The organism is Bacillus sp. NTK071 (genome assembly GCF_017303315.1).
GTDB lineage: Bacteria > Bacillota > Bacilli > Bacillales > Guptibacillaceae > Guptibacillus.
The window spans coordinates 1-114883 of record NZ_JAFKOI010000001.1; the positions used below are offsets into that span (position 1 = coordinate 1).

General features: G+C 39.5%; 117 protein-coding genes, 1 pseudogene, 1 riboswitch and 1 other annotated feature (1 of these 120 cut by a window edge). Of the genes and pseudogenes, 79 read left to right on the forward strand and 39 right to left on the reverse strand.

Annotated elements, in window-relative coordinates; all coding sequences use genetic code 11:
* Nucleotides 1-971: 971 nt before the first annotated feature.
* The gene (locus JI666_RS00005) at nt 972-1445 is read right to left on the reverse strand and encodes a glycine/sarcosine/betaine reductase selenoprotein B family protein (RefSeq protein ID WP_206887525.1); all 474 of its coding nucleotides are present in this window, start codon (nt 1443-1445) and stop codon (nt 972-974) included.
* A 176-nt stretch (nt 1446-1621) separates the two neighbouring features.
* On the opposite strand from JI666_RS00005, the gene JI666_RS00010 reads away from it, so the two are divergent.
* Complete coding sequence (locus JI666_RS00010) at nt 1622-1825, forward strand: YuzI family membrane protein (RefSeq protein WP_136945845.1); 204 nt, start codon at nt 1622-1624, stop codon at nt 1823-1825.
* Nucleotides 1826-1936: 111 nt separating this feature from the next.
* Nucleotides 1937-2236, forward strand: coding sequence for a hypothetical protein (locus JI666_RS00015; protein ID WP_286170510.1), 300 nt, complete (start codon nt 1937-1939; stop codon nt 2234-2236).
* 71 nt (nt 2237-2307) lie between these two features.
* On the opposite strand, the gene JI666_RS00020 is transcribed toward JI666_RS00015, so the two are convergent.
* The gene (locus JI666_RS00020; protein WP_206889220.1) at nt 2308-3147 is read right to left on the reverse strand and encodes a superoxide dismutase; all 840 of its coding nucleotides are present in this window, start codon (nt 3145-3147) and stop codon (nt 2308-2310) included.
* Between the two features lie 140 nt (nt 3148-3287).
* On the opposite strand from JI666_RS00020, the gene JI666_RS00025 reads away from it, so the two are divergent.
* A complete protein-coding gene (locus JI666_RS00025) occupies nt 3288-6050 on the forward strand; it encodes a transglycosylase domain-containing protein (RefSeq protein WP_206887526.1) in 2763 nt (920 codons plus the stop codon).
* A 74-nt stretch (nt 6051-6124) separates the two neighbouring features.
* Here JI666_RS00025 and JI666_RS00030 read toward each other — a convergent pair whose 3' ends face one another.
* The 6 genes from JI666_RS00030 to JI666_RS00055 form a co-directional block, all read right to left on the reverse strand.
* Nucleotides 6125-6334: a spore germination protein GerPB gene (locus tag JI666_RS00030; RefSeq protein WP_206887527.1), complete on the reverse strand. Its 210-nt coding sequence runs from the start codon at nt 6332-6334 to the stop codon at nt 6125-6127.
* 14 nt (nt 6335-6348) lie between these two features.
* Nucleotides 6349-6564 carry a spore germination protein gene (locus JI666_RS00035; protein WP_206887528.1) on the reverse strand — a complete coding sequence of 72 codons (216 nt, stop codon included), beginning with the start codon at nt 6562-6564 and terminating at the stop codon, nt 6349-6351.
* A gap of 65 nt (nt 6565-6629) precedes the next feature.
* The gene (locus JI666_RS00040) at nt 6630-7019 is read right to left on the reverse strand and encodes a spore germination protein GerPE (RefSeq protein WP_286170513.1); all 390 of its coding nucleotides are present in this window, start codon (nt 7017-7019) and stop codon (nt 6630-6632) included.
* Nucleotides 7020-7021: 2 nt separating this feature from the next.
* Complete coding sequence (locus tag JI666_RS00045; RefSeq protein WP_136945839.1) at nt 7022-7198, reverse strand: spore germination protein GerPD; 177 nt, start codon at nt 7196-7198, stop codon at nt 7022-7024.
* A 2-nt stretch (nt 7199-7200) separates the two neighbouring features.
* Nucleotides 7201-7803 carry a spore germination protein GerPC gene (gene gerPC / locus JI666_RS00050; protein ID WP_206887530.1) on the reverse strand — a complete coding sequence of 201 codons (603 nt, stop codon included), beginning with the start codon at nt 7801-7803 and terminating at the stop codon, nt 7201-7203.
* 71 nt (nt 7804-7874) lie between these two features.
* Nucleotides 7875-8096 carry a spore germination protein gene (locus tag JI666_RS00055; RefSeq protein ID WP_206887531.1) on the reverse strand — a complete coding sequence of 74 codons (222 nt, stop codon included), beginning with the start codon at nt 8094-8096 and terminating at the stop codon, nt 7875-7877.
* Nucleotides 8097-8334: 238 nt separating this feature from the next.
* Here JI666_RS00055 and JI666_RS00060 point away from each other — a divergent pair, with 238 nt between their 5' ends.
* The 19 genes from JI666_RS00060 to JI666_RS00150 all read left to right on the forward strand — a co-directional run bounded on the left by JI666_RS00060 (nt 8335) and on the right by JI666_RS00150 (nt 22828).
* Nucleotides 8335-9003: a DUF4397 domain-containing protein gene (locus tag JI666_RS00060; protein ID WP_206887533.1), complete on the forward strand. Its 669-nt coding sequence runs from the start codon at nt 8335-8337 to the stop codon at nt 9001-9003.
* Between the two features lie 82 nt (nt 9004-9085).
* Nucleotides 9086-9325, forward strand: a complete 240-nt coding sequence (locus JI666_RS00065) for a hypothetical protein (protein WP_206887535.1) — start codon at nt 9086-9088, stop codon at nt 9323-9325.
* Between the two features lie 56 nt (nt 9326-9381).
* Nucleotides 9382-9585 (forward strand): DUF2188 domain-containing protein, encoded by a 204-nt coding sequence (locus JI666_RS00070; RefSeq protein ID WP_206887536.1) that lies wholly within the window; start codon nt 9382-9384, stop codon nt 9583-9585.
* An 86-nt stretch (nt 9586-9671) separates the two neighbouring features.
* Nucleotides 9672-10154, forward strand: coding sequence for a ribonuclease H-like YkuK family protein (locus JI666_RS00075; protein ID WP_206887537.1), 483 nt, complete (start codon nt 9672-9674; stop codon nt 10152-10154).
* 83 nt (nt 10155-10237) lie between these two features.
* Nucleotides 10238-11056, forward strand: a complete 819-nt coding sequence (locus JI666_RS00080; RefSeq protein ID WP_206887539.1) for a DUF6612 family protein — start codon at nt 10238-10240, stop codon at nt 11054-11056.
* A 207-nt stretch (nt 11057-11263) separates the two neighbouring features.
* Nucleotides 11264-12283: a GTP 3',8-cyclase MoaA gene (gene moaA, locus JI666_RS00085; RefSeq protein ID WP_206887541.1), complete on the forward strand. Its 1020-nt coding sequence runs from the start codon at nt 11264-11266 to the stop codon at nt 12281-12283.
* Between the two features lie 14 nt (nt 12284-12297).
* Complete coding sequence (gene fdhD, locus JI666_RS00090) at nt 12298-13083, forward strand: formate dehydrogenase accessory sulfurtransferase FdhD (RefSeq protein ID WP_286170515.1); 786 nt, start codon at nt 12298-12300, stop codon at nt 13081-13083.
* A gap of 127 nt (nt 13084-13210) precedes the next feature.
* Nucleotides 13211-13441 (forward strand): hypothetical protein, encoded by a 231-nt coding sequence (locus JI666_RS00095; protein ID WP_206887547.1) that lies wholly within the window; start codon nt 13211-13213, stop codon nt 13439-13441.
* A 140-nt stretch (nt 13442-13581) separates the two neighbouring features.
* On the forward strand, nt 13582-15423 hold the full coding sequence (locus JI666_RS00100) for an LTA synthase family protein (RefSeq protein WP_206887550.1): 1842 nt from the start codon (nt 13582-13584) through the stop codon (nt 15421-15423).
* Between the two features lie 71 nt (nt 15424-15494).
* On the forward strand, nt 15495-15740 hold the full coding sequence (locus JI666_RS00105; RefSeq protein ID WP_206887552.1) for a hypothetical protein: 246 nt from the start codon (nt 15495-15497) through the stop codon (nt 15738-15740).
* Between the two features lie 139 nt (nt 15741-15879).
* Nucleotides 15880-16740 (forward strand): transporter substrate-binding domain-containing protein, encoded by an 861-nt coding sequence (locus tag JI666_RS00110; RefSeq protein ID WP_206887554.1) that lies wholly within the window; start codon nt 15880-15882, stop codon nt 16738-16740.
* A gap of 5 nt (nt 16741-16745) precedes the next feature.
* Complete coding sequence (locus tag JI666_RS00115; RefSeq protein ID WP_206887556.1) at nt 16746-17423, forward strand: amino acid ABC transporter permease; 678 nt, start codon at nt 16746-16748, stop codon at nt 17421-17423.
* A gap of 459 nt (nt 17424-17882) precedes the next feature.
* The gene (locus tag JI666_RS00120; protein ID WP_206887557.1) at nt 17883-18608 is read left to right on the forward strand and encodes a SurA N-terminal domain-containing protein; all 726 of its coding nucleotides are present in this window, start codon (nt 17883-17885) and stop codon (nt 18606-18608) included.
* 61 nt (nt 18609-18669) lie between these two features.
* Nucleotides 18670-19305 (forward strand): HD domain-containing protein, encoded by a 636-nt coding sequence (locus JI666_RS00125; RefSeq protein WP_206887559.1) that lies wholly within the window; start codon nt 18670-18672, stop codon nt 19303-19305.
* A 110-nt stretch (nt 19306-19415) separates the two neighbouring features.
* Nucleotides 19416-19901: a GNAT family N-acetyltransferase gene (locus JI666_RS00130; protein WP_286170517.1), complete on the forward strand. Its 486-nt coding sequence runs from the start codon at nt 19416-19418 to the stop codon at nt 19899-19901.
* A gap of 255 nt (nt 19902-20156) precedes the next feature.
* Nucleotides 20157-20312, forward strand: a complete 156-nt coding sequence (locus JI666_RS00135) for an aspartyl-phosphate phosphatase Spo0E family protein (RefSeq protein ID WP_084006429.1) — start codon at nt 20157-20159, stop codon at nt 20310-20312.
* Between the two features lie 52 nt (nt 20313-20364).
* Nucleotides 20365-20604 (forward strand): hypothetical protein, encoded by a 240-nt coding sequence (locus JI666_RS00140; RefSeq protein ID WP_206887561.1) that lies wholly within the window; start codon nt 20365-20367, stop codon nt 20602-20604.
* Between the two features lie 114 nt (nt 20605-20718).
* On the forward strand, nt 20719-22584 hold the full coding sequence (locus JI666_RS00145) for a PAS domain-containing sensor histidine kinase (RefSeq protein WP_206887564.1): 1866 nt from the start codon (nt 20719-20721) through the stop codon (nt 22582-22584).
* Nucleotides 22585-22687: 103 nt separating this feature from the next.
* Nucleotides 22688-22828: a hypothetical protein gene (locus JI666_RS00150; protein WP_206887567.1), complete on the forward strand. Its 141-nt coding sequence runs from the start codon at nt 22688-22690 to the stop codon at nt 22826-22828.
* 199 nt (nt 22829-23027) lie between these two features.
* On the opposite strand, the gene JI666_RS00155 is transcribed toward JI666_RS00150, so the two are convergent.
* Both JI666_RS00155 and JI666_RS22055 read right to left on the reverse strand, forming a co-directional pair.
* Nucleotides 23028-24491 carry a SulP family inorganic anion transporter gene (locus JI666_RS00155; RefSeq protein WP_414635117.1) on the reverse strand — a complete coding sequence of 488 codons (1464 nt, stop codon included), beginning with the start codon at nt 24489-24491 and terminating at the stop codon, nt 23028-23030.
* 268 nt (nt 24492-24759) lie between these two features.
* Nucleotides 24760-25107 (reverse strand): annotated as a pseudogene (locus JI666_RS22055) (protease complex subunit PrcB family protein).
* A gap of 272 nt (nt 25108-25379) precedes the next feature.
* Between JI666_RS22055 and JI666_RS00165 the strand changes: the two are divergent.
* The 4 genes from JI666_RS00165 (at nt 25380) to JI666_RS00180 (ending at nt 27981) form a co-directional block, all read left to right on the forward strand.
* Nucleotides 25380-25598, forward strand: a complete 219-nt coding sequence (locus tag JI666_RS00165; RefSeq protein WP_206887571.1) for a FaeA/PapI family transcriptional regulator — start codon at nt 25380-25382, stop codon at nt 25596-25598.
* A 431-nt stretch (nt 25599-26029) separates the two neighbouring features.
* The gene (locus JI666_RS00170; RefSeq protein WP_206887572.1) at nt 26030-26545 is read left to right on the forward strand and encodes a hypothetical protein; all 516 of its coding nucleotides are present in this window, start codon (nt 26030-26032) and stop codon (nt 26543-26545) included.
* A gap of 269 nt (nt 26546-26814) precedes the next feature.
* Complete coding sequence (locus JI666_RS00175) at nt 26815-27252, forward strand: pyridoxamine 5'-phosphate oxidase family protein (RefSeq protein WP_414635123.1); 438 nt, start codon at nt 26815-26817, stop codon at nt 27250-27252.
* A gap of 102 nt (nt 27253-27354) precedes the next feature.
* On the forward strand, nt 27355-27981 hold the full coding sequence (locus JI666_RS00180) for a TVP38/TMEM64 family protein (RefSeq protein WP_136945816.1): 627 nt from the start codon (nt 27355-27357) through the stop codon (nt 27979-27981).
* A gap of 604 nt (nt 27982-28585) precedes the next feature.
* Here the strand turns inward: JI666_RS00180 and JI666_RS00185 are convergent.
* The 4 genes from JI666_RS00185 to JI666_RS00200 all read right to left on the reverse strand — a co-directional run bounded on the left by JI666_RS00185 (nt 28586) and on the right by JI666_RS00200 (nt 29978).
* On the reverse strand, nt 28586-29155 hold the full coding sequence (locus JI666_RS00185) for a manganese catalase family protein (protein ID WP_206889224.1): 570 nt from the start codon (nt 29153-29155) through the stop codon (nt 28586-28588).
* Between the two features lie 20 nt (nt 29156-29175).
* Nucleotides 29176-29442, reverse strand: coding sequence for a spore coat protein CotJB (locus tag JI666_RS00190; RefSeq protein WP_206887577.1), 267 nt, complete (start codon nt 29440-29442; stop codon nt 29176-29178).
* A 2-nt stretch (nt 29443-29444) separates the two neighbouring features.
* Nucleotides 29445-29654, reverse strand: coding sequence for a spore coat associated protein CotJA (locus JI666_RS00195; RefSeq protein WP_048310130.1), 210 nt, complete (start codon nt 29652-29654; stop codon nt 29445-29447).
* Between the two features lie 129 nt (nt 29655-29783).
* A complete protein-coding gene (locus JI666_RS00200) occupies nt 29784-29978 on the reverse strand; it encodes a hypothetical protein (protein WP_206887579.1) in 195 nt (64 codons plus the stop codon).
* 195 nt (nt 29979-30173) lie between these two features.
* Between JI666_RS00200 and addB the strand changes: the two genes are divergently transcribed.
* The 8 genes from addB to JI666_RS00240 all read left to right on the forward strand — a co-directional run bounded on the left by addB (nt 30174) and on the right by JI666_RS00240 (nt 46509).
* Nucleotides 30174-33671, forward strand: a complete 3498-nt coding sequence (addB, locus tag JI666_RS00205; protein ID WP_206887583.1) for a helicase-exonuclease AddAB subunit AddB — start codon at nt 30174-30176, stop codon at nt 33669-33671.
* Complete coding sequence (addA, locus tag JI666_RS00210; protein WP_206887586.1) at nt 33658-37380, forward strand: helicase-exonuclease AddAB subunit AddA; 3723 nt, start codon at nt 33658-33660, stop codon at nt 37378-37380. The genes addB and addA overlap by 14 nt, the downstream gene beginning before the upstream one ends.
* 206 nt (nt 37381-37586) lie before the next feature.
* Nucleotides 37587-38738, forward strand: a complete 1152-nt coding sequence (locus tag JI666_RS00215; RefSeq protein WP_206887589.1) for an exonuclease SbcCD subunit D — start codon at nt 37587-37589, stop codon at nt 38736-38738.
* 15 nt (nt 38739-38753) lie between these two features.
* The gene (locus tag JI666_RS00220) at nt 38754-42107 is read left to right on the forward strand and encodes an AAA family ATPase (RefSeq protein WP_206887591.1); all 3354 of its coding nucleotides are present in this window, start codon (nt 38754-38756) and stop codon (nt 42105-42107) included.
* Between the two features lie 121 nt (nt 42108-42228).
* Nucleotides 42229-42879 carry a hypothetical protein gene (locus JI666_RS00225; RefSeq protein WP_206887593.1) on the forward strand — a complete coding sequence of 217 codons (651 nt, stop codon included), beginning with the start codon at nt 42229-42231 and terminating at the stop codon, nt 42877-42879.
* Nucleotides 42879-44054, forward strand: a complete 1176-nt coding sequence (locus JI666_RS00230) for an efflux RND transporter periplasmic adaptor subunit (protein WP_206887595.1) — start codon at nt 42879-42881, stop codon at nt 44052-44054. The genes JI666_RS00225 and JI666_RS00230 overlap by 1 nt, the downstream gene beginning before the upstream one ends.
* A gap of 85 nt (nt 44055-44139) precedes the next feature.
* The gene (locus tag JI666_RS00235; RefSeq protein WP_349769286.1) at nt 44140-45015 is read left to right on the forward strand and encodes a fumarylacetoacetate hydrolase family protein; all 876 of its coding nucleotides are present in this window, start codon (nt 44140-44142) and stop codon (nt 45013-45015) included.
* Nucleotides 45016-45084: 69 nt separating this feature from the next.
* A complete protein-coding gene (locus tag JI666_RS00240) occupies nt 45085-46509 on the forward strand; it encodes an NAD-dependent succinate-semialdehyde dehydrogenase (RefSeq protein ID WP_206887597.1) in 1425 nt (474 codons plus the stop codon).
* 64 nt (nt 46510-46573) lie between these two features.
* Here the strand turns inward: JI666_RS00240 and JI666_RS00245 are convergent, their stop codons facing one another.
* The gene (locus JI666_RS00245; protein ID WP_206887599.1) at nt 46574-47767 is read right to left on the reverse strand and encodes an ornithine--oxo-acid transaminase; all 1194 of its coding nucleotides are present in this window, start codon (nt 47765-47767) and stop codon (nt 46574-46576) included.
* A gap of 173 nt (nt 47768-47940) precedes the next feature.
* On the opposite strand from JI666_RS00245, the gene JI666_RS00250 reads away from it, so the two are divergent.
* The 5 genes from JI666_RS00250 to asnB all read left to right on the forward strand — a co-directional run bounded on the left by JI666_RS00250 (nt 47941) and on the right by asnB (nt 55768).
* Nucleotides 47941-48291, forward strand: coding sequence for a DUF1516 family protein (locus JI666_RS00250; protein WP_206887601.1), 351 nt, complete (start codon nt 47941-47943; stop codon nt 48289-48291).
* 187 nt (nt 48292-48478) lie between these two features.
* Complete coding sequence (locus JI666_RS00255; protein ID WP_206887603.1) at nt 48479-51331, forward strand: bifunctional diguanylate cyclase/phosphodiesterase; 2853 nt, start codon at nt 48479-48481, stop codon at nt 51329-51331.
* A gap of 122 nt (nt 51332-51453) precedes the next feature.
* Nucleotides 51454-52785 (forward strand): FAD-dependent oxidoreductase, encoded by a 1332-nt coding sequence (locus JI666_RS00260; RefSeq protein ID WP_206887605.1) that lies wholly within the window; start codon nt 51454-51456, stop codon nt 52783-52785.
* A 16-nt stretch (nt 52786-52801) separates the two neighbouring features.
* Entirely contained in the window at nt 52802-53797 is a 996-nt protein-coding gene (locus JI666_RS00265; RefSeq protein WP_286170519.1) for a class I SAM-dependent methyltransferase, read from the forward strand.
* A gap of 129 nt (nt 53798-53926) precedes the next feature.
* Nucleotides 53927-55768 (forward strand): asparagine synthase (glutamine-hydrolyzing), encoded by a 1842-nt coding sequence (gene asnB, locus JI666_RS00270; protein WP_206887610.1) that lies wholly within the window; start codon nt 53927-53929, stop codon nt 55766-55768.
* 122 nt (nt 55769-55890) lie between these two features.
* Here the strand turns inward: asnB and JI666_RS00275 are convergent, their stop codons facing one another.
* On the reverse strand, nt 55891-57624 hold the full coding sequence (locus JI666_RS00275) for an alpha-glycosidase (protein WP_206889227.1): 1734 nt from the start codon (nt 57622-57624) through the stop codon (nt 55891-55893).
* Nucleotides 57625-57930: 306 nt separating this feature from the next.
* Here JI666_RS00275 and JI666_RS00280 point away from each other — a divergent pair, with 306 nt between their 5' ends.
* The 4 genes from JI666_RS00280 (at nt 57931) to JI666_RS00295 (ending at nt 62816) form a co-directional block, all read left to right on the forward strand.
* Complete coding sequence (locus JI666_RS00280; RefSeq protein ID WP_206887614.1) at nt 57931-59211, forward strand: extracellular solute-binding protein; 1281 nt, start codon at nt 57931-57933, stop codon at nt 59209-59211.
* A 94-nt stretch (nt 59212-59305) separates the two neighbouring features.
* Nucleotides 59306-60589: a carbohydrate ABC transporter permease gene (locus JI666_RS00285; protein WP_206887617.1), complete on the forward strand. Its 1284-nt coding sequence runs from the start codon at nt 59306-59308 to the stop codon at nt 60587-60589.
* Between the two features lies 1 nt (nt 60590).
* Nucleotides 60591-61433: a sugar ABC transporter permease gene (locus JI666_RS00290; RefSeq protein ID WP_206887620.1), complete on the forward strand. Its 843-nt coding sequence runs from the start codon at nt 60591-60593 to the stop codon at nt 61431-61433.
* Nucleotides 61434-61769: 336 nt separating this feature from the next.
* Nucleotides 61770-62816: a LacI family DNA-binding transcriptional regulator gene (locus JI666_RS00295; RefSeq protein WP_206887623.1), complete on the forward strand. Its 1047-nt coding sequence runs from the start codon at nt 61770-61772 to the stop codon at nt 62814-62816.
* 24 nt (nt 62817-62840) lie between these two features.
* Here JI666_RS00295 and ligD (JI666_RS00300) read toward each other — a convergent pair whose 3' ends face one another.
* The 4 genes from ligD (JI666_RS00300) to JI666_RS00315 form a co-directional block, all read right to left on the reverse strand.
* On the reverse strand, nt 62841-63734 hold the full coding sequence (gene ligD, locus JI666_RS00300; protein ID WP_206887626.1) for a non-homologous end-joining DNA ligase: 894 nt from the start codon (nt 63732-63734) through the stop codon (nt 62841-62843).
* Nucleotides 63701-64606 carry a non-homologous end-joining DNA ligase gene (ligD, locus tag JI666_RS00305; RefSeq protein WP_206887628.1) on the reverse strand — a complete coding sequence of 302 codons (906 nt, stop codon included), beginning with the start codon at nt 64604-64606 and terminating at the stop codon, nt 63701-63703. Before ligD (JI666_RS00305) ends, ligD (JI666_RS00300) begins: the two co-directional genes overlap by 34 nt.
* On the reverse strand, nt 64603-65430 hold the full coding sequence (gene ku / locus JI666_RS00310) for a non-homologous end joining protein Ku (protein WP_206887631.1): 828 nt from the start codon (nt 65428-65430) through the stop codon (nt 64603-64605). Before ku ends, ligD (JI666_RS00305) begins: the two co-directional genes overlap by 4 nt.
* Before the next feature lie 112 nt (nt 65431-65542).
* Nucleotides 65543-66412, reverse strand: a complete 870-nt coding sequence (locus JI666_RS00315; RefSeq protein WP_206887634.1) for an SDR family oxidoreductase — start codon at nt 66410-66412, stop codon at nt 65543-65545.
* A 145-nt stretch (nt 66413-66557) separates the two neighbouring features.
* Between JI666_RS00315 and JI666_RS00320 the strand changes: the two genes are divergently transcribed.
* The 5 genes from JI666_RS00320 (at nt 66558) to JI666_RS00340 (ending at nt 71523) form a co-directional block, all read left to right on the forward strand.
* Nucleotides 66558-67721, forward strand: a complete 1164-nt coding sequence (locus JI666_RS00320) for a histidine kinase N-terminal domain-containing protein (protein ID WP_206887636.1) — start codon at nt 66558-66560, stop codon at nt 67719-67721.
* Nucleotides 67722-67759: 38 nt separating this feature from the next.
* A riboswitch (TPP riboswitch) is annotated at nt 67760-67862 on the forward strand.
* Nucleotides 67863-68020: 158 nt separating this feature from the next.
* Nucleotides 68021-68713, forward strand: a complete 693-nt coding sequence (gene tenA, locus JI666_RS00325) for a thiaminase II (protein WP_206887639.1) — start codon at nt 68021-68023, stop codon at nt 68711-68713.
* Complete coding sequence (locus JI666_RS00330; RefSeq protein WP_286170521.1) at nt 68710-69285, forward strand: ECF transporter S component; 576 nt, start codon at nt 68710-68712, stop codon at nt 69283-69285. Before tenA ends, JI666_RS00330 begins: the two co-directional genes overlap by 4 nt.
* Nucleotides 69286-69296: 11 nt before the next feature.
* Nucleotides 69297-70742 (forward strand): ABC transporter ATP-binding protein, encoded by a 1446-nt coding sequence (locus JI666_RS00335; protein ID WP_206887645.1) that lies wholly within the window; start codon nt 69297-69299, stop codon nt 70740-70742.
* The gene (locus JI666_RS00340) at nt 70726-71523 is read left to right on the forward strand and encodes an energy-coupling factor transporter transmembrane component T family protein (RefSeq protein WP_206887647.1); all 798 of its coding nucleotides are present in this window, start codon (nt 70726-70728) and stop codon (nt 71521-71523) included. The genes JI666_RS00335 and JI666_RS00340 overlap by 17 nt, the downstream gene beginning before the upstream one ends.
* A gap of 48 nt (nt 71524-71571) precedes the next feature.
* On the opposite strand, the gene JI666_RS00345 is transcribed toward JI666_RS00340, so the two are convergent.
* Entirely contained in the window at nt 71572-71703 is a 132-nt protein-coding gene (locus tag JI666_RS00345; RefSeq protein ID WP_206887650.1) for a DUF3941 domain-containing protein, read from the reverse strand.
* A gap of 74 nt (nt 71704-71777) precedes the next feature.
* Nucleotides 71778-72632, reverse strand: coding sequence for a fatty acid kinase binding subunit FakB (gene fakB, locus JI666_RS00350; protein WP_206887653.1), 855 nt, complete (start codon nt 72630-72632; stop codon nt 71778-71780).
* A gap of 280 nt (nt 72633-72912) precedes the next feature.
* On the opposite strand from fakB, the gene JI666_RS00355 reads away from it, so the two are divergent.
* The gene (locus JI666_RS00355) at nt 72913-73749 is read left to right on the forward strand and encodes a YitT family protein (RefSeq protein ID WP_414635118.1); all 837 of its coding nucleotides are present in this window, start codon (nt 72913-72915) and stop codon (nt 73747-73749) included.
* A gap of 75 nt (nt 73750-73824) precedes the next feature.
* Here JI666_RS00355 and JI666_RS00360 read toward each other — a convergent pair whose 3' ends face one another.
* Together JI666_RS00360 and JI666_RS00365 are read right to left on the reverse strand one after the other, a co-directional pair.
* Nucleotides 73825-74091 carry a NifU N-terminal domain-containing protein gene (locus tag JI666_RS00360; protein WP_206887658.1) on the reverse strand — a complete coding sequence of 89 codons (267 nt, stop codon included), beginning with the start codon at nt 74089-74091 and terminating at the stop codon, nt 73825-73827.
* A 65-nt stretch (nt 74092-74156) separates the two neighbouring features.
* Nucleotides 74157-74615, reverse strand: coding sequence for a GNAT family N-acetyltransferase (locus tag JI666_RS00365; RefSeq protein ID WP_206887661.1), 459 nt, complete (start codon nt 74613-74615; stop codon nt 74157-74159).
* A gap of 147 nt (nt 74616-74762) precedes the next feature.
* Between JI666_RS00365 and JI666_RS00370 the strand changes: the two genes are divergently transcribed.
* On the forward strand, nt 74763-75422 hold the full coding sequence (locus tag JI666_RS00370; RefSeq protein ID WP_206887664.1) for a Dph6-related ATP pyrophosphatase: 660 nt from the start codon (nt 74763-74765) through the stop codon (nt 75420-75422).
* A gap of 42 nt (nt 75423-75464) precedes the next feature.
* On the forward strand, nt 75465-76046 hold the full coding sequence (locus tag JI666_RS00375) for an SGNH/GDSL hydrolase family protein (protein ID WP_206887667.1): 582 nt from the start codon (nt 75465-75467) through the stop codon (nt 76044-76046).
* A 43-nt stretch (nt 76047-76089) separates the two neighbouring features.
* Here the strand turns inward: JI666_RS00375 and JI666_RS00380 are convergent, their stop codons facing one another.
* From JI666_RS00380 to JI666_RS00390, 3 genes are all read right to left on the reverse strand, one after another.
* Entirely contained in the window at nt 76090-76308 is a 219-nt protein-coding gene (locus tag JI666_RS00380) for a DUF3813 domain-containing protein (RefSeq protein ID WP_206887671.1), read from the reverse strand.
* Between the two features lie 2 nt (nt 76309-76310).
* Entirely contained in the window at nt 76311-76454 is a 144-nt protein-coding gene (locus JI666_RS00385) for a hypothetical protein (protein ID WP_206887675.1), read from the reverse strand.
* A 92-nt stretch (nt 76455-76546) separates the two neighbouring features.
* The gene (locus tag JI666_RS00390; protein ID WP_206887677.1) at nt 76547-77386 is read right to left on the reverse strand and encodes a Cof-type HAD-IIB family hydrolase; all 840 of its coding nucleotides are present in this window, start codon (nt 77384-77386) and stop codon (nt 76547-76549) included.
* Nucleotides 77387-77583: 197 nt separating this feature from the next.
* On the opposite strand from JI666_RS00390, the gene JI666_RS00395 reads away from it, so the two are divergent.
* The 3 genes from JI666_RS00395 to JI666_RS00405 all read left to right on the forward strand — a co-directional run bounded on the left by JI666_RS00395 (nt 77584) and on the right by JI666_RS00405 (nt 79383).
* Nucleotides 77584-77904 carry a YbyB family protein gene (locus tag JI666_RS00395; RefSeq protein WP_206887679.1) on the forward strand — a complete coding sequence of 107 codons (321 nt, stop codon included), beginning with the start codon at nt 77584-77586 and terminating at the stop codon, nt 77902-77904.
* A gap of 308 nt (nt 77905-78212) precedes the next feature.
* Nucleotides 78213-78980 carry a prolyl oligopeptidase family serine peptidase gene (locus JI666_RS00400; RefSeq protein ID WP_206887682.1) on the forward strand — a complete coding sequence of 256 codons (768 nt, stop codon included), beginning with the start codon at nt 78213-78215 and terminating at the stop codon, nt 78978-78980.
* A gap of 82 nt (nt 78981-79062) precedes the next feature.
* The gene (locus tag JI666_RS00405) at nt 79063-79383 is read left to right on the forward strand and encodes a metal-sulfur cluster assembly factor (protein WP_048310083.1); all 321 of its coding nucleotides are present in this window, start codon (nt 79063-79065) and stop codon (nt 79381-79383) included.
* Between the two features lie 98 nt (nt 79384-79481).
* Here JI666_RS00405 and JI666_RS00410 read toward each other — a convergent pair whose 3' ends face one another.
* The gene (locus JI666_RS00410; protein ID WP_286170522.1) at nt 79482-81155 is read right to left on the reverse strand and encodes a LysM peptidoglycan-binding domain-containing protein; all 1674 of its coding nucleotides are present in this window, start codon (nt 81153-81155) and stop codon (nt 79482-79484) included.
* Between the two features lie 132 nt (nt 81156-81287).
* Here JI666_RS00410 and JI666_RS00415 point away from each other — a divergent pair, with 132 nt between their 5' ends.
* From JI666_RS00415 to JI666_RS00430, 4 genes are read left to right on the forward strand one after another with little or no spacing between them, the layout of a single operon-like run.
* Nucleotides 81288-82547 carry a molybdopterin molybdotransferase MoeA gene (locus tag JI666_RS00415; RefSeq protein WP_206887686.1) on the forward strand — a complete coding sequence of 420 codons (1260 nt, stop codon included), beginning with the start codon at nt 81288-81290 and terminating at the stop codon, nt 82545-82547.
* Entirely contained in the window at nt 82544-83044 is a 501-nt protein-coding gene (gene mobB / locus JI666_RS00420; RefSeq protein WP_206887687.1) for a molybdopterin-guanine dinucleotide biosynthesis protein B, read from the forward strand. Before JI666_RS00415 ends, mobB begins: the two co-directional genes overlap by 4 nt.
* Nucleotide 83045: 1 nt before the next feature.
* Complete coding sequence (locus JI666_RS00425) at nt 83046-83507, forward strand: molybdenum cofactor biosynthesis protein MoaE (RefSeq protein ID WP_206887690.1); 462 nt, start codon at nt 83046-83048, stop codon at nt 83505-83507.
* Nucleotides 83504-83737 (forward strand): MoaD/ThiS family protein, encoded by a 234-nt coding sequence (locus JI666_RS00430; protein WP_206887692.1) that lies wholly within the window; start codon nt 83504-83506, stop codon nt 83735-83737. Before JI666_RS00425 ends, JI666_RS00430 begins: the two co-directional genes overlap by 4 nt.
* Before the next feature lie 47 nt (nt 83738-83784).
* Here the strand turns inward: JI666_RS00430 and JI666_RS00435 are convergent, their stop codons facing one another.
* Nucleotides 83785-84579 carry an undecaprenyl-diphosphate phosphatase gene (locus JI666_RS00435; RefSeq protein ID WP_206887695.1) on the reverse strand — a complete coding sequence of 265 codons (795 nt, stop codon included), beginning with the start codon at nt 84577-84579 and terminating at the stop codon, nt 83785-83787.
* A 171-nt stretch (nt 84580-84750) separates the two neighbouring features.
* On the opposite strand from JI666_RS00435, the gene JI666_RS00440 reads away from it, so the two are divergent.
* Nucleotides 84751-84939 carry a YjzC family protein gene (locus JI666_RS00440; protein WP_206887699.1) on the forward strand — a complete coding sequence of 63 codons (189 nt, stop codon included), beginning with the start codon at nt 84751-84753 and terminating at the stop codon, nt 84937-84939.
* Between the two features lie 48 nt (nt 84940-84987).
* On the opposite strand, the gene JI666_RS00445 is transcribed toward JI666_RS00440, so the two are convergent.
* Complete coding sequence (locus tag JI666_RS00445; protein WP_206887704.1) at nt 84988-85167, reverse strand: YjzD family protein; 180 nt, start codon at nt 85165-85167, stop codon at nt 84988-84990.
* Nucleotides 85168-85468: 301 nt separating this feature from the next.
* Between JI666_RS00445 and JI666_RS00450 the strand changes: the two genes are divergently transcribed.
* Nucleotides 85469-86194 carry a hypothetical protein gene (locus JI666_RS00450; RefSeq protein ID WP_206887707.1) on the forward strand — a complete coding sequence of 242 codons (726 nt, stop codon included), beginning with the start codon at nt 85469-85471 and terminating at the stop codon, nt 86192-86194.
* Nucleotide 86195: 1 nt separating this feature from the next.
* Here JI666_RS00450 and JI666_RS00455 read toward each other — a convergent pair whose 3' ends face one another.
* Nucleotides 86196-87383 (reverse strand): NAD(P)/FAD-dependent oxidoreductase, encoded by a 1188-nt coding sequence (locus JI666_RS00455; RefSeq protein WP_206887709.1) that lies wholly within the window; start codon nt 87381-87383, stop codon nt 86196-86198.
* An 81-nt stretch (nt 87384-87464) separates the two neighbouring features.
* On the opposite strand from JI666_RS00455, the gene JI666_RS00460 reads away from it, so the two are divergent.
* From JI666_RS00460 to JI666_RS00470, 3 genes are read left to right on the forward strand one after another with little or no spacing between them, the layout of a single operon-like run.
* Complete coding sequence (locus JI666_RS00460) at nt 87465-88367, forward strand: NAD-dependent epimerase/dehydratase family protein (RefSeq protein ID WP_206887712.1); 903 nt, start codon at nt 87465-87467, stop codon at nt 88365-88367.
* Nucleotides 88368-88372: 5 nt separating this feature from the next.
* Entirely contained in the window at nt 88373-88951 is a 579-nt protein-coding gene (locus tag JI666_RS00465; protein WP_206887715.1) for a DinB family protein, read from the forward strand.
* 44 nt (nt 88952-88995) lie between these two features.
* The gene (locus tag JI666_RS00470) at nt 88996-89172 is read left to right on the forward strand and encodes a ComZ family protein (RefSeq protein WP_136945761.1); all 177 of its coding nucleotides are present in this window, start codon (nt 88996-88998) and stop codon (nt 89170-89172) included.
* A gap of 312 nt (nt 89173-89484) precedes the next feature.
* Here the strand turns inward: JI666_RS00470 and JI666_RS00475 are convergent, their stop codons facing one another.
* Complete coding sequence (locus JI666_RS00475) at nt 89485-89829, reverse strand: YppG family protein (protein WP_206887719.1); 345 nt, start codon at nt 89827-89829, stop codon at nt 89485-89487.
* 179 nt (nt 89830-90008) lie between these two features.
* Between JI666_RS00475 and JI666_RS00480 the strand changes: the two genes are divergently transcribed.
* The 3 genes from JI666_RS00480 to JI666_RS00490 all read left to right on the forward strand — a co-directional run bounded on the left by JI666_RS00480 (nt 90009) and on the right by JI666_RS00490 (nt 93607).
* Nucleotides 90009-90947 carry a beta-ketoacyl-ACP synthase III gene (locus tag JI666_RS00480; protein ID WP_206889229.1) on the forward strand — a complete coding sequence of 313 codons (939 nt, stop codon included), beginning with the start codon at nt 90009-90011 and terminating at the stop codon, nt 90945-90947.
* A gap of 38 nt (nt 90948-90985) precedes the next feature.
* Complete coding sequence (gene fabF / locus JI666_RS00485) at nt 90986-92224, forward strand: beta-ketoacyl-ACP synthase II (RefSeq protein ID WP_206887722.1); 1239 nt, start codon at nt 90986-90988, stop codon at nt 92222-92224.
* 636 nt (nt 92225-92860) lie between these two features.
* Nucleotides 92861-93607, forward strand: a complete 747-nt coding sequence (locus tag JI666_RS00490; protein WP_206887726.1) for a YjbA family protein — start codon at nt 92861-92863, stop codon at nt 93605-93607.
* A gap of 37 nt (nt 93608-93644) precedes the next feature.
* Here JI666_RS00490 and trpS read toward each other — a convergent pair whose 3' ends face one another.
* The gene (gene trpS, locus JI666_RS00495) at nt 93645-94634 is read right to left on the reverse strand and encodes a tryptophan--tRNA ligase (protein WP_206887729.1); all 990 of its coding nucleotides are present in this window, start codon (nt 94632-94634) and stop codon (nt 93645-93647) included.
* Between the two features lie 61 nt (nt 94635-94695).
* Nucleotides 94696-94924: a binding site (T-box leader), on the reverse strand.
* Nucleotides 94925-94977: 53 nt separating this feature from the next.
* Nucleotides 94978-95349 carry a DUF3899 domain-containing protein gene (locus JI666_RS00500; RefSeq protein ID WP_206887732.1) on the reverse strand — a complete coding sequence of 124 codons (372 nt, stop codon included), beginning with the start codon at nt 95347-95349 and terminating at the stop codon, nt 94978-94980.
* A gap of 449 nt (nt 95350-95798) precedes the next feature.
* On the opposite strand from JI666_RS00500, the gene JI666_RS00505 reads away from it, so the two are divergent.
* The 5 genes from JI666_RS00505 (at nt 95799) to oppF (ending at nt 101634) form a co-directional block, all read left to right on the forward strand.
* Nucleotides 95799-97490, forward strand: a complete 1692-nt coding sequence (locus tag JI666_RS00505; RefSeq protein WP_206887735.1) for a peptide ABC transporter substrate-binding protein — start codon at nt 95799-95801, stop codon at nt 97488-97490.
* Nucleotides 97491-97665: 175 nt separating this feature from the next.
* Nucleotides 97666-98595, forward strand: a complete 930-nt coding sequence (gene opp3b, locus JI666_RS00510; RefSeq protein WP_206887738.1) for an oligopeptide ABC transporter permease — start codon at nt 97666-97668, stop codon at nt 98593-98595.
* Between the two features lie 5 nt (nt 98596-98600).
* On the forward strand, nt 98601-99623 hold the full coding sequence (gene opp3C, locus JI666_RS00515; RefSeq protein ID WP_206889231.1) for an oligopeptide ABC transporter permease: 1023 nt from the start codon (nt 98601-98603) through the stop codon (nt 99621-99623).
* Nucleotides 99624-99635: 12 nt separating this feature from the next.
* The gene (locus JI666_RS00520; protein ID WP_206887743.1) at nt 99636-100709 is read left to right on the forward strand and encodes an ABC transporter ATP-binding protein; all 1074 of its coding nucleotides are present in this window, start codon (nt 99636-99638) and stop codon (nt 100707-100709) included.
* Nucleotides 100702-101634, forward strand: coding sequence for an oligopeptide ABC transporter ATP-binding protein OppF (oppF, locus tag JI666_RS00525; RefSeq protein WP_206887746.1), 933 nt, complete (start codon nt 100702-100704; stop codon nt 101632-101634). Before JI666_RS00520 ends, oppF begins: the two co-directional genes overlap by 8 nt.
* Before the next feature lie 40 nt (nt 101635-101674).
* Here the strand turns inward: oppF and JI666_RS00530 are convergent, their stop codons facing one another.
* Entirely contained in the window at nt 101675-101851 is a 177-nt protein-coding gene (locus JI666_RS00530) for a hypothetical protein (protein WP_206887750.1), read from the reverse strand.
* A 40-nt stretch (nt 101852-101891) separates the two neighbouring features.
* Between JI666_RS00530 and JI666_RS00535 the strand changes: the two genes are divergently transcribed.
* Nucleotides 101892-102281, forward strand: coding sequence for a hypothetical protein (locus JI666_RS00535; protein ID WP_206887752.1), 390 nt, complete (start codon nt 101892-101894; stop codon nt 102279-102281).
* A gap of 2 nt (nt 102282-102283) precedes the next feature.
* Here JI666_RS00535 and JI666_RS00540 read toward each other — a convergent pair whose 3' ends face one another.
* The gene (locus tag JI666_RS00540; RefSeq protein ID WP_206887755.1) at nt 102284-102820 is read right to left on the reverse strand and encodes an HD domain-containing protein; all 537 of its coding nucleotides are present in this window, start codon (nt 102818-102820) and stop codon (nt 102284-102286) included.
* A gap of 179 nt (nt 102821-102999) precedes the next feature.
* On the opposite strand from JI666_RS00540, the gene JI666_RS00545 reads away from it, so the two are divergent.
* The 3 genes from JI666_RS00545 to JI666_RS21555 all read left to right on the forward strand — a co-directional run bounded on the left by JI666_RS00545 (nt 103000) and on the right by JI666_RS21555 (nt 105148).
* Nucleotides 103000-104211, forward strand: coding sequence for a putative glycoside hydrolase (locus tag JI666_RS00545; protein ID WP_349769287.1), 1212 nt, complete (start codon nt 103000-103002; stop codon nt 104209-104211).
* Between the two features lie 211 nt (nt 104212-104422).
* Nucleotides 104423-104986 carry a GNAT family N-acetyltransferase gene (locus JI666_RS00550; protein ID WP_206887758.1) on the forward strand — a complete coding sequence of 188 codons (564 nt, stop codon included), beginning with the start codon at nt 104423-104425 and terminating at the stop codon, nt 104984-104986.
* Between the two features lie 33 nt (nt 104987-105019).
* The gene (locus JI666_RS21555) at nt 105020-105148 is read left to right on the forward strand and encodes a hypothetical protein (protein ID WP_286170523.1); all 129 of its coding nucleotides are present in this window, start codon (nt 105020-105022) and stop codon (nt 105146-105148) included.
* 84 nt (nt 105149-105232) lie between these two features.
* Here the strand turns inward: JI666_RS21555 and JI666_RS00555 are convergent, their stop codons facing one another.
* Both JI666_RS00555 and JI666_RS00560 read right to left on the reverse strand, forming a co-directional pair.
* The gene (locus tag JI666_RS00555) at nt 105233-108298 is read right to left on the reverse strand and encodes an efflux RND transporter permease subunit (RefSeq protein ID WP_206887761.1); all 3066 of its coding nucleotides are present in this window, start codon (nt 108296-108298) and stop codon (nt 105233-105235) included.
* 10 nt (nt 108299-108308) lie between these two features.
* Nucleotides 108309-109511 (reverse strand): efflux RND transporter periplasmic adaptor subunit, encoded by a 1203-nt coding sequence (locus JI666_RS00560; protein ID WP_206887764.1) that lies wholly within the window; start codon nt 109509-109511, stop codon nt 108309-108311.
* Between the two features lie 287 nt (nt 109512-109798).
* Between JI666_RS00560 and spxA the strand changes: the two genes are divergently transcribed.
* Nucleotides 109799-110194, forward strand: a complete 396-nt coding sequence (gene spxA, locus JI666_RS00565; protein ID WP_136945742.1) for a transcriptional regulator SpxA — start codon at nt 109799-109801, stop codon at nt 110192-110194.
* Nucleotides 110195-110244: 50 nt separating this feature from the next.
* Here spxA and JI666_RS00570 read toward each other — a convergent pair whose 3' ends face one another.
* Complete coding sequence (locus JI666_RS00570; RefSeq protein ID WP_286170524.1) at nt 110245-110922, reverse strand: TerC family protein; 678 nt, start codon at nt 110920-110922, stop codon at nt 110245-110247.
* Between the two features lie 267 nt (nt 110923-111189).
* Here JI666_RS00570 and mecA point away from each other — a divergent pair, with 267 nt between their 5' ends.
* From mecA to pepF, 3 genes are all read left to right on the forward strand, one after another.
* Nucleotides 111190-111873 (forward strand): adaptor protein MecA, encoded by a 684-nt coding sequence (gene mecA, locus JI666_RS00575; RefSeq protein ID WP_206887769.1) that lies wholly within the window; start codon nt 111190-111192, stop codon nt 111871-111873.
* Between the two features lie 179 nt (nt 111874-112052).
* Nucleotides 112053-113231 carry a competence protein CoiA gene (locus JI666_RS00580; protein WP_206887774.1) on the forward strand — a complete coding sequence of 393 codons (1179 nt, stop codon included), beginning with the start codon at nt 112053-112055 and terminating at the stop codon, nt 113229-113231.
* Between the two features lie 95 nt (nt 113232-113326).
* Nucleotides 113327-114883: the 5' portion of an oligoendopeptidase F gene (pepF, locus tag JI666_RS00585; RefSeq protein ID WP_206887777.1), read on the forward strand. The gene runs 258 nt beyond the window's last position; 1557 of the gene's 1815 nt are visible here — the first part of the coding sequence; the start codon lies at nt 113327-113329; the stop codon falls past the right edge of the window.

Genomic DNA, 114883 nt, shown 5'->3' on the forward strand with positions numbered 1-114883 from the left:
CCTCGGTCACTTCACCCCCCAACTCGAACACAAAGACCGTGTTCAATTTGGGGGGGCTCCAGTGCCTGCCGGGTCTAACCGCCCACTTCCGCTTTTCATTAGATCCAGCTGCAACTCGCAGAAACTACGATATTTCACTCTTTCACCAGAACACAAAAGGCGTGTTCTAGTTCAAGAGCTCCAATATCTCCGTTTCTAAACGCTCGTTTCCGCTTTTCGTTAGATCTAGCTGCAGTGGCCAAATCCTCCGGCTGTTTCACCCAATCGAATGAGACAAAAAGCGTCTCAGTCTCATGGGCTCCAACATCCTGCGGATTTAAACAGGCCACTTCCGCTTTTCGTTAGATCTAGCTGCAGTGGGCAGCCTCTCGATCGCTTCACCTCCCAAAATGAACACAAAGAGCGTGTTCTTTTTGGAAGGCTCCAGCGCTTTTCGAGGCTAACCGCCCACTTCCGCTTTTCGTTAGATCCAGCTGCAGTGGGCAGACCCTCGGTCACTTCACCCCCCAACTCGAACACAAAGACCGTGTTCAATTTGGGGGGGCTCCAGTGCCTGCCGGGTCTAACCGCCCACTTCCGCTTTTCATGAGATCCAGCTGCAACTCGCAGAAACTACGATATTTCACTCTTTCACCAGAACACAAAAAGCGTGTTCTAGTTCAAGAGCTCCAATATCTCCGTTTCTAAACGCTCGTTTCCGCTTTTCGTTATTTAAATTTAATCCCAGATTCTTCTACTTTGCCGGCTTCTGTTACTTCGACTAGTGTGTCGAGGGCTTTGTTTAGGACTTGTTTGTGTTGTTCTTTGTTGCCTGGTTGTCCTACTGCGCTGCCGAATGGGAAGCGGTTGTAGAGGGAACGAGGGATGTTGACTTGTTCGCTGATTTCTTTTGACATTGTAAGGGCAATTGTCGGGATGCCGTGTTCTTCAAGTACGCGTGCGACCAGACCGGCCGACTGTTGACAGACTGGTCATGAAGGGACCAATAAGGCAAAGTCTACGTTTTCTTGAAGGAGTTTAGTAGCCACCTCTTTAGCTGTTACGTTTTTGAGTGGGTGAGGTGTTGGGATATAACCCATAAAGCTGTAGTGCGTATTGGCAAGTTCACCGATGCGTCCTTCTGATTGTAGCTCTTTCATCACATCTAGTGGGAAAAGGATGTTTGGATCTTGCCTTACATTTGTTTGGTCATAATGTTCATGAGAAAAGGACACGTCTTTAAGATCTGTACTAACTGGAATTTCTCGATAAGATGGATCACCTAATCCATAGTTATCATTGAAAGGTGTCTGACCTTTAACATATACTCCGCCAGTTGTAATGACGACGCCTTTCGCTTTGCTAAGATCTTTCGTGAAAGGTGTAAATGGGGCAGTTTCATTTTTTTCAAAACGAAATGAAGGCACCCAGTTCTGTTGAACGGCTTGTTCAACTTTTTCAATCATGCTTACTCCTCCTTTCAATACAATGTAGTTTACCTTTTGGTTTTAGCATGTATGTACAAAAAACGAAAGTAAAACGGCTTGACGAGCATAATTATGTCTCTTCTTCAATAGGATGAGTAGTAAACGAGTGAGGAGGGACAGGCCGGTATGAAACAAAGAAGAATTGCCTGCAGCATATGATCGTGCGCTTCTTCATTTTTCTCGTCGGTTTTGGACTCTCTGTTGCAGGTGGTGTGACGTTAATTCTTGAACTTAATTTAATTATTATTGGACATAGTCTCATTGACTATTTCGTCTATATCTCACAAACACCAGAGTTATATTTATTTGCTTCAGGGATCCTAGTGGTTTGGTTTAGCGTGTATTGGCCACGTTTCTAAATTAAGAAGAATTGCGGTTTCTCCGCTAATGTCCCTTCCCGATATAGCATATGACCATACCTTATACTGTAGGCAATTATCATGATGCCCATCAGGAAAGGGAGGACACATATGAATAATTACATTCCCATGCAAGGGATTTATCATAGTGCTTATCCGGATACCAGACTATCTCATGAAATGAGGCAGTACCCTTATGAACGACCATTTCCAATCATTGGCGCTGCTTTTGCTGGTGGTCTTGCGGGAGGTTTATTGGGAGCTCTTGTCATACCAGGGATATATGGCGGCTACGGCTATCCAGGAGGTGGGTATGGTTATCCTCCAGGTTATGGCGGCGGATACCAGGGCTACGGCTATCCAGGATATTATGGTGGACGACCGCCATACGGGTATGGTCCCTATCGTTAATGGAATGGAGAATGTCTAAGAATAAAAAATGCAAAAGCAAAGGCCTAATCACCTTTGCTTTTTGCATTGTGTTAAAACGGTTCCCATGTAATCGTTCTTGCTTTCTCGAAACGTTTATTGACTTCTTCCCAGTTCACCACTTTCCACCAATTGTCGATATATTGCTTTCGGTTATTCTCATATTGAAGATAATAGGCATGTTCCCAAACATCAAGGGCTAGCAATGGAACAACGTCCCACTGGCTTAAATTCTGATGTTTCTCTCCCTGAAGAATTTCAAGTCTTCTCGAAACAGGTGACCATACGAGAATCGCCCAACCTGAACCTTCTACTTTATTAGCGGCATTTGTAAACTGTTGTTTAAATTGATTAAAGCTTCCAAAGCTTTTTTTAATCTCTTTTACAATTCTCCCTGTGGGTGTCCCCCCATTTGGACTCATGATCCTCCAAAAAAGCGTGTGGAGATAATGACCTGCACCGTTAAAAGCTAATTCACGTTCCCAATGTTTAATTAAGTCGAAGTTTTCGTTTTTTCTTGCTTCTTGTAAAGCTAATTCTGCTTTATTTAAGCCATCTACATAGCTTTGGTGATGGATATCATGGTGTAGTCTCATAATTCGTTCAGAGATAGAAGGTTCAAGACTATTGTAAGCATAAGGGAGAGGAGGGAGTGTGTGACCACCTACTGGAACAGTTTGTTGTACTCTTGAAGCGGCTTGAAATTCATCATATAGTCTTTGCGCTTTTTTATAAACATTTTTATCAATTACTCCTGTTCGAAGTTCTAACTCCTGAAGCCATTCTTCTGTATTAGAAATTAATTTATTTTTTATTTCATTTGAAATGAAACTGGAAGTAAGGTGATTTCGAAATGTGTAACCCCATGACAACAACACTTGTGTCCTATTCATATCCAAATACATTCCCCCTTATTAGACGTTACTACTATATGAAAGTTGTTAATAAAATGTTTCTATCTCGTACATGATGTTTTTAATTTGAAACATTTGGGTAACAACCCTTTATGGGATTTGAAATAAGGGGGATTATTATGGGGAAAAAAATAAATGATAATAGCCGTGAGCAAGGTCAAACGAAAGTGAAAACAAAGAAACATTTTGCACGTAACGTTCTACTATTAGTTGCTTTCTTAATGATATTCGTTTTGTCGTTCGGTAGTTATCAAACTTATGCTTATATAGATAAAGCGCCAGCGCTTGAAGAAAATAAATTGAATTTACCGCAATCATCTACACTTTATGATGCAGAAGGAAATAAAATTAAAGATATTGTGGGGAAGGAACACCGAAAAATAGTTGCGTTTGATGAGATTCCTGATGGTGTGGTCAATGCGTTTATTGCAGTGGAGGACGTTAGGTTCTTCGAGCATAATGGCGTCGACATTAAACGCATAGGCGGAGCCGTTATTGCGAACGTTAAAGAAGGTTTTGGAGCTGAAGGTGCAAGCACTATTACTCAACAAGTAGTGAAGAACATGCTGCTTGAACCCGAGAAGACTATGAAGCGTAAAGTACAAGAAGCCTATCTAGCAGTTCAATTAGAGAAAAAGTACTCAAAACAAGAAATTCTTAGCATGTACTTAAATAAAATTTACTTCGGGCAGGGTGCTTACGGGGTTGCAACTGCAGCTGATGTATATTTCAACAAATCACTAGATGAATTAACCACAGGGGAAGCGGCTCTTCTTGCAGGTTTGCCTCAGAGACCATCAGGTTATGACCCATACAAGCACCCTGAACTTGCAAGTGAGCGACGCGCAACTGTGTTAAGTTTGATGGAGCAACATGGCTTTATTTCTGAAAGTGAAAGGAAAGAAGCAGCATCTATCTCCATAAAGGATATAATTGTTGAACAGAAAAAACAGCCAACAACAAATGATGCCTTTATTGATCAAGTCATTAGCGATTTAGAGAAAGCTGGAATTTCCGAAGAAGCGCTTTACTCAGGTGGGTTAGAAATTTACACAACTTTAGATCAGGGCGCGCAAAAAATTGTGGACAATGCTTTGACAACTGATAGTGCCGTTAACTATCCAGATGATGATTTTAGAGCGGGTATTTCTCTTTTAGATACACAAACAGGAGCAATTAGAGCTATAGGTGGCAACCGTCAAACTGGTGAAAATGATGTCCAAAAAGGCTTTAACTATGCTACACAATTACAGCGATCACCAGGGTCAACGATTAAACCTATCCTTGATTATGCGCCTGGTATTGAAAAACAAAAATGGTCTACAAATAAACAATTTATCGATGAAGAACTAGAGCTTAACGGGAAAGAATTTAGCAATTGGAACGATGAATTTCAGGGGAGTGTTTCAATCCGTGAAGCATTGCAATGGTCTTACAACATTCCTGCCATCAAAGCATTTATGGAAGTTGGTGGAGAAGAGGCGCAGGCTTTTGCTAAAAAGCTAGGAATAACAATCGACAAAACGTATCCTTCCTATGCAATTGGAGGGTTCGCAAAAGGTATTTCGCCACTTCAGCTGTCGGGTGCATATGCTGCATTCGGATCAGGCGGTACGTTCCATGAACCGTATAGTGTAGAAAAAGTAGTTTATCCAAATGGAAAAGAATTAGCTTTAACATCCGAACCTAATCGTGTGATGAACGAAGGTACAGCCTACATGATAACGGATATGCTTAGAACGGTTGTAGAAGACGGAACTGGTATGCAAGCAGCGGTAAAAGGACTCGACATTGCTGGTAAAACCGGAACAACCAATTTACCTGAAGAAATCCATGGCGATGGTACATCGGATGCATGGTTCTCGGGCTATACGACAAACTACACTGCTGCTGTTTGGACAGGCTACGATGAAACAACGCAAGAGAGCTACATTCATAAGAAAGATGATGATATTGCCAAACTCCTCTTCCAACATATTATGAGCAAGGTTTCAGAAGGGAAAGAAACGGTGCCTTTTGAAAAACCTGAATCAGTCGTTGAACTAAAAATTGACAAGAATACTGGATTACGTGCGAATGAAAAAACACCGTCTAGCGAGATCATTAAAGAATTGTATTTCAAAGGTGAAGAACCGAAAAAAGCTGTTATACCAGAACCGAAGAAACAGGAACCAGTAAAGAAAGAGAAGGAAAATAACTCTAACGATTCAAAACCGGATAAGAAACATTCTTCTGATCAACCAACTAAAGAACAAGAACCGGATAAAAAAGAATCGACTAAAGAAGATAATAAGGTAGATCAACCTGAAGAAAAACCTGATAAGAAAGAACCTGAAAAAGAAAAGAAGAAAGAACCTGCTACGGAAGAAGTAAATAAAGAACAAGATCCTGTAGAAGAAGAACCTCAATCGACAGATGGTTCAGAGCAGGAAAGCGAACAGGAAACTCAAGAAGATAATGCGGGTAACTCAGACGACACTAGTTCGGGTGACACCAATGCAGATAACAACGACGATGGTGGTAGCACTGGTGAAACTGATGAAGAATCTGATACCGGTAGTAGCAACGAACAGAGCGGAAATGGGAATACATCTTCCAATAACGGTGGAGATCAGAGTAGCGAAACAAACGATAATAGCGGTAGCAATGAAGGTGGAGGAAATAACGAAGAAAGTGAAAGCAATCAGAGCAATGAGACAACAAGCAGTAAAGAAGGTAATGGCAAGAATCAAGGTAGTGGAGCTAAAGAAAGTACTAGTAATTCATCTAATGATTCTTCCAATGTTAGCATAAAGCAATCTTCCAATAATGAGGATTCTTCACAAACTGAGACTGCTGATACGGAAACGAGTCAAAAGAAAAAAAGCAACACGAAATCGTAGTTTTCTCAGGTGCAAAGCAAGCTTTCCATTAAAAGAATTAGGACATAGAAATAGCCGCCATTTGGCGGCTATTTCTATGTTGGTGGCGCTAATGGTACGTAAGTTGTTGTTTCACTTTGTGTAGCTTCAAGTTCAGGAGCAGGTTCCGTGTAGGCACCCGTGTTATATAAATTTGAAAGTGGTTTAATAATACCTGCACTTCCAATTTGAAGGACTGAAGAATTCGAAATTCCTTCGACTCTTAATTGATGAATAACGATGTTTTGATTCACAAAGAAATTCACGAATTTTCAGCTCCCTAGTTGTTAGCGGTGATATCTTGATCAGCTACGTCAGGATCAAGTGAGTTGGTTAAACTAAAGCCGTTGTTCACTACATGAAAATCGCCTGTATTAAATGCACCTGAACCAGCGTATGTTTTGGCAGTTGATTTAGGTGTTGTATTAAAGCTATCTCCAAAGTTAACGACGCCGCCCGCACTGTTAATTTTGACTGGTCCTACAATTGAAGGCATGATGAACATCCTTTGCAATGATCGTAATACCGTATTGTATGTCTGTTTATAACGATGCGTTCTTGTTATTCATGACTTTCGCTCGGATCGGTAAAAAACTGTCGAATGTTTTTAACTCTCGATTCTGACTGAATTGTTCTAGTTGACCCTACATGAATAACTCCTGAAGCTGCAACCCCAAGTACCTGAATGCTGTTTACTTTAATAACGGGATTCTCGTGAACTGTCACATGGTTAATGGCTTCTGTTAGAAGTGGAATTGGTAGTTGCTGGCTATAGATAGAAAAGGGTGAGAGGTCTTCATACTCATTTCCTTTAAAGATCGGCTTTTCTCTTTGTATAGCAAAAATCTTGGTTTCAGGTGTAATTTGATTACTGTCACCAATTTGCACTGTCCCAGAACTATCCACGGACAAAATGTTGATCCAGTTAACTAAAGAAGATCGACTATACATAATCAAGATGATAGTGGTACGAAAGGTCTTGTGACAATTAAAGATTCTGGAGGAGTGTCGAAAATAGATGAGCAAGCAATCGATTCTGTATCACCTACAAGCAATATCGAGGAACTTGCTACAGCAGTTACCGTAATATTTCCCACCGAAAGGCCTCTGTTAATGACAGTGTAGTTCATAATCAATCAGTCCTTTTAGGTAAATTTTTAATGAAGGCTTCCATTCCATTTATAATATCTCGTTTTAATTTGTTCTCTATCTCTTCTGATAGTTCTTGTGGAGATGTATTAGGTGAACGGTTTGTTTGCTGATTAAGGTAATAATTAATTCGCTGATCTAATTGTTTTTGAATGTCATCTAAAATAAATTGTCTATAGGGATCGTCAAGAGGATAATTGTATTTTTGCTCAAGTTCTCCTAGTTGTTTTAGTGCGCCATTCTGCATATATGAATTTACATTTTGCTGAATGGATTGTATGGTCTCTGGGGCTAGTGAAGGGGGATGCATTCCATTTGTACCATTCACTGTGAAATCCTCAAGCATATCAGCACCACCATTAGGGGTGAGTCCAATATTAAGCGTTCCATCTAGTCGTTCTATTTTTAATTGATCGAATTTGTATTCAATTTTTTCTATGTTCGTTTTTGGTGCTTTCGATAATTGTTCATAACCGTCCTTTAAATCATCTACCATATTTTCAAGCATTTTGATTCGATGGTTTTGTTGTTCAATGTGTTGTTGCATCCGTTGCAGGATCCCGTAAATATTATCGTTTGGATACATTGACCACCAACTCCCGTATCAAAATGTATATTCTACTGTATGCGAGGGAACAAAAGTAGGTGAATGCCCTGTTAAATGTTTGCGACAACATTTTGATCAGCAACATCACTGTCATTTACGCTTGTTACACTATATGAACTGCTTACGTTCAGTCCATTACCAGTATTAAATGACCCCGCACCTGCAAAGGTTCGGATAGCACTGGTAGGAGATACAATAAACACATCACCGACGTGAAAGACGCCACTGCTTCCGATTGTATTAACTTTGATTGCTCCGACTAATGCCGGCATGTTTTCACATCCTTTTTGACTGTATTCTTGTAATACTGTATGCGGAACATTAGCGTATGTTCGAGCGTTCAAGGGTTTCTGGTTTTCAAAAACAATCCGTCTTGTGAGCTATAATGATCATTCGTGAACAGATCTTTAAGAGGTCTGTTTTTATATTGAAATGAGAATTAATGAATAATTACTTTATCTCTGTAAAAAAATAGGCAGGTCTTCCAATAAATTAAAAGGTAGTGATGAAATGAAATGGATTCTTTCTGCCCTAATGTTCGCAGTACTTTTCGTAACTGCATCACCTCAAAGTCTTGCAGCTGAGAACAGCAATGTTGCTAACGTTCGAGTGATTCACGCTTCACCTGATGCTCCATCAGTTGATGTTTATGTTGATGGAAAGCCAGCCTTTAAAGGAGCGTCCTTCAAAGATGTGACTGATTATGCAGCATTAGCACCAGGAGAGAAAACGGTTCAAATTTATGCTTCTTCTGCAAATGGTGAAGGAAAGCCTGTTCTTGAGCAGAAATTATCTGTAGAGGCAGGTAAAAATTATTCCGTTGTAGCTATTGGGAAATTAGATAATCTATCGGTACTCGCACTTGAAGATCAAAAAGGGTCAGGTGATAAAGGTGGACTAAGAGCAGTTCACGCTTCTCCTGATGCGCCTCCTGTAGATATTGCGGTTAAGGATGGCGATGTGTTAATTAAAAACCTTGCCTTCGGACAAAATTCAGATTATCAAACGGTTAGCCCAGATTCATACAACCTTGAAGTTCGTGCAACAGGAAGTGATACATCTGTTCTAGATCTTCCTAATGTACCAGTTGAAGCCGGCGTCAATTATACGGCTATCGCAATTGGCTTTCTTGATGGTGACCCTGCGCTTAACGTTATTCTATTAAAAGACGGTAAGTAAAAAGCTCCGCAGCGTAAATCGCTGCGGATGTTTTTGTCTACGGTTGTTAATACTGTAAGCATTTCTAAAAGGAGTGAGTAAAGTGCATACCAAACATACAGTTCGATATATCTGTGAGCGCTACCCAAGTGGCAATCATTATTATTACAAACAGGAATTGATCACGCATGATTCCTGGCAGAATCCTTTATCCATTCAATGGTCAGCAAGAAGACCCATCTCAAGTAGAACCTTCTACTCGAAAGAAAAAGAAGGATTTAAAACGATTCATACATTTATCGAGAAGCAGCCTGCTGATATTCTGATGTTTTCCAAAGCATAGTTGCTGGTTTCAGTACCTAAGCTTAAAGGAATTATTAGTTTGAGGAGGGAATTAATATGAAAACAGTTTATCATGTACAAAGCGGAAAGAATGGTAAATGGGAGCTTAAGAATGAAGATGCTGAACAAGCAACCAAAACCTTTGAAACAAAGGAAGAAGCCTATCAATATGGAAGAGAGATTTGTGATGAAAAACGTCCCTCTGAATTAATTGTTCACCAGTTAAATGGAGAAATAGAAGACAAAAGTCTTTATAATTAGTAGAGTTTTCGGTTCTGACGTACATATTTTTCATCTTTTGAATAAATATAGTACTAACTACTATCCTGAAGAAGGAAGGGAACCATATGGATTTTATTAGTCCTACAGCTGGAAAAGTAACAATAGATCAAGTCACTCAGCTTATTGAAAGGTATACAGAAGAAGATCCGAAAGGCAAATATAGGATTGTAATTGGGACAGATTCTCAAACTAGTCGAAAAACGACCCAGTTCGTAACAGCGCTCATCATTCACCGTGTTGGTAAAGGAGCAAGGATATTCTATCGAAAAGTGAAGCATAAACCGATCCATGAGCTTAGGCATCGCATCTATAAGGAAACTGAAATGAGCCTTGAACTAATGGAGTTGCTAAAGGAAGAGGGATTTTCAGCTTTGCTTGAGAAATGGCCAATTGAGATCCATCTCGATGTAGGTAAACAGGGAGAAACTCGTAAAGTGATACAGGAAGTTGTAGGCTGGGTAACGTCGGTTGGTTATATTGCAAGAATTAAACCAGAATCATATGGGGCAAGCAGCGTTGCGGATCGCTATACAAAATCAATAAGCTGAACTGGCTGAAAAAAAGCCAGTTTTTTTGTGTTAGTTGAAACCTTAACGGAACTCTTTCGTATTAGATACAAAGGAGTGATGAAATGAAATTAAAGATGTATTCATTGATCGTAACGCTATTTGTTGTTCTAGCAGCCTGTAGTGGCACAACGGATTCTGGAGGAGAAATTAGTGTAGATAAGGGGATCAATGCGCAAGAAGTATTCGATAAATCAATTGCTGCTCAGGAAAATGTCACTAGCTTTAAGATGATGGCAAACATGAACCAAACCATTCGTTCTGGTGAAGAAGAGATGGAGGTTACGAGTAAGATCAATTCTGATATGGTGATGGATCCAATGGCTTTTCACCAGATGATTGATATGAAAACACACGGTGAGTCTATGCAAATGGAGTCGTATTTTACAGAAGAAGGTTTTTTCATGAAGCAGAGAGAACAGTGGATGGAATTCCCAGATGAAATGACGGATACCCTCCTCACCATGCAGCAATCTCAAGCGGATCCTTCTGAACAAATGAACATGCTTAAAGAGTATGTTGACGAATTTACCCTAACAGAAAATGATGATACATATGTTATGACAATGAAAGCGTCTGGAGAGAAGTATCAGGAATTGTTAGACAAAACTGTTGAGAATATGGGTGCACAAAGTGAAGTGCTTCAGGGAGCTACTCAGCAAATGAAAGTGAATGAAATAGAATATACTCTCACAATTGGAAAAGATGATTTTCTAACAAAGGAATTCCAAATGAAAATGGATAGTGACATGACAATGGAAGATGAAACGATCTCTATGTTAATGGAAATGGATTCGCGTTTTGAGAACTACAACGAAATAGAAGAAATAACAGTACCAGAAGAAGTACTTCAACAAGCAAAAGAGATGCCTAGTATCTCATAATGAAATGATTGGAAGAGTACTGCTCGTTTCGTAAACATTTTTTGCTTTTGAAATAATTCTTTTTAAATGAACTACCAAATTTAACAATTGGAGCGGAAATTAACCCATCATAAATCAACAATGTCTACTTTGCGCTTTAATACTGGAAAAAAGTGTTCATAAACGTTAACATTAGCCTTAATCATTGATTTGAAAGGAGCAAGGCTGATGTCTACAGAATCACTCGTACTCGATCAACTTAACCGCCCTCTAAGGGACCTACGCATTTCTGTAACAGATCGATGCAACTTCCGATGTCGTTACTGTATGCCTGAGGAGACATTCGGCCCTGATTATGAATTTCTTCCTAAAACGAGTCTCCTTCAATTTGAAGAAATCACTCGACTTGCACGGCTCTTCGTTGGAATGGGTGTTGAAAAGATACGCTTGACCGGGGGAGAACCACTTCTTAGAAAAGATCTCACTGTCCTTGTGGGCATGTTATCTGATATCGACGGACTTGAAGATATAGCGCTTACGACAAATGCTTCATTATTAAAAAAGCATGCAATGAAATTAAAGCAGGCAGGGTTAACACGAGTTAATGTAAGTCTTGACGCAATTCACGATGAAACGTTCGGCAAAATGAACGGTAGAGGTACGAAGATCAAACCTGTATTAGAAGGCATTCAAGCCGCGTCAGATGCTGGCCTCAAAGTAAAAATCAATATGGTCGTTCAAAAAGGAATCAATGATCATGAAGTTGTTCCAATGGCAGAGTATTTCCGCCATAGTGGCCATATTGTTAGATTTATTGAATACATGGATGTAGGGAACTCAAATGGCTGGAAATTCGATCATGTAATGAGTAAAAAAGATATTGTCGAGTCCATTTCAGAAGTATATCCACTTCAGCCAATTGAAGCAGCCTATTTTGGAGAGGTAGCTAGTCGTTATCAATTCAGTGATGGTGCTGGTGAGATAGGTGTTATTTCTTCGGTAAGTGATTCGTTTTGTTCAAGCTGTACAAGAGCAAGGTTATCCGCTGATGGAGCACTATATACATGTCTATTTGCTTCACGAGGGACAAGTCTTCGTAATCCAATGCGCAATGGTGCAACAGATGATGAGATGCAAACAATGCTTACAGAATTGTGGAATGGTCGCCAAGATCGATATTCCGATGAACGAACTGAAGAAGGCGTAGCGAACCGTGAAAAAATTGAAATGTCATTCATTGGTGGGTAATGATGGAGAAGGAAATGAACAGACACACAACAGAACGCAACGTTATTCGCTATCTGGACGGGCAATTTATTGAACAAGAAGATACCATTGCATTAGAAAAACCGCTCACGATTCGAATTAATCAGGTTGAATTTGCGACGGTCGTTTGCACGCCTGACCATCTAGAAGATATGGTGATTGGATTCCTCGCTTCAGAGGGCGTGATTCGATCTTATCGAGATGTGGAAGAGATGCTGTTCAATGAGGGTCAAGGTGTCGTAAATGTAAAAGCGTCAGTCACGATGTCTCTTGCATCTGAAACATATACAAAGCGCGTAATCAGCTCCTGCTGTGGTAAAAGCAGACACTTTTATTTGGAGAGCGACTCTCGAACGGCTAGAACGATTATGCGCGCACCTACGCTAACAGCTAATAACTGTCTCGCTAATATGAAGAAACTTCAAGAACAATCAACAACTTTTAAATCAACTGGTGGCGTTCATAATGCGGCTATTTTTAAAGGTGATGAAATGATTGCTTCTCGCACTGATATTGGTCGTCATAATGCGCTTGATAAATTGTATGGTTTTGCTCTTCGCCACCATATTCATCCCTCTGAACTTTCCGTTGCTTTTAGCGGGAGAATATCATCAGAAGTAGTCATAAAGCTTTCCAAAATGGGAATTGGTATACTTCTATCCAAATCTGCCCCAACTGATCTAGCCCTTCAATTAGCTGAAGATCTTGAGATTACAACAGTAGGCTTCATACGAAAAGGCGGATTTAACATCTATACAAAGCCTGAAAGAATTATTATTTGAAACACCTTCAGCTTGGAGGTGTTTTTTTGGGTTAAGTCGTTCATACTACAGTACAAACATGCTTTAATTGAAAGGCGGGTTTATGATGGGTTGGACGATAGCGTTAATTTTTTGGGTGGCGGGGGTAGTGATTGTAGGAAGTCCTCGGTTTTTGTTCCATCGTTTAGAGGCAATGAAGTCGGAAACAGCTGACCATTCGAGAGCATCTGAAGCTTCAAATAAGAGAGAGAGTATTTTTTTCTTTATCGAAACAAAAGCGCTTGATTCAATTCCGTGGTGGATTGTAACGGTAACTTGTGTAACAGTAGGGCTGTTTTTGATTGCGTTTGGTGTTATTGCTCTAGTTTTTTCTTATTGATTTGAAACTTTATGGCTAATTAGGCCGTATCAATTAGTAAGAAGAAAAAGTGAGTTACTGTTTGGTCGACGATGTTTAGTGGTAAAGAGAGAGAGAATCACATAAGGATGAGTTAGGGAGATGTAAGGGGTGGAGGAACTATGGATTTAGAAGAAAGACAAGCAACCTCAGTCTGGCGGTTTTATCTACTATTAGTAGCGCTGCTAGTGCTGAAAACGTACCTTGTTTATCGATTTGAATTTTCATTTACACTTAGAGGTGCAGGAGAAGAAGTTTTTCTTTTGATTAATTCGATAGGATCGATTGTATTACTGCTAGGTATAGGGCTATTTAGAAAGCATTCCAAACCAGGCCTGATGCTTGCAGTTTATTTTATTTTGTCTGCTATTCTTTATGGGAATATACTTTATTATCGCTTCTACATAGATTTTATTACAGTACCAGTTCTTTTTCAATTTGGGAATGTTGGGGGACTAAGTCAGAGTACAGTTGAATTACTTAATATCTATGATCCCATTCTTATACTTGATTCAGTCATCTTATTCTGGGTTATTAGAAGACAGAAGCTAAGTTCAAGTGTACTTTCCGCAAAACTTAAAAAGCGAACGGCTGCTACTGGAGTATCTATCTTACTCGGAACTACTGTTATAGCTCTCCTAATGAATCCGTTACTTTTCGAAAAATCCTATGATCGAGAACTATTCGTTAAATCACTTGGATCGTATTCTTATCATGCATATGATATTTTATTTAATTCATTTACTTCTATTACAAGTGTTTTTGCTGATGATACGGATATTTCTGAAATACAACAGTATGTCGATAATAAGAAAATTAAAGCTTCTCCATATGAAGGAGTTGCAAAAGGGAAGAATTTGATTATTATTTCACTTGAATCGACACAGGCTTTTATGCTTGATGAGAGTATGGAAGGCAAACAAGCAACTCCATTCCTTAACAAGTTGAAGGAAGATAGCTATTTCTTTCCTAACTTTTATCATCAAACAGCTCAGGGTAAGACGTCTGACGCTGAATTTATGATTGATACTAGCTTGTACCCGCTTTCTGGCGGATCTGTTTTTGTTAGGAAACCAGAGAACGAATTCTTCTCCCTACCAGAGACGTTGAACTCGGCTGGTTATTCAACGAATTCTTTTCATGGTAATGACCGAGAGTTCTGGAATCGAGAAGACATGTATAAGACGCTTGGATATGATCGGTATTATTCCAAAAGAGATTTTGAAGTCACTGATGAGAATTCAATTAACTATGGGTTAAAGGATATTCCGTTTTTTGAACAATCTATCCCATATCTTAAAGACTTGAAAGAGCCTTATTCAGCAAAGTTCTTAACCCTTACGAACCATTTTCCGTACTTATTAGAAGAGAAAGATCGGATGATTTCAATTCCCGAAACGCAGGAGGAAGTAGTGAACCGTTATTTTGCAACAATTCGTTATGAAGATGAAGCCATTAAGCGATTTTTTGAAGAAATGAAAGCTGCAGGACTTTATGAGGATTCGATCTTCGTTCTTTATGGTGATCATTATGGGCTATCCGAAACGTATAACGAAGCACTTGGCGATTACTTTGGAGAACAAATCGGGCCAGTCGAACACGTTCAACTACAGAAAGTTCCGCTTATCATCCATATACCTGGTGAGGAAGGAAAAGTATTTGAAACAGTAGGCGGTCAAGTTGACTTAAAACCTACCATTCTTGAATTGCTAGGTGTGAAAGAGAGAACAAGCTTAAATTTCGGTACTAGCTTATTGTCCTCGAAAAGGAAAGACTTTGTTATATTCCGAGATGGAAGCTTTGTAACAAAAGGACTAATATACACAAAAAATACTTGTTATAATAAGGAAACTGGTGCGAAAACAAATCGTAACAAATGCAGCAAATATTTCGGAAAAGTTCAAAACGAACTTGATTATTCAGATAAAGTTATCTATGGTGACTTGCTTCGGTTTGTTGAATAGCTTAAGTGTTCATTCTTTAACATTCATGATATTCTTGAAAATGAACTCTTGATAAAAAGGGATGAGCGAAGATGGATTTACAAAGACTGCAAATTCTAACAGAAGTTGTACGTGAATACAAAACAGCGATTCATATGGATCAAAAGAAGGAAGAGGTTGGAAGGGAAGTACTCGATATCGTCATGAATTCACAAGACCTTGTTTTATATGGCCACGTGAAGCGAGCAAAGGATAGTGATAAATTTCCAGGCGAAGCGATTAAACACCTTGATCAAGCTACCACTTATCTTCATCAGAAAATTGACGAGCAGTTGTAGCACTCCTTACCGTGGAGTGCTTTTTGTTTGGAAAAATGAGAATAGTATGTCTTTGGTTTGATATGCTGTAATGGTTGCAATAGACTGTAACATAATGATATGTTTTTACTGTTTACTAGATTAAAGGAGAGTGAAAAAATTGACTAATTTACTAAAGCGACTAGCTCCTGTCTTCCTTATAGGACTCGTTGTTTTTGTCATAAGCGCTTGTTCAAACGGTAGTAGTGAACCTGATAAATCAGCTGATAAAGAGCAGACTGCTTGGGAAAAGATTCAAGAAGAAGGTAAGCTTGTCGTTGCAACATCTGGAACGCTATATCCTACTTCTTATTATGAAGAAGGTTCTGATCAGGTAACTGGTTATGAAGTAGAAGTCGTGAAAGAAATGGCAAAACGTCTTGATCTTGAAATCGAATTTGAGGAAATGGGCTTTGATGGAATGTTAACTAGTATTAATTCCGGTAAAGTTGATCTTGCAGCAAATGATATTACGATTACGGATGAAAGAAAAGAGAAATTTACGTTCTCTGAACCAATTAAATATTCATATGGTACAGCTATTGTAAGAAAAGATGATCTATCTGGAATTAAGTCACTTGATGATCTTGAAGGCAAAAAGGCAGCAGGTGCATCGACAACCATTTATATGGACGTTGCTCGTGAGAATGGTGCAGAAGAAGTGATTTACGATAATGCGACAAATGAGCAATATTTACGAGATGTATCCAATGGTCGTACAGACATTATCTTGAATGATTATTACCTTCAAACCCTGGCACTTGCTGCATTTTCTGATTTAAATATAACAATTCACCCTGATATTAAGTATTATCCAAATAATCAAGCGATAGTAATGAAGAAAGACAGCGGTGAGCTAGAAAGCAAAGTGAACGAAACGCTGAAAGAAATGAAGGATGACGGAACTCTTAAAGAATTATCGGAGAAGTTCTTTAATGGAGCTAATGTTTCTGTTAAACCAGATCTTGATATTGAGGAATAAACCAAGTGTTTGATATACAATGGGAATACTTATTTGATGCGGGTCTTGCGATAAAGTCATTTCCGTATGTTATTCAAGGACTTGGCCTAACGCTTTTAATTTCATTTGTAGGAATGATCATTGGTTTAGTAATGGGGCTATTTCTTGCTCTCGGAAGAATGTCGAAATGGAAAGCACTTCGCTATCCTGCTCGACTATATATTTCCTTTATGAGAGGAACGCCTATTCTAGTCTTTCTTTATATTCTTTATTTTGGACTTCCGGTAGTAGGAATTGAATTCTCCGCTCTGACTTCAGCATTGATTGGCTTTAGCTTAAACAGTGCTGCATATATAGCAGAGATTCAGCGCTCTGCCCTTTCATCCGTAGAAAAAGGACAGTGGGAAGCATCTACTGCGCTCGGTATGTCTTACTGGACGACGATGAGAGAAGTTGTCCTTCCGCAGGCAACGCGGATTGCAATTCCTCCTCTTTCAAATGTGATGTTGGATTTAATCAAAGCTTCTTCACTTGCAGCGGTTATTACTGTCCCTGAATTGCTTCACCATGCAAAGATTGTAGGAGGCAGAGAGTTCGACTTTATGACAATGTACATTTTGGTCGCACTTATCTATTGGGCAGTTTGTGTATGTGTATCATTTATACAGGAGCTATTAGAAAAAAGATATCATTATGTACATTAAACCCCTGAGAATTTCAGGGGTTTTTCTTAATTAATGGCTCTTTTCTAAAGGCTCTTTTCTAAAAGATTGTTGCTTTTGAAATAATTTTAAAAAACTAATCTTAGTGATTGGAGCGGAAGGATGCTCGACTCCTGCGGGACTAGCGGGACAGGTGAGACCCCACAGGAGCGTGAGCGACGAGGAGGCTCACCGCCCGCCCCGCGGAAAGCGAGCATCCTGGAGCGGAAAATAACTCACTATAGCAACAATGTTTACGAAAAGAGCCTTTCTAAAAGATTATTGCTTTTAAAAGATTTTCTATAGAGAACCCCACTTTGAAGCACCGATGTCTTCGAAAACTTCCTATCAAAAAAACAAAAATATCCCATATTCTTCTTAAAGCATTTTTATGAATGTTATAATAACGAATATAATCAACTCAGACGATTTGTCACAATTGGAAGGGAGTCTATCATCTGCATGAAAAAACAATTTAGCTTATTAATGCTTGTGGTCATTCTTCTCCTTGCTGCATGTTCTAACACCAGCGACGAGAAAGATACCGAAACAACTACCTCTGAAGATTCTGCATCAATGGACCAAACGAAGAAAGAATTAGAAGCGATGAAGGTCGATGAGGATAAAGTGGTTGCGACGGTGGACGGTACGGAAATTAAAGGGAAAGATTATAACTCCATGCTGGTACAAACACAGCTTCGCTATACAATGAGTGGGAAAGATCCATCTAATGATAAGGTGGCTAAATCGATAGAAGAAGAAGTAATGGATAACTTAATTGGACAAGAACTTTTGCTTCAGAAAGCAAAGGACGAAGGTTTCTCAGCTTCTGAGAAAGAAGTGCAAACGGAGTTAGAACAGATTAAAGCTCAGTTTTCAACTAAAAAGGAATTAAATGAAGCGCTGAAAGCACAAGGAATGACATTAGAGAAGTTGGAAAGTCAATACGCTGACATCGTTGTAGTTGATAAATTCGTAAATGAAAAAATCGCCAAGCCTGAAGTGACTGAGGAAGAAATGAAGTCATTCTATGACGAGCAATTCACAAAAGATGCTGAGAATCCTCCATCCTTCGATGAAATGAAAGATCGAATAAAGGACTACTTAATCGAAACAAAAACACAGGAAAAAGTTCAAAAGATGAAAGATGAGCTGAAGCAAAAAGCCGAAATAGAAAAAATGTTATAGGTCAGCACAGAGCTGGCCTTTTTCTTTGGTAAAGACTGATACAGAACAGGAGTATGAGTAAATGAATCAGATATTAAATAACATAACGCATTATGTGAAGCGGAAATTAGAGAAAGAAGGAAGTGGCCACGATTGGTACCATATTAAAAGAGTAGTCCAACATGCTGAAGTTATTGCTAAGGCAGAGGGCGCGAATGAATTTGTCTGTAAAGCTGCAGCTCTCGTTCATGATCTCGTTGACGATAAAATCGCTTCATCAGAGGCTGAAGGCTTAACGGAAGTATCAAATTTACTTGCCGATGTGAACGAAGTAGACCGTAAGCATATCATTGAAATTATATCTTCCATCTCGTTTAAGGGAGGCAATCGCCCACCTGTTAAAACGCTTGAAGCACAAGTTGTTCAAGATGCAGACCGATTAGATGCTATTGGAGCGATTGGAATTGCTCGTACGTTTGTTTATGCTGGAGCTAAAGGTGATTTGATCTATGACCCTAGTATTGCAGTTAGAGATCGAATGACGCCTGAGACATATCGAAATGGACAATCTACTGCTATTAATCACTTCTATGAGAAATTATTGAATTTAAAAGAGTTAATGAACACACAAAAAGGAATTGAATTAGCTAGAGAGCGACATGAATTTATAGAAGAATTTCTTATTCAATTTCACGATGAGTGGTCTGGAATAAAATGATTTTTTCGACTAGCTTTTAACCAGGGCACCTTTCACTCGAATGAGCCAAAAATCGAGAAATCAACATATAGAAGCTAACATAGCCTTATCCAAAAAAGGAGAATAGAAACATGTATCATATTCAGCCGATGACTCTAGAAACAGCAAAAGAAATTCAAACATGGACTTATACAGAGCCTTATTCGCTTTATAGTTTCTCTGAAGACGAAGAAGTGCTTGAAGAATTAATGGACGGTTCCTATGTATCAGTTTGGAATGGAAGAAAGCTGTTTGGATACTTTTGTTTTGGAAAATCTGCACGCGTACCATCAGGTCATGATGCGGGTGTTTACGAAGAAGATCTACTTGATATCGGTCTCGGTATCCATCCTGATGAGATTGGTAAAGGAAATGGGAAGCTGTTTCTTCGAACTGGTCTTCAATATGTAATCGAACAGTTTGGCGAAAAAGATATTCGACTGTCAGTAGCTTCATTTAATATAAGAGCACGGAAAGTATATGAACGAGAGGGATTTGTAGTCTATCATTCATTCGTTAATAGGACACAAAGTAGCAAAGTGCCTTTCGAAGTAATGATAAAAAGAATTGAGAATTGATATTTAGCTTGCCCATGTTGAAACTGTGGATTAAACGTTGAGAAAAAGGGAATAAGAGAAATATACAAGCACGAAGGAACAAGAGGACGGTTTCTAAGCGACTGAACTAGTACCATACCATCATAACTCGGATAGTAAAAAATATGTCTACTTATTGCTACTTCTGCCATAGATTAAGAAGTTTCGTCGAAAACGTTTTGATTTCTTCTGGAAATGGGCATAATGGTTATGTATTGGCATGAGGAGGAATGAGAGATGTATGATGCAATTGAAAAGAAACGTAAAGAAATGTTTGATATTGCAGGACGTTACGGCTTTGCATCAGAGAAAACCATTCGTTGTAGTCAGGAGCTAGACCGGTTGCTAAATGCATTAATGCAAACGAAACACCATAATGAAAGAGTACTATGAAACTGGATTCTGTTTTTTTCTTCCTGTTTTGTGAAGTAAAGGAGGAAACCCAATGAAAATTGATCTTAAAGCAATTCTCACAAAAGAGTTGTTTGATTGGATAGAAGATCATCCAAAACGCAATCAGCTTATTGAGTCGATTCAAGGGGAGATCTTTCAATCAATTGTTCATTTTAGAGAATGGAATGATTCTAATTATAATGGAAATGAGGACTGGCTTCAATTTGCGATTCGGAAGGAAGAGGCATGGATAAATGAATCTGATCAACTGGATCAGTACAAGAGCCGTTAAGGACGGCTTTTTTTGTTGGTTTTCGTAACTTTATGGAGAACAGAGAAGGAATAGAGAACAATAAAGTCGAAAAGTTACATGATATGGAATTTTCATGCTCGGGAGGAGGGAATAATGGTGAATCATTCAGATAATATTGTAATCGATAAACACGAATTCTATCAACTTTACAAAGATTTTCAGAAATTCGAATCGCTATTTGCCCATTATCCTGGCGTGATGTATTCACTTGACTTGAACGGCCATGTAACAGACCTCAATGAGTTTGGTCATAAGCTTTCTCGGCAAAATAGAGAGGATATTATTCATAAACATTATACGAGGTTTATTCTCCAGACAGATCATGAGCGGGTAACAAAGTCATTTCGACTGACAGTGGAAGGACATGTTACACACCTTCAAACAACTTTTCTTAACAATGAAGGAGTTCCGTTTGAGGTGGAATTAGTCAATATTCCAATCTATATCGAGAATTCTGTTGAGGGTGTATTTACGATTGTCAGGGATATTACAGATGAGAGAGAGAATGCTTTAGCACTTCGAGATAGTCAAGAAAAATATAGATTAATCGCTGAACATACATCAGACTTAATAAGTCTCGTTAACGTAGAGAGAGATCTCGTTACTTACGCATCACCTTCTCATCAGAATATTCTTGGATACCCGCCTGACTATTATACTGGAAGTTCAATTAAGTTAGATGTACATCCCGATGACCAGAGTATTGTTGCGGATTTATTGCAAAATACTAGTAGATATCCGCAAGTAGTTGAATTTAGAAGGAAACATGCTAATGGTTCCTGGATCACTCTTGAAGATCGAACTACTCTTATTCCGTTTGGTATAAAGGGTGAGCGATTGTTAGTTGTTGTGTCAAGAGACATTACAGAAAAAAAACGAGCAGAGAGAGAATTACAAAATACCTTGAAACAATTAAAAGACTTGAAATACGCACTTGATGAGAGTGCATTAGTTTCTGTCACGGATGAGGAAGGCAAGATTACATCTGTAAATGATAAATTTTGTGAAATCACAGGTTATAAAGAGAAAGAGCTACTTGGGAATGATCACCTTCTTCTAGACTCAGGTTACCACCCACCATCTTTCTTTGATGAGATGAGAAGCACAATTCATTCTGGTGCCGTCTGGAAGGGTGAAATTAACAACATAACAAAAGAGGGGAAAGATTTTTGGGTTGATACCACGATCGTACCATTTCTAAATGACATAGGAGTGCCCTATCAATATGTTTACATACGGAAAGACATTACTGATAGGAAACAGGCAGAGGAACTTCTTCGAACATCAGATAAATTATCCGTTATAGGGGAGTTAGCTGCTGGTGTTGCGCATGAAATACGAAATCCATTAACCTCTCTAAAAGGATTCACGCAAATATTAAAGTCAAGACATCAAGATGATGATGATCAAGAATTTATTGAAATTATGTTATCTGAGCTTGATCGAATTAATATGATTGTAAATGAGTTTATGGTACTAGCGAGACCCCAAGCTGTTACGTATGAAGTGACAAACATTCAAGATCTTATTGCAAATGTGCGTACCCTTATTGAAACACAGGCTATTTTAAACAACGTCCAGATTTATACGAGAGTCATCCATGACCTTCGAGAAATTTCTTGTAGTGAGAATCAAATAAAACAGGTTCTGATTAATGTCATAAAGAATGGAATTGAAGCGATGCCTGAGGGTGGTGAAATCATCATTTCTTTGTATTCAACAAATGATGAAGTCATGATTGAAATACGTGATAATGGCCCTGGTATCCCTGAACACCAACTGTCACATTTAGGTGAGCCTTTCTACACAACAAAGAAAAAAGGAAACGGACTTGGACTGATGATTTGCCGTAGAATTGTTCAGAATCATCAAGGCACATTCTCTATTGAGAGCAAAGAAGGAATGGGAACCGTCGTTACAATAACGTTACCAAATGAGAAAATGATTCGAGAGCGCTAATTTAGCGCTTTTTTTCATGGGGATATTCTTTACACAATAAAAGAAAGCGCTTACAATAACAACAAGTGATAGTTAGAATAATCTAATAGAGGAAGTGTTGAGGATGAAAAGCGAGACGAACTATCGGATGCTTGCCTTTGAAAAATTCAACGCTGAAACGAATTGGTCTGAGAACAATCGCCTTTTTAATTATTCGATCGCTGGCCTAGGAGCTATTATCTCTTTTATTTCCATTTTCATTTGATTTTGTTACTTTACTTGAATGATATAGAAAAGGAACTTCTCGAAAGATAGAGAAGTTCCTTTTTTAATAGGCTCTTTTCAAAAAGATTGTTGCTCTTAAAGATTTTTCTATAGAGAACCTCACTTCGTAGTTGATTTGAGCGGGAAGTAACCACACCTCTTATAGCAACAAAGTTAACGAAAAGAGCCTTTTAATAAGCTTAAGAAGCAATGTTATTTGATTTATTCTCGGACAATTTGTTCATTAACGTTGAACTTGCTTCATTAAGTCCAATAAATTTAACAGAAATTCCATTTTGGACAAATTTCGAGTGAATTTTATCAATCGCTCCAACAGCGGAATCGTCCCAAAGGTGAGCGTCCGTTAGAGAAATTTCTACTCGGCTAATGTTTTCTTTATAATCGAATTCTTTTAATAGATCCGTAACAGACGCAAAAAAGATTTGTCCAGACACTTCATAAATACGGCGATTATTTGCGACGTCTAGCGTACTACTTACATGAACTTTGGAGATTTTAGCTGCAAAGAACAAAGCACTTAGTACAATACCAGCAAGAACGCCACTGGCAAGGTTATGGGTGAAAAGAACTGTTAAGACGGTGACAACCATAACAAGTGCATCTGACTTCGGAAGGCGGTGAAGATTCATAAGTGAAGACCAATCAAATGTTCCGATCGATACCATAATCATAACACCAACAAGCGCTGCAAGTGGTATTTTACTCACTATGTCGCCCATCACGAGAATTAAAAACATTAGAAAAGATCCTGCCACAAGTGTAGAAAGACGCCCTCTTCCTCCAGATTTAACGTTGATAACAGATTGACCAATCATCGCACAACCAGCCATTCCACCGAAAAATCCACTAACAATATTTGCAATACCCTGTCCCTTTGCTTCACGGTTTTTATCACTTTCCGTATCTGTCATGTCATCAACAATTGATGCAGTTAAGAAGGATTCTAGTAATCCAACAAGTGATAATGCAAGTGAGTAAGGGAAAATGATCATTAGTGTTTCTATATTAAATGGAATGGTTGGAATTAAGAAAAGGGGAAAAGCTTGAGTAAGCTCACCCATGTCTCCTACTGTTCTAACGCTACTTCCACTCATAATTGCAATAATTGTAATGACTATGATTGCAATTAGTGGAGAAGGCACAGCTTTGGATACGCGAGGTAGGAGATAGATGATGCCGAGAGCTCCAGCTACCATTAAATACATAGGCCATGATTCACCTACAAAATGAGGTAGCTGTGAACTGAATATTAGAATCGCAAGAGCATTCACAAATCCTACCATTACCGAGCGCGGAATGAATTTCATGAATTTCCCGACCTTTAAAACGCCCATCACTATTTGCAAAATACCAGTTAGTATCGTAGCAGCAAGTAAATATTGCAAACCGTGCTCAGCTACCAGCGTAACCATCAGGACAGCCATTGCTCCTGTAGCGGCTGAAATCATTCCTGGTCTACCGCCAGTAAAAGAAATAACAACTGCGATACAGAAGGAGGCGTATAATCCTACCATTGGATCGACACCTGCCATTATAGAAAAGGCAATCGCCTCTGGAATAAGGGCCAGGGCAACGACAAGACCCGCCATAACGTCACCACGGACGTTCGAAAACCATTCATTTTTAAGTTGTTGCGTTGACAAATAGTACACTTCCTTTTATCTACGTATTCCTTTCCACCTCGGAAAGGTAAACCGTTCAAAACAAAATGAATTATACGCAGGAATAAGAAATATGACGATTCTCTTTACATTCAGTGTAAGCGTAAACATTTGTGTCATACACTGTTATTGGCCTGATCCCTTTATTTTCTGTTTCATTTCATTTATGAGACTGACAAAGATTAACTTTAAAAAGTCTAATGGGAGGGTTAGCCTGTTTAATATAGATTAGAACAAAAAAAGCCTATCCTTATTCAGGAGAGCTTTTTTGAATTTCTTTAAAATTAACTCGAGCATTTGTTAAATCAATACGTGTGATGACGATTGGCTTCGTGATCGCTTGTGTCACCATCTCATCTTTTTTAGGATCGGTATAGTATTAGGAGACAGTGAGTTGATTTCCTTCCTCCACTATACTGTCGACTTGAACAGAATAGCCACCGGTCGGCATTTCGCCTCTTGTTATAATAATATAAAGATCATCTCCAGATGGTACCGTAAAGGTTGACTTCTCAAGCCATTTTTGTTGAACGGTAGCTTGAATATCTCTTGGTGCATTTTGCATTTTGACTGTTTCAAAAGATAGTTCTTTTTTCATTTGATCCCCTCCGTCTGATTCAGTTGAAGATGATTCTGGAGAATTATTTCCGCAGCCTGCAAGGACAACGAAAAGAATAGATAGTATTAATAAGTATCCGCGCACTCTGTGTTACCCCTTCCTAAATTCACTTTACTAAGTATTGTCCTACTAGTAAGTTTAGCGAATTTTATTAAAGTTGGGAAGACCGTGATATTCTTGACGATTACAATCTGTGTTGGAGGGTAATGATTAGATGTAGACAATTTACCTTGGTTGAAAGGAGAATTCACATGCAGAATGAAATTCTAAGTTTTTTAAGAAATATTGAGGAACCGGTTACAACAAGAGAAATAATGGAGTATTTATCGGAAAAGGGATACAATCCTGATGAAGAAGAACTTGTTCGCATGATTAAGGACATGCCAAAGGGCACGGTGAAACAAGAATATGACGCATCAGTCATTGATCCTTCTCCATCGGTTGTATACAAAGCTGGTCCTAATGCATAAGCTATTTTTTTCGAAATAGATCTACAAAATACAAACCAATTAGCATTAGAAACACAATACCGACACCATAGAGGATATCAACAATAAAAGACATCGGGTAACATCCTTTCCTTGTTTCTTTTTATTTGGCTAAGTTATAGCTCTTATTGTTGATTTCTCGATTTTTGGCTCATTCGAGTGAAACCTTAGTTTCACTCGCCTTTCAGCTCTGCTGAAAGGTCGTCCTGTGGTGACCAATCGACTGAGCAAATGAATTTGCTTGAAGCGATTGGTCACCGCAGCGCGTAAATGATCCAAAAATCAACACTGCTCACTAACATAGCCTTTTAATTAGTGTATCAAACGTCAACGAATGAATGGGGAATTTCTATTTCATGAAGAGGTGGAAATGATATAATGTTGGCATTCAGTACATTGGGAAGGATGTCACCATGAAGAAGATAAAGTTTAATAGCTCAAAATTCATTATTCTATTTTTTGTTGTTTTCATTATTGTAGGTGCTGCAAATGTTCTATTTAGTGACCGGAAAATGAATACGAGCGAGTATTTACTTAGTGAAAATCAAAAAGATGTTGTGTCTAGATCAGAAACACAGCCAAAAATTCCATTCGGAGCTCTAGTTAACAGTAAACTGAAGGATAACGGAACCATTAGCTTAGCTGCTAAGATTAAGTATCAAGGAGAAGAAAAGGAAGAAATTGAGGTTGTGGATGATGGTCTACTAGATTATCAAATCACCAACCAAGAAAACGACCAGATTGTAATTCCTTATTCTTCACAAGTTCCTTCAACTAAAAAGAGCGTATCAAATGATGACATTATTGAAGGCGATACCATAACAACTGAACAGTTGGAATCAGGTGTCTATCAGATTGAAGTGAAAGTTCCAATCATTTTAAAGGGGAACGAAGAAGTTTTTATTTTCCGTATACCTGTTGAATTGTAACGCTACACTCGATACATCAAAATTAATTTTAATTTGTAGTTTGGTTTTTGGATGATCGGGAATAGTTACTATCAAACCCCCTAAGTAAGTTTGAAAATGATTTTCCCCCTATGGACCGCGCTCATGGAGTGCGGTTTTTTTATGCCTAACTCTTAATTAACTATTAAGCCATGATGAAGCGTTTCCATTATGCAGTATTCGTGGTAGTCTTTTAGGAAAGAGTAGAGAATAGGTTCGAAAGGATGAGACGTTTGGCTAAAAAAGAAGATATGACACAGTTAACTGATGAATTAGTTGCATTTTTGGAGGGCGAAAAGCTTGTGATGCTCTCAACTATTGATTATGAGAACGATACCCCTAATGTATCTGCGATATCGTGGGTCAAAAGTGTTAATAAAGGAAACATTCGCTTCTCCGTTACGACTAACTCAAGAACAGTTCAGAACGTAAAACAAAATGCTGGTGTTGTCTTAACCGTCATAGGGCTTGAAACAGTTTATTCTATCCAAGGTAAGGCAACAATCTTAGAAGAAGCAATGGCTGGTGTATCCTTAAAATTAGCCAAAATCAATGTTGAAATCGATCAGGTTATGGAAACGATGTTCTGGGGAGCAAAAATTACGACTGAGCCTAAGTACGAGAAGACCTATAACAAAAAGAAAGCAGAAGAGCTTGATGAGGAAGTATATAAAGCACTTATGGATTAATGAGAAACTTTCTTCTCGAATTCTTTTATGATTTAATAATAGCAATAAGCATCTTGTGCTGTCATTCTGACTTAGGCACCATGAAACGAGGTTGAATCCCATATGGAATGGGAAATGATCAAAGATTTCTTGAATGAAGAAACAATAAGAGCATGGCTTAGCCAGTACAGAGCGCTTGGTCCATTACCCGGTATTTTGCTTCCTATGTTAGAAGCTGTTATTCCTATTTTACCTTTGTTTCTTTTTGTAGCTGGAAATGCAGCTGCGTACGGATTCTGGTATGGATCGCTATTGTCCTGGATCGGTGCGTCTCTTGGCGCATTAATCGTTTTTGTGGTAGTTAGAAGATTGGCTAGACAACGATTTATGCGTGTTGTTACAAGACATCCCAAAATTGAGAAAACACTGCGATGGATTGAACGCCATGGTTTTGGCATGGTTTTCCTTCTTCTTTGCTTTCCGTTTACTCCTTCTGCCTTAATTAATGTGGTAGCGGGGTTATCGAATATGAGCATACGAAGTTTTGTGTTGGCTGTACTGCTTGGAAAAATGGTGATGATCGCAATCGTGTCATTTATAGGACATGATGTGTTTGCTTTAATTCACCGACCACTAGAAATGGTCTTAATATTGCTTGCGATCTTCATTCTTTGGGGAGCGGGGAAAATGATTGAATATAAACTGAACCAACGACCGAGGAAGCATCAAACCGAGGATCAGGCGAGGTAATGGAGAAAACCATGCAGAATGCATGGTTTTTGTGTTTAGTATGGTTCTACTATAAAAAACGTGTTCCAGTCCAAGAGTACCAATATCTTCGTTTCTAAACGCTCGTTTCCGCTTTTCGTAGATCCAGCTGCAACTCGCAGAAACTACGATATTTCACTCTTTCACCGGAACACAAAAAACGTGTTCCAGTTCAAGAGTTCCAATATCTCCGTTTCTAAACGCTCGTTTCCGCATTTCGTAGATCCAGCTGCAGAGCCCAGCCCCTCGATCGCTTCGCCTTCCGCGATCTGAACACAAAAAACGAGTTCATTTCGTAAGGCTCCAGCGCTTGTCGGGTCTATACGGGCTCTTCCGCTTTTCGTAGATCCAGCTGCAGTGGCCAGACCCTCGGTCACTTCACCATCCAACTCGAACACAAAGAACGTGTTCAATTTGGATGCTTCCAGTGCCTGCCGGGTCTAAACGGCCACTTCCGCTTTTCGTAGATCCAGCTGCAACTCGCAGAAACTACGATATTTCACTCTTTCACCGGAACACAAAGAGCGTGTTCCAGTTCAAGAGTACCAATATCTTCGTTTCTAAACGCTCGTTTCCGCTTTTCCAACTAAAAGATCTTCTTTTTATCTTTTTCTTCTTTCAATATTTCAACAGCTTCTCTAAAGCGTTGGGAATGGATAATTTCTCTTTCTCTTAGGAAGGCGAGAGAGTCGTTAAGGTCAGGGTCGTCTGATAGGTCGATGATCCATTGGTAGGTTGCGCGGGCTTTTTCTTCAGCTGCGATATCTTCGTATAGATCTGCGATAGGGTCGCCTTTAGCTGCGATATAACTTGCGGTCCATGGGACGCCAGCTGCGTTGGAGTAGAAAAGGGCGCTGTCATGATTGGCATAATGTGCTCCAAGTCCTGCTTCTTTCATTTGATCAGCGGTAGCATCTTTTGTTAGTTTATAAATCATTGTTGCAATCATTTCCAGATGAGCGAATTCTTCTGTACCAATATCCGTTAACAAACCAACGACTTTATCTGGAATTGTGTAGCGCTGATTTAAATATCTTAGAGCGGCAGCAAGTTCCCCATCGGCTCCACCGTATTGTTCAATTAGAAATTTAGCAAGCATCGGATTACATGTGCTTACTTTCACTGGATATTGTAATTTCTTCTCATAAACCCAAATGATTACTCATCCTTTCGTGCCTAGACTTGCCATGGCCATGGTGTATCGTCCCAATTCCATGGATAACTTGAGTAGCTGTTCCCATATTGTTGCAATGGACCGTATTCTTTTTCATAGCGCTTCTTTAGCTGTTTTCTCATTTTGGCGTATTCATTGAATTGCTGAATCGCATCGTAATCATCTGGGTGTGTGTCAAGGTATAGAGTTAGTTCGACGAGAACAAAGTCACATGCTTGTAGTTCTTCAAGAAGCTCATAATATTCTTTAGGAAGCTGTTTTTGAGACATTGCTACTCCTCCCGTTTTGAACGATATGGATCACAAAGTGCTTTCCAGAGTGTACCTCGATACAGAGCTTCCCTGGCAGAATATTGTTCAAGACCTGGAGGCTGAAAGCCCATGTAAAGGTTAGGTGGAGTTGAATAGGACTTCACTCGAATGGGGGGACAGGGATCAAAAGGACCAACATAAGGTTCATAATATTTCCTGTTTGTATACATGTTCGACCTCCTTCAATACAACCTTCATTCTCTAGTTGTATGAGTCTCGAAAAGAAAAAATGTATAAACTTAAGAAGCTGCAATTGTATAAGTAAAAGAGCACTTCCGCGTCTGGAAGTGCTCTTTTACTTACATTTTATTAACGGTGTCATTCCATTTAGCAACCATATTTTTTAAGTCGTGAAGATCTGAGGTAAAAGGATAATTGTCTGCTACACTTCGCTTTTGTCCATCATCAAGTTTTTCATAACTGTGTACGAATTCTGACATATCTCGTGTCAGTCGATTCAATTCCCATTTAAACGTTTCAAATTCTTTCTCCATGATCAAAACTCCCTTATAAATATGTTCTTACGTATGGTATACCCTTGCTTCAATACCTAAAAACATCATGTCTGCTTTTTACAATATTTAGTCGTTAGAAATGCGAACGTATTTTCCTATCGATCCTATTCATTTTCATGAAAACATGAGATAATAGTGATAGAAAATAGGGTTTAGTGACTAGGAGGCAAAAAAATGACGGTTCAGTTTGTCATTGGCAGGTCGGGGAGCGGTAAAACGGACCATTGCTTATCAGAAATTCAGAATGAATTGACCGATCGACCAATCGGTCAGGACATGATTTATTTAGTTCCAGAACAGATGACGTTTCAATCAGAATATGAATTAGTACATAACCGTGGATTGAAGGGTATGATTCGAGCGCAGGTATTCAGTTTTACAAGACTTGCATGGAAAGTCCTTCAGGAAACAGGTGGAATGGCACGCCCTCACCTTACAAGTGTTGGTACAAGCATGATGCTTCGCCATATTATTGAAGAGAATAAGCAGAGACTTAGAATATATCAACGTTCTTCTGAGAAAACAGGCTATATTGAACAGTTGAATGATATGGTAACGGAATTTAAGCGCTATTGTCTTGAACCGGATGATATTAGAAGCTATGCAGACGATTTATATACTGAGGATGAACGCAGTTTACTAAAAGATAAGCTATTTGATCTTCATCTTGTTTATGATGCATTTCAGAAGGCGATGATTGGTCACTATCTTGATTCGGAAGACTATCTTGCGCTTCTTGCTGAGAAGATAGAAGAATCAAGCTATCTTGATGGCGCTACGATTTTGATTGATGGTTTTCATAGTTTTACACCTCAGGAACTACTAGTGATTCAGGCGCTGATTAAAAAGGGGGCGAATCTCTCATTCACTATTACGATGGATCCAGAAATGAACCTTTCTGCAATTCATGAACTTGATCTGTTTCATGAACCTGCAAAAACGTACCAGACCCTTTTAGGAATGGCGAATGAAGAAGGCGTCGAGGTCAAACAACCACTTGTTCTAACTTCGCAAAAGCGATATCGAAATAGTGAACTTGCTCACTTAGAGGCGAATTATGGTGAAAGACCACCTATTCTTTACAGTGGCCAGTTGGAACATATTCAATTGCACCATGCTGTTAATATTCGTTCAGAGGTAGAAGCAGCTGCCAGAGAAACACTTAGGCTTGTTCGAGATGAAGGCTACCGATTCCGTGATATTTCGGTCATGGTTAGAAATATGGCATCCTATTATGAACTTGTTGAAACGATTTTTGGTGATCATAACATCCCAATTTTCTCAGATCAGAAAAGAACAATGCTTCATCACCCTCTAATAGAGCTTCTTCGATCAAGTTTGGATATTATTCAATATAATTGGCGCTATGAAGCTGTTTTCCGCTGTGTGAAAACAGAACTATTATTCCCCGATGACACTGGAGAGACCGTAGAGAGAATCAGAGAGCGAATGGATGAACTCGAGAATTACGTCATTGCTAGGGGAATTAAAGGATACCGTTGGAAGACAGAAGAGCGATGGAAGTCGAATATTTACCGGCAGCTTGAAGACAAAGAGGCGATCACATCGGATGAGCTTGAGAAAATGGAAGATCGCCTCAATGAGACGAAAGAATGGGTATCTACACCTCTCGAGAAATTTGAAAGAAGAATGAAGAAAGCAAATACGGTGAGAGATATGTGTGAGGCTCTTTATTACCTTCTTGAGAATAGCAATGCAGCAGAAAAAGTAGATCGTTTGAAAGAGAAAGCTGAGCATGCAGGTCAGCTTACTAAAGCAAGAGAACACGATCAGGTTTGGGATGCGGTCGTATCGCTTCTAGATGAAACGGTAGAACTAATAGGAGATCAGAAGCTAACTGTCGAGGAGTTTACGAAACTACTTGAAGCAGGAATTGAAAGCATGAAATTTGCCCTCGTTCCAGCATCGCTTGATCAAGTAGTAATTGGTAGTATTGACCGGACTAGATTCACAAATGTAAAGTGTGGTTTTCTACTAGGGGTGAATGATGGTGTCTTACCAGCGAGAATTCAAGAAGATGGCCTCTTAAGCGAACAGGATCGTGAGAAACTAGAAGAGCAGGGCATACAGCTTGCACCGGGTCTGAAACGTCGACTTTTAGACGAAGAGTTTCTCATTTACCACTCTCTTTCTACTCCGTCTGATTCGTTATGGGTTAGTTGCCCGCTAGCTGATGAAGAAGGAAAGGGGCTCCAACCATCGATTGTGATGAATCGGTTACAGGAAATGTTTCCAGAACTTGAGGTTGGTTTAAAGTTTGCCGAGCCAGGCGAGGAATCAATAGACGAGCTCTCATTTATTACAAATCCTTCCAAGACAATTGGGAGGCTAACAGGGCAGCTTCGTCAGTGGAATCGAGGATACCCAATAGATCCAATCTGGTGGGACGCATATAATTGGTTTGTCATGAATCCGTCACAAGAAAATAAGTTACGGCTAATTGACAGCTTGTTCTATCGAAATAAAGCTCGGAATTTATCTGACGAAACGAGCAGGAAACTATATGGTTCAAATATTCAAGCGAGTGTATCACGAATGGAGCGTTACAAGTCCTGTGCATTCTCGCAATTTGCTTCACATGGATTAAAGTTGAAAGAGCGATCAACATTCAAACTTGAAGCTCCAGATATAGGTCAACTCTTCCATGCTGCACTTAATATGATGGCTGAAACCATTAAGCAACGTCACTGGGATTGGGGTAAGCTTTCATCCAATCAATACTATGAATTGTCCGGTGAAATAGTCCAACAGATAGCTCCCAAGCTTCAGAATGAGATTCTATTAAGTTCAAACCGATACCATTACATTATGAGAAAGTTAACTCAAGTTGTAGGTCGTGCATCTTCCGTACTCGGTCAACAAGCCCAAAAAAGCGGTTTTCAACCAGCTGGTCTTGAACTAGGGTTTGGACCGAATCAGGAATTGCCACCGATCGAATTTACGTTAAAAAATGGTGTGAAGCTTCAGCTAATTGGTCGAGTGGATCGGGTTGATCAAGCGTTTAATGGCGATGAACTTCTGCTTCGAATCATTGATTATAAATCGAGCGGTACGTCACTTGATTTATCAGAAGTGTATTTTGGACTTGCGCTTCAAATGTTGACATATCTTGATGTGGTTATTTCGAATGCGAACATCTGGCTCGGTCGGGATGCCACAGCTGCAGGGATGCTGTATTTCCATGTGCATAATCCAATTCTTCAAACATCAGCTCCGGGACAAGCAGCGATTCAACAAGAGTTGTTTAAGAAGTTTAAGATGAAAGGGCTTCTTCTTGCTGATAAGGATATTGTGAGTTTAATGGACAGTGATATTGAAGTGAAGAAATCAGATATCATTCCGGCTGCGCTTAAGAAAGATGGCAGCTTTTATAAAAATTCATCTGTGCTTTCATCTGATGACTTTAAATCCCTAAGGGCATTTACACGAAATACGATCCAAGAAATTGGTACAGATATTTCCGATGGACGTATCGATATTGATCCATACAAAATGAAAGACAGAATACCGTGTACATTCTGCTCATACCGTTCGTTTTGTCAATTTGATCAGGCGATGGAAGACAATGTTTACAAGCAAATACCGGTTGAAGATGATGAAACAATTCTAAGACGGATGAGAGAGGGGGGGAACAAGAATGAATCCAATTGATAAACCAGAAGGATCTAGATGGACAGATGAACAATGGGATGCGATTGCTGCTCGAAATCAGGACGTGCTTGTTGCAGCTGCAGCTGGATCAGGGAAAACAGCGGTGCTAGTTGAGCGGATCATTCGGAGACTTGCAGATGAGAACGACCCTGCTGAAGTTGATCGCATCCTTGTCGTGACGTTTACTAACGCTGCTGCAGCCGAGATGCGTCATCGAATAGGCGAGGCACTTGAAGAAAGATTAAAAGAAGATCCTTCTTCTCTTTATCTAAGAAGGCAGCTTTCAATGCTGAATAGAGCTTCGATTTCAACATTGCACTCCTTTTGTATGGAAGTACTGCGCAGGTATTATTATGAAATTGATCTTGATCCAGCGTTCCGAGTTGCGGATCAAACAGAGGCGGCCCTTCTTAGAGAAGAAGCAATGGAAGAGTTGTTTGAAGAACATTACAGCAAGAAGGAAAACGAGGCATTCTACGATCTTGTCGACCGGTATAGTAGTGATCGTAGTGATGTAGATCTCCAGCTCCTTGTTGAACGACTTTATCATTTTTCATCGAGTCATCCTTGGCCAGAGCAATGGTTATCTGATAGCGTAAGATTATATGAAGAAGCGAACAAAGTAGGATTTAACGAACTCGTTTGGGTGAAAGAACTATTGAAAGACGTGGTACTTCAGCTTGAAGGTATGAAAGAGGTCCAAGAAAAAGCGATTGAACTAGCATCCGCGCCAGGGGGACCTGAGCCATATCTTGTATCACTTGAAGTAGAAAGGGAAATGGTTTTAGGACTACTTCAAGCGGCTTCTGAGTCATGGGAAGCATTAAAAGAAGCCTTTGATAGCACATCGTTTGGACGTTTGAAACCGTGTAAAGGCGATCAATTCGATGCTAGTATGATTGATACAGTAAAAGCGATGCGAGACCGAGTGAAAAAAACCATTCAAAGTCTTAAGGAAGACCTTTTCCAAAGGGAACCAGAAGAGTATGTAGACGATATCGTCAAACTGGCTCCGGTATTAGGTACCCTTTCTTCACTAGTGAATGAATTTCGAGAGCGGTATTCCTTATTGAAAAAAGAAAAAGGTTTAGTAGATTATAGTGACCTTGAGCATTACTGCCTTTCCATCTTATTAGATAATGCCTCCACCCCTGATAACCCGATCCCTTCAAGCGCGGCTCGTGAGTATCAAACGCAATTTGCAGAAGTGCTAATAGATGAGTATCAGGATACGAATTCAGTTCAGGAAACGATTCTTAATGCCATCAGCAGAAGCGCTGAGTCAGGTGGGAATCGCTTTATGGTTGGCGATGTGAAACAAAGCATCTACCGTTTTAGACTTGCAGAACCTGGTCTTTTCCTTTCAAAATACAAAACGTTTGGGCGATCTTCTAATGATCCTTCAAAACGAATTGATCTTGCACGAAACTTTCGGAGCAGAGAAGAAGTATTGAACGGGACGAATTTTATATTCAAACAAATCATGGACGAGCGTGTAGGTGAAATCGAGTACGATGAAGCAGCTGAATTAATCCCTGGAGCAAGCTATCCTCCTTCTGATACGGTAGTTCCGGAAGTGCATGTTATTGACCAAAGTTCAGACACTGAGGAAGATGGAGAAGAGGTTGAGAAAGTTCAATTAGAAGCGCGTCTTATTGCTTCAAATATCAAATCAATGATGGGGAAAAGTGAATCAGACCGTGTAAAGGTTTATGATCGTAAAGAAGAGCGAATGAGACCAATTCAATACCGTGACATGGTAATCTTACTTCGTGCAACAGCTAGCTGGGCACCTGTTATCTTAGAAGAATTGAAGCAAGCAGGAATACCTTCTTATTCAGACCTTGCCTCTGGCTATTTTGAAGCAACTGAAGTGGCTGTGATGATGAGTCTCTTGAACGTGATCGATAATCCGTATCAAGATATTCCACTTGCATCAGTCCTCCGTTCACCAATCATCGGGTTATCTGAGGAAGAACTTGCTCTTATACGAATTAATGAGAAGCATTCAAGCTATTTCACAGCCCTACAGAGTTATTGTGAAACAGAAAGTAATCGATTGTCAGAAACGCTTGCAACATTCCTCTCTAATTTGAACCGCTGGAGAGAGCAAGCAAGACAAGCGTCACTAAGCGAATTAATTTGGCAACTTTATAGAGAGACTAATTATTTCGAATTTGTTGGAGGGATGCCTGCAGGGTTGCAACGGCAAGCTAATTTACGTGCCCTGTATGATCGAGCGAGACAATATGAAGCTACATCATTTCGAGGATTGTTCCGCTTCCTGCGCTTTATTGACCGAATGAAAGAACGTGGTGGAGACCTTGGCACAGCACGAGCTCTTGGTGAACAAGAAGATGTAGTACGCGTAATGACCATTCATAAAAGTAAGGGACTCGAATTCCCTGTCGTCTTTATTGCTGGAATTGCAAAGCAGTTTAACATGAGAGATATGGCCAATCAAATGCTTGTACACAAAGAATTTGGGCTAGCTACAAAGTTTATTGATCCTCATGATCGAATCAGCTATCCAACTCTACCTTACTTTACACTTCAAAAGCGGATGAAACTTGAAATGTTAGCAGAGGAAATGCGTGTTCTTTATGTCGCGTTAACACGTGCGAAAGAAAAGGTTATCCTCGTTGGTACAGTGAATGATTGGGAAAAAGAGATCTTATCCTGGACAGGAGCAGCGAGCGAAGAGTGGCTTCTATCAGACTATGAGCGGTCAAAAGGGAAGTCTTATTTAAGCTGGATCGGTCCATCTATTATTAGACATCGAGATCTTTCTTCTATAATGGAAGGGAGAGCGAGTTTGCCTTTTCATGAGGAGGTCCATCAACATCCATCCAGATGGACGCTCATAGTTCATGAAGCAGCGAGTTATGCAGAAGTAGAAACTGAAGAAGTGCAGAAACACGAGGAATATGAAGCGCTTCTTCAACAGAGGAAACTGATTCCGGAAGTGAGCATTTATAAAAACCATGTTGAGAAAAGGTTAAACTGGACATATGAGCATAAGGCTGCTACTGAAACAAGGTCGAAGCAGTCAGTCACAGAAGTGAAGCGACAGCGAGAAATCTTTCAAGACGACAGAAGCGATAATCAGCTTGTTAAGGGATTTAGTCAATCGTTGAAAGAACGGCCTCGTTTTCTTCAAAGCAAACAGCTCACCCCTGCTGAACGAGGGACGGCTATGCATATCGTGATGCAGCATCTGGATCTGAAAGAACAACATGATGAATCATCTATCCGAAATGTCATTGCAAAGCTTGAAGGTAAAGAGTTGTTAACAACTGAACAGGCTATGGCAATTGACGTTCATCAGATTCATAGGTTAGTCGAATCAGATCTTGGTGAGAAAATGAGGAATGCTTCAGAAATTTACAAAGAAGTCCCGTTCAGCCTTGGTGTTGATTCGAAATGGATCTATGCTGATTTCGAAGGAGAGCAGGAAACGGTCGTTCTTCAAGGTGTAATTGACTGTATTCTTCGTGATGTGAATGGAGAATTAACGTTAGTCGATTACAAAACGGATGTCATTCATGACCGTTTTTCCACGGAAGAACAGGCAATGGAAACGATGAAGCGCAGGTATACAACGCAGCTTCAATTATATGAGAAGGCGATCAATGAGATTTGGAAGATGCCGTGCAAACAAAAAGTGCTATACTTTTTTGATGGCGGTCGTACTCTTGCGATCGACTAACTAGCTGGCCGGGCTCCTTGTCCGGCTAGTCTTATTTTAAAAAGGCTCTTATCTCAAAGATTGTTGCTTTTGAAAGAACTTCGAATCAAATTTGGCTGATTGGAGCGGAAATCCCCAGCCTCTCTCTTATAGCAACAAAGTATGCGAAAAGAGCCTTTAAAAAAGATTTGATTATTATAAAGAGTTTAGATAAAGGAGTGACTGTCATGAGATTACTTCATACCGCAGATTGGCATCTTGGAAAAACATTAGAAGGTAGGAGTCGTTTGCCTGAACAGAAAGAGTTTCTAGATGAACTGAATTCGATTGCAGAAGAAGAGAATGTTGATGCCATTTTGATGGCGGGAGACGTGTTTGATACGGTTAATCCACCTGCAGCAGCTGAAACACTCTTCTATGACGCTGCAGTGAAGTTGACGAGTAATGGAGAGCGCCCGCTTATTATTATTTCAGGCAATCATGACAATCCAGAACGCCTTTCTGCATCACGACCACTTGCGAATATGAATGGCATTACAATTATAGGATTTCCAACAACTGAAGCGGTTGAAGTAAGAGTCCGCAATGGACAAAAGCTCTCAATAGCTGCCCTTCCTTACCCTTCTGAATCACGATTGAATGAATGTTTAACTAACAGTCAAGAAGAGGGGACTCTACAGCTAGCTTATGATGATCGTGTGAAAAAGCTCTTTAGCGATCTTTCTACCGGTGATGAAGAGTCTGTTCAAGTTGCCATGAGCCATATTTATGTAGCGGGTAGTAGGGAGAGCGACTCAGAAAGACCCATACAAGTTGGTGGTGCATATACCGTCTCGGCGAATTCATTACCTGAACAGGCACAGTATGTGGCGCTTGGTCACCTTCATCGTCCACAAACGATAACGAAAGGATCGTCACTTGCTCGTTATTCAGGCTCGCCGCTAGCGTATAGCTTTTCAGAAGCGAATCAGACTAAATCGGTTACAATTATTGATGTGGAACCAAATGGGTTAGCACATTTGAACGAGATTCCGCTTCAATCAGGTAAGCCACTCGTTCGATGGATTGCAGATAAAGGGATTGAGCAGGTCTATACGTGGCTAGAAGAGGGTAGAGACGCCGATGCCTGGGTCGATCTTGAAATCCATTTAAATGATACTCTTTCGATTGAAGAAATTCATCGACTTAGAAGTCAGCATGATGGGTTTATACATATTAGGCCAGTGTTTGAGAAGAAAGAGAATCAAAAGGAAGCATCTTACGCAAGTTTACCGATTGATGAGCTATTTAAGCGATTTTACGAGCAGCAGACGGATGGAGCAGAACCTGATGAGGAGCTCATTCAGCTTTTCTTAGAGATATCAGAAAATGATGAGTAAGGAAGGAGGAAGAAAATGAAACCGATTCGTCTATCCGTATCAGGATTGCATAGTTTTAGAGAAAAGCAAGAGATTGATTTTGAAACACTTTGTCAGGGAGGAATCTTCGGCATTTTCGGTCCAACTGGAAGTGGTAAGTCGTCCCTGCTCGACGCTATGACGTTAGCTCTTTATGGAAAAGTAGAACGTGCAACTAATAATACACAAGGGATTATGAATCATGCAGAGGATACATTATCTGTTTCATTTACCTTTGAGCTAGGTAGCGAATTAATGTATCGTGTCGAGAGAAGTTATAAGCGTTCGGGAGATATTTCAATACGCTCAGCGAATTCACGTCTAATCGAGATCGGGGAAGAGAATACTGTTCTGGCAGATAAAGATCGAGATGTTTCTCAGAAAATCCAGGAAATTCTTGGGTTAACGATTGATGATTTTACACGTGCGGTTGTTCTTCCCCAAGGGAAATTCGCTGAGTTTCTTTCTTTAAAAGGAACAGAGAGACGGCAAATGTTGCAACGGTTATTTCAGCTTGAAAAATACGGTGATCAATTCAACAGACGTTTACGCGCTAGAGTAGATGAAAAAAGAAATCACCTAAATCAAATTACAGCAGAGCAAACAGGGCTTGGTGAAGCTTCAAAACAGCACCTAAAAGAGGCGAAAGAGTCTCTTACCTTAGCAGAAAAAGCTGCAGAAGAAGCAAGGTTGAACCTCGTGCAAGCAGAGAAACAAAAAGAGGACGTTAATGAAAAGTGGTCATTACAACAACAGCTTGCTCAAGTAGAACAGAAGCGAGATTCCTTAGTGAAGAAAAGTGATGAGATAAAGGAGCTTCAAACGAAACTGAACGAAGCCCAAGCTGCTTTACAGGTCAAGCCTTATCTTGATGCAGTGGAAGCAACAGAGAAAGAAGCAAAAGAAGCGTACAATCGTTATCAAGAGGCGAAGAAACACCTTGATGAAGCAAGTGAAACCTATCGCTCTAGGAAACAGACTCACGAGGATTATCGATCAAGGCAGCAGGAACATGAGCCAATTCTAATGAAACGTCTCAATGAGCTTGAACGTGGAATAACGCTTGAAAAAGAGTTAGCAAGGCTCAAGGAGCAATCGACTAATCTTGAGGAACAGCGCATTTCGCTACAGAAAGATGTGACGATAGCGGATAATCAGAAGGAGAAAGTACAGAAGGATCTAAGCAAAGCGCGCACACTTCAATCCGACCTTAATCAGGAGCTTACTAGTTTACAAGTCTCACCAGAAGATCGAAAGCGAATCTCAAAAGCTCAAAGCTTGAAGCAAGAATTGCATTCCATAACTACGCAGCTAAATGATGTGACTAAGGAAGAAAAGGCACAGCTGACAGAGCGTGATCGAATCTATCCTCTGCAACAAGAAATGAACAAGCAACTAGATAAGACGAAAGAAAACTATCATCACTATTTTAGTAGACTCCTTTCGGTTTATAACCAGGTTTCGTCATGTAAGCTATCGCTTGAAAAGCATATTGCAAAACTTCAAGAAAGAGTACAGGATGCTCATCATAGGCTTGAAGAAAGTCGTACGCACGCTATTGCCATTAAGCTTGCTTCAGAGCTAAAAGAAGGAGAGTCGTGCCCAGTTTGTGGTTCAAAAGAGCACGTACACCTTGCTGAAGGCGACGATGATTCTTCTAAATTGCAGGATCAAATCCAAAGAGACGAACAGAAGCGTGAAAAGTTAAAAGATCAACTTCAAAACGCCAATCAGCTTCAGTACAAGCTTGAACAACTTTCCGATTTAATGACGGAACAAGAAGATTTAAGCGGAGTTCAGCAAGCCTCCGAAAGGGAGATAAAGGCGGACATAACCGATGATGAGGTTATAACAGAAGTTAAATCCCTGACTCAGGATGTTCAAGAGCTTGAGGAGAAAATTAAAAATGCAAGTAGGTGGCTTCAAGAACATCAAACGAAAGCATCTGAGTATGCTTATCAACTCAAGCAAGTGAAAGAGAATCTTGTTTCACGTGTTGAGAAACGAAAGCAATTAACCACTCGGACGAAAGAAATTGAGAAAACCATACAGGATGAATTTAACCTGAATGTAGAAGAGGTTGAAACTGAGTTGAAAAAGATGGAGGACATGGATGAGAAGGCAAGTGTTGTTCGCGAGCGCCTAAACAAAAGTGTCCCTTACATTGAAGATCAAGAAAAACGTCTCGTTGACTTACAAGAAAAAGTTCAGCAACAATCCGTTCAGTATGCTAAGCTAACAAGTTCTATAGAACAGCTTTCCGAACAGGTGAAAAGAGCAGAATCAGAGTATGAGGGGATTGTAGGCGAATCAACTGCTCAAGAAGGATACAATCAAGTTAACAGGCAGTTGGAATCACTTCGAAATGATGAAAAAGCGTCTGCCAACATATTAAAAGAAGCTGATGAACGTTATCTGCAAACTGAAAGGCAAGCTGCTGCTGCAAAGAACTACGATCAAGATGTTCAACTACGGTTAAAAAAGGCAGAAGAAGCTTATGGAGAAGCTGAAAAAACCTCGATCTTCTCTGATCGGAAATTTGTGAGATCTGCTGAAGTGTCTCTAGACCAAAGGAGAGACTGGGAAAATCAGGTCGAAGAATACAGGAAAGAGTGGAACCAAACGGAACATAACATGAATGAGCTTGAATCAAAGCTTTCTGGAAGAAAAGTTTCTGAGGATGAATATAAGGAATCTAATCAAAACGCAGAGCTTGCAAAAGAGACGAGAGAGGAAGCTCTTTCTCACTTTGCTGCGAGGCGTCATCATCTTGAAGATGTTACAAGAAGGCATAAGCGATTCAACGAGCTTGAAGAAGTTAGGAAAACTTCAAGCGCTGAGTTAGAAAAGCTCGGGAAGCTTCAAACAGTTTTCCGAGGAAATAGTTTTGTCGAGTTTATTGCTTCAGAACAGCTTGAGCAGGTAAGCCTTGATGCATCTCAGAAACTTGGTGATTTAACGTCGCAGCGATATGCGATAGAGGTAGATTCTAGCGGAGGCTTCTTAATACGAGATGATGCAAACGGAGGGGTTAGACGACCTGTGTCAACTCTTTCAGGTGGAGAAACTTTTCTCACTTCGCTAGCACTAGCTCTTGCGCTTTCAGGCCAAATTCAACTAAGAGGTGCACATCCACTTCAATTCTTCTTCTTAGATGAGGGGTTTGGTACGTTGGATGAATCTCTCCTGGATACCGTTATAACATCTCTTGAGAAGTTACAGAATGAAAGCTTAGCTGTTGGTGTCATCAGTCACGTGCCAGAGCTAAGAGCAAGATTACCACGTAAAGTCATTGTCTCACCATCAGAGCCATCAGGTCGTGGAAGTCGAATTGAAATGGAAACATTGTAAGGAAGGATAACATATCCGCAAGGGTATGTTACCTTTTTTTTTGAAAGATACTGTCAAAATACGAGAGTTTATGTAAAAATATGAATAGTAGATGAGGTTATTTTACATAGGAGGAACATGGATGTCACACTCTATGAGACTAGTTTTGGGAAGTTTTAAGCCGTTCTCACATTTTCGACCGCTTCGATCGGCTTATCAATTAAAAGGAACATGGTGGAGGTTAATTTTACTTGGCATTCTTGCATTTATTGTCGTAGGATTAACATCGTTTATGAACATTAAATATGCTGGAGAAGTTCCTGAATATGCAGGATTAGCTTCAAATGACCGACTGCTTTTTCTGATGAGCGAAGTCATTACAGATGGAGTACTTGGTCTGTTGACGTTTGTTATACTTGTATTAGTTGGCTCACTCCTTTTCTGGTCGTTCTTTCAGGAGGTAGGATATAAGAGGCTTACATATATACACAGTTATGTGGTGTTCATTCTTCTAATTGGTATGTTGCTTCAACTGCCATTTATTCCATTTCTTAATGAATCATCGCTTATTTCACCATACAGCCTTGGTATATACGTGGATTTACTAACGAATAATACTTTCTGGCTCTATTTCGGTTATAGTCTTTCGATCTTTCTTTTGTGGGGGACATTTGTTCAGTATGCAGCCATTAAGCAAAGTACCACTTTGTCGAAAGGGTATATTTTGTTCTGGATTGTTATATTGAATTTACTTATTGTAGCGATTCTAGCATACATAAGGACGGCATTTTAATGAAAAAGTTGGAGGGTCACACTGTGAATCGTAAGTCACTTTGGATTAGTGTAAGTGCCGGCCTATTTCTTCTCCTCTTCATAACGGTTAATACGCTCCTGATTCAGCGCGTTTTAGCAGATGAGAAGAAGGTAGAAACGGTTACGGTAAAGGGAAAAACGTATCAGGAACTTGTATCCTTTAACGGAGTTCTTATACCTGAATTAGAAGAATCGTATTATTATCAATCATCACGTGGTGAGATTTCAGAAGTACTCGTTAAGGAAGGAGATGATGTATCTTCTGGAACAACACTTTTTGAGTACGAAGAAGTGGAAACTGTTAATGTTTCCGAGCTCGAAGCCCAGCTAAATAAAGCAGAAACAGCCGTTTCTGTTCTTGATGATCAGCTTAATGACCTTTCTTTGCAATCATCTCGGGTTGAATCTAACACAGATCTTGAAGAAGAACAGAAACTTCAGTTACAGCTTGATGTGGAAGAACAAGTGAGAGATACAGAATATAGGAAAAGACTTGCTGAGCTAGATGTGAAGGAGCTAGAACGTCAAATTCAAGAGGCCGGTACTGAAGAGATTGATAATACAGTCGATTCAAGCCTTGATGGTTTGGCTAAAGAGATCAATCGCACTCCAGAAGATGGTGAACCTGTTGTAACGGTACTATCTAACAAGTTAGCTGTACAAGGTTCAGTTTCGGAATTAGACTATCCAACGCTTACAGCAGATCAAGAAGTCACTGTTCATGCAACGGCCTATCCTGGCAAGCCTCTATCAGGCAGAATTACAATGGTTGAAAATCGTCCATATAAAGTGGATGAAGAATCAGGTCTTAGCTACTATCATTTTACTGTAGTGATGGAAGGCGAGAATGAGATGGCTTCTGGCACGCATGTAACAATCGAGGCACCACTACATCAAAACAATAATGCTCCGTCTGTACCAGAAGAGAGCATTATTCAAAAAGGTTCAATTAGCTATGTTGTAGTTCTTGATGATACGAAATTATACCTGAGAGTAGTCGAACCTGGACGCATAGAGGACGGTAAGATAGAAATTCTTTCAGGACTTAAGCTGAAGGAGAAGGTTTTAACTAAACCGAAAGAAGCATTCACTGAACTACTATCTGAGAAAAAAGAAAAGGAAGATAAAAATAAGAAAGAGCCCAGCAAAGGGTGAGTAAATAGGGTCTGCAGAAATGCAGATCTTTTATTTAGATAACATTAACTGAATATTCATTATTCTAATAAGGAGTGAATAAACTGTGAGATTTATTTCGTTTACAGTGGAACAAGAAGAGCGCTTTGGTATCTGGTATGAAGAAGAAAGTATTGTAGTCGATTTATACTGCTATTATCGTGATAAAGGTGTGGATTTGCCCACGCTTCTTTCCTTCATTCAGGCAGAGGACATTAACATTGAAGAGATGAGAGGCGTATCAGAAGCCTACCATTTATCAATACAGGATGTTGACTTACAAGCCCCTATTCCAAGCCCTTTGAAAAACATTTTTTGTGTAGGTAAGAATTATCGAGATCATGCGATTGAAATGGGGAGTGAGAAAGACATCCCGGAGCATCCCATGATCTTCACGAAAGCTCCGACATCAGTTAGCGCCCCGGGAAAACTACTATCGTTTTCAAAAGATGTTTCTGAAGCGCTTGATTATGAGGGTGAACTAGCCGTTGTAATTGGGAAAAAGGGTAAGCGTATTTCGAGAGAACAAGCGATGGACTATGTATTCGGGTATACGATTGTAAATGATATTACCGCTCGAGATCTTCAAAAAAAGCACGGTCAATTTTTCTTAGGAAAGAGCCTAGACGGTTCATGTCCGATGGGTCCTGCTATCTTACATGCTTCTGAAGTTAGCAATCCCCATGATTTTAATCTTAAAACACTGGTTAACGGAGAGGTTAGACAGAATGGTCACACATCTGATTTAATTTTTGATATTCCTGAACTCATTCACGTTCTATCTAAGGGAATGACACTTGAGCCGGGGGATCTAATCGCAACAGGAACGCCATCAGGTGTAGGTAAAGGTTTCAAGCCACCTAAATATCTTGTTGATCGAGATATTGTTGAAGTTCGAATAGAAGGAATTGGTACATTACGAAATGAAATTAGTAAAAGATAGCGTTTCTGTGTTTAGCTGGTTGTTAGAAAAGGAATTGTTATCCAGAGAACCTACTAGGAGGGTTAGCAAATGGAAAAGTTTCATTATATTAATGGTGAGTGGACAGGACAGAATCTAGAAAAACTTGAAGTAAATAATCCAGCAACTGGTGAAGTAGTCGGTACAGTACCGGTTGGTGGAAAGTCTGAAACGAAGAAGGCTATTGATGCAGCACATAAAGCGTTCCCTGAATGGTCAAGCCTAACCGCATATGAGCGGTCATCATACTTAAAGAAACTCCATAGTCTTATGCTCGAGCATGAGGACGAGCTAGCAGAACTGATGACAAAGGAAATGGGTAAGCCACTTCATGAATCTAAAGGAGAAGTTGCTTATTCTGCGTCTTTCGTTGAGTGGTTTGCAGAAGAAGGAAAACGTGTATATGGTCGTACGATTCCTCCACATAAAGAAAAGCGGATGATGGAAGTGCGCAAACAACCTGTAGGTGTTGTTGGAGCGATAACGCCATGGAACTTTCCAGCAGCTATGATTGCTAGGAAGCTCGCGCCAGCGCTCGCTGCAGGGTGTACCTTTGTTGTTAAACCGCCTTCCGCAACACCACTAACAGCGGTAAGACTTGTTGAATTGTGTGAAGAAGCTGGGTTACCAAAAGGTGTCGTTAACCTCGTCACTGGTAAATCATCTGAAGTGGCCGGTGAGTTAATGAGTAACCCGCATGTTCGTAAAATAACATTTACTGGATCGACAGAAGTAGGAAAGAAGCTCATGGAACAGTCTGCCGAAACCGTCAAAAATATTTCGCTAGAGTTAGGTGGCCATGCTCCTATCATTGTTCTTGATGATGCCGACATTGATAAAGCTGTGGATGGAGTTATCGCTTCAAAGTTCCGCAATGGTGGACAAACTTGCATTTGTGGGAACCGCGTGTATGTGCAGGAGAAAATCTATGACGAATTCATTTCAAAATTTGTTGACAAGGCAAAAGAACTTCAAGTTGGTAACGGCCTTGAAGAAGGAACCGATATCGGTCCAATGATTGATAAAGATGGATACGATAAAGTCGAGAAGCACGTGCAAAATGCCTTAAGTCAGGGAGCAGAATGTGCTTTAGGTGGAGAAGGTTACGAAGAGAATGGCTGTTACTTCTATCGTCCAACGATTCTTAAGGATGTTACACCAGGCATGTTAATTATGAATGAAGAAACGTTTGGACCCGTTGCACCAATTCAAAAGGTTTCAACGGATGATGAAGCGATTAAGTTTGCTAATCAGACACCATTTGGCCTTGCCGCTTATGTATTTAGTGAGAGCGTACGTAGAGGGAATCATGTTGTAAACGGACTTGATTATGGAATTGTTGGCTGGAATGATGGCGTACCTTCCGCAGCACAGGCCCCGTTTGGTGGGATGAAACAAAGTGGTATTGGCCGTGAAGGTGGGCATGAAGGAATCGAAGCGTATCTTGAAACCAAGTATGTGTCTATAGGATTGTAATTGAAAAAAGAACCTCGCTTGGTTTTATCAAAAAGCGAGGTTCTTTCATTGCTATACGATTCTTTTAAACTGATAATACATCTGTAATTTGCTCAATCGCCCAGTTTAAGTCGTCCTCACTTATAATTAGTGGAGGTGCAAAACGAATGACTGTTTCATGCGTTTCTTTACACAGAAGTCCTTTTTCTTTCAATTTCTCACAATATGGTCGAGCTGCTTCATGAAGTTCAACGCCAATGAAAAGACCGCGACCGCGAACTTCTTTAATGAGTGGGTTATTAATTTCTTTTAACTTATTCTGGAAGTAGTTTCCTAGTTCAAGAGATCGATCTGCTAAATTCTCATCTTCAAGAACTTCTAGGGATGCTACAGAAACTGCACAAGCAAGTGGATTTCCACCAAAAGTAGAGCCGTGTGACCCTGGAGTAAATACACCTAGTACTTCTTCGTTCGCAGCAACACATGAAATTGGGAATACCCCGCCTCCGAGCGCTTTTCCAAGAATGTACATATCTGGTTCTACATTGTCCCAGTCACAAGCAAAGCGCTTTCCTGATCTACAAAGCCCTGCTTGAATTTCATCTGCAACGAACAGCACTTTCTGATCTTTACAATAGTCATAGGCTTCTTTAAGGAAACCTTCAGGTGGAATATTAATTCCGGCTTCACCTTGAATTGGCTCAAATAAGAAACCAGCTGTGTTTGGTGTGATGGCTTTTTTCAGAGCATCAATATCACCATAAGGGATCAGCTTAATACCTGGGAGCATTGGACCGAATCCACGCTGATATTCCTGTTCTGAGGAGAGCGAGACGGCAGTCATTGTACGACCGTGGAAGTTTCCTTCACAAGCGATAATCTCCGCTTGGTCTTTCGGAACGCCTTTCACTTCATATGCCCAGCGACGCATTGCTTTAACAGCCGTTTCCACTGCTTCAGCACCAGTGTTCATAGGTAGAATCATATCTTTGTTTGTGAATTCTGAAACTTTACGATAGAAAGGGCCAAGTTGGTCATTGTGAAAGGCCCGTGAAGTTAATGTCACACGATCCGCTTGATCTTTTAGTGCTTGAATAATTTTGGGATGTCTGTGTCCCTGGTTGACCGCTGAGTATGCACTAAGCATATCCATATAGCGATTACCTTCAGGATCCTTAACCCAAACACCTTCCGCTTCTGCAATAACGATTGGTAGTGGATGATAATTGGGTGCACCATACTGCTCTGTCATCTGAATAATATCTTGTGTTTGTACCATGTTACCTGTCACTCCCATCTTTTTGTTAATGCCACGTTATCATTATAACAATGAAATCGCTTGCTTCCTATGATTTGTGAGAAAATGGCATAAAATATTCTGACAATGTCGAAATTCTTGTTTCGTGATATGATAGTAAGTAGTTTGTACATAGATAGAAGGAGAGACTGCAAATGCTTCATGCACATTATACAGCCTGGGGATTGACCCTTATCCTTTTTATGAGTAGTTACTTTTTAATGAGAGCAGGCAAGGGAAAAGGACAGAAGATAACACATACCGTTCTACGTATTTTTTACATCTTGACTGTAGTATCAGGAATGTTCCTTGTTGTTGGCTACAATTTCTGGGGGCCATCACTTGTGAAAACTGTAGTAGCTTTATGGTTAATTTTCTCAATGGAAATGATCCTAGTAAGAGGTGTAAAAGGGAAAACAATCTGGCCGTTTTGGCTACAATTTCTGTTTGCTTTTATGCTTGTCTTTTTTTATGGGTATTACGTACTGCACCTCTATCAGTTATAAGTACCAAAACCACCTCTATTTAGGTGGTTTTTTTGTATTAAAAGGTGGAACAACATCTGCCGATATAACAAGTAGGGTAGAATGGCATATTTATGGAATAGCTGTGTTCCTATTCTCTCCTTTTTGATATTATGGATATAATAGAAAGTTGCGATTTAAAGGTTTTAAGGAATGAGGTGTATTGAGCTTGAAAACATTTTCAGTCGTGATTCATCAAGATAGTCAGTTGAGCGAGTGTGTAAACAATCATCCGGAACTGTTTCAGGCGAATGCCGTGCTCATTCAATTATTTTCATTATCCAGAGAAGTCGATCAAGCAGCAGAAGTGTCCTTAGAGTTAGAAAGACTTCTTCCTGAAGCTTTCATAATCGGTTCAACCGCTGCTGAAGCTTACTTTAACGGATCAAGTGTAACAGAAGGGATATTACTTTCTTTTTCGCTATTTCAACATGCGATAGTTAAACCATTTTTGATAGATGGTCATGCGAATGACTTTAAAAATCACATTACTGAAAAAGATGGAATCGTTTTGCTATTTAATTCTGGCGTTAACGATGAAGATGCTCTTTTAAGTGGAGCTCCATCACTAGTAATAGGAGGAAGAGCATTTGGGAACGAAAAATCCTTTGTTCTATCAGGAAGTCAGATTCTATTAAACGGAGTTGTGGGTGTCCATCTGACTGGGCATAAGTTAGACATTACTCCTTATTATGAAACATTTTGGAAGTCTGCTAGCCGATCATACGAGGTTACTAAATCTTTTGGTCAACGTGTATTTGAGATCGAGGGGATGAGCGTTCTTCACTTTTATGAGAAGTACCTCGGTCAAGAAGTTGCGAATAAGCTTCCAGAAGCAGCATCCCATGCTCCATTGCTTCATGAAGTGAAAGGACAATTAAAGCCATTTTCAGTTACCGAATTGCATCGAGATGGTTCAGTTACAGTTGACTCTTTTCTTCCAAAAGGTACTTTGGTAAACTTCTCTTATTTTGACGCTATTACGTTCCAGTCTTTCTTGCAACGGCTGAATGACCAGGCGACCTTGTTTCCCGTAGAAGGTGTCTTCTCATACTCGTCAGTACCTGCTAAAGATCTTTTTTCAAATGGAATGAGCCTGAATGCCAGTCACTTATCTAGTGCTATCACATCTGTATGCTTAGCTTCAGAATACTTCTCTGACGGAATGAGTTGTCAGCATTCAAATAACAGTACAATTATGGCTATGCTTAGCGAAACGGATGCTGAACAGGAGAAGGTTCAGCCTCAACCATTACACAATCAGGAGATGAAGGACTTGGATGGTTTAATGGCACTATCACATTTAATTAAAGCTTCCACGGAAGAATTGGAAACGTTGAACGTAAGTTTACAGCAGTCTGAACAGCGTTTTAAGTCTCTGTTTGAGCAAAATCCGAACCTTGTTTATTCTGTTGATAACTACGGGAAAATTACAAGCGTTAATCCTGCTCTTAAATCATTATTAGGCTATTCATCAGAAGAGGTAATGAGTAAGCATTCTCTTCAATTCGTAGCCTCAGAGGATGCTCAAATGACGAGGGATAAGTTCTATCAAACGTTTCAGGGTGTGGCTCAAACGTATGATGCTTATCTAGTAGATAAGTCAGGAACAAAAGTATTATTTACGATTACGAACATCCCGATTATTGTGAATGGAGAAATTATAGGAGCATATGGGATTGGTAAAAGCATCATGAATCAACGAAAAGCAGAAGAAAAAATTGCGCATCTGGCTTATTATGACGTGCTAACTGAACTGCCAAACCGTTTGCTGTTTGAAAATTTGCTGAATGAGTCTCTTAAAAACACTAATGAAAAGCTTGCTGTTATGTTTATTGATCTTGATCGTTTTAAGCTTATTAACGATAGCTTAGGACATCAAAGAGGTGACCACATTTTAAAGCAGGTAACGGATCGGATTAAAGAAGCGATTCAAGACGATGCTGTACTTGCAAGGTTTGGTGGAGATGAATTCACAGTATTATTACCTGGATTGAAAGATGAGAAAGAAGCACTAATGCTTGCAAAACGGGTTATTGATCAATTGAAGGCTCCTATTGTCTTTCATAATGTAGAATATTTTATGACTGTTGGAATCGGCATTAGTATATTCCCACATGATGGAATGGATCTTGATACGTTAATGAGAAATTCTTATATTGCGCTTGATCGGGCAAAGCAGCAGGGTGCAAGCTATATTGAATTCTATACAGATGAAATGACGGATCAAGCGTTTGAGCGTCTTGAACTTGAAAGTTATTTAAGAAGAGCAATTGAGAAGGAAGAGTTAACGCTGTACTATCAACCACAGGTGAACCTGGATGAACAAAAAATTTATGCATGTGAAGCTTTGATTCGCTGGAATCACCCGAAGCTTGGTCTCGTCTCACCTGCTCAGTTCATACCTCTTGCTGAAGAAACAGGCTTAATTGAAGAAATTGGGATATGGGTTTTAAATGAAGCTTGTATGCAAACTCGTAAATGGCAGGAATTGGGCTATGATGATTTGTCCATAAGCGTAAACGTATCAGGAAGACAGTTCCAAAGTGCGAACTTCGTAGAAACAGTTCGGCACGCACTTGATGCATCAGGACTTTCTCCTCAATCCCTACATCTTGAAGTGACAGAAAGCACGACGCTTGTTAACACAGACTATAGCATCTCGATGCTTAACGAGCTTAGAGGGATGGGGATGAAGGTGTCTATTGATGACTTTGGAACAGGATATTCTTCTCTTAGTTATCTCAAAGATTTCCCGCTTGATATCTTAAAGATTGATCAATCCTTTATAAGGAATCTTCAAGAAAATAACGCAGATGCTGCGATTGTAAAAGCTGTTATTACGATGTGTGAAGGATTGAATCTTTCTATCGTGGCGGAAGGAATTGAAACGAAGGAGCAGGGTGAAATTATTAGAAGTTTCGGCTGCAACTTTGCGCAAGGGTTTTTCTATAGTAAGCCACTGAATAAAGATCGTTTCGAGAAGCTGCTTTTATCAAAGCAATTCCCGTTAGCAACTTAGACCAGCCATTATTGGCTGGTCTTTTTTTAATAAATATGGGCAGATAACATACTTAAGGGGCTTGTTCTGTTTTAAGGGGTGATTGCAAGGGAATAGGGGAGTATCGAATGAGGTGATGGAAGATGGATTACGATGTCATGATTATAGGGGGAGGCATATCTGGTCTCACACTCGCTGTTAAGTTAGGACAAAATAATGTAAAGACGCTTTTAGTAGAAAAGGACAAAAAGAGCGGACTAATTTACAAAGGCGAGTTGCTTCAACCTAAGAGTCTTGAAATTCTGGATCGAATAAATATGCTTGAGCAAGTGAAGGCGAATGGATTTAGCTTACCATCTATTCAATTCTATGAATATGATCAAAAAGCTGATCAGACGATGACTCAGCTTAGCACTAACGAATTTCGATATGACCTTATTGATTCGCCTTATAATACGTCGCTTATGATTCCACATGAAAAATTGAAAGAGCTTCTATTCATGGAAGCTTCCAAATATGAATCAGTTGATTATATTCAACCTGCTAAATTTACGGGTTTCACAAATGATGATCCTCAAAATAAAAAAGCGATCATTCAAACGAAAGAAGGCGAGCGTAATATTCATGCCTCTTTCTATATTGGAGCAGAAGGTAGAGCATCTCCTACAAGAACAGCGATGAAAGTAGAAATGAAAAACACAAAGTATAATCATCACTTTTTAACCGTTTCATTCCCACGACCTAATTCGCTTAATCAGTCTACAATTATAACAACACAGAACAAATTTGTTGGATTGTTTCCTCTTCCAAATAATGAAGTTCGTAGTGTGCTATTAATTAAACCTGGCGAGTTTAAAACAATGCGTGAAGAGGGGCTTGAGTCATTCTATCGAGCATACTGCGAATTGATGCCTGAGCTTGAAGGATATGTGCATCAGATTGATACGTGGAAGAAAATCCAACTAATGATTCCGGTAAGACATAATGTATCTAGCTATGTGAAAGACAATATGATTTTAACCGGTGATGCCGCACACAGTGTGCATCCTATGGCAGGTGAGGGAATGAATCTTGCAATCCAGGATTCGGATGTTCTAGGAGAGCTTCTGTGTTGGATGTTCAAGACGAATCAAACAGAATGGTCACATTTAGAATGGTACGAAAAAGTTAGAAAGCCGAGAGCGGAATATGTATCAAGGCTCAGTCATCAGGCTGCGTTGCTATATTCTTTCCCTTATCGTGCATTTCAGAAGCTTAGAGTAAAAGGTGTAAAGCAAACGGAACACTCGCCTACCTTACATTATAAACAAATGCTGAATACTTCGGGATTGGGAATATGGAAATTTAATTTATTGGATCGTATGAAACAGGCAGGACTATTACCTGCAAAATCAGGACGTGAAAAAATTACTGAAAAGCAAAAAAAGAAGATTATGTTTACAACTTATGATGATTATCCATGGTATCGCAAATGAGACGGGAGGAAACAAAATGAAGGAATTGAAGAAGATTTGGCGTGCAAGGAAATGGATGAAAAGCAATGAACCTTTTCTTTATGCCTGGCATGCACATGTTGGTTATGTTCACGATTTATTTGATGAATTTGAGGAAGGAACAACCGTCTCTGCTGTTGCGAAGAAGAGAGATATGAATGAACTTCTTTTAACAAGGTGGGCAGACGTTGGCATAGCAATCGATCATTTGAAGCTCGATAAGTATGGCAAAATTCGTTCAAAGAAGCATATGGTTGAATCTATTTCCAAGAACAGTGATCAGTCTGTCGGAATTCTTTTAAAAGAAATGATGGAGTTACATATTCCGATTCTCCTTTCTTATCCAGATTTATTGAACAGTGAAGATCACGCCTCATATCAGGATGAAGATTACGGTGGAACGGTTGCTGCAACGTCAAGCTTCATTGAAAGGTTTGCTTTTCCTAAAATTCATAAGTGTATTAAGAAAACGAATGCAAAATCAGTTATTGATTTTGGGGCAGGCTATGCAGGGTACCTTTCACGTATTGGGGCAAAGCTCGAGGATATGAAGCTAGTAGGAATTGAAAAGAACAAATCGGTTTGTCTTGAGGCAGAAGAAAACATTCACTTTCCATTAAAATCGTCAATTTCGCTATATCCAGACGATATGATGACATGGAAATGGGATGGAGATCCTTTCGATGTTGCCATGATGAACAATCTACTCTACTATTTTGCGCCTGAGGATCGCTATCGCTTATTCGAAAAAGCGCATGAAGTAACAGGGGAGAATGGGAATCTTATCGTCATTACACCATTACATGAGTCGAAGCATGGACTTGCATTTTCAGCAGCATTTAATAGTTTCATGAGTGCTCATGATAACCTGTTTCCGTTACCTAACCGTGCTGAAATGATAAGCCTTGCGTCTGAAACAGGATTTAAATTAAAGGAAATGAAGCCGGTTGTGAAAGAAGGAGCATGGTATTTCATGCGATTTCAAAAAGCCTGAAACCCTCTATATGGGTTTTAGGCTTTTTTTGTATAAGTCTAATTGGCAACGCAGGAAGAGATAAAATAATGCACAAAAAGTGGGCGGAAGCATAAAGTGAAAAGAGAGTATTGATTGGGGGGAGAGCTTTTGTGTGGCATAACAGGATGGGTTGATTGGAAACGGGATTTGACGGGAGAAAAGAAAGTTCTCCAAAAGATGGCCAATACGTTATCAAAACGCGGTCCGGATGCCTCTAATTGCTGGGTTCAAGGGCATTGCGGGTTTGGGCATACGCGTTTAATTGTCGTTGATCCAGCTGGTGGAGGTCAACCGATGACGCGAAAACATCGTGAGAAAAGCTATACTATTTGTTATAACGGAGAATTATACAATACAGAAGATTTAAGGAAAATTCTGCTTGGCAAAGGATATACGTTCCAATCACATTCAGATACAGAAGTTCTAGTAACGTCTTATGTTGAGTGGGGGGAGGCTTGTGTTGATCACTTAAATGGTATCTTTGCATTTGCGATCTGGGATGAAGATCGTTTGTTTCTGGCACGAGACCGACTGGGGGTCAAACCATTATTCTATCGAAATAGCGGCAGCTCCTTTCAATTTGGTTCTGAGCTTAAAGCTATTCTTGCCCATCCTGATGTGAAAACTGAAATTGATAGGGAAGGCTTACAAGAAATATTCGGGCTTGGACCTTCAAGAACACCAGGTCATGGTGTTTTCCGTGGTATTCATGAGCTACGCCCGGGGTTTGCAATGAAATTTGATCGTAATGGTCTAAAGAAATGGCGCTATTGGAACGTAAGAAGCGAAGAGCATACCGATAATTTGGATACAACAGTTGAAACAGTAAGTGAGCTATTAAAGGATGCAATTAAGAGGCAGCTCGTGGCTGATGTTCCTGTTTGTACATTTTTATCTGGTGGAGTGGATTCGAGCGCGATTACGTCTGTTGCTCAAACCGCATTTAAAAATGAGGGCAAAGGAACACTGCGCTCGTTTTCAGTAGATTATGTTGATAATGATAAGTTCTTCGAAAGCAGTGAATTCCAACCAAATGCTGACGCGCCATGGATTAAGAAAGTATCCGCAGAACTTGCTACAGATCATACGAACTGTGTGATTGATACGGATCAGCTCGTACATCATTTAAAAGAAACGATACAATGTCGTGATCTTCCAGGTATGGCAGATGTGGATTCTTCGCTCCTGTGGTTCTCAAAGGAAATTAAAAAACATGCTACCGTTGCACTTTCTGGTGAGTGTGCGGATGAAATATTTGGCGGCTACCCATGGTTTCATAAACCCGAGCTCCTTGATCAAGAACAGTTCCCTTGGATGCGTTCAACCCTTGAACGTCAGGCTATGTTAAGGGAAGATGTTCGAAATAAGTTAAAACTTGAACAATATGTAACAGCTAGGTATCGAGAGTCTATTAATGAAACGCCTCGTCTAGATGGGGAAGGTGAAATAGAAGCCAAAAGACGAGCGCTCTTTTATTTGAATTTAAACTGGTTTATGACAACGTTACTTGAACGGAAAGACAGAATGAGCATGGGAGCAAGTCTTGAGGTCAGGGTTCCTTTTTCAGACCATCGAATTATTGAATATGTGTGGAATGTGCCATGGGATATGAAAATGCTTGATGGAAGGGAGAAAGGTTTGCTTCGGAGAGCGATGACAGGGACGCTATCTCATGATGTGCTTTACCGAAAGAAAAGTCCTTATCCCAAAACCTATCACCCTGCCTATACGAAGGCTGTATCAACCTGGCTGCAGCAAACGCTTGATAAAAAGCAAGCGCCTCTACATGATCTTATTGATCGTCAAGTTGTTCAGGACATTATTGATTCAGAAGGGAAGGCCTTCAAGGTACCGTGGTTTGGTCAGCTAATGGCTGGGCCACAGCTAATCGCACACCTCGCTCAAATCAATTATTGGATGGAACAAAAAGGTGTAAATATTGTTGATTAACAAAAGAACCGAAGCTATGAAACTCGCTTCGGTTCTTTTATTTCCCGTTCCTACAGAAAACTATTATCTACGTTTCATAACGCTCAAAAAGAAGCTCCTGGTAGGTATCTGCTTTCTCAGGATTAAACCGATATTATGTCATATCCAAATGGCTCAAGACTAAGCGTACTGTCTGTTGTGATTCTGTTTCTGAATAGACTTCTTGCATCACTAGAAAAATGAGGAATTTCAATTGTTGCGTTTTTTTCAGAACTGTTTATAAGGAATAACAATGTTTCGGTATTTGTTTCCTTCATATATTGAATAACACCATCTTTTGCTGAAACAAAATGAAATGATCCGCTATTTCCGAATGCTGAATGAGATTTACGTAGTGAGATAAGCTTCTTTAGAAAATTGAACAATTCAGTGTCCTGCTTCTCTTTATCCCAGATCATACACTCACGACAGCCAGGATCTGCACCACCTTGCATGCCGATTTCGTCACCGTAATAAATACACGGTGTACCAGGGAATGAGAATTGTAGCATATACATAAGCTTTACAAGCTCTTTCCGTTCATTTGCGAGCGTGAGCATACGAGGTGTGTCATGACTTCCTAATAAGTTGAAGGCAACTTCATTCACGTTATCTGGATACGAATGGAGTAGAGATGTTAGGCGATCGGCCATTGTTTCAACTGTAATCGTTCCATGTGCAAAATGGTCTAGTAGAGCAGATGTCATCGGATAATTCATAACTGCATCGAATTGATCCCCTTGAAGCCATGGCATGGAGTCGTGCCATATTTCCCCTAGAATATATAGCTCTGGCTTAATTTGTTTCACTGTTCTTCTGAAATCTCTCCAAAACTGGTGATCGATTTCGTTGGCAACATCGAGTCGCCATCCATCAATATCAAATTCTTCTACCCAATACTTACCAACTTGAAGTAAATACTCTTTCACTTCAGGATTTGCAGTGTTTAATTTAGGCATTGATGCTTCGAAAGCAAATGTATCATAGGAAGGTAACGTCTTCGTTTCGATTGGGAATGAACGAACATGGAACCAATCCTTGTATCTAGAACCTTCACCGTTTTTCAATAAATCTTGAAATGGTTCGAAATAATACCCGCTATGGTTGAAAACTGCATCAAGCATAACTTTAATACCTCGTTCATGGCATGCTTTAATCAATTGCTTAAACGTTTCTTTATCACCAAACTGTGAATCGATTTCTAAATAATCGATCGTATCATATTTATGATTCGATTTTGCTTTGAAGATAGGTGTGAAATAAATCCCGTTCACCCCAAGGTCAGTGAGGTGATCAAGATGGTCAATAACCCCCTGAAAATCTCCGCCGAAGAAATTATCTCTTGCAGGAGGATACTTTCCCCACGGCAGTACTCCAGCAGGGTCTAGCGAAGAATCCCCATTCGCGAATCGTTCCGGAAAAATTTGATACCAGACTGTTTCTTTCACCCATTCAGGTGCTTTAAAAACATCAATTTCATTCATAAAAGGAAAGCTAAAGTAATCGTTTGTATCAACTGGCTGCTCAGTTAAAAAGCCTTTTTCGGTATATACGACCGATTCGGTTTGATCTTCTAAATAGAAGCCATATCTCAAGCGCCGATATGGAGGTTTTACAGAAATTGTCCAGTAATCAAAAAGGTCATCTGAACCAGTTAGAGACATCTCTTTTTTATAATATTGCCAGGCGTTGTCTTTCCAATCATATGGATCACCAAAAATCAAGAAGACATTCAATGTATCGTCTTTTTTTGTTCTTAAGCGTAAATGTAGGGTTGTGGAGTCGTAGGCATAAGCATAATTGTTCTTAGGGCGGTGGTAGATCGCTTCTTTCTGCATCATTCGTAACCTCCATGTGCAATCGTTTGCATATTAAGTTTAGAAATTATCTGTTCACATTCTTTAGCATTCAATCTAACGTTTCTGCAACTTCTTTCTATATAAATGTAGAAGATAATAGAGCGGCAGTCAAACTATAAACCAAACAAAAATTAATATTTTGAAAAAATGCAAAAAAACTTTGTGCAAACGGTTGCGAAAATTTCGGGGGCATGTATAATAAGTTATAGAAAGCTAGTGCAATCGTTTTCATTAACGGAATGAAAGCGCTTGTATCGCTATCGCAAATTAAGAGGGGGTTAACACATGAAACGTTTTTTCGCCTTATTTCTAACACTGGTTCTTGCGATTGGTGTCCTTGCAGCATGCGGACCGCAAAATAACCAAAGTTCTTCTAACAGCAACGAGGGAAGTAGCTCAGGCGACGATGCAAACAAACCTGAGAAGCTAGTTGTATGGGAAGATACAGATAAAGCAGTTGCACTTGAACCTGCCATTGCGAGTTTCGAAGAAGAGTATGGTATTAAAGTAGAATTTAAAGAACTTGGTATGGCTGACGAAATTAGAGAGCAAATCCGTCTCGACGGTCCAGCCGGTACTGGTCCTGACGTTATTACACTTCCACACGATCAGATTGGACAAGCTGCAGTTGAAGGTCTTATCTCTCCAATTGAAGTAGAACAATCTGTCGTTGATACATTTACTGAATCTTCTATTCAAGCAGAGAGCTATGAAGGGAAGCTTTATGGACTTCCAAAGGCTACTGAAACACCAGTTTTTATTTATAACAAAGAGTTGATGGACGAAGCTCCAGAAACAATGGATGAAGTCTATGATTTTGCTACAGATTTCACAAAAGACAAGAACTATGGTTTCCTTGCGCTTTGGGATAACTTCTATTTTGCAAACGCTGTACTAGCTGGTTATGGCGGTTATGTGTTTGAGCGTACGGATGATGGTCTTGATCCGCAGAACCTTGGTTTAAACAATGAAGGCGCTGTAGAAGGTACAGAGTATATCCAGAAATGGTATGACGAGAAACTATTCCCTAAAGGACTTATCGGTGAGAATGGTGGATCTTCAATGGATGGTCTCTTTAACGAAGGGAAAGCTGCGTCAGTAATGAATGGACCATGGTCTTTCCAGGGCTATAAAGATGCGGGTATCGAAATTGGTGTTGCTCCAATGCCTAAGCTTCCTAACGGAGAGAATTTCCAAACATTTATTGGTGTTAAAGGCTGGCACGTAAGTAATTTCTCAGAGAACAAAGAATGGGCTACTAAGCTAGTAGAATGGATTTCCAATGCTGAGAACGGTAAAATCCGTTTTGAGAAAACAGGAGAAATTCCTCCAGTTAAGTCTCTTATTGAAGATCCAATTATTGCTGACAATGAAGCAGCGAACGCAGTTGCAGTTCAATCATCATACGGTGTTCCAATGCCAAACATTCCTGAAATGGCAGAAGTTTGGGAGCCTGCAGCATCAGCACTTCAACTTGTAGCTACTGGTAAGCAAGAGCCTAAAGCAGCACTTGATGAAGCTACTAAAACAATTAAGTCTCAGATTGAACAGAACCACAGCAACTAGATTCTTGAAAAATCAAAGCGGTACTTCGGAAACGGAGTACTGCTTCTCACTTTAGGGATAGAGGAGTGAGGGGAGAAAGGGGATTGCCATCACGATGGAGGCAACTGAACGTCAAACAAAGCATAGAAAAATAGCGCTCGCTTTATCTTTGATTCCTGGATTCGGTCAGTTCTACAACAAGCAACTACTCAAAGGATTAATGTTCTTTATACTAACGGTATCTTTTGCAGTTGCATTTGCTGACCTAATCAATATCGGGTTATGGGGCATCGTAACGCTCGGGGAAGAACTCCCAAGAGATCATTCGATCTTCCTATTAACACAGGGGATTATTGCTGTCCTAGTTATCCTGATAGGGCTGGTGATTTATTTCTTAAATCTTAGGGATGCGTACTTGAACGGAAGAAATCGTGATCTTGGCATTCCTCTTAATTCTGTAAGAGCGCAATACCGTAATGTAACTGAACAAGGTTTCCCGTACTTAATGTTAACACCAGGATTCTTCCTGTTAATCTTTGTTGTTATTTTTCCGATATTGTTTGTTATTTTACTATCGTTTACGAACTACGATCTCTATCATTCGCCTCCAGCGAACTTAGTTGACTGGATTGGCATTCAAAACTATATTGATATATTTAAACTTGATATTTGGCGTAATACATTTATCGATGTATTCTCATGGACGATCGTATGGACATTTGTAGCAACAACTGGACAAATTGCCATCGGTATTTTCCTAGCTGTCTTAATGAATCAAAAAGACCTTAAATTCAAAGGCATTTTCAGAACGATTTTTATTCTGCCATGGGCCGTGCCTGCGTTCGTTTCAATCCTTGTATTTGCTGGAATGTTTAATGAGACGTTTGGTGCGATTAATAACGACATCTTAGCTGCTTTCGGTATTGACGCCATTCCTTGGCTGACAGAACCATTTTGGACGAAGGTTGCTTTAATACTCATACAGTTCTGGCTTGGCTTCCCGTTCATTTTTGCAATGGTAACGGGTGTCCTACAATCCATTCCAGAAGAGCTATACGAAGCTGCAACAGTTGATGGTGCTAATATTTGGCAGAAGTTCAGAGGCATTACGCTTCCAATGATTCTTTTCGCAATTGCACCAATCTTGATTACACAATACACGTTTAACTTTAATAACTTTAACGTCATTTATTTATTCAATGGCGGGGGTCCTGCTGTATCAGGTCAAACTGCAGGTTCTACTGATATCTTGATTTCGTGGATATATAAACTAACATTTACATCCGCACAATATGGTAAAGCGGCTGCCATTACAATGATTCTTTCCGCTATCGTAATTGGTGTTGCATTGTGGCAGTTTAGAAGAACGAAATCATTCCAAGAAGAGGATATGATGTAATATGAGTCCAAAAATGCAAAACACAGTCCGTTTAACCCTGTCCTATATCGCTATTGCAATCGCATGTGTGATCATCTTATATCCTGTCTTATGGATTATCGGTTCATCATTTAATCCGGGAGATAGCTTATCAGGTTCATCGATTATTCCAAAGGATGCAACGCTTGAGCACTATAAGTCGTTATTTAATACGGCGGAAAGTGATTACCTTCTATGGTATTGGAACACGCTTAAGATTTGTATCATTACGATGGTACTTGCAGTAGCCATGATTTCTTGTATGGCTTATGCTTTCTCTCGTTACCGTTTCGTTGGTCGTAAGAATGGTTTAATGACGTTCCTTATCCTGCAAATGATTCCGAACTTTGCAGCACTAATTGCAATTTATGTGCTTGCATATGTTACTGGATTATTGGATACACACTTTGCTTTAATTCTTGTGTATGCTGGTGGTTTACTGCCGATGAATACATGGCTTGCAAAAGGGTATTTTGATACAATCCCGAAAGAGCTTGATGAATCAGCTCGAATAGATGGTGCAGGGCATTTTCGTATCTTCTGGCAAATCATCTTGCCACTTGCAAAACCAATTCTTGCAGTAGTGGCGTTGTTTAGCTTTATCACACCATTTACTGACTTTATTCTTGCACAAGTTATTTTAAGAAGTGAAGAGAAATTCACACTTGCTGTAGGGTTGTATAAAATGATCTCTGATCAGTTTGGTAATGAATTCACCACATTTGCTGCAGGATCCGTTCTTATCGCAATACCAATTTCTATTCTTTTCTTATCGCTACAACGTTTCTTTATCTCGGGCTTAACGGCTGGAGGAACGAAGGGATAAAATTTGTAAGAAGGAGAAAGAAGATTAAGAGGGAAGCGACTCTTGTTACTTCTTTCTCCTTTTTATATGTTCTATCATTCTGAAATGAGATCGTTTACAATTAAACATTGTGGATCATTATAGGGAAAGAGGCGCTCAGACTTATGTTAGAAAGCTTATTTCTAAAAAATTGTTGTTTTGAAGATTTTTGTATAGAAAACCACACTTCTCTAATTGGAGAGGAAATTAACCACTAATCTAAGTGCAACAATGCCTACGAAAAAAGCTTTTAGAAATTATGACTTAAGACTGTTAATATGTTAGAGCATTAGAAAGTGTAAGATAGGAGGGGTCCAAATGGCGGTAACGATCAAAGACGTGGCAAAACTCGCAAATGTTGCACCTTCAACAGTATCTCGTGTTATTGCGAACAATCCACGTATTAGTGAACAAACAAAAAGACGTGTTAGAGAAGCAATGGAGTATCTCGGTTATCATCCGAACTATAATGCACGGAGTTTAGCGAATAAAAGCACACAAACAATAGGTCTTGTGATGCCTAGTTCTGCAGATAAAGTTTTTCAAAATCCATTTTTCCCAGAGGTGCTTCGGGGCATTAGCACGAAAGCGCATGAAAAGGAATTTACCATCTATATGTCAACAGGTTCGAAGGAAGAAGATATATTAGAAGGTGTTATGGGTATGGTACATGGTCGACGGGTTGACGGAATTGTCATGCTTTACTCTCGAATCGACGATAAAATTATGAAATTCCTACAAGAGCAAAATTTCCCTTTCACAGTGATTGGAAAGCCGTTCGCTCTTCCTGACAACATTACACATGTAGATAATGATAACTACAGAGCAGCGAAAGATGTAACGGAGCATTTTATCAGTAAAGGACATGAGTGTATTGCATTCGTTGGTGGTAATTTAGATCTTGTTGTGACCGTCGACCGCTTGAGTGGGTATGAAAAAGCGCTTCGTGAAGCAGGAATTCCACATAATGATGATTATGTTGTGCATGAGGAGTTTCTTAAAGAAGGTGGACAGGAAGCTGTGATGGAATTGTTCTCCCTTCCAAAGCCGCCTACTGCTCTCGTCGTTGTAGATGATTTAATGGCGCTTGGCATTATGAGTAAGCTTGATGAGATGGGGCTTTCAGTACCAGAAGATGTTTCAATTATTAGCTTCAATAATGTGATGTTAGCAGAATACGCAAGCCCACCTTTAACGTCTGTTGACATTAACATCTTTCAGCTTGGTTATGAGGCAGTCAATTGTTTACTCGAGAAAATTGCAGACCCTGATACTGACAATAAACGGGTTTGTGTTCCACATAATGTAGTCGAACGCTGGACAGTGAGAACGCTTACTGAAAATGGAATAGAGAATGTCAAATAGCCATCCATAAGGGTGGCTTTTCGCTTATTCTTTATTATTTCTACTTAGCCACTCGAGAATCGGTTTAAAGGGTTGTTTGTCTCGTACTAGGTCGAAATTTGAAAAGGGATCTAAGGTACGTTTACTAACATACTTCATCGTATAATTTCTTGGTGTTAGAGTAGAAGTGAGCTCATCCCATTCAATTGGGGCTGCTATTAGCCCTTCTGTGTTACCTCGTGCTGAATAAGGTGCGATAATCGTTTTCCCTGCTGCATGCTGCACATAATCGATATAAAGACGTCCTTTCCTTTTTTCTTTCAGTCGCTCTGTTGTAAAAGAGTCAGGATCTACTTCGGTTAAGTAATTCGCGATAAAACGAGTGAAACGTTTTGTTTGATCATAGGAATAGGTTTTGTATGGAAGTGGGATATGAATTTGAATGCCCTTATTCCCTGAAAGCTTAATAAAGCCAATTAAATGAAGTTGGTCTAGAATGGTCTTGATTTGCTGAGCAGCTTTAATGGCTAAATGAAAATCATTTTTCGAAGGTGGATCGAGGTCGAAAACAATTTCAGATGGCTTTTCAGTGTCATAAGCGGAAAACGGCACATGGAACTCAATCGCTGCTTGGTTGCCGAGCCAAAGGAGGGTCTGTCGATCAGAACATACGATTTGATTATGGTCTCCATTTTGAACAGTCTTGATATAATAGGGCGCATACTCTGGGCAATTCCGCTGATAAAATGCTTCTCCATCTAATCCGTCAGGAAAACGTATGACAGTTAACGGTTTATTGTGCAATCCTCGGAGCATTAGTGGCGCAATTGTCGATAGATAGGTAAGATACTCTGCTTTTGTAATAGCAGACCAGAGCAATTTATCTGGATTCGTTATTCCAACTTCTATGTCATTAACGATGATTGTATGGTGTCCCACGTACATACCTCCCAGGAAGTTTGGAAACAGAATTGCTTAAAGCGAGGTTGTCTTAATTTCTCGTTATAGAGATCCAAATATTCCAGTTCCAACACAATCCTTGGTTGAACATATATAAATCCATTCGCTTCTTTCGTTTTATTCCGTTTTATCACTTCAAGTAACGCTTCTCTTTCTTCTGAAGAAAGCCCATGTGAGAAATGACCAACCTCATAAATTTCTCCTTCTCGTATAACTCCTGTATAGAAATACCCATTTGCTTTTTCGTAAGCGTAAAGGAAGACGAATGCGATTTTCCAATTCTTTACTTTAAGCCAGTTCTTCGTTCTTTTTCCTACTTTATATAAGCTGTCTATCTTTTTACAAACGACACCTTCGCCTTTATGACTATTAACTAGTTCAAAAAGGTTTTGTGCAGAGGCAGAAAAGGCGATCTCAATTAGTACATTTTGATCAGTGCCGTTATCTAAGAGATGATGTAGCTCTTTCTTCCTAGCTAGTAAAGGAGAGGATGTTAAGAGCGCTTCATCTTTTTTTAGGAGATCAAAACTGATGAATGATAAGTTATTTTCTTTCCGTTTATGAAGTGATTCAAAATCAGCTCTGTAGTTATTAGTAAGCATACAAATTTCCCCGTCCATGATACATGTATCAATCTCCTGCTTTTTAAGGAGAGAGAATAAATTGTCGTGTAATGTAGGGAAGCGACTGTTTAAATTATGACCGTTACGACTGGTTAGGAATAGAGCTTTTCCATCCCATTCTAGAATGGCACGGTATCCATCATATTTCACTTCATATATCCATTCATCCTCGTTAGTTGGAAATGAGTGGGAAAGCGTAGGAATCATAGGAAGCATTGAGCTGCTCATTTTGCGACTTTCTTCTTTTTAGGCGCTGCTTTTTTCTTTTTCTTTGGAGCTGATTTAGGTGGTGATGAATCGAGACTTGCTTGAAGAGCATCCATTAGATCAGCAACATTCTTCTTCGGTTTCTCTTCAACCACTTTAATTTCGTCACCCGATATTTTACTTTCAATTAATGCAAGCATGGCTTCTCGTCGCTCATCTTTGTAATTGGACGGTTCAAATTCTGTCGTTAGCTGTTCAATTAATTGCCTCGCTAATTTCTTTTCCTTCTCGCTTACTTCAAGTTCTTCTGGTAGATCAGGAACGTTGTCAATCGACCTTACTTCATCGGGAAAATACATTGTTTCTAACATGAGACCTTTACCATAAACACGAACAGCGGCCAAGTGCTGTTTAGAACGGATCGTAATCTTTGCAATGCCAATCCTTCCTGACTCTTCCATCGCTTGTTTAAGAAGCATGTAAGGTTTACTGCCATTATCATTTGGACCAATAAAATAGGACCTGTTAAAGTAAACAGGATCTACATCAGCTAATTCAATAAAGTCAACAATTTCAACGGACTTGCTTTTTTCGTGAGCCAGAGCTTCAATTTCATCTTTTTCCATAATGACATATTTACCTTCTTCGTATTCATACCCACGAACAATTTCCTCAGATTCAATTTCGCGATCACAATGAGGGCATTGTTTCTCATACTTAATCGGTGTATGACAGTCTTGGTGAAGATAACGCATCTTAATATCTTTATCCTCAGTTGCCGCATAAAGCTTAACGGGAATATTAACTAGCCCAAAACTAATCGCTCCCTTCCACATTGTATGCATGTTCATCATCCTTTCTTTATGGTTAGTTTCTCACTAGATCTCAATTCAATAACTGTAAGTCTCTTCCTAAGAAAGAGATGTAACATAGAAAAAACCTCCTAGAAAGGAGGTTTTAGGTTGATAAAAATTGTCCACCATTGATATGAATCGTTTGTCCTGTCATGTATGAAGAATCATCTGAACCTAGAAGTACATAAGCGGCGGCCAGTTCTTCGGGTTGTCCTGGACGTCCCATCGGCGTATTGGTTCCAAAGTTCTTCACTTTATTCTCAGAAAAAGTTGATGGAATAAGCGGAGTCCAGATTGGTCCGGGAGCAACACTGTTTACTCGAATACCTTTACCAACAAGTGATTTCGCAAGACTTCTAGTGAAGGCTGTAATCGCTCCTTTAGTACTTGAATAATCAATCAACTGCTCGTTTCCTTCATAAGCAGTGACAGAAGAAGTGTTAATAATCGCACTTCCTTTTTTAAGGTGTGGAAGGGCGGCTTTGGTTAAATGGAACATAGAAAAGACATTTGTCCGAAACGTTTTCTCTAACTGTCCGGAAGTAATATCCTCCAGACTTTGCTTAGGGTGTTGCTCGGCAGCATTGTTAATTAGAATATCAAGCTGCCCATAGTGTTCCATTACCTGGTTAATAACGCTAGCACTAAACGCTTCGTCACCAATGTCCCCTGACAAGAGAAGACATTCGCTACCTTTATCTTCAATTTGTTTCTTTGTATTTGTGGCATCGTCATGTTCATCAAGATAAACGACCGCTAACTTCGCACCTTCTTTGGCATAAGCAATTGCTACTGCTTCACCAATACCACTATCACCTCCAGTGATGAGGGCTACTTTGTTCGTTAACTTTCCTGATCCTTTATAGTCCTTGTTCTCCGTGAGCGGAGGAGGGGTCATTTCCTGCTCGGAACCTGGTTGGTGATTCTGATGCTGTGCTGGTTGACCACCCGTTTGTCTATCATCTGGACGCATAAGCTTGCTCCTTTCAATTGGCTATATATGAAAGGATTTACCAATACAGCCCTGTTTCAAACATTTATTTTATGAAGTTAATGATGACAAGTTTGTTACATGATAAAATAGAGCAAACCCTAATGTAGTTTGTGAGGCGAATGTCATGAGTAGTGATCGAGTTGAATGTCAATTTGAAGAACAGCTTGCAGGATTCCTTGAATCAAGTCAGCCTATTATCGTAGAGAAATGGTTAGCCATTGCAAGGCTGTCTCCTGACGATCCTTATTATAAGGAAGTTATAAAAAATGGAAAGCGAACGGTGGAACTCATTTCACACTACATTCGCAATCCCGACGAAAACTGGATCCAAAAATTGACAAAAAAAGTTGCGGATGAACGAATTAAAGCGAATGTTAATATCGGTGAGTTTGTAGCCAATATTAACTCAGGTCGTTCAGTAGTCATTTCTGTGCTAAATGAATCTTCGTTTGACCGTAATGAGCTTTCGAGGGCGCTTGAAATCATTAATAATTATTTTAATGCGTACTTGTATCATTCGATTACAGAGTACACAAATATAAAAGATAGCATTATTCAAGATAAGAACAAATTTATACAGGAAATGCACAGTGATCGTCTGACAATCCTTGGGCAGTTAGGTGCGAGTTTCGCCCATGAATTTCGAAATCCTTTAACCTCTATCAAAGGTTTCCTAAAGCTTCTTGAAGATGATTATGAAGAGAGTAATCAAGTCAGAAAGCATTATTTTGAAATTCTTAATGGAGAAATGAAGAGTCTTGAAGAAAAGGTTAGTCAGTTCCTTTTTCTTTCAAAGATGCGAGCCATTGATGATAAGCCATTGTCACTTAATTTAAGTGGACTATTGAAGTACACGATTGAAATTGTGTATCCACGCCTTCTTGAATCAAAGATTGAAGTAGAAACGTTAATTGAACCAGATATTCCTCTATTCGGAGTTGAGGAACAAATCAAGCAGGTTATTCTTAATATAATGATTAACTCGATTGAAGAGCTGAGTGAAAGTAGATCAAAAAACAGGAAGATTAAAATGAAAGCGAAAGAAGATCGTGGCATAATCGTTATTGAAATATCAAATAATGGACGACAAATTCCGTCTCACCTGGTTGAAAGTATCTTCCAACCATTTATAAGTACAAAGAAGCTAGGAACGGGTCTTGGACTATCCGTTTGTAAACAAATCATTGAAAAGCATGATGGGCAGATCTCAGTTCGGACGAGCAGGAAAGAAACAACCTTTGTGATCGAACTTCCAATAATGGTTGACAAAGGTGTGAAAGAAGCGTAGCTTAATACGTATAATTACGAATTTTAAAAATGCTTTTATATATCCACTAGGGGAGTCATTAACGTGACTGAGACAGGATTGCCTGGACCCTTTGAACCTGATCTGGTTAGCGCCAGCGGAGGAAAGTGGAGACGGGTGCATTTGTAGCCGCTCCATTTTTGGAGCGGCTTTTTATATGTGTCTTGACATATAGAAAGCAGAGATGATGATTCATCTTACGTTTCAAAAATGGTAGTCATTCAGCACCTTACTCCTTTTCCACTTCATCAGGCGGATGAAAAGCGGAGAGGAGTTTTTTAATGTTATTTACAGAAAAATTACGTGAGGAAGCAGCACCAATTTTCGACGCTATTTATGATCATCCATTTGTGAGAGGGATTGCAAATGGAAAGTTAGAGAAGGAACAGCTTGTGCATTATGTAAAGCAGGATTTTGAGTATTTAAATACATTTGTAAGAATTTATGGAGTAGCTATCTCGAAGTGTGAAGCAAGAGACGATATGGCGCTATTCAATGAACAGATTTCATTCGTGCTCCACAGTGAGGTTCATCCACACAATAATTTGTGTCAAGCAGCGGGAGTATCTTATGACGAGCTGCAAGGTTATCCACTTGCACCTACTGCTCATCACTATACAAGACATATGTTAGATGCAGCTCATTCTGGTACTCTTGGTGAAATTATTGCAGCACTATTGCCATGTCCTTGGACGTATCTTGAAATTGGTCAGCGCTTAATGAAAGAAGTTGATCCTAGTGAAGATCACCCGTTCTACGATTGGATAACGTTCTATGGAAAGAGGTCGATGGAACCAGTAACAAATCAGCTTCGAAGCATTCTTGATGAGTGGGCCAAAACAGCACCTGAGAAAGAACTGAAGCGCATTAAGGATTACTTTATTAAAAGCTGTCAATTGGAATACGGTTTCTGGGAAATGGCTTATCAAGTTGAAGAATGGCCGGTTGCATTGCAGAAAGAGGAAAGAGTATGAAGCTAAAACTATCAGATATTCTAATTACAATCGTAATTGCCCTTGTATTTGGAATCATTTATAAGCTATGGGGGCCTGTATATAGCTTATTTAAGCCATTTGGTCTTCACGTAGGTGATGTTATTTACGGCATGTGGTTTATTGCTGGAACAGTAGCTATGCTACTTCTTCGTAAACCGGGAGTTGCTTTACTAGCTGAGACAGCTGCAGCTTCTGGAGAATTTCTTGTTGGCTCAGAATATGGCCTTTCAGTTTTGCTGTATGGCATTGTCCAGGGTCTAGGTACTGAATTGATGTTTGCACTATTTGGCTATAAGCGTTATACCGCATTTGTTGCAGCACTAGGAGGTATTGCCGCCGCAGTAGGGTCGCTTGTCATGGATGCTGCTTATGGGTATGTGATGGATCTTGCATTATGGAATTTATTGCTTCTAATTGGAGCTCGGTTGGTTGGAGGCTTCCTGATAGCTGGTCTTCTAGCATATCTTCTTGTTGAAGCTCTTGAGAAAACTGGTGTTACAAGTCTCATTAGACCGGCAAGTGATGAAGACTACAAAGCACTGGATCAATAAGGAGGAATTATATGAAAGTAGGAGTGTCAAACCTGAGATTGAAATTTGCAGGCGCTCCGTCATTGCAATTTAAAGACGTTTCTCTTCGTATTGAGGAAGGGGAGAAAATACTTTTACTGGGGCCGAGTGGCTGTGGGAAATCGACGTTACTACAAGTGTTAGCTGGACTGATTCCTCATGCTGTTCCTGTACCAATGAAGGCAGACGAAATGGTTACTTGTGAATCAACTGGTGTTGTATTTCAGGATCCTGATGCACAGTTTTGTATGCCTTATGTTGATGAAGAAATTGCGTTTGTGTTAGAAAATAGAGGTGTTCCAAGGCGCGAAATGAAAGACCTGATTGAGTATTATTTAAATAAAGTGGGCCTTTCTTTTCAAAATTCACATATTGAAATTAGTACATTGTCACAGGGGATGAAACAGAAAGTAGCAATTGCTTCAATGATTGCACTTGAGCCAGAAGTAATTTTCTTAGACGAACCAACAGCTTTGTTGGATCCTCTAGGTACTTCGCAAGTATGGTCTACCATCAAAAAAATTGAAGCAAAGCAAACGATGATTATTGTAGAGCATAAGATTGATGAGGTCATCGACTTTGTTAATCGTATCGTATTATTTAATTCTGAAGGGGAGATTATTGCCGATTCTGATCCAAGCACCATGTTTTCATTCTATAAACATAAAATAAAGGAGTATGGTATTTGGTATCCTGAAGTGTGGGAAGAACATATGAAAGAAATTGCCTCTCTTCAGTGTATAAAGCAAGGTAAAGAGGTTCTGTCAGTAACCAATTTAAAAGGATATCGTGGAAAAAAACCAAAGATTGAAGTACCCAGCATCACCGTTTGTGAAGGTGAATGGGTAGCCATTACTGGCGATAATGGTGCAGGCAAAAGCTCATTGCTGTTAAGCTTGATGAATGTAATGAAAACGTCTGGCGAAAAAAAGGTCTCAGATAATGTATTAAAAACGGTCCACGATTCTCGTAATCATATGGCTTTCGTTTTTCAAAATCCAGAATTTCAATTCATAACGAATTCAGTATATGAAGAGTTAGCTTATTCTTTAAAGATGTTAAATGATCCAATTGTAGATGAGAAAGTAAATGCATGGCTTACTTCTTATAAACTTGAGCATGTTAAATCACTTCATCCTTATCAGCTTTCAACAGGTCAAAAGCGGCGATTAAGCGTAGGAACTGCGTTATTTGGCAGTCAGCCAGTGTTGCTTCTAGATGAACCAACATTTGGTCAAGATGCTCAAAATACGTTTAAGTTGCTTCAACTATTTGAGGAATTAAGGGCAAAAGGAATGATCATTATAATGGTTACACATGATGAAAAGATTGTGAAATACTATGCAACGAGGCAGTGGGTTATTGAAGAAGGGTTACTTGTTTCAGATCGTAACTTGGAGCGAGTTGTAGAGGGAAATGCGCATGCAATGGACTCTTAACTATGAAGAAACATGGCTTCATCGCTTGAATCCTGCTTTCAAGTTGGTTTTCTTGCTTTTATTGTTTCTGTTGCTCCTATTTATTCATAATCCAAATATAATTACGAATGTAACGGTAGTGCCGGTTTTACTTTTGTTGTTTTCAACAGGGCATCAAAAGAAGGTACTCCTGGTTTTAATTCTGCCATTTCTTCTCATGTTCTTTTCGAGTGCTTCTAGCATGATGTTCTTCGGACAGGGATCGACTACTTGGTGGAAATGGGGACTAATTCATATCACTGAGGAGAGTTTTTATAGAGGCTTGCATATTGGTTTTCGTGCACTAAATTTTGCTCTTCTTGGGTTACTATTTGCTCTAACCACAAGGCCTGTTTATCTTTTCTATTCTCTTATCCAGCAACTTAAAGTACCTCCTCGTTTTGCTTATAGTTTCATGGCTGCCGTTCGAATCCTTCCGGTTATGGTAGAGGAATTTCAGCAGCTAAGGGCCGCGCTACTTATAAGAGGGGTGAAGAAGAAGAAGGGCCTTGCTCGTATCACTCAGACAATTACCTTGTACGCTGTACCGCTCTTATCTCAAAGTATTAGAAGAGCGCATCGAATTGCTGTAGCAATGGAAGCAAAGCGATTTAACAACAAAGAACGCACCTATTACTACAAACCATCTTTCTCGAAATTCGATCTGATATTCCTGCTTTACATTGCAATCAGTTTTGGGATTGCTTTTTGGATCGGAGAGGCTTTCCCTTATTATGCTATAACCGATGTAAGACAGAAATAAACCGGCTCTTAAAGAGCCGGTTTATTTCTTAGGTAAGAAAAGATACTCTTATAAGTGATCTGTATCTTTTGAATATTGATGCTTGCCGCCTTCGCGATTATCTTCTTTCAACCTGTTTTTCAACATACGTTTAGCATTTCCATCAACAGGCTTCTTGTTGTTATCTTTCGTTGTGGACATCGATAGGCCTCCCTTGACGATATAATCGTAACACCCACTTAGGGTTTACGATTATGCGAGATCCTATGTAGGGGCTATTTATTTAGAAAGAATAAGGCAAGTGTACCAGGTCCTGAATGAGAACCGATCGTTGCTCCCACTTCATTGATAACAAAGTGTTCACTTCCAAAAGCTTCTTGAATAGCACTCTTCAGTTTCTCAGCGCTTTCAAGGTCGTCACCATGAGAAATGCCGATAAGCTGAGATTGGAGATTAACGCCGCGCTCCTTCATAATCTCGACCATCCGTTTCACTACTTTGTTTTTACCACGGATCTTTTCAATCGGCACAAGTTTACCGTCTTCAACATGAAGAACTGGTTTAATTTTAAGCATTCCTCCGACGAATGCAGAGGCTCTGCTAACCCTTCCGCCGCGTTGAAGGAACTCTAAGTCATCAACTGTGAAAATATGTTCCATGTGCGTAAGGTAAGTAGTAGTTAGGTGTTGTTTAATTTCGTCAAATGTTTTTCCATCTGAAGCAAGTTCAGCTGCAGAAATAGCCATTAGACCATAGCCAAGAGAAGCTGCTTTTGAATCAATGACTTCCATTTGAGCGTCAGGGAATTCTTCCTGTACTTCATTCTTAATGATAGCTGCTGATTGATAAGTGCCAGATATCCCGGAGGATAGGGCAATATAAATAAAAGGCTGACCTTTTTCAGCATAGTTAACGAATGTTTCTTTAATCCTTGCAGGAGGAATTTGGGAAGTTTTTGCCATAGCTCCTTCTCGTAGAGCTTTATATAATTCTTTCGCTTGAATGTCTTCACGGTCATAAAACTCTTCATTTCCCATTATCACCATGAGAGGCATAATCTCAAGATCATACTTTGTTATAAGCTCATCGGGAAGGTCTGATGCGCTATCAGTAATTATTTTCACATTCACGGACAATCGTCCTTTCATTGTGGTTTATGTACTTATGTAGAAAGCTTATGTTATCTTAAAGTTTATCCCGTACTTGTTGTAAAATCAATGCTATCGATTGGTTTAACTATAAAACAGTTGACGTGGGAGATTTAGTTTGTTTAGATAAACATGGTTTAGTAGAAGATTTCTGTTCGACCAACTATATTATATGAATCAATTACTGATACATATGATACGTTTTTGAACTTATATTAAGTAAACGAGTTAAAGCTCCGTTTCGTAAAAGAGGGTGTTACTAGTGGAAGAAGTTAAAAAAATTATTGTTATTCTCTTAGGTGCTATACTTGGAGCTGTTTCTCTTAATTTATTCTTAATCCCTGCAAATGTATATGCGAGTGGATTTACTGGAATTGCACAGCTACTATCGAGCGTGTTAGGAGATTACACACCAATTAATATTTCAACAGGTATTTTGCTATTTCTACTCAATATTCCTGTTGCTGTACTCGGCTGGAAGAAAGTCGGTAAGGCCTTTACATTATATAGTGTTATTAGTGTTGCAGCTACAACTTTCTTCCTTGAGGTCATTCCGGTTCAAGCTTTGTCGGAAGACATACTTCTAAATGCTGTTTTCGGTGGTGTAATTGCAGCGATCGGAATTGGCTTCACTTTAAAATGGGGTGCTTCTACGGGAGGAATGGACATTGTCGCAATGATTTTGTCTAGAATGAAAGACCGTCCAATTGGAACGTACTTCTTTAGCTTAAATGCCTTAATCATTCTAACCGCAGGAATGCTTTATGGTTGGGAAAAAGCGCTTTATACCCTTGTAACGCTTTACGTTTCGTCTCGAGTTATTGACGTTATCCATACTCGTCACGAAAAGCTTACAGCTATGATCGTTACAGCTAAAGGGGATGAGCTTCAAAAAGCCATTCATGATCGTCTTGTCCGTGGTATCACAAAGCTTCCAGCCAAAGGAGCCTACCGCGGTGAAGAGAAAGAAATGCTCATGATCGTTGTCACTCGCTATGAGCTCTATGACCTTGAACACATCATCCAAGACATCGACCCAACAGCCTTCACAAACATCGTAAACACAACAGGAATCTTCGGCTTCTTCAGAACAGAATAGGTCAAAGACACATAATCAACCTCATAAACACATAAAAAAAGTTCCCAACTGGGAACTTTTTTTATGTGTTTACCTTTATGCGTTGTTTGAGATTGTTTCCTTAACTTCAGGAAGCAAGCTATCCCAATCTGCCTCAGGCATTTTGTTAACTGTAATAAAGTCCTGGTAACCAAAAACGTTATCAACTCCATCTAATTTTAGAAGAGCTGCAGCCATTGGGTGCTCAGGATTATCATTCTTCTTAAAAGAATGACTAGAAGATCCTTCAAACAACTGCTGATCAGCAGTGATTTTGATTGCATTAGGGTTCGGTGTACGATCTACACGTAGTGTAATTGCCATGTGTTAAACGCCTCCTTTCTCTACCTCTCTTAGTGTATCAGAAACATCTTAAACAGAAAACGACATTAAGATGAGAAGGTGAAACCGTATCGTTTTGAGACAATATCATGGAAGCCTAGTGAATTGTATAAATGCTTCGTTACAGCGTTATTAATGCCAGTCTCTAGTTCAATTCCTTTAATTCCTTCGTTTTCAGCCCAATAAATGACGTGAAGTAATAGCTTCCGACCTATTCCTCTATTACGAGCATCTGGATCAACATACAATTCATTCAGCCATATGTATGGTCCACCACTTGTAAGACTAACGCCTATGTTAAAGAACGCCACTCCAAGTACTTCATCATCAAATTCTGCAACGACGACGCGAGAAGCTGATTGTTCATCAAGAGCAAGCGTAATACCCCTGACAAGTTTTTCATAGCTACCATCGTGTTCAGAACGGGTAATCTGCTTCATTAATAATTTAGATACATTCGCAATCATTTCTTCGCTTGTTTGGCTTGATAGCTGGTAAACATTCATTACCGTTCCACCTCCGTCATACTGTTTCGACTTTATCGATGACAATACCTTTTTGTAAGTCTCGAATAATAAATTAAAATAATTTCTAGATATTTGAAACATTCAGCTATTTTCATTCGTCTATAAGAGTAGTAAGGAGCTGATAGAATGAATCTTCTCTTTTCATGGAGCACAGGGAAAGATAGTGCACTTGCACTGTACGATTGTCTCAAGTGTTCGAATAATCAAGTCCAAGGACTATGGACAACTGTTAATGAAGATCGTGACTACATTTCCTTTCACGGCGTAAGTAAAGCTTTGCTTAAAAAACAGGCAGCTACAATAGGACTGTCACTTTCGATTACAAATTTACCAGATAACTGTACGAATAAGCAATACGAAGCTATTATCAACGCCGTATATGATTCTTTCATACGAAACAAAGTTGATGCTATAGCTTTTGCTGACTTGTACTTAGAAGATATCCGGCAATATAGAGTACAACAGTTAAATGCTAGTGGGCTAGAGGGTGTATTCCCTTTATGGAAGAAGTCAACCTTACATACAGCAAAGCGGTTTATATCAACCGGTTTTAAAGCGGTTATCACAACTGTGGATCAAACTAAAATTGATTCTAAATGGATTGGGAAAGAATTCAATGAGGAGTTCCTTAACAATCTTCCTCATGATGTTGATCCATGCGGAGAGAATGGAGAGTTTCATACGTTCGTTTTTAATGGACCAATCTTTCAGAACGCAGTGGATTATGTAGTTAAGGATCAAGTTGAACAGGGGCCATACATAACGGCATTACTAACAGATAGTTGATCTATCTTTAAGGATGAACGGAATGAAGGGGGAGGATAATGAATGCCGGTATTAGTTTGTTTTGGGGATTGTTTAACTGCACGCGAAGTAGATGATAAGGGGAATGAACGATTAACATCCCGGATTCGTGGTGCACTTGATGAATGGATTGTCATTAATGCTGGATCATCACCAACTTCAAGAGACGGAGTTTCGAGGTTTCAATCAGATGTTCTTAGCTACCAACCTGATTATGTAACCATTTTCTTTGGGACGCAGGAAGCTTGTCTTGATTATGGTTCGGATCTGAGTGAATTTGAAAGGAATATTGGTTATATGGTGAATAACCTTCCTCCAGAACGAGTCATTCTTATTTCTCCATCACCAGTAATGAATGAGGACAATACAAAACTAACTAATCGAAAGATCGAAGGCTATGCGGAACGAATCAAGAATCTTTCGGAGAGATTTGGAACACGTCATATTGATTTATGGCAACTCATTCAAGAACATCGAAGAAATAGTACGCTTTATGAGAAAGATGGTGTTCAGCTGAGCTGGAAAGGCTATAAGCTCATCACGAAAGAAGTTGTCCAGTCCCTGGGACATAAAAGGAGATTTAAACCAAATATTAAGCTGTTTTAATAAAGGAACCCAGGGTAGCTCCCGGGTTCCTTTATTGTGAAAATTAAAAGGGTTTATTTGACGTTTCATGGCTCAATTCTTCAACGGTTTGTTGGTAAGAAGTGAGTTGCTCTTTCTCAGCACTTGTCGATTGATGAAATGCTGCCGAGAGATTGTTCGTAGCTATTTCAATTTGATTTTGTAGACCCTGTTGTCCACTAGCAGCCATTTGTTCTGCTTTTTCCACAGCTTCTCTAGCGAGTTGAAAATGACGGTTAGCCATTCCTATTCACCACCAGACAAATTTTCTTGTTGTTGTTGTTTACGCTGCTGACTACTCATGCTCGTAAGATCGTGCTGGTCCATGTTACGAACAGCTCGATCTGCGCCTTCTTTAACCATACGCTTTGTTTTGCTATTCTTTGCCATGATAGTTCCCTCCCTTTCAAGAATAGGATGAGTTCATGGTACTGATATTATTCGGGGAGGGAAGAAAGTTTGTAACATAGAAAAAAGACAGCTTATGAGAGCCGTCTTTCATCCGATATTGCAAGGTTCAGCCTGTTTTCGAGGAACGTAGCAACCCCATCTTCTTCGTTTGTAATCGTGATTTCATTGGCGATATTCTTTAATTGATCGATCGCATTGCCCATGGCAACGCCTGTGCCAGCGTACTCAATCATTTCAAAGTCATTATCTTCATCACCGAATGCAATGATGCGCTCTTGAGGGACGTTTAGATGCTCAGCTAATCGTTTTAGACCGACCGCTTTGTTTAATCCAGCCTTTACAATTTCGATAATGTTTAATGGTGCAGCCCAAACGCGATGTTCAATCATTTCAGCATGTTGTTCTTTTAACATTGATCGTAGCGTAGCCAACTGCTCTTCACGAGGGTGAATTAAAAGGGATGTAGGATGATCTTTTAATTTCGTATGAATTTCCCCTGTAAAAATGGAGGAGTCTTCCATTATCATATTCTGCATAATGAGTTCGTCATGCTGATGTAAGTACACATCGTCTAGAACTTCAGCTATCATATTTTTTACATTAATTTCATTACATGAAGCAATGATGGATTTTGCTGTTTCTAATTCCATTGGAGAGTGATACGTACCAAAGGATTGATCAAGAGGATGATGCACGAATGCCCCATTGAAGTTCACAATGGGTGTAGTAAGTGCTAGTTCGTGATAATAGCGAACGCTCGCCCGATAAGGACGACCAGTTGCGATTGCAACATGATGACCCTGTCTCTTTGCTTCAAAGATTACAGCTTTTGTTCGCTCTGTAATATTCTTTTCACCGTTTAACAACGTTCCATCAAGATCAAGTGCGATTAGATGCGGTTTAGTTGTCATAGAAGCTCCTTTGAAAAGTGTCATTTTAAGTGTTTTTTATAAAGCCTACAACATCATTGTACATGGCACAAGAAAATGTGTCTATTTTGTATCTATTAAGAAAATGACAAGAATGTTAAAAGGATACAACAGCCGTTTGAGGAATTACTAACAAGGGTACAATTAAATTATCATTCCATTGGAGGTGGCAGTCGATTATGACGAAAAAACAAACATTGCTTTTATCAAGTATTGCAGCTGCTGGTACAATCGGCATTTCATCCTACTTGCTTAAGGATCAGGAGAAGAGAGAGAAGCTTAAAACAAAAGCAAACGATTTACGTCAGCAAGTAACGAGAAAGTTCGGTGATGGATTACCAATTGAGAAAGCTGGAAATCCAACCACACCAGATCAATCTCAAGATAGTGGCGATAGCAAGATGGTATATGAAGGTTCACAATTTCCAACGCAGTATTATAATAAGCTAGAGAATATGAAATCCGTTGAGAAAAGTCATGAAGAGCAGGTTAAGAATTAATAGAGCTGACATGCAAGCGAAGCTTGCATGTTTTTTTATTTGGCAATGTTAGCTTACATAGTTGATTTCTCGATTTTTGACTCATTAACATAGCCTTTTCTGGTGTTTTTCTCAAAGAATGTTGCTATTGAAAGAATTTTTGTATTAAGAATCAAACTTAGCTAGGGCGAAAATATCCCTCACTCTTATAGCAACAATGTTTACGAAAAGAGCCTTATATTTCAAATGCATGCCTCAATATTTTCAAGTTGTTCACTACAGTGGTAGGATAGAAAGGTATACTCGTCTATAGAGAAAGGAGCTTATAAATGATTACAATCGAGAACCAAACAATTCAACATATACCTGTTCTTCATGTAGTTGATGCCAATCTTGCAGACCAGAAACTGCCACTCGTTATGTTTCAGCATGGTTTTACAAGTGCTAAAGAGCATAACTTACATATAGCCTATCTTCTTGCAGAGGAAGGTTATCGTGTGCTACTTCCTGATGCAGTTCATCATGGTGAAAGAGAGAATGACCTTTCTGGTCAAAAACGTCAATATGTGTTCTGGGAAATCGTGATTCAAAGCTTAACTGAGCTCGATCAATTGAGACAGCATTTCGTTGATCAAAACCTTGTCCAGGAAGATCGGATCGGTATGTCAGGAACGTCAATGGGCGGTATTCTAACGTTTGGAGCCCTGACGCAATATCCATGGATTAAAACAGCGGTCTCATTAATGGGCTCACCGTCCTATTTTAAGCTCGCAAATGCCCAAATTCGGTACCTAAAAGAAGAAGGCTTTAGCCTACCGATTTCAGAAGAAGAAATGAAAAAGCAAATTGAAGGGTTACAGTCCTATGACTTATCACTCCAAGAAGAGAAACTCGATGGACGCCCACTCATGATGTGGCACAGTACAGTCGATAAAGTTGTTCCCTATACGCTTACATATGATTTCTATAACCAAATCAAACCTTCCTATGAAGGGCGCGAAGAGAACCTCAAATTCATTAAAGATGAGACGTCTGGCCATAAAGTTTCAAGAGAAGCTGTTCTTGCTCTTGTCGAGTGGTTCAAAACTCATTTATAAAATTGAAGCCTTTTCGGTTTAAGTTAAAACTCAGTTTGTTATAATGGTAGATGGATGTACATGCAAGAAAGGAGAGAATGAAATGTCAGATCAAACAGATCAAGAAATGAGAGATAAATTGTTCGAAGCTCTTGAGAATGTCATTGACCCTGAGTTAGGTATTGACATTGTTAATCTTGGACTAGTATACGAAGCTGACCTTAACGATGAAGGTGTAGCGCAGGTTGTCATGACGTTAACCGCAATGGGTTGTCCTCTTGCAGGCACTATCGTGAATGACGTGAAACGTTGTCTGTCAGATGTAGAAGAGGTTAAAGACGCTGATGTTAACATCGTCTGGAATCCACCATGGTCAAAAGATAACATGTCTCGTTATGCAAAGATTGCACTTGGCATTACTTGATGATTATTGAAAAGGAAGAGGGGAAACCTCTTCCTTTTTTCTGTTTGTAATATCATTTCAATAGTAGTCGGTATATAAGGGCAAAGAAGAGGAACCCGTTATTGCGTTCTTTCTATAATTATTTTCTCATTCAGCATACTCCAAATAGCAGGATCTTCCATGCCAAGGCGCCATAACGCGACACCCTGCACCCCGAGTTCATCTGCTAAACGGGTTTTTGCTTCAATGCTTTCCTGGTTTTCAAACCATACTTCGTGTTTATTTCCTTCTTCATCTTCATAATTGAAGAAAGGTGTTTTCCGTTCTTTGTTAAATTGAATTTCTGCTTTATACTTCTTCTTTAACTTCATTGCCATATCATACGTCACGTAAGTGCTTTTATCTTTATCAAGATTGAAATCAAATCCAAAAACGGAAATGGCGGAGACTAATTTTTCTGGCGGTATTCTTGTTTTCGCATAAGTCATTACTTTCTCCATCCACCCAGCCGTAACCGCTGGACCAGCTGGGCTTCCTGGCCATCCAAACTCGTTGTATAACATAACGATAAATTGATCGACTGATTTGCCTATTTCAGCATAATCAAATGGATCTGAGAAAGGATTTACAGGCTCGTCAGAAGCTCTAGAAGGGACACTTGCAGAGAAAAAGTACCCTTTCTTATGCAATTCTTCGCCAATTGTTTTGTAAAGAAGTGATAGTTTTTCAGAATCCTCAATATACACATCTTCAATATCAATATCTACGCCATCAAAATTGTACTTCTCAATAAGTTGAACTAAGTTTCGTGCAAAAGCTCGTCGATTTTCTTCATTAGAAACGAGTGTTTGAACAACTTTCTTGCTTGGTTCGGTATCGCCTTTCTTATAAAGAAGATTGTGAACAACTGGCATAATCTTAATGTTTTGATCATGTGCCAGTTGAACGAGCTTTTCAATTTCACGATCAGTGAACTTTCCAAATTTCTCAATCGTGGTTGGATTCGATTCACTAATTCGAAATAAGAACAATGCGAGTTGAGATAATTCTGGTCGATTTGATACAAAAGATTTATAAGAAGAAGGAAGTGAGGGACCTTCTTCAAGTGTGTAATAGCCTATGATTCTTGAGACAGGTTTATCATCACCATATGCATTAAATGTCACAACGCTGTCTGAAATCCATCCGTTTGTACCGTCATATAACTTAACTTTAAACCAGTTCCCTCGAATACCCTCAACGAAAAACTTAGCGCCAGCCTTCACCTGAGTAATGACATTATACCCTTTGCCGGGCCCAGTTCTAACATTAGCACGATCGGATTTGACAACTACTTCTGTATAAACAGGAATTTTGAGTGTTTGACCAATCGTTAATGCATCCGATGAGAGATTGTTTAATGTCATAATGCTTTTCGCTGTCGTTTTATAATTGTTCGCTATCTGATAAAGGCTATCTCCCGGTTTCACCGTATAGTTGATTCGCATCATTCGATTTCGGGTAGAAGGAATATCAAGGTGCTGTCCTACATATATGAGGTTTGATTGTAATTGATTTAATTCTTTTACTTCATCAACAGGAATTTGAAAACGTTCTGATATCGTTAGCAGTGTGTCTCCCTGTTGAACGGTATAAGTAGATGTCGAAGTAGGGATACGCAGCATCTGACCTACATAGATGATATTGGAATTAAGCTCGTTAAATTGTTTGATTTGTTGGACAGATCGATTGTGCGATTCGGCTATGTTAAGCAATGTATCTCCAGGTTTAACAAAATATTGGCTTTGAGGCATAATCATCACTCCTTCCTATATAAGATGCATCACTAACAATCTATTCAGAACACCATTTAATCATTACTTTTTATATGTTAGGAATAACTTTGATACAATAGATAGGAAAATCATAACAATGGAGTTGAGGTCATGGTGGAGAGAAGGAAACCGATACCAGTTCAAGAAGCAATTGATAAGGTTATGATGCTTTCATATGAAGGATCATCAGAAATAATCCCACTTTCAGAATGTGACGGTCGTCATCTAAGTGTGGATGTAAAAGCGGATCATGATGTACCGCCGTTTGATCGTTCGCCATATGATGGCTTTGCCATTCGGGCTGAGGATACATATAAAGCTGGACAAGATTCACCAATTACCTTAGAAGTAATTGAGGAAATTGGAGCAGGAACGGTAGCAACGAAAATTCCTCAAGCAAATCAAGCCATCCGAATCATGACTGGAGCACCGATACCAGAAGGAACAGATGCTGTGATTATGTTTGAACTTGTTCAAGAATTTAAAGAAGAATCAAAAAACTTTATCAAGATTAAACGCAAAGTAACGAGAGGAGATAACCTTTCGTTACAGGGCGAAGATACAAAAAAAGGGACCATTTTAATTAAGAAAGGATCAATGATCACACCGGGTGTAAAGGCGCTGTTAGCTACGTTCGGATATGCTCAGGTTCCTGTAGCGGTAAAGCCAGAGGTCGGAATATTTGCAACCGGGACAGAACTCTTAGATCCAGAAGAAGCTCTCGAACCAGGGAAAATAAGAAACAGCAATTCTCCAATGATTGAAGGACAAGTTAAAGCTGCAGGAGCTAACCCTTTATACTTTGGGAAACTTGACGATGATTTTGAAACTTGTTTTGCTTCCGTGCAAAAAGCGCTAGAGAAAGTTGATTTTCTTATTACGACTGGTGGTGTGTCAGTTGGAGACTATGACTATCTGCCTGCGATTTATGAGAAACTTGGAGCAACTGTCTTGTTCAATAAAGTCGGAATGAGACCAGGCAGTGTAACGACAGTGGCCGAATGGAATGGTAAGCTTTTATTTGGACTATCTGGGAATCCATCAGCTTGCTTTGTAGGGTTTGAACTATTTGCAAGACCGATTCTTAAACGAGCGCTGTTCTCTCAAGTTCCGTATCGGATAAAAAGTATGGGAACGCTTCTAACGGACTTTCCTAAGCCGAATCCGTTTACGCGATTTGTGCGTTGTAGTACAGAAGAACGGGAAGGTCGAATCTTTGTTAAGCCGACTGGGCTTGATAAGTCAGGAAGTGTAACATCACTTGCTGAAGCGAATGCCTTTGCTGTTCTGCCGGGAGGAACACGTGGTTTCAAAGCAGGTGACCTAGTTGATCTCTTACATCTTCGCGATTCTCGGTCTGATTACTTGTGAGTACACCAATTCTTCAAGTCATTGGGTATCAGGATAGTGGAAAGACGCTTTTTCTAGAACGGTTTATTGAGGAAGCAGCGGTAGACGGATTTCGAATTGGTGTTATCAAGCACCATGGGCACGGACAACCAGATCTTTACGATGAGAAGAAAGACACAGGGCGCCACCGAAACGCAGGTGCAGTAGTAACTGGCGTTAGTGGAGGTGGGGTTATCTCCATTCAAGCAAAGCAAGAGGAAGAATGGCAGTTAGAACGCCTATTGGATCTATATGATTCATTTCAACTTGATCTTATCCTTGTAGAAGGATATAAAGAAGTGTCACTTCCGAAAGTCGTAATGATCAGAAGCGGAGCGGATCTTACACTGCTTACAATGAAAAACATCCGTGCAATCATAACGAAAGAGCACATTGATACAGAATTGATACCGAAATATCCATTTCATAACATGGGTACATGTATAGATGATTTATTGAAAGAGTTGAAGGGAGAATGAGATGAGAATCTATACAATTACAGCAGAAGAGATTGATGTGAATGCTGTGATTAACAGCGTTATACATCCGGAAGCGGGAGCTATTAATACTTTTATAGGAACAGTACGAGAGTTTACGAAAGGGAAGCAAACGGTGTCCCTGCAATATGAAGCGTATCCTTCCATGGCAGAGAAACAGCTGAAGCGAATTGGTGATGAAATAAGTGAGCAGTGGCCAGGTGTGCAAACCTCCATTGTTCATAGAACAGGCAAGCTAGCCATTAGTGATATCGCGGTGGTTATTGCCGTAGCATCGCCACATCGTGCAGAAAGTTATGCAGCAAGTCGCTATGCCATTGAACGTATTAAACAAATTGTACCGATATGGAAAAAAGAATACTGGGTGAACGGTGAAGAGTGGATTGGCGATCAGCTTGAGAAAACCCCTTACCCCGATGGTAAACCTGAGGAGGATAGCATATGATTACTGTACTATTTTTTGCGGGACAACAAGAATTAATTGGTGAAGACAAGCTTGAACGAAATGAGTCTCATATCAAAATATCAGATCTTAAAGCAAAGTTGATGCAAGAATACCCTAAGCTTTCTCTCCAAAATACGATGACGGCTATTAATGAAGAGTATGCTGAGGATGAGCGAATTGTAGAAGACAATGATATCGTTGCATTCATTCCACCAGTTAGTGGAGGATAAGATTAAAAAACACCCATAACGGGTGTTTTTTTAATTGCTATGTGAATTTAAAAAATGAGAATAAGTGCACCTACGATAAAGCAGTAGATCGCAAAATAAATTAAATTACCGCGTGCCATAATATTCATAAACCATTTTAAAGAAAAATAAGAAGCCATCAACGATAAAAGGAAGGCCACGATATATGGGATGAGTAGGTCACCAAACTGGAGGTCACTGATACCAAAAACCATTGTCCCAACACTAACTGGAATAAAGAGTAGGAATGAAAAGCGAAGTGCAGTCTCTTGCTTCATACCAATTCCCATTGCTGCAACGATTGTTGCGCCAGAACGACTAATTCCTGGAATTAATGCAACAGCCTGAGCTAGTCCTACAATAATAGCATCTTTAAGATTAAGTTCCGAATCACCTTTTGAACCTCTAAGGTTACGGATTAACCATAAAGCGATACCAGTAATAATTAGGGTCGCACCTACAACTTTAAGTCCTTTTAAGTTATCACCAATAAAGTCTTCAAATGTGAGACCTAGCACTGCAGCAGGAATCGTCGCAATAACGAGATAGACGATGAACATAAAATCACTTTTAGAGCTCTCATCTCTAGAAACGATATAATTAACACCGTTTGCTGTGAGGCGAATGAGATCGTTACGGTAGATAAGTAAGACAGCGAGTAGAGAAGCGAAGTTCATTAGAATTTCAAAACTTAACCCTTCAATATCCAAGTTAAACAACTTCTGTGCAATGACAAGGTGGCCACTTGATGAAATCGGGATCGGTTCTGTAAATCCTTGAAGTAGCCCGAGAAAAGCGAACTTTAGTAATTCAAGCAGTTCCATAATGATTGTTCCTCCAATAATTGATACAAAGTAAATTGACACATGTAACCATTAAACACCAACGCTTCCAATTTTGTAAAGACAAATTTCCAGTGCTGTTTACATAAAACACTATTCGATGATGAATGCTGATAAAGGGGGCGAAGTAGAAGAGAGGAAGGAGGCAGAAGAATGGGCGGAGAAAATCGTCAATTCACACCAGGGCAGAAAGCACCTAATAATGGTGTATATATAGAAATCGGAGAAACAAATTCAATGGTAAAGGATCCTCAACAAATCGAACTTCGTGCAGGAGAGGCATTTCCAGAGTGTTCGAACCAGAACCGTAAATGGTCACGTAAGCCAAAGCCTAATCACTAGGGAGTAAGCGAATAAAAAACAAGCGCCCTCAATTGAAGGCGCTTGTTTCTATTGTTCAGCTGGATCAGAGATAAGACCTTCTCCAACAACCATTGCAGCTACAGCTAGGATAATTCCGAAAAGAGATGCGGAAGCAAAGTGGTAATGACCGCCTTGCATGGATGCAAGTACATAGAAAATCATATTGCTTAGTAGAAAGCCCCAAATAATAGCCCAAAGATAACGCACTAAATTCACCTCATTTGTAAACGTATTCTAACGGTATCATACCATAAAAATGTAGAAAACGGCATCTATGAATTCAATATTCAAACGACAAAATAGAAGTCTCACTCCACTAAGTCATTTATGGGACACAAGTATATCTTCATATTAATGAGCTAAATAGCATATTGTCATAGGAGGGGACTGTTCGACATTTTGTAAAGGATCGTGCCGTGAAATTCCCTAGAAATAGGCACTTCACCCTTTCTTCCATATGCAACTTGCATAGGTTATACAGAACGAGATAAAAGGGCGAGGGGAGAGTATGTGTATTCGTAAACGAGCCTATCAATTAGACGGGGAGTGGACGATCGTTCTTGTCCCTGAAAGGCCTAACGGGTTTGGCGTTTTCATCATCGGTGGATTAACCCACTTTGTAGATTCTGAAACAAGTTTCTGGCTACAAAATCACACAAGGTCAGGGATGATTGTTGAACTTCTTGAAGCAGGCTACACGATTTATACAAGTAACTTATATGGAAGGCATTGGGGATCGCCAAAAGCAGCTAAACTAACCGAGCGAATTTATAACCTTGTGCATAAACAAGAGATTTTGAACCCTAGAATTCACATTCTTGCAGAAGGAATGGGGGTTCTTGCTGCGAATGAATTTCTCAAAAACAGAACGAATCAGGTAAGGTCTGCTGCATGGCTCAATCCATGCTTTGATGTGAAAAACCTTGTTCTTCAAGAGCAGCAAAATCGCCTCTTCTATAAAAGATTAGTTCGAGAGATTGCCAAAGCTTATGAGATCGAGAGTGAAAGTGTCATAGATGAACTGGATAAAAAGAAAATACATGTAGCCAATTCACCTATTAAAGTATGGCACCATTCAATCAAAAGCCCATATTCTTTAGAACAAATTAGACGTTATGAACGTCTTCAAGAGGAAATTAATTGTCCGATTGAGCTGGCTTTATTAAGTGACAGCTATCAATCATTAGGCAAGAAAATGATTCGATTCTTCCAACTTCATGAGGGCGACCTTTAGACTATCGACCAAGCCGCGTAATGTCCATTGCAGGATGAAATCCATAAAGAATGAGATCCTTCAGTATTTCAGCTCCTAGCATACTGTATACCGTGCCGTTACCACCATATCCAAGCATAAAATAAACATTTTTATATTTAGGGTGCTCGCCAATAAATGGGAGACCATCTTTGGTGGAACCAAATACCGCACTCCATTCGAACGCAATGGATGGCGTTAAATGGGGAAAGAGTGTCTTCAGTTTATGTAACAGCTGTTGCCCTTTGGTTTCTAGGTCATGCTCTTTCGTTAATTTATCGTCTAACCCACCTATTAAGATACGATTATCTGGTGTTGCTCTTAAATAATGATACGGGCGTGCCGTTTCCCATATAAGTGAACGGTTATGCCATCCAATAAATTGATCGATTGGTTCTGTTGCGATTGTAAAGGTGCGCTCAAGTAGAGCGCCCTTTGTTTTTGCAAATTCTTGGGTGCCATACCCTGTTGCATAAATTACCTTTTTTGCTTGAATGTCACCTTTTTCCGTTTCGAAAAATAAACCATCCTTCGTAAATTGGTGAGAAAGAATTTCGGTATTTTCATAAATTTGGACACCTAAACGATCGGAATCTTTAGCAAGTTCAAGCGAGAATTTGTATGGATTTACTTCAGCTTCTGCTTTTGTGTAAATGCCTCCTGGGGCTTCGAAGGCATATAGGCTTCTAATTGCATGGTTGTCCAGATAGTCAGCATGGAAGCCATATTGTATTAGTGCATCAAATTCATTCTTTAATTTTTTATGTTCGTGATCGTTACTAGCGTAATAAAGGCTTTCAGCTCGTCTGAAGTCGGTAGGACCTGATAAATACGCGTTGTACTTATCAAGTTCATCAATTGCTTTTAAGCATAGTTTATAGAAGTAAACTGCTTTTTCTTTCCCAAACCGAGCGATTAAATCGACAAGCATTGCATCGTTAGAGAATTGAAGAAGACCAGTATTCGCTGACGTACTGCCTGTTCCGATTTGATTTTTCTCAATTAACACCGTATTAATACCATAGTCTGCAAGTACCCTTGCCATAATTGTTCCAGACATACCGCCACCAATAATCAGAACGTCACAATTAATGGAAGATGTTAGAGCCGGAAATGATGGAGGATCTGTCACAGTCGATGGCCAATAAAGGTTTCCCTGATGAAGTTCCATATGAATGTTTCCTTCCGTTAAGTAATAGTCATCTATTAGAATGATCTGGCAGAAGAGAAAGTATTCGAGGTGGGGGTATAAATGAAGAAGGTAATGATAACTGGTGCGCTTGGATTTATTGGGTTTCACTTAACAGAGTTGCTTCTAAATCAAGGTATTAAAGTGGTTGCGATCGATGGGCGTGTTGATCCAGCTAGAACATCCGAGTATAAGCTGAAAGAGATGTCCTTTTTAAGGAATAGCAACTATAAGCAAGTTGACAGTCTTTTGCAGGATGCTTCATTAGAAACTGAAGTCGAAGGGTGTGACACAGTTTTTCATTTAGCCTCACCATACGGACAAAAGCGTGCCTCCCAGATGATTCAGGAAGGCATTTCGAATACAAAGAAAGTGTTGGAAGTGTGTGAAGGGAAAGTTCTTGTTTACTTATCTAGTATCGAAGTTTTTGGAAAACGGTACGGAAATATAACGGAAAGAACGCCAATTAACCCTGTTACAAGTGATGGTAGGGTTAAAGCTCAAGAAGAAGCAATACTTGCAACGACCAATCGAAATACAACTGTTAAAACGATACGTGTCCCCCTTGTCTATGGCCCCTGGCAGCCGGTTGATTGCGTGTTTCAAGACTTTTTCATAAATGGGACGCTTATGAAAGCTTTTGAAGCTGAAGGGGAGAAATATCATTTTGATTCTTTGTATGTTGAAGACGTGTGTCAAGCGATGTATCAAACAGCTATGAGAAAAGAAGGATCTGAAACGATTAATCTATCAAGTGGTAGAGAAGGAGAATGGCAAAACGGGGTCGAATGGTGTATAGGTGAGCAGCTGGATCGAAAGAAAAATCTACGATGTGCAATCTCAAACAAGGATTGTGCCAGCAAGCTTAGATTTACAAATCTTACTCCCATTCATAAAGGTCTTGAGCGGCAACGAGACCACGTGGAGAAAATGATGTTAATTGATCCTGCCATTTATCTGGGATGATCTGAATGAAACGGAAGGGAAGATTGTTTATGATGGAAAAGACGCTTGGCAACTATGATGTACATGACTCCTCGCATGGACTTCAGGCTCTTAAAGAAACGAGGGAAAAGCTCCTTTCGATGGTAAGCGGTGTTGAGTTTCAGGAGCTTCACTATGGATATTCCAGTTTCCCAACGGTAGGAGCATATTTGCTTCATATTGCCCAAATCGAGCTATGGTGGGTCAAAAACGCCTTAATGGGAGAAAGTGTCACGGAAGAAGAAAAAAGGAACTTCTATTTTCAGGAAAAGCAAATCATTTCTGCTCCAGATGACAAAGAACTTTCCTGGTTTCTAGCAAGACTTGCAGAAGCGAGAGACTTAATTAGAGATTACTTCAATCGACTATCTGATGTTGAATACCGTAAACCAGGACCCGAAGTAATCGTGAATGGAGAGCGGCATTCCTATTCCCCGGAATGGGTTATTAGCCACCTAATTGATCACGAGGCATATCATAGAGGACAGGCAGCGATGGTATTAAAAATGGTTTCTGGTCAACGGGAAGACTGGGAGCATTTCAATACACCCTATTTGTCGTTATAATAGAAGAGAGCCAAAAAGGCGAATGTGTAATAGGAGTGAGTGAGATGGAACAGAACATGAAGTTTATGCAAATCGCAATGAAGTATTTACCTGAAGCAAAACAATCTCTTGGTGAGCAGGAGATTGAACTTGATCTTGAGAAGATGCAGCCACTTTTACAGCTGTTTCTTAAAGCAATGGAAGATGCTTACGAGCTTGGAAAGCAGGACGCACAGGAATAAGGAGAGAAACATATGGCCCCTAAACTATTCTGGATTTTGTTTATCCCCCTTGGTGGCCTTTTAATCGGGATACTAATTGGGAGTTTAAGCTTAATTGTAATATCCGGAATTTTATTGTTTATTAGTGCCGGTAGCATGTTATTTCCTTCTGAGTAAATTAAGAAGACGTGGTTTCACGTCTTCTTAATTATTGTCTATTTCCGTCAATATTTTTTGTATAAGAGTGAGAGGGATTTCCGCTCCAGTCAGCTAAGTTTGATTCTTAAAGTGAAAATTCTTTCAAATACAACAATCTTCGAGAAGAGCACCTAATTATTTAATAAATAAATTAAGCAAAGAGCCCATCTGTTTCACCATTGGACCTACTTGTTTCACTGTGTTCATCATCTGATTTGCTGAGTTCATCATTTTAGGCATATCATAATTACCGTTTTGTTTTTTGAATTGGTTTAAAAATGGTGGACCACCAGGGTACCCTTGATATGGATTGTAAGGTTGCTGGTGATAGGGATGCTGTTGGTATGGTTGTTGGAAGTATGATGGTTGCTGCGGGTGCTGTTGATATGTGTATTGATGGTACGGGTTATAGTTGTGGTAGTTTGGTGGATAAATGGGCTGTTGATAGTAGTAGGGTGGCAGTTGATTGTACGGATACATCCATAGATCCTCCTTTATTGATTGGTTATTTACATCTAGTTTATGAATGAAAAGATCGTATGGTGTGGGTAACCTTGAGTTTGAAAGGTAGACAAACAATAAAACTTGGATTAAAATTAGTACCAGATACTAAAGATTGGTTTTAAGTTAGAAAATATTCTATAAAGGGGAAATTCATGATGAACGCAGGTTTACTAGGTGTTGGCCATTATGTTCCAGAACGCGTATTAACGAACCAGGATTTAGAGAAAATGGTTGATACATCGGATGAATGGATCCGTACTAGAACAGGTATTGAAGAACGTCGAATTGCAGATGATGATATGAATACATCTGATATGGCTTATTTAGCTTCAAAGAAAGCTTTGGAAAATGCTAATATAAAAGCAGAAGATCTTGACCTTATTCTCGTTGCGACAGTAACACCGGACTATCCATTTCCATCTGTTGGTTGCTTGCTTCAAGAAAAGCTTGGTGCTACAAAAGCAGCAGCGATGGATGTTAGTGCTGCCTGTGCAGGGTTTATGTATGGCATGATTACAGCAAGTCAGTTTATTAATAATGATACTTATAAAAATATTCTTGTCGTTGGTGTAGAGAAACTTTCTAAAATCACTAACTGGGAAGATCGAAATACAGCAGTGTTGTTCGGAGATGGAGCAGGAGCAGCTGTCGTTGGTCCCGTAACAGAAGGAAGAGGAATTCTATCCTTTGAGCTTGGTTCAGACGGATCTGGTTCCAAACATCTTTACCAGGAACCACAAGGTTTTATGGAAATGAATGGTAGAGAGGTATTTAAATTTGCTGTAAGACAGATGGGGCAGTCTGCTGTTAATGTCATTGATAAAGCAGGCTTGACGAAAGAAGACGTAGATTTCCTTATCCCTCACCAAGCGAATATTCGAATCATGGAAGCTTCTAGACAACGTCTTGAATTACCAATTGAGAAGATGGCAACAACGGTTAAGAAATATGGAAATACATCTTCATCTACTATTCCAATTGCCCTTTCAGAAGCAATGGAAGAAGGTCGTGTTAAAGAAGATGATGTGGTTGTTCTTGTTGGTTTTGGTGGCGGTTTAACATGGGGAGCAGTTGCCCTTAAAATTGGACGATAAGGAATAGGATCTAGTTTCAAAAAGGAGAGCTGGTTGTAATGAAAAGAAGAGTCGTTATTACAGGGCTGGGGACAGTTTCCCCGCTCGGAAATTCCGTATCAGAAACGTGGACAAATATTGTAAATGGTGTTTCAGGGATTAACCCATTAACAAGACTAGATAAAGAGCAATTTGCTGCAAAGGTTTCAGGTGAAGCGCTCGAATTTAATCCTGAGCAATACATGGATCGTAAAGAAGTTCGTAAAATGGATCGCTTTACGCAATTTGCAGTAGCAGCTTCTCAAATGGCTGTTGAAGATGCTGGCCTTAAAATTACAGAAGAAAATGCAGAAAGAGTAGGCGTTTGGATTGGTTCTGGAATCGGCGGAATGGAAACATACGAATCACAATTCCGTACGTTTATTGATAAAGGAGCAAGAAGAGTTAGTCCATTCTTTGTTCCAATGATGATTCCCGATATGGCTTCAGGACAAGTATCAATTATGCTTGGTGCAAAAGGAATTAACTCTTGTACTGTGACTGCGTGTGCATCCGGTACAAATTCCATCGGAGATTCTTTTAAAGTCATTCAGCGCGGTGATGCTGACGTTATGATTACAGGTGGATCAGAAGCGCCTATTACAAGTATGAGCGTTGCTGGTTTCGGTTCAATGAAAGCTCTGTCTACAAATCCAGACCCTGCTTCAGCAAGCCGTCCATTTGATGCAAACCGCGATGGTTTTGTCATTGGTGAAGGTGCAGGAATTCTAGTAATCGAAAGCCTTGAATCTGCTGAAAAGCGCGGAGCCAAAATCTATGGCGAAATTGTAGGGTACGGTTCTACTGGAGATGCTTATCACGTAACTGCGCCTGCTCCAGAAGGTGAAGGCGGCGCTCGTGCAATGAAGCAAGCAATTGATGATGCTGGTCTTACTCCATCTGATATTGGGTATATTAACGCACATGGAACAAGCACGGATTATAACGATAAATTCGAAACCGCTGCAATTAAATCGGTATTTGGTGAGCATGCTTATAAGCTAGCAGTTAGCTCGACAAAATCAATGACTGGTCATTTACTTGGTGCTGCTGGAGCTGTTGAAGGTGTTTTCTGTGCAAAAGTGCTTGAAGAAGGCATTTTGCCTCCAACGATTAATTATGAAACAGCAGATCCAGACTGTGATCTTGACTATGTACCAAACAAAGCGCGTAAAGCAGAAGTTAATGCAGTGATGAATAATTCACTAGGCTTCGGTGGTCACAACGCTACACTTGTATTCAAGAAATTTGTGAAGTAAGGAGACATCCCCCTGGAGACAGGGGGTGTTTTTTTGTTTTGCTATGGGAAGATCGAATATTATCATTTTTTAACCGCTTGTCTTCGCTTTTCATGTCTAGCTGCGACTCGAACACAAAAACCGTGTTCATATTAGGCTCTTTTCTAAAAGATTGTTGCTTTTGAAACAATTATTGAAAAATCACACTTAGTGATTGGAGCGGAAGGATGCTCGACTCCTGCGGGACTTGCGGGACAGGTGAGACCCCGCAGGAGCGTATGCGACGAGGAGGCTCACCGCCCGCCCCGCGGAAAGCGAGCATCCTGGAGCGGAAATTAACCCACTCATATAGCAACAAAGTCTACGAAAAGAGCCTCATATTGAAAGGCTCCAGTGCCTGCCGTGTCTTAACGCCCCCTTCCGCTTTTCGGTGTCTAGCTGCAGTGGGCAGGTCCTCGAGTCGCTTCAGGATTTCATCCGAACACAAAGACCGTGTTCAAATGAAATCCTTCCAGCGCTTGTCGGACCTAACCGCCCACTTCCGCTTTTCTTGTTCTATTAATCTTTTCTAACGAATATGCTTATCATGGAATATTTTGACTTGGTCCTGACTATACTGTTTTTACAAACAACAGTAGCGAAGTGAGGGGTAGCCAAATGTTGTATTTGCGGGATGTTTGGGTGAATTGGTTTGAAGGTGAGGAAAACGGATATAACGTTTGTGATTTTCATGAATGGAGAAAAGATGATTTTATTGAACTGTTGGATCAGGTACCTGTGATTAAGGTGGAATCTCTTTTGTATCACTATATTGAGAATGATTTATCTGAGCTTCCAGAGAGTTTACTTAGCGATGTTTTTCAACAGAGTTATATTCGTAAAAACAATGAACGATCACCTTTAGAGTATTGCTTCCTTGCAACGGATGGCAGGGGTGTGATCGTGATTGATACACTTGGTTATAAGATTCCTATTCGTAAAAGCAGAGTGATTCCAAGGCAAGAGAAAGCTGTATATGAGATGGTTGCTGATGTAGAAGCTACAATCTATCCTTTCGAAGAAAATCATCCCGTTAAGGAGCATCATATTCTATCTCCTGGACCTGATATCATGATGGGTTTGACAAGAAAAGAGAGGCAATTAAAACAATTATTATTCATGGCACTTGATCAACTGTATTCTAGCGGGAATTCAGCAGAAATTAGGTACTGGTTTACGGAATGCCAGCCAAAGAAATACATTCAAATCCAGAGCATGGAAATGGACGAGGCATGGGAAGGGCTATACCGAGAAGTAAAAGCAGGATGGTCTATGAAGCATGAACAAATATGCGAACGTATTATTAAGGGCCAACCATACTTCGAGAAAATATGGGAACTTGAAAAAGGTACACACGTCAATTAAAACGTAAAGAAGGCTGCCAACTGGCAGCCTTCTTTTTTTATCTTCTCTTTCTTTCTAGTCCCATTGCACGCTCTGCTTTTGCAAGCATTTTAGATGCTTTACGGTTTGCTTTTTCTGCGCCAAGATCAAGAATGTCATCTAGTTCAGACGAAGTAATAAGTTCATTGTACCGTTCTTGAATCGGTCTTAACGTTTCAGCGATTACTTCTCCAAGTTCTGCTTTAAAATCACCATATCCACGACCTTCATACATCGCTTCAATCTCTTCAACATTTTTGCCAGAACATAGAGAGTAGATCGTTAAGAGGTTTGATATTGCTGGCTTATTTTCTTTATCATACCGTACAACACCATCTGAGTCAGTTACAGCACGTTTTACTTTCTTAATAATCGTGTTTGGATCATCAAGCATCGAAATAAACGCATTTTGATTGGAATCAGATTTGCTCATCTTTCTTGTTGGATCTTGTAGTGACATGATGCGAGCTCCTACTTTAGGGATGCGGGCATCGGGCATGACGAAAATATCATTGAACTTACGGTTAAATCGGTCTGCAAGATTACGCGTTAGTTCAATATGTTGTTTCTGATCATCTCCAACGGGTACAACCTCTGTGCCATAGAGAAGGATATCTGCGGCCATTAGAGGAGGATAAGTAAGAAGACCAGCACTAACAGCATCTTTGCCAGTAGACTTATCTTTAAATTGGGTCATGCGTTCAAGCTCACCAATGTAAGAGACGCATTGTAACATCCATCCAAGCTGAGCATGGGCAGGAACTTCTGATTGAATGAACAAAGTTGATTTCTCTGGATCGATTCCAGATGCAAGATAAAGTGCGGCAAGACTCTTAGAGTTCTGTTTTAGCGCCTGCTTCTCTTGAGGTACGGTAATGGCGTGCTGATTAACAACACAGAAATAGCACTCATTGTCATCCTGTAGATTTGTGAAATGCTTCATTGCACCGAGATAGTTCCCAATCGTAAGCGTACCGCTTGGTTGTATACCTGAAAAAATAACGCTCATTTTTCTTTTCCCCTTTCAAAATCAATGCAATAGAATACAAAAAGGCCCATTCATCCCTATTGCTAGGGACGAATGGACCGTGGTGCCACCCTGCTTATCCAGTTAGACTGGATCACTTATGGTTTCTATCAAAACCGCTAGTGATAACGTGAATGCTCACGCCTTTACCTACTGACTGTTCAGCAAAGGGGCTCAAAAGTCCATTCCAATAAGTGCGATACCTGTTTTCACCAACCACAGGCTCTCTACACACCGCAACATATTGTACTATTCTTTATCATAGCCGATCTGTATTCTATATTCGTACTTAGTATAGCTTATTTGAAAGGATGCATGCAAGAAGTTAGGTACTTACAATTATAATTGAAATGACGATAGTAATTACCGTCCAAAATGCACCTGAAATTAACAATGGGTATGTTATGGGATTGTCATAATTTAATTGATAGCTCAATTCACTTTTATCCTCTTCAATCATTTGATGCTTTGTGCTACTTCTAAAGTACCGCTTAAATGAATAGACAATTCCATCAAAAAAGCCAGTTTGAACAACGTGAAGAGCAGCCCCGATAAGAAGCATAGCAAGCCCTATCATAAAAAGAAGATCAGTTACAGATTGAAAACCAAGGCCTTCATCAGACGTTATTGAGATAATAATTGATGAAACAAGTGTAAGTATTATAAGAAGTGATGACTTTAATGTGAGTGATTTCATAAATGCCCCCAATTTTTCTTTCTCTTATTCAGTATAAAAAAAGAACTGAGCAAGAACAATAGAAACTATGTAATAATACTTAAAAGCATTTACAATTCGTGCTTATTTCAGAAAATTCGGGGTTATGCATACGATATACAATTGAATATACTACATACTTTCAGGTAAGGGGTCTAGATAGATTTTCATACATTTCCTTGTAAAAAATAAAAATTACCCAAAAAACAGAGAATTAATACTAGGACTATATAACTATTTTCTGTTATCCAAACGTAATCCTGACGCGGTTTTTGTAAATTTTCGTTAAAAAAGCATATGCAAAATAGTTAGAAAACTTGTATAATACGAATTGTGGCAAAGGAATCAAATGAATTGTTAGATAATTTGATGAATTTTGTTCCACAGACATTAGCTTTTATAGCTACATATTTTAAGGGAGGTCACACAGCATGAAGAAATCAAGATGGACTCTTGTCCTATCTCTTGTGCTTGTATTGAGCGTATTCCTGTCGGCTTGCGGCGGCGGCTCAAACAACGGGGGGAACAATGGTGGCGGAGAAGGCGACGGAGACTCTGCTTCTGAACAAGTTATGAATTTATACGCAACTGCTGAAATTCCATCAATGGATACAACGCAGGCTACAGATGCTACATCATTTAACGCTATGAACCAGGTTTTCGAAGGTCTTTATCGCCTTGACGAAAACAACGAGCCAACACTAGGTATGGCTGCTGAAGAACCTAAAGAAGAAGAAAAAGACGGTGAAACTGTCTATACTTTCACAATTCGCGACGATGCGAAATGGTCTGACGGTTCTGCTGTAACTGCAGAAGATTTCATCTATGCTTGGCATAAAGCACTAGATCCTGAAACAATCTCTCCTTACGCTTCTATGTTTGGTACTGCAGGAATCAAGAACGGTAATGCTATCATTACTGAAGGCGATCCTCTTTACGGTAAAGTAGAAGAGCTTGGAGCTAAAGCAGTAGACGAGAAGACTTTAGAAATCACTGTTGATACTAAAGTTCCTTACTTTAAGTCACTACTCACTTTTGCAACATTCTATCCACAACCAAAAGCATTTGCTGAAGAAAAAGGTAAAGACTTCGCACTTGAAGCAGACACTATGCTTTACAACGGACCATTTGTATTCTCAGAATGGAATCACGGTGAAGGCTGGAACTTCAAAAAGAATCCTGAATACTGGGATGCTGAAGTTGTAAACCTTGAAAATATCTCAGTTAAAGTTGTAAAGGATACTGCTACAAGCGTAAACCTTTATGAGACTGGTAAAGTCGATCGTGCGTTACTTGATGCTGACTTTGTAGACCAGTTTAAGGATGGAGAAGATTATTCTACAATTCTTGAGCCAACAATGTTCTTCCTTCGTCTAAACCAAGGAAAGAATGAAGTACTTGCTAATAAAGATATTCGTAAAGCTTTATTCCTGGCATATGATCGTAAAGGACTTGTTGATGTTCTTCTTAACAACGGATCCATTGCTTCGAAGTATTTCGTTCCAAAAGAATTCGTTAAAGGACCAAATGGCGATGACTTCCGTGAAGTTGCTCCAGACGGTTACATGGCTGACCAAGGTGAAGAAGAAGCAAAAGCAGCATGGGAAGCTGGACTCAAAGCTCTTGGAAAAGACTCTGTAGAACTTGAGTTCTTAACAACAGATACTGAACTTGCTGACATTATTGCGGAATATGCAAAAGAGCAGTTTGAATCTAAACTTGATGGTCTTACTCTAACAATCAATAAACAACCTTGGAAGCAATTCCTTGATCTTGAAGATTCAGGTGACTTTGATATTTCAACTGGTGGTTGGGGACCTGACTATCCAGATCCAATGACATTCCTTTATATGTTTGAAACTGATGGAGCTTACAACCGCATGGGTTACTCAAGCGAAAAGTATGACCAGCTCGTTTCAGACGCTAAGAAAGAAACAGATCTAGAGAAGCGTTGGGAAATGATGCAACAAGCTGAGAAAGTACTAGTAGAAGATGACATTGCCATCGTTCCTACTTATCAGCGTGGACGTGCAATCATTCAAAAGCCATATATTAAGAATTTCTATAATCATACGTTTGGTGCAGATTACTCTTACAAATGGGTTAAGATCGAAGGTAAATAATTTCAGTTTTTCAGGAGAGTATATGTCATCCTGACATATACTCTCTTTTTTACCTGTAATAAGAAATATGTCGAAATAAATACTAGAACATCAAATAGACAGAAAAATTTCTAGTGATAATTCATAATTCGACTTATAATGAATAAGCAGGTATCTATTGAGGAGGTTGGTTGTAGTGGGACGTTATATTGGCGGAAGAGTAGTATCAATGGTTATTACCTTCCTAATTATTGCTTCGCTAACATTTTTTCTTATGAAGCTTCTCCCTGGTACTCCATTTAATAACCAGGAAAAGCTAACAGATACACAAATTGTGCAATTAAATGAAAAGTATGGTTTAAATGATCCAGCTGCTGTTCAGTACTTCAACTATATGAAGAACTTGTTCGTTGGTGATCTTGGGGTATCCTTCCAGCAGGATGGTCGTGAAGTATCAACGATTATTGGTGAACGTATTGGACCGTCAGCATATTTAGGTATACAGTCTTTAGTCGTAGGTACGATTATTGGATTATTCCTTGGAATTATTGCAGCTTTAAGACACAATTCATTCCTTGATTACGGTACAATGGTTATCGCCGTACTTGGTATTTCAATTCCAAACTTTGTTATCGCTGGCTTAATGCAATACTGGCTTGGTGTTAAGTGGGAGCTGCTTCCAGTTGCATACTGGGATGGTTTCGCTTATACGATCATGCCGACCATTGCAATTGCTTCGATTGTTGTAGCTACCATTGCTCGTTTTATGAGAACGGAAATGCTAGAAGTTCTTGGACAGGACTATATTACAACAGCGAAAGCGAAAGGCTTAAGTAGCACAGCGGTTGTTATTAGACATACAATCCGTAATGCTTCTATACCTATCATTACTATTATGGGACCACTGGTTGTAGGTCTAATGACAGGTACTCTTGTAATTGAAAAGATTTTCGTTATTCCAGGACTTGGTGAGAAATTTGTTAGTTCAATTATGACGAACGATTTCCCAATTATTATGGGTACAACGCTTTTCTATAGTTTTTTGTTTATTTTAGTAATCCTTTTAGTAGATATTATGTATGGTATTGTTGATCCTCGAATTCGTTTAGCGGGAGGTAGTGAGTAATGAGTATGAAACAAGAGAAACTAGATGAACTTTCAGATCACCTGTTTCAACCCGCTAATACCGATGGTTTAGAGAATGAACAGATTGCCGGTGAAAGTACCGGATTCTGGAAGGATGCATGGAGACGATTAAAGAAAAATCCAGGTGCAATAACAGGCTTGGTAATTATTCTAATAATCATTTTAATGTCAATTATCGGCCCGGGAATGAATGATTATACTTATTCTGATCAGGACCTATCAAGGGCAAAGCTACCTGCTAAGGTACCTGTACTTGAGAACATTGATTTCCTAGGGGTAAACGGTGTTGACATTCGAGGAACAGATCAATATGAAGCCAAAGGTATGGAAGGCGAATATTTCTGGTTTGGTACAGACGGATTCGGCCGAGACCAATGGACTCGTGTGTGGCAGGGTACACGTATTTCTCTTTTCATCGCAGCAGCAGCTGCATTCATCGACTTTGTAATCGGTGTAGCTTATGGCGGAATTTCTGCCTATTATGGCGGACGTGTTGATAATATCTTACAACGGATTATTGAGGTGTTAATTGGAATACCTAACTTAATCCTCATCATTCTCTTTATTCTAATCTTTGAACCTGGGATATTCTCGATCATCCTAGCCCTTTCGGTTACAGGTTGGGTTGGAATGTCGCGTATAGTACGTGGACAAGTATTAAAACTTAAAACACAGGAATTTGTACTAGCATCTCGTACGCTTGGTGCTACTAGTGGTCGAGTTATTGGAAAACACTTAATTCCAAACGTACTTGGTCAAATCATTATCACCACAATGTTTACTATTCCAAATGCAATCTTCTTTGAAGCATTTCTAAGCTTTATCGGGCTAGGTATCCGCCCACCTGAAGCATCACTTGGTTCGATTATTAACGATGGCTTTGCAAGCTTACAAATCTATCCGCATCTAGTGTTATGGCCTTCAATCATCATTTCACTTATTATGATTGCATTTAACCTGCTCGGTGACGGACTTCGAGACGCATTTGATCCAAAGCTACGTAAATAGGGGGGAATTGTAATGGAAAAGATTCTAGAAGTGAACGATTTGCACGTCTCCTTTGATACGTTTGCTGGAGAAGTCAAAGCAGTTCGCGGAGTAAACTTCCATTTAAATAAAGGTGAAACATTAGCAATTGTAGGAGAGTCGGGGTCAGGTAAATCCGTAACGTCTAAAGCCGTTATGGGCTTGATTCCAAATCCTCCTGGACGCATTAAGCAAGGTGAAATTAAGTTTGGCGATCGTGATCTTGCTCAATTGCCTGAAAAGGAAATGCAAAAAATTCGTGGTTCAGAAATCTCAATGATCTTCCAAGATCCGATGACATCTCTTAACCCGACGATGACAATTGGGAAGCAAATCATGGAAGGTCTAATCAAGCACCAGAACATGAATAAGTCAGAAGCGAAAGAACGGGCTATCGAACTATTAAAATTAGTTGGGATCCCGAATGCTGAAGGAAGAGTGAGTGAGTATCCTCACCAATTCTCAGGTGGTATGAGACAGCGTGTTGTTATCGCGATTGCACTTGCATGTAATCCGCGTGTACTCATTGCTGATGAACCAACAACAGCACTTGATGTAACAATCCAAGCTCAAATTCTTGAACTGTTAAATGATCTACAGGAAAAAATGGGAACGTCGATTATCTTCATTACACACGATCTCGGGGTTGTAGCAAATATTGCTGATCGAGTTGCAGTAATGTACGCAGGTAAAATCGTAGAAACAGGAACTGTTGATGAAATTTTCTATAACCCACAACATCCTTACACATGGGGACTACTCGGATCAATGCCAAGCCTTGATTCAACAGATGAAGAGCTAATTGCTATTCCTGGGTCCCCTCCTGATCTACTTGATCCACCTAAAGGTGATGCGTTCGCACCGCGTAATCCATATGCAATGCAGATTGATACAGAAATGGAACCTCCGCTATTTAAGGTTTCAGAAACCCATTATGCAGCAACATGGCTCTTGCATGAGAAAGCGCCTAAGGTAGAACCACCTGCAGCGATTAAGAAACGAATGCAAGAAGGAATGGCTCCGGATGAGCCAATTATTGGCGCGAAAGATGGTGGTAAACATGTCTAATCAAGAAAAACTTCTTGAAATTAAAAACCTAAAACAGCATTTCAAGGTTGGTAAAGGAACTGTGAAAGCTGTTGATGGATTAACGTTTGATATTTATAAAGGTGAAACATTTGGACTAGTTGGAGAGTCTGGTTGTGGGAAATCGACAACTGGCCGTACCATTATTCGTCTATACAATGCGACAGACGGAGAAGTTATTTTTAACGGGGAAGATGTTCATGGTAAGAAATCTGCTAAAGAATTGAAGAAATTCAATCGTAAAATGCAGATGATCTTCCAAGATCCATACGCTTCACTTAATCCTCGTATGACGGTTTCTGATATTATCGCTGAAGGTATTGATATCCATGGTCTTGCTACCTCTAAGAAAGCACGTATGGACAAAGTTCACGAGCTTCTTGAAACGGTTGGTCTGAACAAAGAGCATGCGAATCGTTACCCACACGAATTCAGTGGTGGACAACGACAGCGTATTGGAATTGCTCGTGCTCTTGCAGTAGATCCAGAGTTCATCATTGCCGATGAGCCAATCTCTGCACTTGATGTTTCGATTCAGGCTCAAGTTGTTAATCTGATGAAGAAGCTTCAACGTGAAAAGGGATTAACTTATCTATTTATTGCGCATGATCTATCAATGGTTAAATACATTAGTGACCGAATCGGTGTTATGTATCGTGGTGAAATTGTTGAGCTTGCAGAAAGTGAAGAGTTGTACCGCAATCCTCTTCATCCATATACACAGTCATTGCTTTCAGCTATTCCACTTCCCGATCCTGAATATGAGCGTTCTAGAAAACGTAAAATCTATGATCCTGAGAAACACCTTGCTGAAAACGGTGAAAAGCGCGTTCTTCGTGAGGTAACGGAAGGTCATTGGATTGCATGTACAGAAGAAGAGTACAATAAGTTTAAGGTTACTGTTTAATTTGCAAAAAGCCACATTTCATTTGAAATGTGGCCTTTTTTTATTTTTGATCTTTATTTTTAAATTTAATAAACAAAAACGGTATGTAAAGGATGATGGCTAAGAGGAGAATAACTTTCACATAAAGGGATAAGTCTACTGGCAGCGAATAGTCTATTAAAACGAGTACGCCGAGGACTATTGTTATTACGAATAAACCGACTTTTAATTTAGTCATTTTTTGCTCCTTAATTAGAATGATCAGAAGGGGGAATACGATGATTTTTTACGTATATAATCCTGAATTTGATAAAGAAGTATTTCAATCCTTACGATTGGAAAAGTACTATGATATTATTTTTCCTTCTGCTGATTCAATTGTCTATTTATTTGAAGAAAAAGAGGAAACGATTGGCTATATGTGGATGGAAGTAAAAGGGGAGTATGTTACGTTAATTGATTTCTTATTCAAGGGGTCTGAGGATAAAAAAAGGTTACTGTATGATTTTATAGTGAAGCTTGCAAAGAATCAATCCAAACCACTTCTGCTGATGAAGATCCCTATAAACATGCATGAACAAGTGATGAAGAAATGGGATGGGAAGATAAGGGAAAGGGATGGAAAGGATATACTTATTGAGATCCCTTTCCTGAAAGACAGAGTCTAGTATCATACACTCTTCTGCCATTCTTCCTGTGTAGATAAGCTACGCTCGACTAACTGATCCAAAACTGATAGTTCTGATACTGCTTCTTGCTCTGATATGACCTTGTAATGATGTTTGCCACCAGGCTCTTCGTCAGCTTCATCCGCCATTGCTACAACTTCCTGAAGGGCACTACGATTAACTGTTCCCAAGAAATAAGAGTCCGTATGAAAAAGAATGGCAACGGCAATCTCTTTAGCAGAGACTGGATCTTCTCCTAGTCGTATAAGCATTTTGTGAGCACGCTCAGCCCCTTTAATCGCATGGATATCATTTTGTTTATATAAGTTATAATCCCACTTGCCATTTCGATACCAGGTGTAGTGACCAATATCGTGAAGCAATGCTGCCTTTGTTGCGAGATCAGGATTTACTGAGTTATCAATGGCATAGTAGTAAGCATGTCTTGCGACCGTAATCGCATGAGCCAGTCCAGCCCGTTTCAAATATTTACGTGCGAATGGTAGTTGGTAGATATCTGTTAATGTTACATGTCTCATGGTTTACGTCCTCCTTACTAACTGAAAATTGTTTTTCTAGAAATCATACCATGAGATCACAAATTAATCAATTCAAGAAGTTCACGAAAAAGACTTATTGAATTTTACTGGAAGTTCTTTCAAAGACTGCCTATTCATCTTATAATAGAGGAGGCAAACTAATAAAGGAGAGAGAAGCTGTGCGTATTTTTAATATTGGATTAAAGAGTGTAATCGCCACGGTAATGCTATTTTCTGTGTTCGGACAACCTGCACTGGCAGAAAGTGAGTCATTATCAGCGGCAAATCTTAAGGGTGTAGAAACTGCGAATAAAGAACTAACACTTCCTGACCGTCTACCGAGGTTCGTTTATGATTCTGGACTTGATTTTGAATACCCAGACGCAGTAAGAGGAATTTATGTAACGGGAAACTCAGCTGGTGGTAGTAGATTTAGCAAGCTTACAGACTTCCTTGATTCAACTGAGCTGAATGCAATGGTCATTGATTTTAAAGATGATTTTGGTAATCTTACATACGAACCAAAAAAAGATTCCCCTTTAGCAGAATATGAGATTGGCAAACCCTATATGAAAGACCCTCGTAAGGTCTTAGAAGAGCTTGAGAAGCATGAAATTTACCCAATTGCTAGAGTAGTAGTGTTTAAAGACACAGTTCTTGCAGAGGCGAGACCAGAGCTTTCTTATAAAGAAGGTGGGTCAATATGGAAGAACGGACGTGGAGAAGCTTTCGTTAATCCATTCAAAGAAGAAGTTTGGGATTATAATGTTCAAATCGCAATTGAAGCTGCAAAAATGGGCTTTAAAGAAATTCAATTTGATTATGTGCGATTCCCTGAAGGATTCGAAACACGAGAAGACACATTAGAATACACGATGGGCAAGTATAAGGATATGGATATGGATAATGTACAAAAACGTGTACAAGCTGTTACAGATTTTGTTGCATACGCAAATTCAAAGCTTGAGCAATATGATGTTGACGTTTCTGTAGATATTTTTGGATATTCGGCAACAATTCCTGAAGCACCAGGTATCGGACAAAACTTCTCCAAAATCTCGAGTAATGTCGATGTAATCTCATCTATGATCTACCCGAGTCACTGGGGATCGTATTTTGGTATTTCGAAGCCGGATTTAGAGCCTTATAACTTGGTGAACGAATACGCTAAAGTTGAGAATAAAGTATTAGGTGACCTTAAAGATGCTCCTACAAGCAGACCTTGGATTCAGGACTTTACAGCAAGTTACCTTGGTAGTGGGAACTATTTGAACTATGGAAAAGCTGAAGTTGAGGCGCAAATTAAAGCTTTGAACGATAATGGCATTGAGGAATTCCTACTATGGGATGCAAGTAATAGTTACACGAAGAACGTTGATTACACTCCTTAATAGTACGAGTAGACCGTCTCACTATGAGGCGGTTTTTTCTGTCTTATTTGAGCTAGTGTTCCACATCTATATTAGTATTTTATACAACTTAATGAATGTTTACTTAGTGGAAAAGAGGGGAAATTAACAAAGAACGCTATCGCTTTGCACTTTTTTGCTGGATAAATGTGTTATAATAATAATGATGAATACATTTAAAAGGAGTAGATCAATGAACTGGTATGAGAAGCTGAATCAATATTTCCCCATTCAAGAAATGAAATCTAAAGAGCATATGGACTTGCTATTGAGTGAGAAGGGTGATATTTACAATAAGGACGAAGGTCCCAATCATGTTTTGATGTACGCCGATTTGCCTGATTTCATATTCGTTGATTATATTTTCGTTTCCAGTGATGCCAGAGGACAAGGGCTAGGAAAGAAATTGATTGAGAAGTTGAAAGAAAAGAATAAGCCAATCATCCTTGAAGTAGAACCTGTTGATTATGACGAAACTGATACTGAAAAAAGACAGCGCTTTTATTTAAGAGAAGGTTTTAAGCATGCGAAGTCAATTGGTTATCGCAGACGGTCTCTTGCAACGAATGAAATTAATGAAATGGAAATTCTTTATTGGTCACCTAGTGAAGCTGGCGAAAAAGAGATCTACGAGGCTATGAAGCATACGTACCAAGAGATTCATGCATACAAGGACAAGCAGCTGTATGGTGAATCATATCAGCCCGTTGAAGAAGTACTAAGTCTTAATGAAACTCACGAATTAGTAGAAGATTAAGATTTCTGTTTTCTAACAGGAGGGAAGCTTCTTATGAAAAACCGTGACAAGAAAAAGAAAAAGAAGCGTGAATGGTTGAAGGATTTGTTTAAGAAACGATGGAAAAGCTGGAAACCGCAGTCTTCAAAAGAGCCCGCCTCGAATACGAAAACATCAGCATAAAAAAAGAAAGCCAAGGTAGTGCACCCCGGAAGTTAGTTTTTTAACTCTAACTTCCGGGGTGCACTATCAAACGGCTTTCTTTTTTTATGCTTGTAATTCTTTTTTCTTATCCTGTCGTTTCTGACGACGAAGGTCAATTAAATAATAAACCACTGGGATAAACACCAGCGTTATGAATGTAGCAACGCTAAGTCCAAATACAATCACAATCGCCATTGGTTGTTGAATTTCTGTTCCTTCTCCAAACCCAAGTGAGAGTGGTACAAGCCCAAGGATAGTCGTTAATGCTGTCATTAGTATCGGTCTTAGTCTGACAGGACCAGCTTCTAAAATGGCTGAACGAGTATCCATTCCTGTATCTCGGAGCTTATTAATGTAATCAACGAGAACGATGGCATTGTTTACAACAATCCCTGTTAAGATTAGCATCCCAATTAAGGAGCCAACTCCTAGAGGTTGGAAGGAGATCAGTAACCCGAATATAATACCAATAGCCGTTAATGGAACAGAGAACATAATAATGAAAGGGTAGAGAAATGATTCAAATTGTCCAGCCATTACCATGTATACAAGAACAATCGCAAGTGCTAGAGCCCCTGAAAGTTTAAAGAATGCATCATTCATCTGTTTGTCCTGGCCACCAAAAGTAATTTTGTATGCACTACCAGGTAAAGGAACGTCTTTCACAAGTTTTGCTCTAATTTCATCTGTCACAGTCCCGAGGTCCCGATTTAGAAGGCTTGCTGTAACCTCCACTTGTCTTAAACGATCTGTCCTAGTAATTTCAGATGGTCCTAATCCCCGTTTAATTTCAGCTACTGCAGAAAGAGGAATTTTTTGTCCAGTCTGTGTTTCTACAAGTAGGTTTTCAAGGGAATTGAGAGAATCTGTGTACTTATCATCAACCGTTAAGCGGATATCAAGCTGATTTCCATCTCGAGCAAGGTTACTAGCAACAAGACCTCTCGTTGCATTTGAAATAGCGGTCGAAATTTGTGAACTTCCAATGCCATAACTCGAGGCTTTTTCACGATCAATTAGGATTTGAACTTCTGGGTTATTTGATTCAATACTAGAAACTGGTTCACGAACCCCTTTGACTTCAGATATGCTCTCCATCACGTCATCCGATAGTTCTTTCAACACATCAAGGTCAGGTCCAATAATATTGATTGCAATCGGATCGGCACTAAAGCCAGAGTCGCTTGCAGATACGGAAACATCAGCGTTAGGAATGTTTTTAACCTGATTTCGAATGGCTTCAGCTACCTCAAGATCGGATTTTTCTCGTTCATCAATTGGAGCGAGCAAGACACTATAGGTTGCCCGGTTTGTCTGACTACCAGCCCCTACACTAAAGTTATCCGATCCACCAGCAGTGAGATAAGAAAGTTCAACTTCTGGTATCTTATCAAGTATTTTGTTAATTTCTTCTGTTACATTTTCAGTAGCGTCAAGTGAGCTTCCTGCTGGTAGGTTTGCTGAAATATTAACAAAGCTTTGGTCCTGAGCAGGAAGAAACTCTGTTCCAATAAAGGGAGTCCCAGCTGCTGACAAGGCGAGTAACAAAACAGTAAAGCCGACAGTCTTCTTAGGATGTTTTAGCGTTTTATCTAGAACACGTCTGTACCAGTTATTTATTCGATCAAATCGAACTTGAAAGATCGATTTTGATTCGTTCCGATTCATCAGAAGAGATGATAGTAGTGGAACGATAATTAAGGCTGTAAAAAGCGATGCTAATAATGAATATGTAACAGCTAGTGCTAATGGTTTAAACAGCTGTGCTGCAAGACCTGTTACAAATACGATTGGTAAGAAAACGACAACGGTTGTTAGTGTGGATGCAATGATGGCACTTCCGACTTCTTTCGTACCTTCAACTGCGGCATCTTTAAGTGACTTTCCTTCTTGTCTTAATCTGTATATATTCTCAAGAATAACGATAGAGTTATCCACCATCATTCCAACACCTAATGCAAGACCTCCGAGAGTGAGAAGATTAATTGTTTGTCCTGAGAAATACATCAATATAAACGCACCGACAATGGAAATTGGAATGGATAAACCAATAATTAACGTACTACGGATGTTTCGTAAGAAGAGATAAAGAACAGCAGCAGCAAGTATGCTTCCAATGATAATATTCCAAACAACAGCATTGATCGATTGGTTAATGAATTTCGCTTGATCAAAAACCGTTTTAATTTCCATATCCTTTGGAAGGGAGGGCTGTATCTCTTCTAGTTTTTCATTAATGTCCTTAACAACTTTAACTGTATTTGAGCCGGATTGTTTTTGTATGGAGAATCCGATGGCTGGTTCACCATTCAAATAGCTTTCCTGAATAGCTGGTTTCATTGTTTCATTTATATCAACAAGTTGACTGAGTTTTATCGTGCCGTTTTCAGTAGGCACTGAGAGATTTTTTAAATCTTCTACTGATTCAAATTCTCCTGTCACACGGAGTGGTAGGTTTTTATTTTCTGTTTCAATGGATCCACTCGGGATATTAAGGTTCTCAGATCCTATTAACTGTTGCAAATTCGTTAAAGTAACGCCATATTGACTAAGTTTATCTGGGTCTGCTGTAAGTCTAATTTCTTTCTCTAGTTGTCCTTCAATGGTGACTGCAGCGACACCAGGCACGGAATCAAGGGAGGGCTTTATTTGATCCTCAATAATCTTCTTAACCTCTGTTAGATCTTCTTCAGAGCCTGCTACACCAAGTTGCATGATAGGGATGTCACTTGGATTAAATCTTAAGACCTTAGGGATAGGAACTTCAGAAGGTAGAGAATCTCTAACCGCATCGATTTGTTCCCTCATATTTAAGGTGGCAAAATCCATGTCCGTTCCCCATTCAAATGAAACAAGAATGAGCGCACCCCCATTTCGAGAAACAGAAGAAATGCTTTCAACATTAGGAAGTGTACCCATCACATTCTCAAGCGGAGAGGCGAGCAAGTTCTCCACTTCCTCAGGACCAGCCCCTTCATAAGTAACGGTCACAGCAGCGACTGGGAACGTTAGGTCAGGGAATAGATCAACGGGCATATTTCGAAGGGATACTGTTCCGATAATGAGAATGAAGATAATAACCATCCCCATTGCAATTGGGCGAAAAACGGAAAGCTTAGCTATATTCATTCAATTCAACTCACTTCTTTACCTGGATTTCTGATGCATCATTTAAGCGATCCTTTCCTTGTGTGATTACTTTATCACCTTTAGAAAGACCACTTGTAATCTGGATGTTATCTTCTGATTCTGCTCCAAGCTCTACTGTCACTTTCTTTACTTTTTTACCCTGAGGAATGTAGACGTAGTTCTCTTTATCACCATAGATAACAGATTCTTTTGGAATGACAATGGCGTCATCTATTTCATTTGTCTTTATAGTAGCTGTAGCTTTCATCCCGCCTTTAATTTTTCCATCCTTGTTCTCAATCGGAATCTCAATTAAAAAGGAGCCTGTTTGTTCGTTTGCTGTAGGAGGGATAGCATTTAACTTTCCTTCAAATGAACCATCAACACCATCAAACATTACCTTCACATCTTGATCTTTTTCTAATTGTGAGATCTGAAAACTATTCACTTGAAAGGCAGCATGAATAGGCGTGAGATTAACGACAACGGCAATAGGTGTACTTGGAACAGCAGTTGCGTTTTCCTCTGTATTTATTTGTGAAACAATCCCACTGATTGGAGATTCAATTGTAGTAGCATTTAGTACATCTCGAGCTTGATTTAGGCTAGCTTTTGTTTCTGACAGCTGTGTTTCTAGCTGTGTTACGTTTCCGGCAGACATCGAAGGAACCTGAGCGGCGGCTTGAGAAAGTTGCGCCTGCTTAATCGTTACCTCTAGACTTTCTTTCAGAACATCTGCAGCGGTAACCTCTTTTGAATCAAGTTCGTTAAGAAGCTGCTTTGACCGTTCAAGGGAAGCGTTAAGATCTGTTTGGAGATCTTTCAGTTCCTTCGCGCTTTTTTCAGCTTGCTGCGAGAGTTCTTTTGCCTGGCTAACAGCATTTTGAAGTTCATTCGCAGCATTTGTAAGTTGGGTTACATTTTCTCTTGCCGTTGTATCATCAAGGGCAATAAGCAGATCGCCTTTTTCGACTTTACTACCTACATTTACATTGATTTCATTTACTTCAAGTGGAGAAGGTGCAGCAAGTGGAATCGTTACACCTGGTGTAGCTTGTCCTGTTAATTCGAGTTCATCAGTTAAATTAAGTTGTTTAACCGTAGCGGTTTCGACCGGTATAGCTTCATTTGCGGTTTCTTCATTAGTAATTTCTTGTGTAGTACAAGCGCTTGCAAAGACAAGCATGCCTGCAAGCAAGATGGTTTTTCTCATTTATTTCACCTCAGAATTAGTGTATCTCTTACGAATGGTATCATGTGAAGCAATCTTAATTAGCACATAAAATCAAACATTTTTAAACAATGTAGGTTTGGATGGAGAAACGAGGGGTATATAAGAGGTAGACTTACGAATAAGATTTGTATAACTATTGTATAACTTTTATGTAAATTTTGTCATCCCCTATTTATTTTATAGGAATTGTAGTATAATACAAATTGTGTAAAGATAATTTTTCTAATGTAAGAATGACGTTTATTTATAGAAAGGAGCAATTCCTTATGGTAACACTCTATACATCTCCAAGTTGCACATCTTGCCGTAAAGCGAAAGCATGGTTGCAGGAGCACGACATTCCATTTACAGAGCGCAATATATTTTCAGAACCTCTTACAATTGAAGAAGTTAAAGAGATTCTTCGAATGACAGAGGATGGAACAGATGAAATTATATCAACTCGCTCGAAAACATTCCAGGAATTGAACTTGAATTTAGATTCAGTATCTCTTCAAGAATTGTTTGAGCTTATTAGTGAGCATCCTGGATTGCTTCGTCGTCCAATCATTTTGGATGAAAAACGACTGCAGGTTGGTTACAATGAAGACGAAATTCGTCGTTTTCTACCACGCAAAGTTCGTACATTTCAACTTCAAGAGGCTCAGCGTCTCGTTAACTAATTAAAAACTTCTACAGGATTTCCTGTAGAAGTTTTTTGTTTCGTACGACATTATTGGATATAAATAATATTTCCTTTCAATTTTCTAACGAGCCAGCCCCCAACAATGACAATCATTAAGAATGTGAACTGAATGAGCCATTCCATTGAGGGGTTGATATAGAAAAACGATTTTAATTCAGGTGCACTAGTTAACATTCTTGCAGACGTTATTGCGAGAATACCTGCACCAATGTAAATTAAGACAGGAAAATGGTCCAGAGCATGCATGATCATTCTACTACCCCATACGATAATAGGGATAGAGATCAATAACCCAAAGACTACAAGTGGTAGCCTTCCTTCTGAAGCTCCGGCAATAGCAAGTACATTATCAAGCCCCATTATTAGGTCTGCAAGTACAATTGTCCGAATAGCTCCCCAGAATGAAAATTTTGAATGGATCGTTTCGCTACTTTCGCTGTCGATTACAAGTTTAAAGGAAATGTACAACAGGAATAGACTACCTACAATTAATAAGAAAGGGAGCATTAATAAATAGACAGCTACAATGGTTAGTGCTATTCTAAGTCCAACAGCGAGGGCTGTTCCAATCATTATCGCTTTACCGCGATGTGATTCGGGAAGGTTTCGACAGGCAAGGGCAATGACAACGGCATTGTCTCCACCGAGCACAATGTCAATGCCGATAATAAAAAGAATCGAAGTGAAGGTTTCTACATTAAACAAGGAATCCACTCCCGGAAAGCGAATTTTTAATCTCATGACAGGAGCACTTTGGGGCAAGCTATACACATAAATAAATATATCGTGTATATGGTTTAATATGAGTGAAAAAATCAAACGATTTTTTATTTCCATTCTTAGAAGGTTTATCATAGAATGGTATTACAAGAGAAAAGCGATTAAGGACAGTCGCTTAAGGGAAAGAGAAAATTAGGAGTATCTCAGAGGGAATAGCCTTCCGGTTACACAAACAGGAGGGAGAGAGTACACATGGAAATCGAACGCGTCAACGCGAATACATTAAAATTCTTCATTACGTATAGAGATATTGAAAATAGAGGATTTGATCGTGAAGAGATTTGGTACGACAGAGAAAGAGGGGAAGAGTTATTCTGGGAGATGATGGATGAAGCTCATCAAAGAGAACAATTCTCACTTGAAGGTCCTCTCTGGATACAAGTTCAAGCCCTTGAAAAGGGACTTGAAATTATTGTGACTCGTGCTCAAATGTCAAACGACGGATCTAAACTAGAACTGCCAATCTCTGAAGAAAAGCAGCTAGACCTTCCTCTTGATGAGAATATGGATAAGATTCTTGATGAAAAGTTTGCACTTCAAAATAGCTATGATCCCGAAGATGAGCCAGAACCTCTTGAGGGAGAAGAGCTTTCCTTTATGATTGGATTTAGAGACTTTGAAGATGTGATTTCATTATCACACGGATTTGACTCGACTGGTGTTGAGAATGGCTTGTACCATTTTGAGGACCGTTATTATCTCCACGTTGTCTTCGATGAATCATTAATAGAAGAAGAGCAAGACAACCGATTGAGTCAGCTGTTGGAATTTGGATATGAAACAGACCTCACACTTCACCGCATACAAGAATACGGTAAGGAGATTCTCTCTGAACAAGCTCTTGAACAACTCCGCGGGCACTTTCCACTCTTATAAGCCTGAGCCGATTTCATTTGAAATCGGCTTTTTTTGTTTTTTTGCTTGTTCTGTATTAAAAATTCACACATCAAAGTGAAGAAGATTTTTAAAAACACCAAGTTCTTTTTTTAGAAAAAAAGGATTTGAGAAGAAGAAGGAGAATGTCATTTATGGACTAACGAAAGAGAGGTGTTGTGATGCTTACTGCGTTATTGAAAGATGGAACACGTTTTAATCTCGCAGATCCTACTCATGTCTTAAAGGATCTACGTAAGGTGAGAAGTCTTCATTATTTCTGTCCTATTTGTAAAGAAAGAGTGGTCATGAAACTAGGTGAAAAAAGAGTATGGCATTTTTCTCATTACGCCAAAGATTTATGTGGTGGTTACTGGGAGCCAGAATCTAATTATCACTTATCGGGAAAAAGACAGCTTTATGAATGGGTAAAGAAAGATGACCCTGAAGTTGAATTGGAATACTACTTGAATCCTTCGAAACAGCGCCCCGATCTTCTACTACCATCAAGACGCATAGCAATTGAATACCAGTGTTCTTCCATTGATGAGCGAATTCTTAAGAAAAGAACGACTGATTATGTTTCATTAGGTTACGATGTTCGTTGGATTTTCGGTGCAAAGCGACTCAAAAGCAAGTACCGTTACATCCATTCAATTAGTGCGATGGAATGGACTGCTATCCACTTTGTAAACGACTCTCCAGTACTTATCTATTATTGTCCAGAACAAAAGAAATTTGCCTTCGTAACAATCTACTATAGCTTAACTCCTACGAAAACCGTTTGTTCCACTTCCTATTATTCAACATCTAACCTCTCACTTGCACAACTTCTATACTACCGTCCTACACCAGTAAATTCGATCGACCATAACATTATTTGGCTTAAGCAAAAACATATTTGGCGGCACAATCCTCATGGTGAGAAATCTTTCGCTTATTTCTATCTTCGTAAATTATTTTATTCTAAAGGTCATAGTATCCGTATGTTCCCCTGTGAAGCAGGTGTTCCTTCACCATACAACTACAGTCTTGAGACCCCACCTTACCTATGGCAAACCTGGATTCTTGTTTGTTTTTTGTCAACGATTCCCCTCGGAAATCAATTTACCTTCGATCAGGTCTTACGCTCCTTTCAACAAGTCATTTCAATTAATTTAATAAGAGTAAGGAAATCAGTGGGAGATGAATGCTTAAATGTGACATTAGCACTTAAAGGCTACATTAACCAATTAATCCGGTTAAAAGTATTAAAAGCAAGGGATAATGAACGATATGAAAAGCTTTACCAACCACAAATTAACCGAGTGACTGATCGTTGTGAGGATGTAGATTCCACGATATTAAAAAGACTCAAATGAATTGCAAGGATTGTCGAGCGAAATTGTAAGAATAATATGTAGAATATGGTACGATAACTAGTGTGACGTTACTATTTGATGGAGGTGTCTTACCGATGGAAGAGAAAAAAGTAAACGCATTGCCTAAACGTGATGATATTCCAGTTGAAGATACTTGGGATTTAGAAGCCATTTATGAAAATGATGAGAAGTGGGACGAAGAGTTTAAAGAGATCAAAGCGCTGTTACCTGAAATGGAGCAATATAAAGAAAAAGTTGGAGAATCAGCAGACACTTTATACAATGCTTTACAAAAGCAGGATGAAATCACAATTAAACTGGGAAAACTTTATACATATGCGCACATGCGCTACGACCAGGATACAACAAATTCCCACTATCAGGGTTTGAATGACCGTGCTGCAAATTTAGCAACACAAGTCAGTAGTGCACTTGCCTTTGTTGTACCAGAAATTCTAAGTGTCCCTGAAGAAAAGATACAGGAATTTCTGAAGGAAAAGAAAGAATTATCACTCTATGCTCATTCTCTTGATGAGATTAATCGCCAACGTCCTCATGTTCTTTCAAAGGAAGAGGAGGCCATTCTAGCAGGGGTGAGCGATGTAACAAATAGTTCTAGCAACACCTTTGGTATGCTTAACAATGCTGATATGAAGTTCCCGACAATTAAGGATGAAAACGGAGAAGAAGTTGAAGTGACACATGGGCGCTATATCCGTTTTCTTGAAAGCAGTGACAGAAGGGTTCGTAAAGATGCATTTAAAGCTGTCTATGAAACATACGACAAATTTAAGAATACCTTTGCGAGCACATTGAGTGGAACGGTGAAACGCGATAACTATAATGCAGATGTGAGGCATTATGATTCTGCAAGACAGGCTGCGCTCGATAACAACAATATTCCTGAGGATGTTTACGACAACCTTGTTGAAACCGTTAATAGCCGTTTAGATTTACTTCATCGCTATGTCAACTTGCGTAAAAAAGCACTTGGCCTAGATGAAATTCATATGTATGACTTGTATACACCACTTGTACCTGAAGTGAAGATGGAAGTTTCCTATGAGGAAGCTAAGAACTACATTCTTAAAGGATTAACTCCTCTTGGTGAAGAGTATCAAGAAATTCTTGAAGAAGGATTTTCAAATCGTTGGGTGGATATTCATGAGAATGTAGGGAAGCGAAGTGGCGCCTATTCATCTGGAACATTTGGCACACGCCCATATATTTTAATGAACTGGCAGGATAACGTGAATAATCTATTTACGCTTGCACACGAGTTCGGCCATTCTGTCCACAGCTATTATACAAGAGAGAACCAACCCTATCCTTATGCGAATTATTCAATCTTCGTTGCAGAAGTAGCATCTACGACGAATGAATCACTTCTTAACCATTACTTACTTGAGAATACAAGTGATAAAAAAGAAAAGCTATATTTGTTAAATCATTATCTTGAAGGATTCCGTGGTACTGTATTCAGACAGACAATGTTTGCAGAGTTTGAACATGCTATTCATAAAAAGGCACAAAACGGAGAACCTCTAACGCCAGATCTTCTTTCATCTATTTATTATGATTTGAATAAAAAGTATTTCGGTGAAGATCTTGTGATTGATGAGGAAATTGGCATTGAATGGGCTCGGATCCCT

What these genes read in the sequence shown, in the direction of transcription:
- JI666_RS00450 (WP_206887707.1), top strand. Translation starts at nt 85,469, where the DNA reads ATGTGTATTCGTAAACGAGCCTATCAATTAGACGGGGAGTGGACGATC.
- JI666_RS00250 (WP_206887601.1), top strand. Translation starts at nt 47,941, where the DNA reads ATGCTTCATGCACATTATACAGCCTGGGGATTGACCCTTATCCTTTTT.
- JI666_RS00150 (WP_206887567.1), top strand. Translation starts at nt 22,688, where the DNA reads ATGAAAAGCGAGACGAACTATCGGATGCTTGCCTTTGAAAAATTCAAC.
- JI666_RS00465 (WP_206887715.1), top strand. Translation starts at nt 88,373, where the DNA reads ATGAAACGGAAGGGAAGATTGTTTATGATGGAAAAGACGCTTGGCAAC.
- JI666_RS00380 (WP_206887671.1), bottom strand. Translation starts at nt 76,308, where the DNA reads ATGGCTAACCGTCATTTTCAACTCGCTAGAGAAGCTGTGGAAAAAGCA.
- JI666_RS00440 (WP_206887699.1), top strand. Translation starts at nt 84,751, where the DNA reads ATGGGCGGAGAAAATCGTCAATTCACACCAGGGCAGAAAGCACCTAAT.
- JI666_RS00215 (WP_206887589.1), top strand. Translation starts at nt 37,587, where the DNA reads ATGAGATTACTTCATACCGCAGATTGGCATCTTGGAAAAACATTAGAA.
- JI666_RS00385 (WP_206887675.1), bottom strand. Translation starts at nt 76,454, where the DNA reads ATGGCAAAGAATAGCAAAACAAAGCGTATGGTTAAAGAAGGCGCAGAT.
- JI666_RS00505 (WP_206887735.1), top strand. Translation starts at nt 95,799, where the DNA reads ATGAAGAAATCAAGATGGACTCTTGTCCTATCTCTTGTGCTTGTATTG.
- JI666_RS00290 (WP_206887620.1), top strand. Translation starts at nt 60,591, where the DNA reads ATGAGTCCAAAAATGCAAAACACAGTCCGTTTAACCCTGTCCTATATC.
- JI666_RS00475 (WP_206887719.1), bottom strand. Translation starts at nt 89,829, where the DNA reads ATGTATCCGTACAATCAACTGCCACCCTACTACTATCAACAGCCCATT.
- JI666_RS00360 (WP_206887658.1), bottom strand. Translation starts at nt 74,091, where the DNA reads ATGGCAATTACACTACGTGTAGATCGTACACCGAACCCTAATGCAATC.
- JI666_RS00460 (WP_206887712.1), top strand. Translation starts at nt 87,465, where the DNA reads ATGAAGAAGGTAATGATAACTGGTGCGCTTGGATTTATTGGGTTTCAC.
- oppF (WP_206887746.1), top strand. Translation starts at nt 100,702, where the DNA reads ATGTCTAATCAAGAAAAACTTCTTGAAATTAAAAACCTAAAACAGCAT.
- JI666_RS00140 (WP_206887561.1), top strand. Translation starts at nt 20,365, where the DNA reads ATGAAAATTGATCTTAAAGCAATTCTCACAAAAGAGTTGTTTGATTGG.
- JI666_RS00490 (WP_206887726.1), top strand. Translation starts at nt 92,861, where the DNA reads ATGTTGTATTTGCGGGATGTTTGGGTGAATTGGTTTGAAGGTGAGGAA.
- JI666_RS00055 (WP_206887531.1), bottom strand. Translation starts at nt 8,096, where the DNA reads ATGCCGGCATTAGTCGGAGCAATCAAAGTTAATACAATCGGAAGCAGT.
- JI666_RS00430 (WP_206887692.1), top strand. Translation starts at nt 83,504, where the DNA reads ATGATTACTGTACTATTTTTTGCGGGACAACAAGAATTAATTGGTGAA.
- JI666_RS00365 (WP_206887661.1), bottom strand. Translation starts at nt 74,615, where the DNA reads ATGAATGTTTACCAGCTATCAAGCCAAACAAGCGAAGAAATGATTGCG.
- JI666_RS00125 (WP_206887559.1), top strand. Translation starts at nt 18,670, where the DNA reads ATGAATCAGATATTAAATAACATAACGCATTATGTGAAGCGGAAATTA.
- JI666_RS00220 (WP_206887591.1), top strand. Translation starts at nt 38,754, where the DNA reads ATGAAACCGATTCGTCTATCCGTATCAGGATTGCATAGTTTTAGAGAA.
- moaA (WP_206887541.1), top strand. Translation starts at nt 11,264, where the DNA reads ATGTCTACAGAATCACTCGTACTCGATCAACTTAACCGCCCTCTAAGG.
- JI666_RS00540 (WP_206887755.1), bottom strand. Translation starts at nt 102,820, where the DNA reads ATGAGACATGTAACATTAACAGATATCTACCAACTACCATTCGCACGT.
- JI666_RS00285 (WP_206887617.1), top strand. Translation starts at nt 59,306, where the DNA reads ATGGAGGCAACTGAACGTCAAACAAAGCATAGAAAAATAGCGCTCGCT.
- JI666_RS00105 (WP_206887552.1), top strand. Translation starts at nt 15,495, where the DNA reads ATGGATTTACAAAGACTGCAAATTCTAACAGAAGTTGTACGTGAATAC.
- JI666_RS00330 (WP_286170521.1), top strand. Translation starts at nt 68,710, where the DNA reads ATGAAGCTAAAACTATCAGATATTCTAATTACAATCGTAATTGCCCTT.
- JI666_RS00580 (WP_206887774.1), top strand. Translation starts at nt 112,053, where the DNA reads ATGCTTACTGCGTTATTGAAAGATGGAACACGTTTTAATCTCGCAGAT.
- JI666_RS00135 (WP_084006429.1), top strand. Translation starts at nt 20,157, where the DNA reads ATGTATGATGCAATTGAAAAGAAACGTAAAGAAATGTTTGATATTGCA.
- JI666_RS00190 (WP_206887577.1), bottom strand. Translation starts at nt 29,442, where the DNA reads ATGTCTCAAAAACAGCTTCCTAAAGAATATTATGAGCTTCTTGAAGAA.
- ligD (WP_206887628.1), bottom strand. Translation starts at nt 64,606, where the DNA reads ATGAGCAGCTCAATGCTTCCTATGATTCCTACGCTTTCCCACTCATTT.
- JI666_RS00060 (WP_206887533.1), top strand. Translation starts at nt 8,335, where the DNA reads ATGAAATGGATTCTTTCTGCCCTAATGTTCGCAGTACTTTTCGTAACT.
- JI666_RS00175 (WP_414635123.1), top strand. Translation starts at nt 26,815, where the DNA reads ATGACACAGTTAACTGATGAATTAGTTGCATTTTTGGAGGGCGAAAAG.
- JI666_RS00180 (WP_136945816.1), top strand. Translation starts at nt 27,355, where the DNA reads ATGGAATGGGAAATGATCAAAGATTTCTTGAATGAAGAAACAATAAGA.
- JI666_RS00075 (WP_206887537.1), top strand. Translation starts at nt 9,672, where the DNA reads ATGGATTTTATTAGTCCTACAGCTGGAAAAGTAACAATAGATCAAGTC.
- JI666_RS00015 (WP_286170510.1), top strand. Translation starts at nt 1,937, where the DNA reads ATGAATAATTACATTCCCATGCAAGGGATTTATCATAGTGCTTATCCG.
- mecA (WP_206887769.1), top strand. Translation starts at nt 111,190, where the DNA reads ATGGAAATCGAACGCGTCAACGCGAATACATTAAAATTCTTCATTACG.
- JI666_RS00315 (WP_206887634.1), bottom strand. Translation starts at nt 66,412, where the DNA reads ATGCGTCCAGATGATAGACAAACGGGTGGTCAACCAGCACAGCATCAG.
- JI666_RS00005 (WP_206887525.1), bottom strand. Translation starts at nt 1,445, where the DNA reads ATGATTGAAAAAGTTGAACAAGCCGTTCAACAGAACTGGGTGCCTTCA.
- JI666_RS00280 (WP_206887614.1), top strand. Translation starts at nt 57,931, where the DNA reads ATGAAACGTTTTTTCGCCTTATTTCTAACACTGGTTCTTGCGATTGGT.
- JI666_RS00195 (WP_048310130.1), bottom strand. Translation starts at nt 29,654, where the DNA reads ATGTATACAAACAGGAAATATTATGAACCTTATGTTGGTCCTTTTGAT.
- JI666_RS00375 (WP_206887667.1), top strand. Translation starts at nt 75,465, where the DNA reads ATGCCGGTATTAGTTTGTTTTGGGGATTGTTTAACTGCACGCGAAGTA.
- JI666_RS00070 (WP_206887536.1), top strand. Translation starts at nt 9,382, where the DNA reads ATGAAAACAGTTTATCATGTACAAAGCGGAAAGAATGGTAAATGGGAG.
- JI666_RS00335 (WP_206887645.1), top strand. Translation starts at nt 69,297, where the DNA reads ATGAAAGTAGGAGTGTCAAACCTGAGATTGAAATTTGCAGGCGCTCCG.
- spxA (WP_136945742.1), top strand. Translation starts at nt 109,799, where the DNA reads ATGGTAACACTCTATACATCTCCAAGTTGCACATCTTGCCGTAAAGCG.
- JI666_RS00080 (WP_206887539.1), top strand. Translation starts at nt 10,238, where the DNA reads ATGAAATTAAAGATGTATTCATTGATCGTAACGCTATTTGTTGTTCTA.
- JI666_RS00435 (WP_206887695.1), bottom strand. Translation starts at nt 84,579, where the DNA reads ATGGAACTGCTTGAATTACTAAAGTTCGCTTTTCTCGGGCTACTTCAA.
- fdhD (WP_286170515.1), top strand. Translation starts at nt 12,298, where the DNA reads ATGAACAGACACACAACAGAACGCAACGTTATTCGCTATCTGGACGGG.
- JI666_RS00530 (WP_206887750.1), bottom strand. Translation starts at nt 101,851, where the DNA reads ATGACTAAATTAAAAGTCGGTTTATTCGTAATAACAATAGTCCTCGGC.
- JI666_RS00390 (WP_206887677.1), bottom strand. Translation starts at nt 77,386, where the DNA reads ATGACAACTAAACCGCATCTAATCGCACTTGATCTTGATGGAACGTTG.
- JI666_RS00555 (WP_206887761.1), bottom strand. Translation starts at nt 108,298, where the DNA reads ATGAATATAGCTAAGCTTTCCGTTTTTCGCCCAATTGCAATGGGGATG.
- JI666_RS00340 (WP_206887647.1), top strand. Translation starts at nt 70,726, where the DNA reads ATGCAATGGACTCTTAACTATGAAGAAACATGGCTTCATCGCTTGAAT.
- JI666_RS00245 (WP_206887599.1), bottom strand. Translation starts at nt 47,767, where the DNA reads ATGGTACAAACACAAGATATTATTCAGATGACAGAGCAGTATGGTGCA.
- JI666_RS00225 (WP_206887593.1), top strand. Translation starts at nt 42,229, where the DNA reads ATGTCACACTCTATGAGACTAGTTTTGGGAAGTTTTAAGCCGTTCTCA.
- JI666_RS00240 (WP_206887597.1), top strand. Translation starts at nt 45,085, where the DNA reads ATGGAAAAGTTTCATTATATTAATGGTGAGTGGACAGGACAGAATCTA.
- addB (WP_206887583.1), top strand. Translation starts at nt 30,174, where the DNA reads ATGACGGTTCAGTTTGTCATTGGCAGGTCGGGGAGCGGTAAAACGGAC.
- JI666_RS00045 (WP_136945839.1), bottom strand. Translation starts at nt 7,198, where the DNA reads ATGAACTACACTGTCATTAACAGAGGCCTTTCGGTGGGAAATATTACG.
- JI666_RS00320 (WP_206887636.1), top strand. Translation starts at nt 66,558, where the DNA reads ATGAGTAGTGATCGAGTTGAATGTCAATTTGAAGAACAGCTTGCAGGA.
- JI666_RS00415 (WP_206887686.1), top strand. Translation starts at nt 81,288, where the DNA reads ATGGTGGAGAGAAGGAAACCGATACCAGTTCAAGAAGCAATTGATAAG.
- tenA (WP_206887639.1), top strand. Translation starts at nt 68,021, where the DNA reads ATGTTATTTACAGAAAAATTACGTGAGGAAGCAGCACCAATTTTCGAC.
- JI666_RS00040 (WP_286170513.1), bottom strand. Translation starts at nt 7,019, where the DNA reads ATGTATAGTCGATCTTCTTTAGTTAACTGGATCAACATTTTGTCCGTG.
- JI666_RS00035 (WP_206887528.1), bottom strand. Translation starts at nt 6,564, where the DNA reads ATGCCTTCAATTGTAGGACCAGTCAAAATTAACAGTGCGGGCGGCGTC.
- JI666_RS00400 (WP_206887682.1), top strand. Translation starts at nt 78,213, where the DNA reads ATGATTACAATCGAGAACCAAACAATTCAACATATACCTGTTCTTCAT.
- gerPC (WP_206887530.1), bottom strand. Translation starts at nt 7,803, where the DNA reads ATGTATCCAAACGATAATATTTACGGGATCCTGCAACGGATGCAACAA.
- JI666_RS00480 (WP_206889229.1), top strand. Translation starts at nt 90,009, where the DNA reads ATGAACGCAGGTTTACTAGGTGTTGGCCATTATGTTCCAGAACGCGTA.
- JI666_RS00470 (WP_136945761.1), top strand. Translation starts at nt 88,996, where the DNA reads ATGGAACAGAACATGAAGTTTATGCAAATCGCAATGAAGTATTTACCT.
- JI666_RS00200 (WP_206887579.1), bottom strand. Translation starts at nt 29,978, where the DNA reads ATGGAGAAAGAATTTGAAACGTTTAAATGGGAATTGAATCGACTGACA.
- JI666_RS00100 (WP_206887550.1), top strand. Translation starts at nt 13,582, where the DNA reads ATGGATTTAGAAGAAAGACAAGCAACCTCAGTCTGGCGGTTTTATCTA.
- JI666_RS00165 (WP_206887571.1), top strand. Translation starts at nt 25,380, where the DNA reads ATGCAGAATGAAATTCTAAGTTTTTTAAGAAATATTGAGGAACCGGTT.
- JI666_RS00345 (WP_206887650.1), bottom strand. Translation starts at nt 71,703, where the DNA reads ATGTCCACAACGAAAGATAACAACAAGAAGCCTGTTGATGGAAATGCT.
- JI666_RS00295 (WP_206887623.1), top strand. Translation starts at nt 61,770, where the DNA reads ATGGCGGTAACGATCAAAGACGTGGCAAAACTCGCAAATGTTGCACCT.
- JI666_RS00425 (WP_206887690.1), top strand. Translation starts at nt 83,046, where the DNA reads ATGAGAATCTATACAATTACAGCAGAAGAGATTGATGTGAATGCTGTG.
- JI666_RS00455 (WP_206887709.1), bottom strand. Translation starts at nt 87,383, where the DNA reads ATGGAACTTCATCAGGGAAACCTTTATTGGCCATCGACTGTGACAGAT.
- JI666_RS00010 (WP_136945845.1), top strand. Translation starts at nt 1,622, where the DNA reads ATGATCGTGCGCTTCTTCATTTTTCTCGTCGGTTTTGGACTCTCTGTT.
- JI666_RS00370 (WP_206887664.1), top strand. Translation starts at nt 74,763, where the DNA reads ATGAATCTTCTCTTTTCATGGAGCACAGGGAAAGATAGTGCACTTGCA.
- JI666_RS00130 (WP_286170517.1), top strand. Translation starts at nt 19,416, where the DNA reads ATGTATCATATTCAGCCGATGACTCTAGAAACAGCAAAAGAAATTCAA.
- JI666_RS00265 (WP_286170519.1), top strand. Translation starts at nt 52,802, where the DNA reads ATGAAGGAATTGAAGAAGATTTGGCGTGCAAGGAAATGGATGAAAAGC.
- JI666_RS00535 (WP_206887752.1), top strand. Translation starts at nt 101,892, where the DNA reads ATGATTTTTTACGTATATAATCCTGAATTTGATAAAGAAGTATTTCAA.
- JI666_RS00520 (WP_206887743.1), top strand. Translation starts at nt 99,636, where the DNA reads ATGGAAAAGATTCTAGAAGTGAACGATTTGCACGTCTCCTTTGATACG.
- JI666_RS00260 (WP_206887605.1), top strand. Translation starts at nt 51,454, where the DNA reads ATGGATTACGATGTCATGATTATAGGGGGAGGCATATCTGGTCTCACA.
- JI666_RS00020 (WP_206889220.1), bottom strand. Translation starts at nt 3,147, where the DNA reads ATGAATAGGACACAAGTGTTGTTGTCATGGGGTTACACATTTCGAAAT.
- JI666_RS00560 (WP_206887764.1), bottom strand. Translation starts at nt 109,511, where the DNA reads ATGAGAAAAACCATCTTGCTTGCAGGCATGCTTGTCTTTGCAAGCGCT.
- JI666_RS00025 (WP_206887526.1), top strand. Translation starts at nt 3,288, where the DNA reads ATGGGGAAAAAAATAAATGATAATAGCCGTGAGCAAGGTCAAACGAAA.
- JI666_RS00145 (WP_206887564.1), top strand. Translation starts at nt 20,719, where the DNA reads ATGGTGAATCATTCAGATAATATTGTAATCGATAAACACGAATTCTAT.
- JI666_RS00275 (WP_206889227.1), bottom strand. Translation starts at nt 57,624, where the DNA reads ATGCAGAAAGAAGCGATCTACCACCGCCCTAAGAACAATTATGCTTAT.
- ku (WP_206887631.1), bottom strand. Translation starts at nt 65,430, where the DNA reads ATGCATACAATGTGGAAGGGAGCGATTAGTTTTGGGCTAGTTAATATT.
- fabF (WP_206887722.1), top strand. Translation starts at nt 90,986, where the DNA reads ATGAAAAGAAGAGTCGTTATTACAGGGCTGGGGACAGTTTCCCCGCTC.
- opp3C (WP_206889231.1), top strand. Translation starts at nt 98,601, where the DNA reads ATGAAACAAGAGAAACTAGATGAACTTTCAGATCACCTGTTTCAACCC.
- addA (WP_206887586.1), top strand. Translation starts at nt 33,658, where the DNA reads ATGAATCCAATTGATAAACCAGAAGGATCTAGATGGACAGATGAACAA.
- JI666_RS00405 (WP_048310083.1), top strand. Translation starts at nt 79,063, where the DNA reads ATGTCAGATCAAACAGATCAAGAAATGAGAGATAAATTGTTCGAAGCT.
- JI666_RS00230 (WP_206887595.1), top strand. Translation starts at nt 42,879, where the DNA reads ATGAAAAAGTTGGAGGGTCACACTGTGAATCGTAAGTCACTTTGGATT.
- JI666_RS00550 (WP_206887758.1), top strand. Translation starts at nt 104,423, where the DNA reads ATGAACTGGTATGAGAAGCTGAATCAATATTTCCCCATTCAAGAAATG.
- JI666_RS00410 (WP_286170522.1), bottom strand. Translation starts at nt 81,155, where the DNA reads ATGCCTCAAAGCCAATATTTTGTTAAACCTGGAGATACATTGCTTAAC.
- JI666_RS00500 (WP_206887732.1), bottom strand. Translation starts at nt 95,349, where the DNA reads ATGAAATCACTCACATTAAAGTCATCACTTCTTATAATACTTACACTT.
- JI666_RS00395 (WP_206887679.1), top strand. Translation starts at nt 77,584, where the DNA reads ATGACGAAAAAACAAACATTGCTTTTATCAAGTATTGCAGCTGCTGGT.
- JI666_RS00170 (WP_206887572.1), top strand. Translation starts at nt 26,030, where the DNA reads ATGAAGAAGATAAAGTTTAATAGCTCAAAATTCATTATTCTATTTTTT.
- JI666_RS00120 (WP_206887557.1), top strand. Translation starts at nt 17,883, where the DNA reads ATGAAAAAACAATTTAGCTTATTAATGCTTGTGGTCATTCTTCTCCTT.
- trpS (WP_206887729.1), bottom strand. Translation starts at nt 94,634, where the DNA reads ATGAGCGTTATTTTTTCAGGTATACAACCAAGCGGTACGCTTACGATT.
- JI666_RS21555 (WP_286170523.1), top strand. Translation starts at nt 105,020, where the DNA reads ATGAAAAACCGTGACAAGAAAAAGAAAAAGAAGCGTGAATGGTTGAAG.